The 115,343-nt window shown below is 68.0% G+C and carries 94 protein-coding genes and 1 pseudogene (1 of these 95 running past the window's edge); 37 read left to right on the forward strand and 58 right to left on the reverse strand.

What is annotated here, in order from left to right:
- Together EV652_RS37695 and EV652_RS37700 are read right to left on the reverse strand one after the other, a co-directional pair.
- Positions 1-210: pseudogene (locus EV652_RS37695) on the reverse strand (sugar ABC transporter substrate-binding protein); the annotation flags it as partial.
- 355 nt (positions 211-565) lie between these two features.
- Complete coding sequence (locus tag EV652_RS37700) at positions 566-1,108, reverse strand: COG4315 family predicted lipoprotein (protein ID WP_132214611.1); 543 nt, start codon at positions 1,106-1,108, stop codon at positions 566-568.
- A 235-nt stretch (positions 1,109-1,343) separates the two neighbouring features.
- On the opposite strand from EV652_RS37700, the gene EV652_RS37705 reads away from it, so the two are divergent.
- Positions 1,344-4,118, forward strand: a complete 2,775-nt coding sequence (locus EV652_RS37705) for a helix-turn-helix transcriptional regulator (RefSeq protein ID WP_132214613.1) — start codon at positions 1,344-1,346, stop codon at positions 4,116-4,118.
- Between the two features lie 36 nt (positions 4,119-4,154).
- Here EV652_RS37705 and EV652_RS37710 read toward each other — a convergent pair whose 3' ends face one another.
- The 24 genes from EV652_RS37710 to EV652_RS37820 form a co-directional block, all read right to left on the reverse strand.
- The gene (locus tag EV652_RS37710) at positions 4,155-4,634 is read right to left on the reverse strand and encodes an Ohr family peroxiredoxin (RefSeq protein ID WP_132214913.1); all 480 of its coding nucleotides are present in this window, start codon (positions 4,632-4,634) and stop codon (positions 4,155-4,157) included.
- Positions 4,635-4,698: 64 nt separating this feature from the next.
- The gene (locus EV652_RS37715) at positions 4,699-6,522 is read right to left on the reverse strand and encodes a glycoside hydrolase family 15 protein (protein ID WP_369410063.1); all 1,824 of its coding nucleotides are present in this window, start codon (positions 6,520-6,522) and stop codon (positions 4,699-4,701) included.
- Between the two features lie 504 nt (positions 6,523-7,026).
- Complete coding sequence (locus EV652_RS37720) at positions 7,027-7,491, reverse strand: OsmC family peroxiredoxin (protein ID WP_132214617.1); 465 nt, start codon at positions 7,489-7,491, stop codon at positions 7,027-7,029.
- 835 nt (positions 7,492-8,326) lie between these two features.
- Positions 8,327-9,484 (reverse strand): hypothetical protein, encoded by a 1,158-nt coding sequence (locus EV652_RS37725; protein ID WP_132214619.1) that lies wholly within the window; start codon positions 9,482-9,484, stop codon positions 8,327-8,329.
- 31 nt (positions 9,485-9,515) lie between these two features.
- Complete coding sequence (locus EV652_RS37730; protein ID WP_132214621.1) at positions 9,516-11,165, reverse strand: hypothetical protein; 1,650 nt, start codon at positions 11,163-11,165, stop codon at positions 9,516-9,518.
- Positions 11,166-11,196: 31 nt separating this feature from the next.
- Positions 11,197-13,236 (reverse strand): phage tail protein, encoded by a 2,040-nt coding sequence (locus tag EV652_RS37735; protein WP_132214623.1) that lies wholly within the window; start codon positions 13,234-13,236, stop codon positions 11,197-11,199.
- Complete coding sequence (locus EV652_RS37740) at positions 13,236-14,192, reverse strand: hypothetical protein (RefSeq protein ID WP_132214625.1); 957 nt, start codon at positions 14,190-14,192, stop codon at positions 13,236-13,238. Before EV652_RS37740 ends, EV652_RS37735 begins: the two co-directional genes overlap by 1 nt.
- Positions 14,189-15,229, reverse strand: coding sequence for a hypothetical protein (locus EV652_RS37745; protein ID WP_132214627.1), 1,041 nt, complete (start codon positions 15,227-15,229; stop codon positions 14,189-14,191). The genes EV652_RS37740 and EV652_RS37745 overlap by 4 nt, the downstream gene beginning before the upstream one ends.
- A 1-nt stretch (position 15,230) precedes the next feature.
- Positions 15,231-17,519 (reverse strand): baseplate J/gp47 family protein, encoded by a 2,289-nt coding sequence (locus EV652_RS37750; RefSeq protein WP_132214629.1) that lies wholly within the window; start codon positions 17,517-17,519, stop codon positions 15,231-15,233.
- A gap of 1 nt (position 17,520) precedes the next feature.
- Positions 17,521-21,030, reverse strand: coding sequence for a baseplate J/gp47 family protein (locus tag EV652_RS37755; RefSeq protein WP_132214631.1), 3,510 nt, complete (start codon positions 21,028-21,030; stop codon positions 17,521-17,523).
- Complete coding sequence (locus EV652_RS37760) at positions 21,027-21,437, reverse strand: GPW/gp25 family protein (protein ID WP_132214633.1); 411 nt, start codon at positions 21,435-21,437, stop codon at positions 21,027-21,029. The genes EV652_RS37755 and EV652_RS37760 overlap by 4 nt, the downstream gene beginning before the upstream one ends.
- A gap of 1 nt (position 21,438) precedes the next feature.
- Entirely contained in the window at positions 21,439-21,720 is a 282-nt protein-coding gene (locus EV652_RS37765; RefSeq protein ID WP_132214635.1) for a PAAR domain-containing protein, read from the reverse strand.
- A gap of 8 nt (positions 21,721-21,728) precedes the next feature.
- Positions 21,729-22,400 (reverse strand): phage baseplate assembly protein V, encoded by a 672-nt coding sequence (locus EV652_RS37770; protein ID WP_132214637.1) that lies wholly within the window; start codon positions 22,398-22,400, stop codon positions 21,729-21,731.
- Positions 22,397-23,581 (reverse strand): phage late control D family protein, encoded by a 1,185-nt coding sequence (locus tag EV652_RS37775; protein WP_132214639.1) that lies wholly within the window; start codon positions 23,579-23,581, stop codon positions 22,397-22,399. Before EV652_RS37775 ends, EV652_RS37770 begins: the two co-directional genes overlap by 4 nt.
- Positions 23,581-24,270: a CIS tube protein gene (locus tag EV652_RS37780; protein ID WP_132214641.1), complete on the reverse strand. Its 690-nt coding sequence runs from the start codon at positions 24,268-24,270 to the stop codon at positions 23,581-23,583. Before EV652_RS37780 ends, EV652_RS37775 begins: the two co-directional genes overlap by 1 nt.
- A gap of 689 nt (positions 24,271-24,959) precedes the next feature.
- Positions 24,960-25,094, reverse strand: a complete 135-nt coding sequence (locus tag EV652_RS45920; protein ID WP_255512678.1) for a DUF6760 family protein — start codon at positions 25,092-25,094, stop codon at positions 24,960-24,962.
- An 8-nt stretch (positions 25,095-25,102) separates the two neighbouring features.
- The gene (locus EV652_RS37785) at positions 25,103-25,489 is read right to left on the reverse strand and encodes a phage tail assembly protein (protein WP_132214643.1); all 387 of its coding nucleotides are present in this window, start codon (positions 25,487-25,489) and stop codon (positions 25,103-25,105) included.
- Between the two features lies 1 nt (position 25,490).
- The gene (locus EV652_RS37790) at positions 25,491-25,925 is read right to left on the reverse strand and encodes a phage tail protein (RefSeq protein ID WP_132214645.1); all 435 of its coding nucleotides are present in this window, start codon (positions 25,923-25,925) and stop codon (positions 25,491-25,493) included.
- Positions 25,926-25,967: 42 nt separating this feature from the next.
- Complete coding sequence (locus EV652_RS37795; RefSeq protein ID WP_132214647.1) at positions 25,968-28,124, reverse strand: phage tail sheath subtilisin-like domain-containing protein; 2,157 nt, start codon at positions 28,122-28,124, stop codon at positions 25,968-25,970.
- 20 nt (positions 28,125-28,144) lie between these two features.
- The gene (locus tag EV652_RS37800) at positions 28,145-29,035 is read right to left on the reverse strand and encodes a Pvc16 family protein (protein WP_132214649.1); all 891 of its coding nucleotides are present in this window, start codon (positions 29,033-29,035) and stop codon (positions 28,145-28,147) included.
- Positions 29,036-29,092: 57 nt separating this feature from the next.
- Positions 29,093-31,996, reverse strand: a complete 2,904-nt coding sequence (locus tag EV652_RS37805) for an eCIS core domain-containing protein (RefSeq protein WP_132214651.1) — start codon at positions 31,994-31,996, stop codon at positions 29,093-29,095.
- Positions 31,993-34,026, reverse strand: a complete 2,034-nt coding sequence (locus EV652_RS37810; protein WP_132214653.1) for an ATP-binding protein — start codon at positions 34,024-34,026, stop codon at positions 31,993-31,995. Before EV652_RS37810 ends, EV652_RS37805 begins: the two co-directional genes overlap by 4 nt.
- Positions 34,023-34,208 (reverse strand): hypothetical protein, encoded by a 186-nt coding sequence (locus tag EV652_RS37815; RefSeq protein ID WP_132214655.1) that lies wholly within the window; start codon positions 34,206-34,208, stop codon positions 34,023-34,025. Before EV652_RS37815 ends, EV652_RS37810 begins: the two co-directional genes overlap by 4 nt.
- Before the next feature lie 79 nt (positions 34,209-34,287).
- The gene (locus EV652_RS37820) at positions 34,288-34,935 is read right to left on the reverse strand and encodes an AfsR/SARP family transcriptional regulator (RefSeq protein WP_206752112.1); all 648 of its coding nucleotides are present in this window, start codon (positions 34,933-34,935) and stop codon (positions 34,288-34,290) included.
- Between the two features lie 937 nt (positions 34,936-35,872).
- Between EV652_RS37820 and EV652_RS37825 the strand changes: the two genes are divergently transcribed.
- From EV652_RS37825 to EV652_RS37835, 3 genes are all read left to right on the forward strand, one after another.
- Entirely contained in the window at positions 35,873-37,672 is a 1,800-nt protein-coding gene (locus EV652_RS37825; RefSeq protein ID WP_132214659.1) for an alkyl/aryl-sulfatase, read from the forward strand.
- Between the two features lie 89 nt (positions 37,673-37,761).
- Entirely contained in the window at positions 37,762-38,430 is a 669-nt protein-coding gene (locus EV652_RS37830; RefSeq protein WP_132214661.1) for a GAP family protein, read from the forward strand.
- A gap of 19 nt (positions 38,431-38,449) precedes the next feature.
- Positions 38,450-40,165, forward strand: coding sequence for a SulP family inorganic anion transporter (locus EV652_RS37835; protein ID WP_132214663.1), 1,716 nt, complete (start codon positions 38,450-38,452; stop codon positions 40,163-40,165).
- Between the two features lie 190 nt (positions 40,166-40,355).
- Here the strand turns inward: EV652_RS37835 and EV652_RS37840 are convergent, their stop codons facing one another.
- The gene (locus EV652_RS37840) at positions 40,356-40,874 is read right to left on the reverse strand and encodes a hypothetical protein (protein ID WP_132214665.1); all 519 of its coding nucleotides are present in this window, start codon (positions 40,872-40,874) and stop codon (positions 40,356-40,358) included.
- Positions 40,875-41,013: 139 nt separating this feature from the next.
- Between EV652_RS37840 and EV652_RS37845 the strand changes: the two genes are divergently transcribed.
- The 3 genes from EV652_RS37845 to EV652_RS37855 all read left to right on the forward strand — a co-directional run bounded on the left by EV652_RS37845 (position 41,014) and on the right by EV652_RS37855 (position 46,298).
- A complete protein-coding gene (locus EV652_RS37845) occupies positions 41,014-41,547 on the forward strand; it encodes a hypothetical protein (protein ID WP_132214667.1) in 534 nt (177 codons plus the stop codon).
- Between the two features lie 510 nt (positions 41,548-42,057).
- Positions 42,058-44,193 carry an MMPL family transporter gene (locus tag EV652_RS37850; RefSeq protein WP_132214669.1) on the forward strand — a complete coding sequence of 712 codons (2,136 nt, stop codon included), beginning with the start codon at positions 42,058-42,060 and terminating at the stop codon, positions 44,191-44,193.
- Between the two features lie 932 nt (positions 44,194-45,125).
- Positions 45,126-46,298, forward strand: coding sequence for a ScyD/ScyE family protein (locus EV652_RS37855; protein WP_199238629.1), 1,173 nt, complete (start codon positions 45,126-45,128; stop codon positions 46,296-46,298).
- 241 nt (positions 46,299-46,539) lie between these two features.
- On the opposite strand, the gene EV652_RS37860 is transcribed toward EV652_RS37855, so the two are convergent.
- Positions 46,540-46,908, reverse strand: coding sequence for a cupin domain-containing protein (locus EV652_RS37860; protein WP_132214671.1), 369 nt, complete (start codon positions 46,906-46,908; stop codon positions 46,540-46,542).
- A 112-nt stretch (positions 46,909-47,020) separates the two neighbouring features.
- Here EV652_RS37860 and EV652_RS37865 point away from each other — a divergent pair, with 112 nt between their 5' ends.
- The gene (locus EV652_RS37865; protein WP_132214673.1) at positions 47,021-47,695 is read left to right on the forward strand and encodes an HAD family hydrolase; all 675 of its coding nucleotides are present in this window, start codon (positions 47,021-47,023) and stop codon (positions 47,693-47,695) included.
- A gap of 473 nt (positions 47,696-48,168) precedes the next feature.
- Here EV652_RS37865 and EV652_RS37875 read toward each other — a convergent pair whose 3' ends face one another.
- From EV652_RS37875 to EV652_RS37910, 8 genes are all read right to left on the reverse strand, one after another.
- The gene (locus EV652_RS37875; RefSeq protein WP_158441454.1) at positions 48,169-49,203 is read right to left on the reverse strand and encodes a lysylphosphatidylglycerol synthase transmembrane domain-containing protein; all 1,035 of its coding nucleotides are present in this window, start codon (positions 49,201-49,203) and stop codon (positions 48,169-48,171) included.
- Between the two features lie 309 nt (positions 49,204-49,512).
- The gene (locus EV652_RS37880; RefSeq protein WP_132214677.1) at positions 49,513-49,809 is read right to left on the reverse strand and encodes a putative quinol monooxygenase; all 297 of its coding nucleotides are present in this window, start codon (positions 49,807-49,809) and stop codon (positions 49,513-49,515) included.
- A gap of 233 nt (positions 49,810-50,042) precedes the next feature.
- Positions 50,043-52,244 (reverse strand): MMPL family transporter, encoded by a 2,202-nt coding sequence (locus tag EV652_RS37885; RefSeq protein ID WP_158441456.1) that lies wholly within the window; start codon positions 52,242-52,244, stop codon positions 50,043-50,045.
- 82 nt (positions 52,245-52,326) lie between these two features.
- Positions 52,327-52,989, reverse strand: coding sequence for a response regulator transcription factor (locus EV652_RS37890; protein ID WP_132214681.1), 663 nt, complete (start codon positions 52,987-52,989; stop codon positions 52,327-52,329).
- A complete protein-coding gene (locus EV652_RS37895) occupies positions 52,986-54,092 on the reverse strand; it encodes a sensor histidine kinase (protein WP_199238630.1) in 1,107 nt (368 codons plus the stop codon). Before EV652_RS37895 ends, EV652_RS37890 begins: the two co-directional genes overlap by 4 nt.
- Before the next feature lie 131 nt (positions 54,093-54,223).
- Positions 54,224-54,616 (reverse strand): glyoxalase superfamily protein, encoded by a 393-nt coding sequence (locus EV652_RS37900; RefSeq protein WP_132214685.1) that lies wholly within the window; start codon positions 54,614-54,616, stop codon positions 54,224-54,226.
- A gap of 529 nt (positions 54,617-55,145) precedes the next feature.
- Entirely contained in the window at positions 55,146-56,456 is a 1,311-nt protein-coding gene (locus EV652_RS37905; RefSeq protein WP_132214687.1) for a glycosyltransferase, read from the reverse strand.
- The gene (locus tag EV652_RS37910; protein WP_132214689.1) at positions 56,453-58,672 is read right to left on the reverse strand and encodes a glycoside hydrolase domain-containing protein; all 2,220 of its coding nucleotides are present in this window, start codon (positions 58,670-58,672) and stop codon (positions 56,453-56,455) included. Before EV652_RS37910 ends, EV652_RS37905 begins: the two co-directional genes overlap by 4 nt.
- 559 nt (positions 58,673-59,231) lie before the next feature.
- On the opposite strand from EV652_RS37910, the gene sigM reads away from it, so the two are divergent.
- The gene (gene sigM / locus EV652_RS37915) at positions 59,232-59,957 is read left to right on the forward strand and encodes an RNA polymerase sigma factor SigM (protein ID WP_242002254.1); all 726 of its coding nucleotides are present in this window, start codon (positions 59,232-59,234) and stop codon (positions 59,955-59,957) included.
- Positions 59,958-60,123: 166 nt separating this feature from the next.
- Here the strand turns inward: sigM and EV652_RS37920 are convergent, their stop codons facing one another.
- Positions 60,124-60,900 carry a phytanoyl-CoA dioxygenase family protein gene (locus EV652_RS37920; protein WP_132214691.1) on the reverse strand — a complete coding sequence of 259 codons (777 nt, stop codon included), beginning with the start codon at positions 60,898-60,900 and terminating at the stop codon, positions 60,124-60,126.
- Positions 60,901-61,740: 840 nt separating this feature from the next.
- Here EV652_RS37920 and EV652_RS37925 point away from each other — a divergent pair.
- Positions 61,741-62,901 (forward strand): hypothetical protein, encoded by a 1,161-nt coding sequence (locus EV652_RS37925; RefSeq protein WP_132214693.1) that lies wholly within the window; start codon positions 61,741-61,743, stop codon positions 62,899-62,901.
- A gap of 121 nt (positions 62,902-63,022) precedes the next feature.
- Here the strand turns inward: EV652_RS37925 and larA are convergent, their stop codons facing one another.
- On the reverse strand, positions 63,023-64,291 hold the full coding sequence (gene larA / locus EV652_RS37930) for a nickel-dependent lactate racemase (protein ID WP_132214695.1): 1,269 nt from the start codon (positions 64,289-64,291) through the stop codon (positions 63,023-63,025).
- A 92-nt stretch (positions 64,292-64,383) separates the two neighbouring features.
- Here larA and EV652_RS37935 point away from each other — a divergent pair, with 92 nt between their 5' ends.
- Entirely contained in the window at positions 64,384-65,163 is a 780-nt protein-coding gene (locus EV652_RS37935; RefSeq protein ID WP_132214697.1) for a FadR/GntR family transcriptional regulator, read from the forward strand.
- 8 nt (positions 65,164-65,171) lie between these two features.
- On the opposite strand, the gene EV652_RS37940 is transcribed toward EV652_RS37935, so the two are convergent.
- Positions 65,172-66,311 carry a mandelate racemase/muconate lactonizing enzyme family protein gene (locus EV652_RS37940; protein ID WP_199238631.1) on the reverse strand — a complete coding sequence of 380 codons (1,140 nt, stop codon included), beginning with the start codon at positions 66,309-66,311 and terminating at the stop codon, positions 65,172-65,174.
- Positions 66,312-66,659: 348 nt separating this feature from the next.
- On the opposite strand from EV652_RS37940, the gene EV652_RS37945 reads away from it, so the two are divergent.
- From EV652_RS37945 to EV652_RS37955, 3 genes are all read left to right on the forward strand, one after another.
- Complete coding sequence (locus EV652_RS37945) at positions 66,660-69,380, forward strand: glycosyl hydrolase family 95 catalytic domain-containing protein (RefSeq protein WP_132214699.1); 2,721 nt, start codon at positions 66,660-66,662, stop codon at positions 69,378-69,380.
- Between the two features lie 273 nt (positions 69,381-69,653).
- Complete coding sequence (locus EV652_RS37950) at positions 69,654-70,493, forward strand: helix-turn-helix domain-containing protein (protein ID WP_242002255.1); 840 nt, start codon at positions 69,654-69,656, stop codon at positions 70,491-70,493.
- Between the two features lie 67 nt (positions 70,494-70,560).
- Complete coding sequence (locus EV652_RS37955; RefSeq protein WP_132214701.1) at positions 70,561-71,142, forward strand: dihydrofolate reductase family protein; 582 nt, start codon at positions 70,561-70,563, stop codon at positions 71,140-71,142.
- Between the two features lie 143 nt (positions 71,143-71,285).
- Here EV652_RS37955 and EV652_RS44310 read toward each other — a convergent pair whose 3' ends face one another.
- The 3 genes from EV652_RS44310 to EV652_RS37970 form a co-directional block, all read right to left on the reverse strand.
- Complete coding sequence (locus tag EV652_RS44310) at positions 71,286-71,468, reverse strand: TolB family protein (RefSeq protein WP_158441458.1); 183 nt, start codon at positions 71,466-71,468, stop codon at positions 71,286-71,288.
- Positions 71,469-71,500: 32 nt separating this feature from the next.
- Positions 71,501-72,256 carry a TolB family protein gene (locus EV652_RS37965; RefSeq protein ID WP_158441460.1) on the reverse strand — a complete coding sequence of 252 codons (756 nt, stop codon included), beginning with the start codon at positions 72,254-72,256 and terminating at the stop codon, positions 71,501-71,503.
- Positions 72,257-72,564: 308 nt separating this feature from the next.
- Positions 72,565-74,013, reverse strand: coding sequence for an MFS transporter (locus tag EV652_RS37970; protein WP_132214707.1), 1,449 nt, complete (start codon positions 74,011-74,013; stop codon positions 72,565-72,567).
- Between the two features lie 171 nt (positions 74,014-74,184).
- On the opposite strand from EV652_RS37970, the gene EV652_RS37975 reads away from it, so the two are divergent.
- Positions 74,185-74,487, forward strand: a complete 303-nt coding sequence (locus tag EV652_RS37975; RefSeq protein ID WP_132214709.1) for a metal-sensitive transcriptional regulator — start codon at positions 74,185-74,187, stop codon at positions 74,485-74,487.
- A gap of 163 nt (positions 74,488-74,650) precedes the next feature.
- Here EV652_RS37975 and EV652_RS37980 read toward each other — a convergent pair whose 3' ends face one another.
- From EV652_RS37980 to EV652_RS37990, 3 genes are all read right to left on the reverse strand, one after another.
- Positions 74,651-75,046 carry a hypothetical protein gene (locus EV652_RS37980; protein ID WP_132214711.1) on the reverse strand — a complete coding sequence of 132 codons (396 nt, stop codon included), beginning with the start codon at positions 75,044-75,046 and terminating at the stop codon, positions 74,651-74,653.
- Positions 75,047-75,052: 6 nt separating this feature from the next.
- The gene (locus tag EV652_RS37985; RefSeq protein ID WP_132214713.1) at positions 75,053-75,784 is read right to left on the reverse strand and encodes an FHA domain-containing protein; all 732 of its coding nucleotides are present in this window, start codon (positions 75,782-75,784) and stop codon (positions 75,053-75,055) included.
- Between the two features lie 181 nt (positions 75,785-75,965).
- Positions 75,966-76,403, reverse strand: coding sequence for a ribonuclease H family protein (locus EV652_RS37990; RefSeq protein ID WP_132214715.1), 438 nt, complete (start codon positions 76,401-76,403; stop codon positions 75,966-75,968).
- 196 nt (positions 76,404-76,599) lie between these two features.
- Here EV652_RS37990 and EV652_RS37995 point away from each other — a divergent pair, with 196 nt between their 5' ends.
- On the forward strand, positions 76,600-77,775 hold the full coding sequence (locus tag EV652_RS37995) for a hypothetical protein (RefSeq protein ID WP_132214717.1): 1,176 nt from the start codon (positions 76,600-76,602) through the stop codon (positions 77,773-77,775).
- A gap of 39 nt (positions 77,776-77,814) precedes the next feature.
- On the opposite strand, the gene EV652_RS38000 is transcribed toward EV652_RS37995, so the two are convergent.
- Positions 77,815-79,185: a serine/threonine-protein kinase gene (locus EV652_RS38000; protein WP_132214719.1), complete on the reverse strand. Its 1,371-nt coding sequence runs from the start codon at positions 79,183-79,185 to the stop codon at positions 77,815-77,817.
- A gap of 21 nt (positions 79,186-79,206) precedes the next feature.
- Between EV652_RS38000 and EV652_RS38005 the strand changes: the two genes are divergently transcribed.
- Positions 79,207-79,779 carry an RNA polymerase sigma factor gene (locus tag EV652_RS38005; protein ID WP_132214721.1) on the forward strand — a complete coding sequence of 191 codons (573 nt, stop codon included), beginning with the start codon at positions 79,207-79,209 and terminating at the stop codon, positions 79,777-79,779.
- Between the two features lie 49 nt (positions 79,780-79,828).
- Here EV652_RS38005 and EV652_RS38010 read toward each other — a convergent pair whose 3' ends face one another.
- From EV652_RS38010 to EV652_RS38040, 7 genes are read right to left on the reverse strand one after another with little or no spacing between them, the layout of a single operon-like run.
- Positions 79,829-81,352, reverse strand: coding sequence for an ATP-binding cassette domain-containing protein (locus EV652_RS38010; protein WP_158441462.1), 1,524 nt, complete (start codon positions 81,350-81,352; stop codon positions 79,829-79,831).
- Positions 81,349-83,046, reverse strand: a complete 1,698-nt coding sequence (locus tag EV652_RS38015) for an ABC transporter ATP-binding protein/permease (RefSeq protein WP_132214725.1) — start codon at positions 83,044-83,046, stop codon at positions 81,349-81,351. Before EV652_RS38015 ends, EV652_RS38010 begins: the two co-directional genes overlap by 4 nt.
- Positions 83,036-83,269, reverse strand: a complete 234-nt coding sequence (locus EV652_RS38020) for a hypothetical protein (protein ID WP_132214727.1) — start codon at positions 83,267-83,269, stop codon at positions 83,036-83,038. Before EV652_RS38020 ends, EV652_RS38015 begins: the two co-directional genes overlap by 11 nt.
- The gene (locus tag EV652_RS38025; RefSeq protein WP_132214729.1) at positions 83,269-84,276 is read right to left on the reverse strand and encodes a cytochrome d ubiquinol oxidase subunit II; all 1,008 of its coding nucleotides are present in this window, start codon (positions 84,274-84,276) and stop codon (positions 83,269-83,271) included. Before EV652_RS38025 ends, EV652_RS38020 begins: the two co-directional genes overlap by 1 nt.
- The gene (locus tag EV652_RS38030) at positions 84,276-85,652 is read right to left on the reverse strand and encodes a cytochrome ubiquinol oxidase subunit I (RefSeq protein WP_132214731.1); all 1,377 of its coding nucleotides are present in this window, start codon (positions 85,650-85,652) and stop codon (positions 84,276-84,278) included. Before EV652_RS38030 ends, EV652_RS38025 begins: the two co-directional genes overlap by 1 nt.
- Entirely contained in the window at positions 85,652-87,571 is a 1,920-nt protein-coding gene (locus EV652_RS38035; RefSeq protein ID WP_132214733.1) for a transketolase, read from the reverse strand. The genes EV652_RS38030 and EV652_RS38035 overlap by 1 nt, the downstream gene beginning before the upstream one ends.
- Before the next feature lie 9 nt (positions 87,572-87,580).
- Entirely contained in the window at positions 87,581-89,050 is a 1,470-nt protein-coding gene (locus EV652_RS38040; RefSeq protein WP_132214735.1) for an MFS transporter, read from the reverse strand.
- Between the two features lie 91 nt (positions 89,051-89,141).
- Here EV652_RS38040 and EV652_RS38045 point away from each other — a divergent pair, with 91 nt between their 5' ends.
- The 3 genes from EV652_RS38045 to EV652_RS38055 all read left to right on the forward strand — a co-directional run bounded on the left by EV652_RS38045 (position 89,142) and on the right by EV652_RS38055 (position 90,914).
- A complete protein-coding gene (locus EV652_RS38045; RefSeq protein WP_132214737.1) occupies positions 89,142-89,654 on the forward strand; it encodes a MarR family winged helix-turn-helix transcriptional regulator in 513 nt (170 codons plus the stop codon).
- A 243-nt stretch (positions 89,655-89,897) separates the two neighbouring features.
- Positions 89,898-90,407, forward strand: a complete 510-nt coding sequence (locus EV652_RS38050) for a pyridoxamine 5'-phosphate oxidase family protein (RefSeq protein ID WP_158441464.1) — start codon at positions 89,898-89,900, stop codon at positions 90,405-90,407.
- An 84-nt stretch (positions 90,408-90,491) separates the two neighbouring features.
- Positions 90,492-90,914 (forward strand): PPOX class F420-dependent oxidoreductase, encoded by a 423-nt coding sequence (locus EV652_RS38055; RefSeq protein ID WP_242002256.1) that lies wholly within the window; start codon positions 90,492-90,494, stop codon positions 90,912-90,914.
- A gap of 64 nt (positions 90,915-90,978) precedes the next feature.
- Here the strand turns inward: EV652_RS38055 and EV652_RS38060 are convergent, their stop codons facing one another.
- Positions 90,979-91,878, reverse strand: coding sequence for a LysR family transcriptional regulator (locus tag EV652_RS38060; RefSeq protein WP_132214740.1), 900 nt, complete (start codon positions 91,876-91,878; stop codon positions 90,979-90,981).
- 167 nt (positions 91,879-92,045) lie between these two features.
- Between EV652_RS38060 and EV652_RS38065 the strand changes: the two genes are divergently transcribed.
- Positions 92,046-93,221, forward strand: coding sequence for an MFS transporter (locus EV652_RS38065; protein ID WP_206752113.1), 1,176 nt, complete (start codon positions 92,046-92,048; stop codon positions 93,219-93,221).
- A 49-nt stretch (positions 93,222-93,270) separates the two neighbouring features.
- Here EV652_RS38065 and EV652_RS38070 read toward each other — a convergent pair whose 3' ends face one another.
- Together EV652_RS38070 and EV652_RS38075 are read right to left on the reverse strand one after the other, a co-directional pair.
- Positions 93,271-94,323 (reverse strand): Gfo/Idh/MocA family protein, encoded by a 1,053-nt coding sequence (locus tag EV652_RS38070; RefSeq protein ID WP_132214744.1) that lies wholly within the window; start codon positions 94,321-94,323, stop codon positions 93,271-93,273.
- Between the two features lie 581 nt (positions 94,324-94,904).
- The gene (locus EV652_RS38075) at positions 94,905-95,744 is read right to left on the reverse strand and encodes a hypothetical protein (protein ID WP_132214746.1); all 840 of its coding nucleotides are present in this window, start codon (positions 95,742-95,744) and stop codon (positions 94,905-94,907) included.
- Between the two features lie 263 nt (positions 95,745-96,007).
- Here EV652_RS38075 and EV652_RS38085 point away from each other — a divergent pair, with 263 nt between their 5' ends.
- The 11 genes from EV652_RS38085 to EV652_RS38135 all read left to right on the forward strand — a co-directional run bounded on the left by EV652_RS38085 (position 96,008) and on the right by EV652_RS38135 (position 110,378).
- On the forward strand, positions 96,008-97,033 hold the full coding sequence (locus EV652_RS38085) for an NADPH:quinone reductase (RefSeq protein ID WP_132214748.1): 1,026 nt from the start codon (positions 96,008-96,010) through the stop codon (positions 97,031-97,033).
- A 227-nt stretch (positions 97,034-97,260) separates the two neighbouring features.
- Entirely contained in the window at positions 97,261-100,191 is a 2,931-nt protein-coding gene (gene leuS, locus EV652_RS38090) for a leucine--tRNA ligase (RefSeq protein WP_132214750.1), read from the forward strand.
- A 130-nt stretch (positions 100,192-100,321) separates the two neighbouring features.
- A complete protein-coding gene (locus EV652_RS38095; RefSeq protein ID WP_132214752.1) occupies positions 100,322-101,920 on the forward strand; it encodes a DHA2 family efflux MFS transporter permease subunit in 1,599 nt (532 codons plus the stop codon).
- A 425-nt stretch (positions 101,921-102,345) separates the two neighbouring features.
- Complete coding sequence (locus EV652_RS38100; protein ID WP_132214754.1) at positions 102,346-103,320, forward strand: ABC transporter substrate-binding protein; 975 nt, start codon at positions 102,346-102,348, stop codon at positions 103,318-103,320.
- A 4-nt stretch (positions 103,321-103,324) separates the two neighbouring features.
- A complete protein-coding gene (locus EV652_RS38105; protein WP_132214756.1) occupies positions 103,325-104,371 on the forward strand; it encodes a FecCD family ABC transporter permease in 1,047 nt (348 codons plus the stop codon).
- Positions 104,368-105,411, forward strand: coding sequence for a FecCD family ABC transporter permease (locus EV652_RS38110; protein WP_132214758.1), 1,044 nt, complete (start codon positions 104,368-104,370; stop codon positions 105,409-105,411). The genes EV652_RS38105 and EV652_RS38110 overlap by 4 nt, the downstream gene beginning before the upstream one ends.
- A complete protein-coding gene (locus EV652_RS38115; RefSeq protein ID WP_132214760.1) occupies positions 105,408-106,229 on the forward strand; it encodes an ABC transporter ATP-binding protein in 822 nt (273 codons plus the stop codon). Before EV652_RS38110 ends, EV652_RS38115 begins: the two co-directional genes overlap by 4 nt.
- Positions 106,226-107,068: a carbon-nitrogen hydrolase family protein gene (locus EV652_RS38120; protein ID WP_132214762.1), complete on the forward strand. Its 843-nt coding sequence runs from the start codon at positions 106,226-106,228 to the stop codon at positions 107,066-107,068. The genes EV652_RS38115 and EV652_RS38120 overlap by 4 nt, the downstream gene beginning before the upstream one ends.
- Entirely contained in the window at positions 107,061-108,677 is a 1,617-nt protein-coding gene (locus EV652_RS38125; protein WP_158441466.1) for an amidohydrolase, read from the forward strand. The genes EV652_RS38120 and EV652_RS38125 overlap by 8 nt, the downstream gene beginning before the upstream one ends.
- On the forward strand, positions 108,674-109,627 hold the full coding sequence (locus EV652_RS38130) for an acetamidase/formamidase family protein (RefSeq protein ID WP_132214766.1): 954 nt from the start codon (positions 108,674-108,676) through the stop codon (positions 109,625-109,627). The genes EV652_RS38125 and EV652_RS38130 overlap by 4 nt, the downstream gene beginning before the upstream one ends.
- A 55-nt stretch (positions 109,628-109,682) precedes the next feature.
- Positions 109,683-110,378 carry a GntR family transcriptional regulator gene (locus EV652_RS38135; RefSeq protein WP_132214768.1) on the forward strand — a complete coding sequence of 232 codons (696 nt, stop codon included), beginning with the start codon at positions 109,683-109,685 and terminating at the stop codon, positions 110,376-110,378.
- 104 nt (positions 110,379-110,482) lie between these two features.
- Here EV652_RS38135 and EV652_RS46475 read toward each other — a convergent pair whose 3' ends face one another.
- Together EV652_RS46475 and EV652_RS38145 are read right to left on the reverse strand one after the other, a co-directional pair.
- On the reverse strand, positions 110,483-111,250 hold the full coding sequence (locus EV652_RS46475) for a class F sortase (protein WP_132214770.1): 768 nt from the start codon (positions 111,248-111,250) through the stop codon (positions 110,483-110,485).
- Between the two features lie 14 nt (positions 111,251-111,264).
- Positions 111,265-112,023, reverse strand: a complete 759-nt coding sequence (locus tag EV652_RS38145; RefSeq protein WP_132214772.1) for a hypothetical protein — start codon at positions 112,021-112,023, stop codon at positions 111,265-111,267.
- Positions 112,024-112,280: 257 nt separating this feature from the next.
- On the opposite strand from EV652_RS38145, the gene EV652_RS38150 reads away from it, so the two are divergent.
- From EV652_RS38150 to EV652_RS38170, 5 genes are all read left to right on the forward strand, one after another.
- Entirely contained in the window at positions 112,281-112,766 is a 486-nt protein-coding gene (locus tag EV652_RS38150; protein ID WP_132214774.1) for a DUF4440 domain-containing protein, read from the forward strand.
- 183 nt (positions 112,767-112,949) lie between these two features.
- Entirely contained in the window at positions 112,950-113,366 is a 417-nt protein-coding gene (locus tag EV652_RS38155) for a DoxX family protein (protein ID WP_132214776.1), read from the forward strand.
- Positions 113,367-113,394: 28 nt separating this feature from the next.
- Positions 113,395-113,826 carry a hypothetical protein gene (locus EV652_RS38160; protein WP_132214778.1) on the forward strand — a complete coding sequence of 144 codons (432 nt, stop codon included), beginning with the start codon at positions 113,395-113,397 and terminating at the stop codon, positions 113,824-113,826.
- Positions 113,827-113,831: 5 nt separating this feature from the next.
- Positions 113,832-114,212 carry a YciI family protein gene (locus EV652_RS38165; protein WP_242002265.1) on the forward strand — a complete coding sequence of 127 codons (381 nt, stop codon included), beginning with the start codon at positions 113,832-113,834 and terminating at the stop codon, positions 114,210-114,212.
- Positions 114,209-115,343, forward strand: partial view of an RNA polymerase sigma factor gene (locus EV652_RS38170; protein ID WP_242002258.1) — the 5' portion only. The gene runs 119 nt beyond the window's last position; 1,135 of the gene's 1,254 nt are visible here — the first part of the coding sequence; its start codon is at positions 114,209-114,211; its stop codon lies off the right edge, out of view. Before EV652_RS38165 ends, EV652_RS38170 begins: the two co-directional genes overlap by 4 nt.

A 115,343-nucleotide genomic window follows, 5' to 3' on the forward strand; every position in this document is an offset into this window, starting at 1 on the left:
CTGGCCAGTGATCTTCTGGTCCGCATGGGCCGTGTTCCAGGCCGCGACCATCTGCTTGGCCCAGGTCACTTCCTCGGCATTGTTCGAGTACCAGACGGTGATCGGTCCGTGCGCCTGGGTCGCCGCGCCCGTACTGCCGCCATCCCCGCAGGCGGCGGCGCTGCCTGCTAGAGCAAGAGTCAACGCGGCAACGGCAATCTTGCGCTTCATCACACCTCCGGTGGATCAGTGCTAGGTGGCGGTGGACCGCCAGATCGTCAGTGCTGGTGATGCGTCCGATCCACATGGAGGATGCTGGCGGTGAGTAGCCGAGGCTCGCCTGCCCGGGAGCAATGGGCACAGAGGTACAAGTCGCACTGCTCGCGGTTTCCCTCCCTGATCGGCCGGAACACCCATTTGGACTGGGCCGGTGTGCCGGGTCCGCAGCGGGCACAGGTTTCCTCGAGATCGAACGTGAGGTCTGTTGCGCTCTGCGGCGACATCTGCCCGGATGGCATGAGGAAGGACCTGGGGATGTGTGCTGCGGTTGTCATGGCAACTGCTTTCTGTCCGTTAGTCGGCGTTCTCAGTAGCCGGGTGCGTTTTGTGTTGCGGCGCCGGCCGGGCTGGGGTTCGCCAGGGGCGCGCCGGCCGGGGAGACGACGGTCCACACGCCGCCGTCGAGGTTGAGGCCCTGACCGTTGGTCTGGCCCGGGGTGGAGTCGCCGACGAAGGTGTAAAGCGGGTGGCCGCCGACAGTCAATTGGCGGTGACCGTCGTCGCGGGTAGTCGAGCCGACCTTGCCGGTCACGCCGGGCGATGACGTCGGCAGCGAGTCGGGCGCTGGTACGTAGTGCCAGTTGACCGCGCAGGTTGCTGCGCAGGTCGACATGTTGTTCTTGTCGTTGGCGAACTGGTAGATGGTGCGGCCCTGGTCGTCAACGAGAATGGTGCCGAGTGCGGTGGTTTGCGCGCTGACCGGATCGCCGGTCGCCGGCGGCACCGGCACCGATCCGGATGGACTGCCGCAGTTGGCCCCGGTGATTGTGAAGGCGGCGGCTGCCAAGGACGTCGCTGCGAGCTGGAGGCGCCGGCGGTGGATCGTGCCTGACTTGCGATTGGTGAACACTTGTCGCTCCTACCGTGAGCTGGTCGTCAGTTGATGTGCTGACGGATCTACGCTCGCGGCAATCGGCGCCTGTCGGCACCGGTAGGTCCCCGGGTTCGATCCCCGGTCTGCATGACCAGGGCATGAACGGGCACGGCGGAGGAGCTGCTCGCGGCCCGGCAGAGAAGGGGCACCGACACGGCCGGTCGCCTCGGGAGGCTTGCCAAACCAGTGGGCGCACTCCCTACCATCGACCATGGGTCCGTCCAGCGGTCACCCGCGGTCAGTGTTGCGTGGTCGGCGCAGCGAGTGCGAGGCACTGGCCAGGCTGTTGGACGAGGTACCTACGGGGCGGAGTTCTGTGCTGGTGCTGCGCGGCGAGGCCGGCTGCGGCAAGTCGGCGCTGCTTGACTTCATGCTCGAGCGCGCTTCGGGTTTCCGTGTTGCGCGAGTCGTTGGCGTCGAGTCTGAGATGGAGCTCGCCTACGCCGGCCTTCACCAGCTCTGTGCGCCGATGCTCGACCGGGTGAAGGAGTTGCCGCCCCCACAACGCGATGCGCTGCGGGTCGCATTCGGGCTGCAAGAGGGCGCCGCACCTGATCGTTTCCTCATCGGTCTTGCCGTCCTGACCCTGTTGGCGGGCGCGGCCGAGGAGCAGCCGCTCGCTTGCGTGATCGATGACGCACAGTGGCTTGATCGGGCCTCCGTGCAATCTCTGGTCTTCGTGGCACGACGGCTGATGGCCGATCCGGTGGCCTTGATATTCGCCGTGCGGGAGCCCAGCGACGAGCTGACCGGCTTGCCGGAGCTCAAGGTTCAGGGCCTCGGCGAGCGCGACTCCCACCTGGTCCTGGCATCGGCGATTCGTGGACCGCTCGACGTACAAGTGCGCGACCGCATCGTCGCCGAAACGCGGGGCAACCCGTTGGCGCTGTTGCAGCTGCCGCGAGAGCTGACGTCGACCGAGCTGGCGGGCGGATTCGGCCTTCCCAACATGGCGGCTGTGGCGAGCCGCGTCGAACAGAGTTTCTATCGACAATTCCAATCGCTTCCGGACGATACGCAACAGCTTCTGCTCACTGCTGCCGCTGAGCCCATCGGCGACGTGACGCTCTTGCGACGCGCAGCCGAATTGCAGGGAATCGGAGGCGACGCTGCAGCGCCTGCCGTGGCTGCAGGACTGGTCGAACTCGGCGCCCGGGTCCGGTTCCGCCATCCGCTGGTCCGCTCGGCGGTCTACCAGTCGGTGTCCGTGGGCGACCGGCAGGCGGCGCACCGTGCTCTGGCAGAAGCAACCGATCTGGTGCTCGATCCCGATCGTCGCGCCTGGCATCTCGCCCGTGCGGCGTCAGAGCCGGATGAGGCAGTGGCCGACGAGCTGGAGCGTTCGGCCGACCGGGCGCGCGCCCGCGGCGGCGCGGTCGCGGCGGCCGCGTTTCTGGAACGCGCGACCGAGCTGACGCCCGATCGCGCGCGCCGTGGAGCGCGTGCACTCGCCGCCGCTCAGGCCAAGCTCCTGGCTGGCGCGCCGGACTCGGCGCAGGCGCTGCTTGCGGCGGCGGAGCTGGCGCCGCTCGGCGGCATCCAGCGGGCCGGGCTGGAACGGCTGCGCGCACAGCTGTCGTTCTTGCTCAGGCGCGGCAACGAGGCTCCATCGCTACTGCTCAACGCCGCCGAACACCTCAAGGCGCTGGACACACAGTCGGCGCGTGAGACTTACCTCGAAGCGCTCGGAGCGGCGATCTTCGCCGGCCGCCTCAGCAAGAACGGCGGCGGCGTGGCCGACGCCGCCGGCGCAGCCCGCACGGCGCCGCCGGCCCCGCAGCCGGCGCGTGCGATCGATCTACTCCTCGATGGTCTCGTGAAGAGGTTCACCGAAGGCTACGAGGCAGGGGTGCAGCCGCTCCAGCGAGCGCTGCGCGCATTGTCCGAGGAGGAGTGCCGCAGTCAGGACGACACCCGCTGGCTCTGGCTGGGGTGCCGAATCGCCCCGGATCTGTGGGATGACGAGTCGTGGCATGAGCTGGCCACCCGGCAGCTTCGGCACGCGCGGGATGCGGGCTGGCTGACCGCCCTCCCGATCGCCCTCACCTATCGCGCCGGCGTTGACGTACATGCCGGCGAGTTCGCGTCCGCAGCAGAGCTCATCGACGAGGCTGACGTGATCGCCGAGGCAACCGGCAGCCCCCCGTTGATGTACACCTCGCTGGTGCTCTCCGCCTGGCGGGGCCAGGAAGCCCAGGCCACGACGCTGATCAGGGCCAGCATCGAGGATGCAACAGCCAGGGGTGAAGGAAGGGCGATCGCCTTGGCGGACTACGCCACAGCGGTGCTCTACAACGGTCTCAGCCGCTACCAGGACTCGCTCGCCGCCGCGCAACGGGTCTGTGAACACGATGACCTGGGTCTCTTCGGCTGGGGTCTGACCGAGCTGGTGGAAGCGGCTGTGCGCAGCGATCGACCGGACATTGGCGCTACAGCCCTGCGGCGACTCGAGGAACGAACACGCGCCGCCGGGACGGAGTGGGCGCTCGGAATCGAGGCCCGCTCCCGCGCGACGCTGAGCGACGGCGAAGTCGCCGACTCCCTCTACCGAGAGGCGGTCGAGCGCCTCACCCGGACCCGGATCACCGTCCACCTCGCCCGTGCTCAACTCCTGTACGGCGAATGGTTGCGTCGCGGGAACCGTCGTGTGGAAGCCCGCCAGCAGCTTTACCGAGCCCACGACACGTTCAGCCGCGCCGGGGCCGAGGGATTTGCCGAGCGTGCCCGACGCGAGCTGCTCGCCACTGGCGAGACACTACGCAGGCGGACAGTCGAGACGCACGAGGAGCTGACCGGACAGGAGGCGCAGATCGCCCGGCTGGCCCGCGACGATCTCACGAATCCCGAGATTGCCGCCCGGCTGTTCATCAGCCCTCGCACCGTCGAATGGCACCTTGGCAAGGTGTTCGCCAAACTTGACATCACCTCCCGAAAACAACTGCGCCGCGCGCTGCCCGACTCGAGCTCTGCCATCTCGTCGGCGTAGCCGGAGGAGGTCCCGGCGGACTGATGACAAGGTCGACTACGCAGCACCCTGGTCGTTCTTGACGATCTCCTCGATCGGCGTCCCATCGACGGTGAGTACGACCGGAATGTTTCCACGGGTGGCATTGGAATAGGGGCAACGCCCGTCCGCCTCGGCCATCAGTTGTGCGGCCACGGCGGGCGCAAGGTGCGGTGCATGCAGATCCAGAGCAACCCGAAGCCCGAAGCCACCGTGTCCAGTCGGGCCGAGGTCCACCCGGGAGGTGAATCGGGAGTCGCCGGCATCGAACCTGCCCCGCTGTGCGACTGACAGCATGGTCGATTGGAAGCAGGCCGCGTAAGCGATCGCGAACAACTGCTCGGGATTGGTGCCTGGACCGCCTTTGCCTCCCAGGTTCTCGGGCACCGAAAGCTCGACTTCCAGGCGGCCGTCACTGGTGCGGCCGTGCCCGGACCGGCCGCCTTCGGTGACCGCCTCGGCGGTGTAGAGGACTCTTTTCAACGAAGTGACTGACATTTCATAACCTTTCTCAGTTGGGTCGGGGCGCCATGCGAGGCGCGCCGTCGGCACCGGATGCAACTCAACTGGCCGCGTCCTGCCAGGTTGGCGAGTGGTGCTGGACCGTTGTGGCCGTTGGGTTGGCGAGGTGGAGAGCGGTGGTGACGAGGCCGGCGTGGCTGAGGGCTTGTGGCGTGTTGCCGAGGTGGCGTCCGGTGATCGGGTCGTACTCCTCGCTGAGCAGGCCGACGTCGTTGCGCAAGGTCAGCAGGCGGTCGAACAACTCGGCGGCCTCATCCGTGCGACCGATTCCGTGAAGCGCGTCGGCAAGCCAGAAGGAGCACGCCAAGAAGGCGCCTTCCTCGCCGTCGACGCCATCGACGTTGGTGCCCTCGGCTCCAACGGCGTACCGGAGGACGAGTCCGTCGCGGGTGAGGTTTCCTTGAATGGCGTCGACGGTGGCGACCATGCGCGGGTCGGCCCAGGGCAGGAATCCGTAGCGTGGCATGAGAAGGACCGAGGCATCCAGACGCGCTGAACCGTATGACTGTGTGAAGGCTCGTCGCGACCGGTTGAATCCGCGGTGGCAGATTTCGGTGTGGATCGCCTCCCGCAGATCACGTAGTTCGTTCAGCGATTCACGCGGGTGGTGTTTCTCGAGGGTGCTGATGGCTCGGTCCACCCCGACCCAAGCCATCAGTTTGGAGTGGACGAAATGTCGTTGCGGTCCACGGACCTCCCAGATGCCGTTGTCCGGTTCGGCCCAGTTCTGTTCGAGCTGTGTGACCAGACCCCGTTCCAGATCTGCTGCGCCCGGGCACGGCCGATCTTCTGCGGCGCGGGTCGCGTGCAGGGCATCGAGGACTTCGCCCCAAACATCGTTCTGTCGTTGGGTTGCCGCCCCGTTGCCGGTGCGCACAGGTGAGGAGCCGGCGTGCCCGGGTAGCCAGTCCAGTGTCAGTTCGGGGAGGTGACGCGTGCCGTCGATGGCGTACATGATCTGCGTTCCGGTCGCGTCGCCGGCGACCGTGCGCACTAACCAGTCACGCCAGGCAAAGGCTTCTTCGACATATCCAGTGGCGAGGAAAGCTCGCAGGGTGAAGGCCGCGTCGCGCAACCAGCAGAATCGGTAGTCCCAGTTGCGCGAACCGCCGATCTGTTCGGGCAGCGACGTGGTGGCTGCGGCAAGAATGCCCCCGGTCGGCTGGAAAGTCAGTGCCTTCAGGATGATGAGGGATCGCTTGACTGCATCTGCCCATGGACCGGAGTAGGTGCACCTGCTCATCCATTCGCGCCAGTACGTTTGGGTGGCCGCGAGGCTGTCGGCGGCATCGACTGCGGGGAGTTCGAGCCGCGACGAGGGTAAATGTCCAAGAGTGAAGGAAATCTGTTGACCCGCCGAGACCACGAAGTCGCCGGTCACAGTGCCGTGTGTGACGGTCAGACCGACGTCACTTCTGAGCCAGACGGAGTCTGGTCCTGCGGTTCCGACGAAGTGCGCTCCGATGCTGTGGAGGCTCGGCACGACCTTGCCGTAACCCATTCTGGGGGCCATGCACATGTGCATGGCAACCTCGCCCGTCAGCCCTTCCAGAATCCGGACCACGTGCGGCTCTGCGCTGGTCGGTGACATGAAGTCGGTGACGCGTACGGCGCCGTCCGGGGTGATCCATTCGGTGTCGAGGATCAGCGAATCGCCACGGTACCGGCGACGCGTGCATCGTCCGCCGCTCTGCGGCGCCAGGATCCATCGGCCGTTCCGGGCATCGCCCAGAAGTGTCGCGAACACGGCCGGCGAGTCGAATCTTGGCAGGCAGAGCCAGTCGATGGATCCGTCGAGGCCGACGAGGGCCGCGGTGCGGAGATCGCCGATGAGTGCGTAGTCCTCGATCTGCTGCGTCATCATCGGCTCCTCTGCCCACGGTGGATGACCTTGTAGCAACCGTCGCGGATCGGGCTGCCCGTCGCCCCAGTGAGGACCCGGGTCGTTGCCCCGGCCGAGTTCCCGGTAGCCAGTGCGAGCAAAGGACCGGAGATCTCGCAGACGTTCGCCGTTCGACGGCAGGTGCCGGGGCGTCGCAAGTCCATTCCGCCCTTGACCTGTCCCAGGCTCAGCCAGGCCGCCAAGCCGCGGCGTCCAGAGGCGGCGGCGCCCCCCAATAGGCGCCGCGCCTGGCTGAGGTCTGCTGAGATCACAGCATCTGGTCGCTCGAAGAACAGATCCAAGCGCCGCAGCAGGTCCGGAATCACCGTCGAGATTCACAGCGAGCTCCCAAATCGGCGGACGAGCGTCGCGGACTTCCTCGTCGCGGCTAGCGCAACTCGGCTCCGCCCAGACAGATCCGGGCCGGCAGCGCGCTTGGGCCGCCTCTCGGCTGTCGCTGGGTGTCTGCCAGCACCTACTGCGAGTTCATTCGGCAGCTGGCAAGGCGGACGGCTGGTCCAGCGTGGCGTGGACACGGATCTCGACATTTCCCTGTAGGGCTCGCGAGACTGGACAGCTACGTTCGGCCTCCTGCGCTGCACGCTCAAGTGACGCGGCATCCGCTTGGGCGGCTAGAGCGTGCACGTCGAGCCGGCTCGAGACGATCGTGGGGTCGCCGGATGTCTCCAGCGTCACGGTGGCGATGACCTGCAGGAACTCCGGAGGCGTTCCGTGTCCCGCAAGTACCGAACCCAGCGCCATGGCGAAGCATCCTGCGTGCGCCGCCGCGATGAGCTCCTCCGGGCTCGTCTTGCCAGCCGGCTCACCGAAGCGCGATGCGAGCGTGACCGGCAGGCCCCGGAGCGCGCCGCTTCCTCCGGAGGTGACCCCGGAACCCCGTGCAATGCTCCCCGTCCAGTCGACCTGCGCCGTTCGCTGTACTGCTGTCATTGGGATGCTCCTTCAATCATCGATGCGGGCCAGGACCCGCGGCTGCGGATCGATGCGCCCTGTCTTTCAGTGCAACCACTCGCCCGGGCGATGACGCGATCGGGCTACCGCATGCGGTAGTAGGCACTAGTGCCAGTCCGCCCGTGGGCCTGAACGGATCAGGCCCGGTCGATTTGCCTGACTCAAATGTCGTGCCGCGCAGAGCCCCATCGCGCCCGGGAGACCCCGGGCATGCCCCCGGGGGGCGGGCCCGGGACTCGCTATGCCAATCGGGTAGTCGGTCGGGCAGCGCACTGTGGAGCTGCCTGCGGGGAGCCTCCCGACGCGGAACGTTGCCAGGCGTCACGATCGGTGTCCAACGCATCGAATACCAGCGGCGGCTGGCGTGGACGAGCTGGTGTGGCACGGTGGTGCGGATGGCCGACGAGTTCGCGCGATGCTTCCACGACCGGGCCACGCACGCCGGAGAACTCGGCCTCCGCCGCGATGCGCAACGATCTCGCCGTCAGGCTTGGAAGGAGTCCACTGGAGCGCCTCGAGTGGAGCCGCCGGGCGGGCGAAGATTCGCCTCGAGTCAGATCCCTAACAGCCAGGATTGACCATCTCGGATCCGCCTGCAAACGACGTGGCGCTGCCGCGTTCGAGGCATCGCTCCGTGCCCGCAACCTCGATCCTGCTCAGGCGTCGATGTTTATGCGTGTGGTTAAGGTGTATGTCCCTCCTCGGACAACAACGCTAAAGCCCCGCAGAGCAGGGCTAATGGCAACCTCAGTCCGACGGAGCAGTACAACGCCGCGGTGATGGGGCGCACCCGAGCCTGGCGATGCGCACACATTCAGGTGGATGAGAGCGTAATGATGACGTCGGCTGCCTTGGTCCAAACCTCGTCGGCCTGATCGGCCACCTGGGCTCGACGTGGCTTGGACGTGGCCGAGACCATCGCATCGACGAAGGTGGTCCTGCCCTGGGCGGCGATCTCGGCGATGGTCAGCTCCTTCAGGCGTCGGCCGATGGCCGAGTTCTCGTCGATCCCCTGCACCGACAGCCGATCCCCGGTCCACTTCCCGACAGGTGCCGTGGTCAGCTCCGCGGCCTCCTCGAACGCCTTGATCGCCTCCGGCCGCAGGGAGCGCTCCAGCTTGGCCCGGATCTCGTCCTGCCTCGGGGGTACTTCGGCCTCGCAGGCGAAGTAGAACCCGCCGAACGAAGCGACGTACCGGCGGTGGCTGTCGCAGTCGATGCCGGTGACCGCCCCACCATCGACGGTGATGTCGGCCAGGATCACCCACGGTGCCGTCGGGCACGTCGCGCATTGCGGGCAGTTGCAGCCCTGCCCCTCGACCGCGGGTGGTGGGCAGGACACCGAGCGACTCAGCTGAGGCGGCTTCGCGCCGGGCGGGTAAGTCGACGGTAGGTCTTCGAGGACGACCAGCCGGTACGAGTCGCGGATGCGGCTGTACTCGCACAAGGTGTCGTCGCATCCGCAGCCGTCCGACACCGCCCGGACCGGCGTGGACAGGCAATCGGCATACGCCACCGCCAGGTAGACCGGACGTCCGGATGGGCGGTCGACACGGACGTCGGCGCACCACGGATCGACCGGTCCGCAGGACGAGGCGACGTTGCCGTCGAGGTCTTCACTGCACAGGTCGACCACGATGTCCCCGTCGAGCTGGATCTCGTCGCCGTACGGCCCGAGGATGTAGCCCGCTTCCACCACCACTTCGCACGGAGCCGAACCGGCGCGCACCCGCGCGCCGCACACGATGCCCCAGCCGTGCAGGAGGCGGTTGTGCCGGCGGGACTTCTCCCGCTGATAGAGCTGGTCCTGGGTCAGGTCGTCCGCGCCGACGAGCTGGCGGGCGAAGTACCGCGTCCGTTCCCGGCTCACCGAACCAGAGCCCGTACACCCCGTCGTACCCGCGACCGCCGCGGAGCCGACCGCCACCGCCGACCCGCCACAGCTGCAACCACCCAAGCTAACGTCCGTCATCGTCGCTTCCCGTCCTTCCTCAGCCTGTCCGTCACTCACCGCGGACGAACTCGAACCACGCATGGAAAAGACCACCCGGTACGCCGTCGCCGGACTTCGGCAGCGTCGCTCCGGTGTCGACCATCGCGTCCCACACCTCGCGCGGAATCCTCTGCTCGACCATCTCCCAGATCTTCTCGAGCAGCTCGGCCGGGATCTGGGTGCCGGCGAACTCCGCGTCCAGCAGCAGCGGAGTCGGGCCGGCCGACAGGATCGAGGTCCCCCGCGCCCGGATCTGCACCAGCGCCGCGGCCGGCGACAGGTCGATGATCGGAGCATCCAATCGGTACGTCGCCGCGAAACCGTCGGCCCCCGCCGCCACGTCCGCCAGTCCCAGCGCGAACCGCTGGATCAGCGTGGTCTTCGCGTCCCCTGGCGGCGTCACGATCCAGAGCCGCAGCCAGTCATCGGGGGCGCGGAGATTCCCGCCGTCCATCTCCTGGTCGAAAGTCACCCGCAGCATCGGTTCCTTGGCCCAGGTAGTGCCCGCGTCACCGTCGTCGACGACGATCACGTCGGCCGGCTTGGGCTGCAGGCCAAGAACTACCGGTGGTCTTGCGGGCGGGGGCCGCTCACCGGTGACCCAGGCGGTGAAGACGACCCGGGCTCCGTCGGCGAGGGTCGCCTCGACCGACACCGGACCCGGATCCGGCCCCAGTTCGAGCATGGCCGCGGCCAGTCCGTCCGGCCCGCTCACCACGACGACGCGGTCGGACACTGTCGCGCCATCGCTCACCCTGCCGTTGCCGGCCTGGACATGGAAGGTGACCTCAGTTTCCCCGACCGGGTGATTCAGATGGTCGACCACTCGGACCTGCAGCGGGTCGGGAAGCCGATCACCCGGCTTGCCCCGCTGGGCGTCACCGGCGACATACCTGAGCTCAGTCACCGCACAACAGCTCGCGAACAGCTCGGCCAGACAGGCCAAGAGATCGAAGAGGCGGCTGTTGCTGTAGATCGTGTTCCGTGGTTCGCACATCTCGACCGCGGCCGGACTCCCGGCGGGATCGATGCGTACGACGCCCAGCACGACACAGCTCTCGTCGGGCGGCGCACAGTCTTCGTCCAGCAGCGTGCACGCTGCCCGTCGCAGATCGAACTGCGAAGGCAACGGCGCCGGGAAGAGCGCGGCGCACTGTTCGTCGGTGAGCCCGGGCATCCTGTCCGGGAGGCCCTTGCGAACAATGAGCTTGAAGCGTTCGACCGTCGTTCCGGGTGCGAACCCGTTGCGGCTGTCGCAGTCACCGACGAGCACCGGCGCCGGATCGGCGGCGCACTCGGTGTAGCAGAGGAGGATCGTCACCGGACCGTCCACGACCTTGTCCCCGTCGGGCCGGCCGGCGTCGTCGGTGGGCTGGGCGGGATCTTCGAGGCAATAGCTCGCCGGCACCGTGATCTCGCGACCGAGTCCGTCCACGGCGACCCCCGGACGCACCAGCAGACCGCGCTCGCCGAGCTCGAGGCCGAGGCCACACAGCACCCCGGACCCGAGTCCCAGCCGGTTCATGAGCCGGCGCTGGGTGACGCCGTACGTCTGCTCGAGCTCGAGATGCCGGACGTCGAGCAGCTTGCCGTAGAAGTACCGGTTCCGCTGCGGCGCCCGGAGCTGACCGAGCACCTCATTCAGCATGAGTTCCGTCATGGCCGGCTCCTCGTCCAGGCAGGGGTGGCATTCATGTCAGCTGCAGTCCTTTCCCGAGCGCGGCGGTACCGACGCGGACGCTTCTGCCGGGATCCGGCGAGCCGGTTCGATCAAGGGTCGAGTCGACGCCGAGACCGGCACCGGCGTCGAGGACCAGGTCACCGGCGGGACCGGCCACGATGGCGTCGACGCCGACCCGGGCCTGGAATCCGACCCTGGCGGCCGCATCGATCAGGCAGAGGTGATAGACGAGATGAGCCGGCTTCTCGGCATCGACGAGCCGTCGTAGCTCGTCCTGGTCGGCCTGCTCGGGCAGGTCGGCGGCGTAGGCCTGGACACAGAACCGGTGTGCCCCGGCCTCGTACAACGGTGCCCCGTAGTCAGTGCCATCGGACAGTGTCGACCCACCCGGGATGGCGGTCGAGTCGACGACCGCTCCGCCGGGCGCCGATGAGGCCAGCCGAGTCGTGAGACCGAGCGCCGGTTGAGGGCCGCCCACATCGTCGAGCACCCACAGACTCACCGAGTCCGGCGGATCGAGCACGGCTACCGGCGCGTCCAGGCGGAGGCTCAGTAGCCGCTCGAGTCCGCCGGCAGTGCCTCGCATCGCATGCAGACGATGCGCCTCGGCCGTGACGGCGCGCCGGCGCGACTCGGGCCATTGCTCGTCCAGCGTCACTCCCAGCCAGCCGGCCAGTTCGTCGAGCGTGGTCCTCGCGGTCCCTGTTGCTGTGTCGTCGGCGGCCCGCGGATCGAACCGGGCCGGCAGTTGGTCCAGCAGTTCCTCGTTGTCGCGGAGGTCGCTCTGCAACCACCGCAGCATCCGGTCGAGGAACTCCGCCGACGGCCCGGGTTCGGCGTACAGCGGTGGCAGATAGGAGAGCCAGGACCCGGTGGCGACATCGACCCGAACCTGTTCGACCGTAGGAGTCCCCCGCCCGTCACCCGTCAACAGCCCGCCGAGCCACAGGTACGACGAGGGCTCGCTGCCGACGAGTGCACCGCGCGGATCGCCGGGGAGCGGTGTCCAGGCAAGGGCCGAGGGCGCACTCAGGTCACCAGGAATACTGTCCGGGTCCGGCGGCACGTCGTCGAACGAGGCGAGAGTCCACAGCCGGAGTCCGCCGCCGGCCGGCACCATGGTTCGGGCCCGCAGTTCGCCCCAGGCAGCCTGCATCGCACCGGTGCTGATCGGTCCGCACACGAACGTTCCGAGTCGGGCCCAGGCGCCGAGCGGGTCGAGGACGAGTGCGTCACCGGCCTCGACTCCGGTGACGACGTACCGCGTGCTGTCGCACGGCCCTGGTACGGCGAACACCCGCCGGCTTCGCCACCCGTCCGGAGTCTCGGCGCGACCGATCCAGCGGCCGGCCAGGTCGAAGCAGAGAACGTCGCCCTGGGCAACGACCACGAGCCTGCCACCGGCGACGTCCACCGCCAGCCCGGTCAACGCTCCGACCCTGCTGACCTGCCAGCGCCCGGTCCGCGGGTCACGACGACGCTCCTCGAGCAAGTTCCACGCAGCGCCGGCAGTCTCATCCTGGGCGCCGTCGAGGTCCGCGACCAGGATCCTGGTCCCCTCGTCGGCAGCGTCGGCGAGCACGACGACGCGAGCCCCGGTTCCCAGCTCGACCAGCTCGATGCCCCGGGCAACCACCGGGCCGGACCAGGCCGACACCGCCGCCCACCACGACTCGTCCACGATCCCCTCCGCGTCGAGCCGGGTGACAGCCCGCGCTTCAGCTTCGACGAGGAAGACAGCATTCGCGTCGCCGACGACGTACGAGGGACCGGCGAACGGCCCCCAGACCGCGATCGTCTGCCCCGACGGCGGGTCGACGACCGACACGGTGCCCGCGGCCGGCTGCACGACGTACCGGTATCCCCGCGGGCCAGTCGTCTCGGTCGTCACCGGCAGGCAGACCTGACCCGCCGGGTCGACGCCGGGTACGACGACAAGCCCTAGCCGGCCGTCGGCATCGACGGTCACCCCATCGGCGCCGAGGCCGGGCCATCCGTCGCCGGTGTTGAAGAACCGGTAGGTCGGACGCTGCGTCGAGGTGGTCACCATCAGCCCTCGACCCCCACCCATGCAACGTGCCAGCCCAACTGGACCGTCAACATCTGCGGGAAGTTGGGGTCGTGGACAACCTCCTCCGGATTGAGCAGCACCGTATTGTCGCCCTGCCCCGCGTAGCCCTCGAGCGGCAGGATCACCCGGAGCTCGAAGCCGGACGCTCCGGCTCCGGCCACGTCCGGATAGCCCTCGACGACAGCACGCTGACCACCCTCGATGCCGAACTCGACATCCCTGGGACCGATCACGTGCGCGACGTACCGCGGAGTCGCGCCGAAGCCGGCCTCAGCCGTACTCACCTGGGTCGACACCCCGATCGGCGACGTGTCGTCGGGCCAGAATCGCCAGATGGTTCCACCGGGCGGCGTCTGTCCAGAGAAGACATAGGGAATCTCCTCGGGCATCGCGTTGCGCCGCTCGGCGCCTGATACGTCACCGGCGAGCCGGCATCGCTGCACCGCCACACTGGCCAGTACGACGTCGAGACCCGGCCGGAACGCGCTGCCCGGCATCCGGTCGTTCGGGTCCTGCCAGCGCAGGTTCACGGTCTCCGGCCGCCGGACCGCACCCGACGTCCCGCAGACTCCGGTGCGTTCCTCTGGGGAGATGTCTTCGTCGTCCAGCCAGGACACGGTGAGGAAGTACGTCGCGGGCTCACCCTTGGCGTCACCGGCGACCGCCGGGACCGGAAGGATCTGTTCATCGGTCAGGATCAGCTCGTGGCCCTGACTGTCGAGGGCGAATCCCGCTCCCACCACCACCTGGCTCTCATCGGTGCGCCCGGTGACCGAGTACCCGGTGGCCAGCCCCCAGTTGTGCAGACTGCGGTTGTGGAGCCAGGAGAGCTCACGGTGGTAGGAAGTCAGCGCGCCGAGATCGGCCGCCCGCAGCTGCTGCCCCGCGAAGAAGGCCGGCCTGGTCAGGATCGGGATGTCGTTGTTCGTGGTCACAGCGGTCCTCCTGCCGGGCCGGCAGTCCGGTTGATGAGAGACGAGCCCGGTGCCGCCCGGCCGGACCAATCGATGCCGACCCAGTGCACCGGCACGGGGTTGAGGTCGATCCGGATCGAGGCCCGGAAGGCGAACCGCTCGGGCAGGCCGTGGCGTACCGTCAACCGGAACCGCGTCCGGCTTCGGTCCCACACCTCCAGGAACGGGCCCTGGCCGTACGGCAACTGGTCAGCCAGCACCTCGCGGGCCGAGACCAACTCGCCGGCGTCGCCGGAGTTGAACCCCGAGGTGTCCCCCCACGGGTGTGCACCAAGAGCGACGAGGTAGGTCGTGTCCGACGAGGTGAAACCGCCCTCATCGGTACTCACCGAAAGGCTCCACCGGCGATGATCGCTGCCCTGGTCGAGCTCGACGACTCCCTGCCGGATCGTCCCGCCCGCGATGTGCGGGCGCGCGAGTCCGTGCGCCGTACGTCGGGTGGACAGGTCGAGGTCGTCCGTTCCACCGTCGGGGTTGACCAGGATCCGCGCCAGCGGCAGGTCGAGCCCGAGCCGGACGCCTTCGCCGTACCGGGACGGGCGGATCGCATTACCGTTCCGGTCCTGCACCGGGCCCGCGTCGGCCCACCGCAGCAGCGGGCGCTCCTCGTACACGGCCGATCCGGTCAGGCAGGATCCAGCCGGGTCACGGCCGGCCCGCAGGTCTTCGAGGCCGGCCCATCGCATCACCAGATCGAACCAGTGGCTGGTCCCGTCGTTCGACGGCTCCGGCGACGGCACCGCGATCGAACCCGCGCTGACCAGTTCGCGGCCGAGCCGGTCGTAGGCCAGTCCCGGCGCGACCGTGATCTGGCCCCGGCGGGAGTACAGATCGATCCCGAAGCCCAGCGCGATTCCCCAGGCATCATGCACGATGCTGGTGTGCAGCCTGCGGGTGAAGGCCTGCCGGCCGTGCTGGTCCGCGAGGTCCCCGGCCTCCAGCCGCTGCCTGTCCAGCCAGGTGATGCGCCGGACCGCGGCCGAATCCGTGCTGCTCATCTCAGCTCACCTCCACCTGATGCTTGCCAGAGGCAACCAGCATGGTCGGCGCGACCGCGACGTTGCCGCAGCCGCCGGGCAGCGGTGGGCACCCGGGACTGACTGCGGTCAGCTCGAGGCCGGCCACGTAGTCCACGCCGGGGACCGAAGCCACGACCTGCAGCACCTCACCGCGAACGACGTCGCGCCCGAACGGCCAGCCGAGACCGGCCGGTCCCCCGGACAGCGGATCGAGGAAGGCCGTCAGCGCAGCCGTCACGTCGTGCTGGACCCGATCGCGATCCGCACCCTCGATCGCCGCGACGGACGCCGCCACCGCCACTTCGACGTACCGCGGGCCGACCACGAGCAACTTGCTCCCGAGAGTACGGCGGGCCGACAGGTACGACCGGACGGTACGGAGCAAACCCGGAGTGGGTTCGGGACGCGACGCCGGCACCGACGGCACCACCACGACGGCCACTGTTCCGGGCGCTGTCAGGCACGGGTGTCCGGTGTCGAGCGCGGACCACGCGCGGGCGCGCGCCACCGACGTACCCGGAACTCCACGGGCCAGCCGCTCGAAGTCGACGAGTGTGCCGGCCCGGTCGGGGGCAGCCCGGCCGAGGACGGCCTCGGGGGCCACCTGATCGAGCGACGGCGGGGAGCCGGTCGCGAGCTCGAGGAGCCGTTCGTGCGCCCACAATTCTTCAGCGGCGAGGCCTTCGGCTTCGGCGAGATCGCCCGCGTCGGATCCGGGCCGGACCGAGGACGCGACCAGGGTGATGGTCACGTCCGCACGGATGAGGCCGAGATCTGTCGCCGGGCCGAAGACGGCGTGGTTGCGGGGATCATCGGCCAGTTCCCAGGTTGCCGGCGGGCCTGGCGTCCCGGAGGCACCGGCCGTCAGGTCCGCGCTGACCCAGGCGTGGTGTCCACCCGGCAACGTGCGACCGTGGTCGCCGTCGCCGAAGGTGAGGGTCCCGGTGACCGGATCAACCGTGTACGCCGCATCCTTCGCCGTACCCGAATCGAAGTCGGCGACGGCGGACCACCGTTGCTCCGTCGCGCCGTCGGAGTCCGTGGTCCAGACGCTCAGCGAGGCCGGCAGAATCGGCGCGCCGGGGACGACGACGATCGTCTCGGCCGGCTCGCCACGAAGCGGCCCGACCCGCTGCACGGTCAAGGACAGTTCGCCTTCCACCAGACCGATCGGCGGGCGCCAGCCGACCACGGTGCAGAGAACGCCATCTGTTGCCGGCTGATCGAACCGGACCACCCGGTTGGTGCGGTCGAGACTGATCCGTACCCGGCCACGCCACCCGACGACCGGCGTGCCCGCGGGAAGCTCGACCCCCGGCGCGACCGGGAGCGATGAGTGGGCGGAAACGGCCTGTACGACGGGGACCGCATCACCGACGACCGCGGACACCTTCGGCCCAGCGTCCGGCCGGCCTTCGGAAAGCCGGCATCGCAGCCAGCGAAGCGGGATCGTCACCGCGCCGAGGACGGAGCCAGGCCAGCTCGGCGGTACTTCGATCCGGGCGGCACCGCTCAGCGTCAGCGCACGAGTGTCGTCGACGACAGCACTCGCGGGAAACGCCCGCCAGGTCTCGCCGTCGTACCACTCCCAGACGGTTCGGCAACCGTGGTGCACGCGCGGGTCGATGTCGGCCGTCGCCATCGCATCCCGCTCCGCGTCGGCATCATCGGACTCGCTCACCACCAAAGCGAGGGTGAGCACCTCCCCCGCCACGAGCGAGGGGTCAGCTTCGAGGCCGACGAGCAGCGCTGCCTCGGTCCGCCCGTCCGGGTCGTCACCGAACGCGGCGATCGGCTGGCCCGCGCGCAGGTCCGCCGACCGGTCGATCATGTGCGACGAGCCGTCGGCGAGAGTGCCGGCGACCTGGACCGCCGCCACCGTCAGCCCCGTGATGGTGACCTCACGGTCAAGCCGGTACAGCAGCGGAGCGTCACCCGGCGCTTGCCGCGCCGAGAGTATGGTCCCCGCCGGAAGGTGCCGGGGTACGCCGGAGATCGTGCTCAGCGCTATCGTCGCGACGGCCGGCCTCGGTGGTGAGGCGCTGAGCCCGACGAGAGCCAGGAACTTCCGCCGGAAGCGATCGGTCACCCTGTTCACCCGGTACAGATCGGCCTCGATCACCCACGCCAGCAGGTCGAGCAGTGTCATCCCCGGGTCGGAGACGTTGTGGTCCGTCCAGCCAGGTGCGTACCTCGGGATCAGGGCGCGGCCTTCTTCGACGAGGTCGGCCCAGCGGCGGTCGTCGAGGTTCGGCAATGGGAGTGGCATGTCAGCTCTCCCCTCCCGCGAGCCGCAGCACCAGCGGGCCACAGACCACGATCCGCTCCGCCGGTACGGCGACCACGTCGCCCCGAGGGATACCGTCGGCCAGCAACTCGACGGCATCCAGGTGGTCGACGCCGGGGAGCAGCTCGATCAACCGAGCGACGTCGGACAGGTGGACGTCCCGCCCGAACGGCCAGCCGCGGCCGTCCGGGCCACCGCCGAGCGGGTGCAGGAAGGCGGTCAGCGCCGAACTCACCGCGGCGATCACCACGCCGCCCTGGTCCAGGTCCACCGGCACCACGGTGGCCGAGACGCCGACCGGGTGGTACTGCGGTGACACCACCGTCACCTGGCGACCCATCGATGCCGGGCAGCGGGCGCGCAGGTAGTTCTCGACCTCCCGGCGCAAACCGAACGACGGAATCGGCCGCGGGTCGAAACTGTGCGGAACGATCGCTATCCGCACCCATCCCGGCGCCGGGCGACCCGACGAGTCCGTACATGGCAGGGCTCGAGCGACAGCCACTGCGGGCGATGCCTCCTGCGCCAGTGCCTCGTAGTCCGCGGGGGTCACGGCCTGCACCCGGCTGCGGACCAGGCCCGAACCGCGCGATGCGACCGCGTCCACGGTCTCGTTGTCCGCACCGCCTTCCGCCGCACGGACGTTGGACACGGACGTGGCCAGGATCCCCGAGAGCAGTTGCGAGATCGCCCCGGCCGGAACGTTGCCCTGGGCGCCGCCACCGGAGAGGTAGCTCGCCAGCCGCACGTTGTCGGTACCGGCCGGCGGGATGCGGCCGTGCCGGTCGTCACCGAAGACGATCCGGCCCTGCGACCGCTCGATCACGTAGTGCCGGTCGCCCGGACCGGAGAAGTGCAGGTTCGGTTGCTCCACCCAACGGACCCACACCTCGGTCGTCCGGCCCGTCCGTGGATCGGTGACCAGGCGAAGGGCATCGTCGCCCAGCCCTGCCGCCACCGCCTCGGCGCGGAGAATCTCCTGCTCGACATCGGCGCGAGCGCCGGACAGCTCGCGGATCTCCAGCACCTGCCCCGGCAGAACCGGAGTCTGCCGGCACGTCACGGCCTGTCCCGGTTGCCCGGTGCCGCCACCGAGGACCTCGCCTCGGATGGTCTGCACCTGCGCCACCCACGCGGCGTTGAGGAACACCCCTCCGAGCTCGGCCCGTCGCGGCTCGCCGTCGATCCGCAGTCTGGCCCGCAACCAGGCATCGCGCGGAGTGCCGAACCTCGGCAGGCCCGCGATGGTCAGGAAGGCACGGGTGTACACCTGGGTGAGTGGCCTCGTGAACGTCACCGTGGAGCCATGGATCCCGGCCACCGTGACGGTCTCCGACGCGGAGTCGGTGAAGACGGTGACCAGGTCTCCGGCGCGGAACGACGACGCGGCCACCTCGTCGACGAGTTCGGCGGTCGTCAGGGTTGCGGTGAGTACCGACACCAGCGGCGGCGGTACCGAGCCTGGCGAGGCGACTGCGACCATCCCGGGCAGCGCCAGATTCGCCGTCTCGTCCCGGACCGTGACAGCCACCCATTCCGTTCCGTTCCAGTGCTCCCAGACCAGTCCGGGGCCGCTGATGAGCCCTTCGGTCTCGGCCACGTCGAGGTACATGCTGACGATGTCGGCCGGCAGTCTGCGGTCGAATCCGAAGTACAGGGTCGGTGTCATGTCGCGCACCGGGACGAACGGCTCGAAGGCCGAGCCGCGGTCCCTGGCCGCCGCGGTGTGATCGATGTAGCTGAAGTCGTTGTAGGCGAGGCACGCCTCGGGCACGACTTGCGGCGAGCGATAGACGTAACCGCCCCGGAGGCTGCCGAGAACCGGTGGCCTCGGCTCGACCACGCGGAAGTCGTGGTCGGCGCCGCCCGCGTCCTCCCACTTGGTGGTCAGCGTCGCACCGAAGGTCTGGTTGGCGATCCGGAAGCGGATCCAGGGCGCTTCCAGGCCGGCGATCTCGGCCGTCGCGACGTCGGCAGGCACGGTGAAGGTGATCAGCTTCTGCCAGACCGTGGTGAACAGCCCGAGTGCAGTCGACTCGGCGATGCCCAGGTCGGACCAGCCGCGCCCGTCGAAGTACTCGCCCACCACTGTCGGCGTCAGTTCGGAGACCGTCACGCCGGTCGGCGCGGTGGTGAGCCGGCCGGTGCTGGCCGCCACCGAGAGCAGGCTGACCGTGGCCAGCGGCTTGGTCATCGCCTCGGCCAACGAGATCGCGAAAACGCTGCCGGTCTGCGGGTTCTGCCCGAACGGGAAGAAGGTCGTGGTCAGGTCCACGGGCAGCCCATCGTTCACCGCCTTGTCGAGGGCCAGGCCGCTGAAGTCGGTGACCAGGAAGTACATACTCGCGCCCTTGGTGGGCGAGATGGTCTGGACCAAGGTGGTGTAACCGGGGACAGTGACCTGCACCGTGTAGTCGTGGAAATCGACGCCGTCCCACTGGGCCGAGCCGGAGGCGAGGCTCTGGGTCGGGAACGGCTCGTCCGGCTTGCCGGGATCGGACAGTACGGCGAACGCGTCGGACAGGTCGATCCCCTGGCCCGACAACCCGGATGAGGACAGCCAGATCTGTCGCTCGCGGCCACCGTCCGGGCCGGCCAGCCTGATCACACCCATGCTCGGGGCAACGACCGAGCGGAGGCGGACCCGATCGACGGCGGGTCGCGCACCGGCCCTGTTCGGCGGGAGCGCGGCGGCGAGGCGACCGCGGATCCAGTGTGATTCGATACCGGCGACGGTGCGGGGTTCGGACGTCGAGCAGTCGGCCACCAGTCGGACCGTGCCGCTCCGGGTCAGGCCGAGGGTTCCGTCGACGCTGTCGCTGTTGATGGCGGTCGCCACCGGCACGAAGGACTTGAAGCCACGCCACGTCTCCCCGTCCCAGTACTCCCAGACCATGTCCATCGGCGCCGGCGCCACCTGCGACAACTCCAGCGTCACCTCGACCGTCACGGCGCCCGACAGCGCCAGCAGGGTGCGATGGGCCAGGTAGAGCTCATGCGGTACCGGACTCAACGGATCGAACAACGTGAAAGGCGATCCGGACCGGGCCGCGGCGCCGTGATCGGCCCAGGAGTCCTGGCCTGGCCAGACGGCAGCCACCTCGACCAGCCGCGCAGCACACAGACCGGTGTCGGCCTCGGTCTCGAAGACCAGCGGCTCCACCCGGTCCGCGACCGTGGCAGCTACCTGGGACCCAGCCGGTGCGCGGGTGTCTCCACCGCCCGGCGGAAGGCTGAACACCACCGGCGCGCGAGCGGGCTTCGCCGGCAGCAGGGAGACGCCGAGCAGATCGAGGAAGGCCAACCGGCTCTTGTCCGGAGCCCGATCGAGCCGGTCGCCGAGGGTGGACAGGAAGCGGGCGTAGGCGCGCACCAGCGCCGCCCCCGGCCCGTACCCCACCGACCAGCCCGGCTCGAACCCCGGCAGCCGCTGCAGCAGGTCGGCGTACACCTGGTCGGGATCGTGCGGACCGACGACGGGAACCCGGGTCATCGTTCACCGCCCTCGAGCAGGTAGAAGGGGTAGACGAGGTTGTAGAAGGTGTTGGTGGACCTGACCAGATAGGACACCTCGATATCCATCCGGCTGTCCTGCCGGGCCGCCCGGACGACGACCTCGCGAACGTCGATCCGGGGTTCCCAGGTGGCCAGCGCCACCTCGACGCGATGCCGGGCCAGCGCCATCGTCGTCGTACTGAGTGGCTCGAACACGAGGTCGCGCAGGCCCGCGCCGAACGTCGGCCGCATCACCCGCTCCCCCGGCGAGGTACCGAGAATGATCCTGATCGCCTGCCGGACGTCCTCCTCGTAGGCCGCGACGCTGACGTCGCCGTTCGGCCCGGCCGACGGCGGAAAGGCCCAGCCCACCCCGAGGAAGGCCTGCTCCTGTCCGGGTGCCACGTCAGCCTCCGATCAGCACGGTCGGCGCACCGGCGACGATCGGCGCGCCGCATCCGGCCATGTCACCCATCCGCAGCGCCGGCCGGGCGCCGATGAGGACGGTGGTGCTTCCGGTCGGGAAGGGGCTCGGTGGATGCGGGCCCGCGGTCGGCGGCATCGAGCAGGCATGCATGTCACCGACCACCGCAGCGGGCATCCCGGCGATCAGCACGTTCGCCACCCCGGGACCGGTGACGGTTCCGGGGTGGGCGGTCGGATCGCCCACCCGGGCTGCGAAAGCCATCGGAACTCCTAGTTGATCTTCACGACGGAGCCGGTCAGGCTGCAGGCCCCGCCGGCGCTGAGACTCACCGCGCCGGAGCCGGTCAGCGAGACGCTGGTGCCGCTGGTGGACACGGCCCCCGTACTCGTCACCGTGACCGCCGGTGCGGTGATCGTGACCCCGGCCGGACTGAGCACCAGCCGGGTCGCACCGCACTGCAGGGTGATCATCGTGTTGCTGGCCAAGGTGATCCCGGGCGGCAGGCCGGGCGCGGCCTGGGTCATGTCCGGCGTGGTGATGGTGATCGCGGGCGGCGCCTCCCGGAAGGCCACCTGGTTGCCGAGCGGTGTACGGATCGCGCGGATCTGCGGCAGCGGGCTGGGCAGCGGTGGCGGAGTGGTTGCGTTCCACAGGCACCCCAGGATGTACGGCGCGTTGACGTCACCGTGCTCGAAGGCAACCAGAACCTCGTCGCCCAGATCGGGAATCATGTACTGGCCGGACAGGAGCCCGGCCATCGGCGTCGCGACCCGCGCCCAGGCGGCGAGATCGGCGGAGTCGATGAACGGCACCTGCACCTTGACCCGGCCGAGCATCAACGGGTCGGTGGTGAGGATGACCTTGCCGACCACGACGCCGTAGAACTTCTTGTGCAGTTCGTCCTGCTCGCTCGCGCGGGCGTCCAGCACCTCCTCGATCATGGCAGGATCTCCTTGCAGACGTCGAAGTTCGTCCGGTAGCCGCCGGTGTCGATCGTGTGGGTGGCCGCGGTGATCCGGTAGTCGCCGCTGAAGTCAGGCCCGAGCCCTTCCAGCCGGATCACGGCGCCGGCCCGGATCGCCGGATCACCGATCGCCGAGGCCGAGCCGGTCAGCCTGCTGTTCAACCGCCGCCGCAGATCGCTGTAGATCCGCAACGCGCTGGTGGTGATGTCGGCCGGAGACGCGATCGGCTGATCGATGACGGTCAGCGCCGGTCCGGAGAACGGCAGGCCGGCGGCCGCGGCGACACCGGGCAGGACCGAGACCCCCAGCGTCTCGCGGTCGAAATCCCAGAACACCGTGACCAGGAAGTCGAGCGGGATCTCCCGCAGGGTGAACTTCATCGAGACCCCGGCCACCTGACCGACCGTGCTGATCCGCGGAGCGAAGTCGAGCAGCGACTGGCCCCACGCGAGCGTCATCCGGGGCGTGTACTCCTTCAGGAACCGGGACAGGTAGAGAACGTTGCCCTCCACCCAGAAGTCGGCGTCGTAGGAGTTGGCGATCTCGGCCAGGAACTGCAGGTCACTCTGGCCGCGTTGCTTGCGTCCGCTGCCACCGAACACGAAGTTGAGCGCTGCGATCGCCGTCGACGCCCCGATGATCGTGGGGTCGATCGAGGGCAGCAGCAGGTTCTCCGCGGCCAGGATGGACGCGATCAGGAAGTCGGGCAGCAGACCGAAGCCGCGGGCCGCGGACCCTTGGGCGAGCCGGTGCAGGTGGTCGTGCGCGATCAGGGTGACCGATGGCATCCCGCCGTTCGGGAAGCTCATCGTCAACCCGGTGAGGTCGCCTTCGAAGACCGGCTCGAGCGGGGACCCGGCATAGCCGAGCGACAGGTTGACCGCATTGTCCAGGTCGAGCAGCCCCGGTGGCAGACCGGTCACGCCGACCGGACCGATCCGTACGCCGGTCGGGACACTGAAACCGAGCCCGCGCACGTGTTCGCGCAGCCAGCGCAGGTCCGGGTTCGCCAGACCGACCTCGACCCGGTCCGCGGCCTGGCGCCCGTCCTGATAACGCACGCTGGTGACCGCCGTCCGCAACGGCGCGGGCAGTGGGCTGCCGTTGATCGTGATCGCGTAGTCCGGCGCGTAGCGCGGGCTCAGGGCAACGGTCATCAGCGCATCACCACACCCGACGCGAGGTCCGTGTACGGCAAGCGCGGCACGGACAACGCCGTACCGGCGACCAGCGCGAGCGGGTCGTCGATCCGGTTGGCCACCGCGATCGGCCGCCACTGAGTCGGGTCCGCGTACACATCGGCAGCGATCGCGGCCAGCGTCTCGCCCTGGCCGACGACGCGGACCTTGGTGTAGTCGGCGGTCTCCCGCTTGATCTCCTTGGCCTCCAGCTCGGCGTTGGTGAACTCGTTGAAGGTCACCTGGATCCGCGCACGGACCGGGGTCCCGTCCGGCAGGAACATCACGAACCGCTGCGCGGCCCGCGCGAGTACACAGGTGAAGGTCAGGCTCCCCCAGGTGAACAGGGCGATCGGGGGCGCGTGCGTGGTCGGGTCGATGTTCATCAGGTCGGTCACCTGGGCGACCAGTGCTCGGACGTCGTCCCCGGCCGCGTTGACCACCCGGGTGCCATCGCTATGCGCCTCGTAGGTATCCAGGAACAGTTCCATATCGAGGGTCTGCATGCCGCCGTGGACGAACTGCAGGAGAGGTGCCGACAGCCCTGGTATCGCTGCCTGTGCGTAGGTGACGTCCCGGTTGACGGTGTACTCGCCGGGGTTGAACATCACCGGCGTACGGCGACCGGTGACGGTGTTCGTCAAGGTCGCCTTCTCCAGTCCACTCATCGCCAACCCCTCCCGGTGCGTTCGAGGTGCGCGAGCAGGCGCCGGTCGATGGCGGCCACGACTTGGTCGGTCAAGCGTTCGACGTCGGCTGGGGGCGGCGGACCCGGGTTCTGCGGGGCTCGCGTCCACGGCGCTGCATCCGTGATCTCCCAGCCGGGCACGGCCGGCGGTGTCTGCGGGACCGCGGCCTCGGTGGTTGCACTACTCCCCCGTCGCAAGGTTGTTGGTACGGGCGGAAGCACTGCGTGACTGCGCGCCGGAGGTGTCACGGCCAATGGCTGACGGGTGATCTGCGAGCTCAATACCTTGGACACCACAGTCCGCGCGGATCGCTCGACCGTTCTGGCCGGCAGCGTCCGTACGGCGACAGTGTCTGTCCAGGAGTGGACGGTCGTGTGCCGGGTCGCGACCGCGGCAATCGTTCGAACCGTTCGGACCTCTCGGATCTTCGAGGGATGCCTGGCCAGAGCCGGCATCGATTGATTGCCTGGCGCAACAATAGTCACTCGGACGGCCGGCCGGATCGTCCACTGCGACATACGCCGCTGATCGACCTGGTGGAGGCTCCGGTCGATCCGCACGCCAGGTAGCCGTCGCAGTGATGAGGGCAACGAGTGCAGCCGCGCGACGGTTCGCCGGTGCTGGTCGACCAGGCGCCGGGTGAAGGCGTGGTGTCGATTCACGGTTGCTCACTCCCTCCGGTCGTCAGCGTTCGCCCGGTCGTTGAGAGCGGACACCTGGGTCGTCCACAGCCGCCGATCGCGGTGCTCGAGTTCCATCAGTTCGTCGTGCGGCCAATGCAGGTGGTAGCTGAGGAAGGCCACCTCCTCGATCAGCTGATCGACGGGGTAGCCACGGATCCCCCCAGGCCGTCCACCTCCAGCTCGAAGCTCTGCCGGCAGTTCGGGCAGCTCACCGATCGGCTCCGGTCGTCGACCCGATTGACCTCGTTGTAGAGGTCCTGCAGATGGGCGAGATCGGCCGCGAACAGACCCTCGATGACCTGCGGAGTGACGGTGTCGACCCCGTCGAGCGCGGTGACGACACGCGACATCAGGATGACGACGAGGTACGCCGGGTTCTTCTGCACCCGTGGATCGCGCAGTGGCAGGATCTCGTCGGCAGCGGTGGCCAAGCGCATCGTGCCCGTTCGCCGCAACGCGCCGTCGGCGTCGATGTACCCCATCGGCAGGGTGAACTCGTACTCGGTCCGGAACATGTCAGCCTCGCTCGAGTCCCTCGTGCGCGAGTTCGAGTGTTTCGATCGCGACATCGTTGCCCTTGGCAGAGAACTCCCCGGCCGACCACTTCGTCGGCCAGGCGTCCCGGAAGTTCCACCGCGCCTTCTCGGCCCCGGTCAGGTCGGTGATCACGATCGAGCCGCTGCGCCGGTCGGGCGTGCCGCGGACGATGCCGAGCAGCCAGTCGTACAGCTCGCTGTCGTCGGTGATCCCCCGCTTGAGCGTGATGTTGCCGTACTTCGTCGGTCCTGGCAGTTTGCGCATCGTCGTGTTGTCCCCGCCCTCGCGGTACTCGTGCACGTCGATCGTGGTGTCGAACCCGCTCGCATCGGCGAAGCCGGCCCTGGTGATGCCGTCGATCTCCACCAGGAAGGTGAAGTTGGCGTACGGGTCGATCCGTTGCCCGGTGGCCATCGGTGTCTCCTCTTCTCAGCTGGCATTAAAGCGGTACGAGGGTCAGGACTCGCTCACCTCGGCACCGCCGTCCCAGATCCCGATTCGCAGCACGATGAACTCCGCGGGGTAGGTCGGGACGACGCCGACCTCGATGTACAACCGGCCGAGTGACCTGGTCGACGGCGGGTTCAGTACCTCGTCGATCCGCACGTAGAACGCCTCCTCCGGCTTCGCGCCGAACAGCGCGCCGTCCTTCCACACCTGGGTCAGGAAATTGGTGATGGTCCGCTTGAGTCGCTGCCACAGTTGCAGGTCGTTCGGCTCGAACACCGACCCGCGGATACCTCGTTCGATCGATTGCTCGAGGAAGACGAACAGCCGGCGGATGTTGACGTACTGCCAGTTGCGATCGAGATCCCCGGCGGTCGTCCTTGCCCCCCACACGACCGGCTGCGCCTGGCCGGGGAAGATCCGCAAGGCGTTGATGCCGAGCAGGTTGATCGGCCCCTGTTCGGCGTTGCTGAGCAGGGATTCGACGCCGAGCGAGCCTCTGATATTGGTGTTCGCCGGAGCCTTGTGCACACCCCGCGTCTGATCGGTGCGCGCGTAGATTCCCGCGATGTGACCGGCCGGCGGCCAGAGCTCGGCGACTCCGGTCGCGGGGTTACGCACCTGGATCCAGGGGTAGTAGAGCGCCGCGAAACCCTTGCTGGACCGGACCGTGGCGAACTGGTCGGTGACGGTCTCGATACTTGCCGCTGGCAATGAGTCGAGCAGCGCGAACCGGTCGTACAGACTCTCGCAGTGCCCGACAAGAGCGGACTGGAGGTTGGGATCCGTGGCGCCGGGCACCACGACGAGCGAGATGTCCTGCCGAGCACCCAGCGGGTCGAGGTACGTGCTCGGACTGTTCAGCAGCTTCTGCCACGAGGCGGCCCGATCGTCGGCCACACCACCAACGAGCGGGTAGGTGCCCGGTGCCGGCCGGGAGTCGGCCGGCGCGGCCTCCTCCGGATTGGTCAGCCTGACGACCGAAGAATCGACCACAGTTCCCCAGTACGTCGGATGCCGCGAATCCACACCGAGACGCGGGTACGTGGTCGAGGCGCCGGCCGATCCGTCGAACACGACCAGGTCGAACTCCGCGCTGGTCAGCACCGGTGGCGTCTCCGGGTCGGTCAGCCCGTACGTGCTGGTGAGGCCGGGAGCATCGAGCGCGATGATGTCGCCGCCCGACGATGCCACCCGCACGTACTCGGTCGTCGCACCGGCGGTGATCGCCAGCAAGGTGCCGGGAGGAACCACCTGGTTGAGTGCCACAGTGGCCGGCGAGACGACTCGCAGCCGCCGGGCTCCGAGCGGGAGATCGGCGAGGCGCAGAGTGCCTCCCGTGTAGTCGTCGGTGCCGATCAGCGCGCCGGCCAGCGTGATCGTTGCGCCAGAGACGCCCTGGATCGTGCCGGGTGACTCCTTGGTGCCGACCTTGGCGATGACACTGTCGCCAGGACTGAGTCCGTGGTTCGCATCACTCATCGCCAGGACGGTGCGGCTCGTCATCGTCGTGATGGCGGCGGGTGCTGCACTCGCCACGACGAGAGCGCCGGTGATCAGGCCGTTGGTGAAGTCCGGCGTACTGGGCAGCGCGGTCGTCAGTACGACGCTGTCGGCAGCCACGGAGGCCACCCGCCGGGTGACTCGCTCGGCTCCCTTGACCACTGTCACGAAGCTGCCCGCCTCGAACGGGGCCGAGGTCGCGACCATCAATGTCTTGCGGGCGTTCTTCACTTCTGCGATAGGCAAGCCGCCTACCTTGGCCAGCGCGTCGTCGACCCGGCTTGAGTCGGTCACGGTGACAGTGACAGTGTCCCCGGCCGGTCCCTCAGCCACAGCGATCGCGGTCAGCGCGACACCGGTATCGCGGTCAGGCAGGTCAGCCGCGGACTCCTCCGCGTCCGAGACCCGGACGACGTAGGCCGTCGTACCGCCGTTCAGGAAGAAGCCGTACGCGCCCTGGGCCAACCAGGCCTCGGGCCCGGACAGGAACCCGCCGAAGACCTCCTGGAACTTGTCCCAGCTCTGGATCAGAGTGGCGGTGTTCCGCGGTCCTTTCTCGGCGACCCCGAGGAACGCGGCCGTGCTCGTACTCACCCCTTCGATCGGGGCCGCCGGACCGAACTCCTCGATGTACACGCCTGGATAGGAAACCTGGACAGCCATGGGTGCTCCTCGGCGCCGCCCTACGGGACGGCGATGTCGTATCGTCCGAGCGGGTCGGGGACGTTGATCGCGACGCTGTGGCTTGGGACCCCCGGAGCGCTCACCTGGAGGACATGTGGTACCGGGCGGAGCCCGGCGAACGTGAACCGCCCGTCGGCGCCGGTGTCGACCGACTGCAGCAGGACGTCGTCACGGCGGATGCTGACGGTCGCGTCCTCGAGTGCCGCGTCGGCCTGCGTCACGGTGCCCGCGATCTGGACGAACACCTCGGCCGTCGCGGGATCGTCGCCCTGCCTGAACTCGATGATCCGCGTCGTCACCATCGGCCCGCTGACCTCGGTGCGCAGCCCGACCGGGACCGTGACGATCAGCCAGATCGCCGGCCTCCAACGGATACCGGTCCCCATCGATCCCCAGAACTCCGCCAGCTTGAGGAACCCCTCGGGCGGTACCACCTCGACCGGGAGCGAAGTCTCGGCGATCAACGGATCGAGGTCCTTGAAGGCCTGCGAGTCCCTCGGGTAGATCGTCGCGGGGACCAGTGGCATCGACCGCAGCAGCGCGGCCAACGCGTCGTACAGCAGCTTGTGCTCATCCAGAGTGGGCTCGGTCGCCGGCGTGACCGTTGCCGGGCTCCACGCCGACACCAGGTAGTGGCAGTCGACCCGCACCGGGTCGGGAGTCCGCGTCGGGCCTTGCGATCCGCTGCCGCTGATCCACTCGTTGGAACGCAGGTCCCGCCGCTCCCGGACGTCGAAGAGGTAAACGTTGAGCGCGTTCACCCGCAACTGGCTCACACTCGCCAGCCACGCCTCATCCGGCGGCTGAAAGCGCACCTGCTCCTCACCGCTGACACCGGGCACCCCCGCCATCAACACAGTCCGCAGCAGATTGTCCACCTGATCAAGCACCCGCCGATCATGCGCGACCCCCCGTCATCCTGCCGTGACCCCACCGTCTTCCCGACGTCATTCCTGGTAGAAGAACGGGTCGTAGTCGGCTTCCGACGGGCGGTACGGCAGGACTCCTGCTCGCGCCTTCGACGCGCCACCCAGATGGGGGATCTTGCTGTGCATGGCGGTCGGCACCAGCGACATCGTCTCGACATCGGGCTCGTGGTGCCACGTGTGCGGCCCGTCCAGCACCTCGCCGAAGTTGTCCGGCACCCCGCCCTTCTCCCACTGCTCGATATGCGTGACGTTCTTCCAGCGGCCCTTGTACTGGCGCATCAACGAGCGGCGAGCCGGCGGGAAGTCCTTCTTGTCCACACCCTTCATCTTCACGATGGCTTGTTCCTCGGCGAACGGCTTCATGACCGGCTCGCCGTTGATGTACTTGATCGGCTCCGAACCGGTCGCGCGGTTGACGTCGGGATCGAACGACACCCAGTCGCCCTCGCCCGGTATCTCGCTGTCCCAGGCACCGTCGCTCTCGGGCAGCCGGCGCGGCCCGGCCACCGGCGTGTCTTCGTAGGTTCGGGCCGCCTTACCTCGCTCCATCCGTGCGCCCTTGCCGCCGAGGAGATCCAGGGCGTCCTTGTCGACGTACGGATCGCCGGTCAGCCGTTCGAGGTAGTTCTCGGTCCGATCGGCGATCTGCTGGGCGCGGGCCGGATCCTTGCGCGCCGTCCTCCGGATGCGTTTGATCAGCGGGTCGATCTTCGCGCGCATCGCCGGTGTGTAGTCGTTCTCGAGCCGGTCGAGCGACTCGTCCAACGCCGGATCTCCGGTCGGCTTCGGCGCCTTCTTCGGCTTGGCGGCTGTGGTCTTGGCTGCCTTGGGCTTGGTGGTCGTGGTCTTGGCCGCCTTGGGATTCGGGGCCTTGGGTTGGGTGGTGGGCGGGGCTGCGGGTGGTTGGGGTGTGGGCGCGGCCGGGGGTTCGAGGGCGGTGGTCGGTGGGGCGGTCGGTTCGGCCAGGGGCGGTTCTGGTGTTGCGGGTGGTTCGGCGGCTTCGGTTTTGGGCGTCTCTAGTTTCTCCACAGGCTCGGGCGTCTCTGGCTTCTTCACCAGCTCGGGCGTCTCGGGCTTCTTCACCAGCTCGGGCGTCTCGGGCGGCTTCGCCGGTTCCGGTGCCTTCGGGAGCTCTGGGGGCGGGCTGGGTTCGGGGGTCGTCGCGGTGGTTGGCTTGGTTGCGGCGGCGGGTTTTACGGTCTCGGGAGTGGGTGGGCGTTCGAGTACGTCGGGGGTCTTCAACGTCAGCGATTCGGCGGTCGGGGCCGGTGGCTTGGGGGTGGCGCGGAGGGCGTCGTCGGTCAGGCTTGCGGCGGCCTTGCCTGCCGCGGCCTCGACTGCGGCCGGCTTCTTCGCGATTCCGAGCAGCTTCTCGAGGAACGACTTCAGCGCCGTGATGGCCTCCTCGAACGGCTGCAGCACCGGGCCGAGGATCTTCTCCAGCGGTTTCAGCATCTTCCTCATCGCCGTTCCGAGAAACATCTCCACCGCGTCGATCGCCTTGCCCACTGTCGCCACCAGTTCGGCCGCCCTTCCCACGACGACGCCGGCGCCCTTGGCGACCCGTTCCAGCGCCACCGCGACCTTCGCGACTCCGGCCGCGATCTGCTCGACGGCATTGCCGACGCCCGACGTGAACAGCAGCAGCGCGATCTGGACGGCCACGAACCCCACGGCGTACCCGAGCTTGCTGCCGATCTGCGACCACGGGGTGTTGAGGACCGCGGCCTCGCCACCCTTCAGCATCGATCCGCTCCACTCCAGCGGCCCCATGGATCCGGGCTCTTCGGCCGGCTTCTCGGCCGGCTTCTCCGCCGGCTTCGGGGCGAGCGGCGCGGTCAGACTGTCGACCACCGCGGTGGCGCCTGCCTTGCCGAGGTTCCGGGCCTGCTGTTTGGCGAACTCGGCGAGGTTCCCCTGTGCCTCGAGGATCCCGACGATCGTAGCCGCGGGATTGTTCTTGGCGTTCTCCCAGGCGTCGCCGACCCGCGTTCCGATCGCGCCGACCTTGGTCGCCACCGCCTGGGCGTCGGCAGCCAGACCGCCGGGATCGGACAGCACGCTGGCCAGCATCCGGGGACCCAGCAGTTGGATCTTCTCGGCCAGCACCGCCAGGCTGAACAGGTCCGTGATCGGGCTGATGACACCCAGGACCAGTCCGGCGTAGTAGCCCTTGACGAGTTGCGCGACGTCGCCCGCCCCCATGCCGAGCATCGCCCTCAGGAAGTCGATGCCCTTGTTGCCGGTCCACAGCTGGGCGATCAGCTCCTCGGCGAAACCGATGACGGCGTGCTGGACCAGGTCCGCCGCAGTCGAGCGGACACCGAGCGAACCCATCACCTGGTTGACCATCTTCGACTGCAACTGCCTCATCAGCCGGCTGGACAGATCCCCTTGCTTGCTCTCGTCGCCGCCCGCGAAGCCGACGGGCGCGCCGGGACCGACGTCGACGTACCGGCGGCCCGCCAGCGCTCCCTCGACCGCCCGATCGGCGAGACCTTCGTTGGCAGCAGCCGGCGGCTGCCCAGGGCTCAGCCCACGGCCGCGTTCCTGTTGCACGCTGTGCGCGAGCTCGTGGACGAGCAACGGGAAGTTGTCGCTGCCGAGCACGATATGAGACCCCACCGTGTACGCCGAGGTGCCCGCCTCGCGGTTGGCCTGCTGGGCGTTCGATCCGGTGTGCAGGCGGACCGCGGACAGGTCGGAGCCGAAGGCCTGATTCGCCCAGCTCCGCAGTTCCGGGTCCAGCGGCGTACCCAGGTCGCCGCGCGACGGCGGGTGACTCTCGACCACCCGCGCGAACGCGGAGTTCCCCATCCTGGTGGCTGGTGGCTCTTGCCCGGACTCGGCCGGACCTGAGTGGCCGGGCTCGAGGTCCGCCTCGTCGAGTTCGCTGATCGGCGCTGTGCGGGTCCGGTTCATCGTCCCTCCTCCACCGACGAGCCCTCGATCGGTCGGCCGAGCTTCTGGTACTCGCGCCGTACGGCGTGCTCGACATGGTGCGCCTGCACCGTGTCGCCTTCGGTTCTCGCGAGGTACGCCGATGCGACTGCCACGTTCCGGATCTGGCCCCCGGACAGTCGGTGGCGAGCAGCCAGGCCCGGCAGGTCGAGGTCGGCCGCGAGGTTCACCTGGGGCGGGAAGACGCGCTGCCAGATCAGCAGCCTGTCCCGCTCGTCCGGTAACGGGAAATGGATGTCGAAGGCCAGCCGGCGCAGGAATGCCTCGTCGAGATTGGTCCGCAGGTTGGTGGCGAGGATCGTGACGCCGTCGTGCTCCTCCATCCGCTGGAGCAGGTAGGAGATCTCGACGTTGGCGTACCGGTCATGGGAGTCCCGGACCGCCGATCGCTTCCCGAACAAGGCGTCCGCCTCGTCGAAGATCAGCACGACATCGGCCGTCTTCGCCGCGGTGAAGATCCGGTCCAGGTTCTTCTCGGTCTCGCCGATGTATTTGCTGACCACCGTCGACAGCTCGACCCGCCAGAGCTGTAGACCGAGTTCCCCGGCGACGATCTGGGCGGCCGCCGTCTTGCCGGTACCGGAGGGCCCGCTGAACAGCGCATGCAGGCTGTTGCTCGTACTACCCCGCCGCATCCCCCAGTCGTCGAGCACCTCTGTCTGGAGGCGTACCCGGTTGCTCAACTCACGAAGCTGGTCGGTCGTGTCGCGCGGGAAGACGAGATCTTCCCATCGGTGGCAGAGCTCGACCTGCCGCGCCACCGTCGCCACTCCACGGGCCGCCAACTCCCCCGCGGCCTCCGCGGCCCGCCTGGGGCTGGAAACGGTCCTGTCCCCCAAGGTCGCGGACGTACGAGCCATCCGAACCGCGTCATCAATATCCGAGGTACTCAACCGATACGACCGCGCCAGGCTGTCGACCTCGTCTGCGGCCAACTCGAGCCCGACCTCCTGCGCTGCCGTGAGCCAGCGCGAGCTGCGGATCCGCAGGTCGGCAGGTGGGACCACGACGGGCAGGAATCCCATCGACAGCATCGCTGGACTGGTCTCCGGCGCGGTGACCACGACCAAGTCGAGCTCACCGAGGAGCTCGCACCACCGGTCGACATCGCATGACGGCGCGACGACCACCGCCTGCTGCCACCGCGCCTCACGCTGGATGAGTTCGGCATGCTGACAGCTCGTGGGGTCCACCGTGAGCATCGGCCGACCGCTGCCGGCGACCATCGCCTCGGCGACCTGCCGAAGCAATCGGCTGTCCCGGCCCGTCACCTGGACCCGCGCATGCTGTCCCTTCAGCAAGGTGGCAATAGCCGAAACCTGCGCTGCCACCGCCGAAGTCAGTGGCAGCGAACCGACGTCACCAACTGCCTCGGACAGCCGCGCAACGGAAGCCAGCCGCTCGTCGAGGTCCCCGCCGCCAAGGAAGAGCCGGCGGACCTGGCGGTCGAGCCGGAGCGGCTGTGCGATCAACGGCCAGGTTCGGTTGGCGTCGTCGCCCACCTCGATGAGGTGGTCGGCTCGGAGCCTTGCGCCACGGTCGAAGAGTTCGAGGCAGCTCAGCCGTTCCTCGGCATCTTGGCAGAAGAGATCGAGCACCAGTCCGACGGTCGGCTGCCGCCGGGTGACGTCGTCCTGTAGGTAGCCATAGATGCGCCCGTACTTTCCATCGATCTCGGGAGCGAGCGCGAGGAGCATCGCCGCGCTCTCCACGGAGCTCAGACCGAGGACCGGACCGAACTCCGCCGACCCGGCTCCGGCCAGCAATGGCACCCCCGGTGCGCGCGCGACCAATCGGTCGAGCTCGTCGAGGCCGACGTACAGGCCGCGATAGGGATCGCTGGCCGGCCCGACGCCGTACCGCTCCTGGGCGGCCGCCCTGGCGAGGTCCAGTACGTCGTCGAGTTGTTCGAGCCAGCCGAGGATCTCGCCGATCTTCGGCACCGGCCACTTCCCTCCGCCCGACCGCGGGATCCCGGTCACGACGGTCATCCGTCGCAGTGATCGGCGTCGCCGAGGAAGCCGGCCAGCCACCGTTCGACCTCGGCCCGCAACTCGTCCGCACCCACGACGGTGATGCTCAGCCGCGGCTGATCGCGCACGGACACACTGCTGGTGATCCGGTAGTGATCCGCGCCGCCGGCCAGATCGTCGAGGGCGCGGATCGCCAGCACGCCTACGCGCCCCGTCGGCCTGGGGATCGGAAGTCCTCGGATCGGAGAGACCATGACCGAGATGGTCACCCTGTGGTCGTCACGCCACCGTGATTCCAACGTCATGCAGGGCCGGGCCACCCACCGAACGAGCCAGCAGGTCGGTCATCGCCTCGGACGGTCGTAGCCCCAGCTCGTCGCGAAGGAGCCGCGCGCAGGCCTGGTACTGATGGATCGCCGCGCTCCGGTTGCCCTGGTCCAGGTACGCCTTCATGAGCAGCAGGTGCGCCGTTTCCCGCAGCGGCTCGCACGCGATCGCGTCGAGACCGGCGACCACCGCCTGCGCGTGCCGGCCGAGCAGGAGAAGTTGCTCGCCGAGCGCCTCGAGCGCATGCAGCCGAAGTTGCCGGAACTGCTCCTGGGCGACCAGGATCCAGTCCTCGGCCCAGTCCACCAACATCTCCTGACGGAGCAACTGGAGTGTGCCGGGAACGTCGGCAAGGTCGTACTGCCCGTCGATCAACTGGCGGGCGCGGAGGGCCGCCTCGTGCGCGTCGACCGCCACGGTTGACATCAGGCTCAGCGTCGTCGGGGTGACCTGGACCAGCGGTACGCCCAGTCGCGAGAGATTCCAGACCGCGGTCCGCAGACTCGACAGCGCTCGTTCCTCGGTCGTGTCCGGCCACAGCGTCCCGGCCACCGTCACCCGGCGAGCTCGTCCGGAGTGGAGGGCGAGGAACGCAAGCACACGTTCCGCCCGGCTGCAGATGGGGACCGGGCCCGCTCCAACCGCGACGCCCAGCTGTGGCAGCAGGTGCAGATCGACATGGAGCCCCCCTTCAGAGTGAGCGGGTGGCGGACGACCCTGGTCGAGTACTGGCGATCTCGAGTCACGCATGTCTGACTCCCACGCTGAATATGCCGCCAACGATGTCAAGCGCGACGTGACTCATACGTGACGCCAGCGTCACCCGGGCAGGCCGGCCAAGGCCGCGCATGGATTCCCGTCCGTTGATTGCAGCCGAACGTTGCAGACCGAGCTGTCGTTCGGTCGCGTCAGCGTCCCGTTCGCACGCGAAGTACCCGGACACATGCAACCGCAGTCCACCCATAGCGCAACCCCCTGCGATCGCCGGTCGCGCTGCTGACAGACCTGCGCGCGACACGCGGCGACCCCCGTTTTCCACTCTGGCACGGCTGACCGCGGAGGCCAACACATCAGCCGCAACACACTGTCCACGCGCCCGACGAACCAATCGGACAAACCCGGCAGAGTCCAACGATTCATCCAATCGACGCGACCCCCACTCGTCCCTCCTCCGTGCCGCGGACTACTTCGCCACCATCGGCATCCCTACACACCGCACTCGTCGACCTGCCTCCAACCGTCCAACTGTCACCCACGTCATGACCGAGCACATCCAGTGCCCCGCGTCGGCCGCGAGGTCGCGTGGGGCGGGTCCGCGGGCGGAGGACGCGCTGGCTTGATGGGATGCCGGCGCTGGACGGGATCGCGGCACAGGCGTCTCGCGGTGCGGCATGTCTGGCGAGAGCGCGCGCCTCTGATCGGTTGCGTTGCGTCACCGTTCATGCCCAGCTGCCATCGTCCGCTGCGGGTGAGGCGGCTTGTCTGGGCGGTTGTCAGGATCGTGGAACGGGTTCGCCTAGCGAAGGGAGCCAGGATAGTGCTTGCGGATCTGAGCGATCGTACCGATTTTGACAACGCGAACAGGGGTTTGGTGTCGCGTCTGGAGCCGGGGGTGATCAAGGCTGCGGACGGTCGGGTGGTGTATGACGCCGACGCCTATACCAAGGCCACTGCTGGAGACTGCCCGGCTACGGTCGATCCGAGCCTGTGGCGGCAGAGCCAGCTGACCGCGATTCAAGGCCTGTTCGAAGTGACCGAAGGCATCTATCAGCTTCGGGGCATCGAACTGTCGAACATGACCATCGTCGAAGGTGAGACGGGCCTGATCGTGATTGACCCGGCGGTATCCGCCGAGGTGTCGGCGGCCGGGCTGGCGCTCTACCGTGAGCACCGCGGCGATCGGCCGGTGCGGGCGGTGATCTATACCCATTCGCACATTGATCACTTCGGCGGCGTCCTCGGTGTGGTGGATGCGGACACGGACGTGCCCGTCGTCGCGCCGACTGGCTTCCTTGAGCACGCAGTGTCGGAGAACGTCTACGCCGGGACGGCGATGCTGCGCCGCGGCATGTATCACACCGGCATGGGGCTGCCGGTGAGCGCGACTGGAAACCTCGGAGTCGGGCTCGGGCCGGGGACCTCGACCGGCACGGTCGGCCTGATCGCACCCACTCTGGACATCACCCACACCGGCCAGGAGGAGACCCTCGACGGGGTGCGAATCGTCTTCCAGATCACGCCCGGCACTGAAGCGCCGGCCGAGATGAACTTCCATTTCCCAGAGCGCCGCGCCCTGTGCTTGGCCGAGAACGTCACCCACAACCTGCACAACCTGCTGACGCTGCGCGGTGCCGAGGTGCGCGACGCGCGCGGCTGGTCGCGCTACATCAACGAGGCCATCGAGTTGTTCACTGACGACATCGACGTGGCGTTCGCGTCCCATCACTGGCCGACCTGGGGCTCGGACAACATCGTCACGCTGATGCGACAGCAGCGGGACCTGTATGCGTTCCTGCACGACCAGACGCTGCGACTGATGAACCAGGGCTACGTCGGCAGCGAGATTGCCGAGATGATTGAGGTGCCGCCCGAGCTCGACGCGGCCTGGCACACCCATGGTTACTACGGCTCTGTCAGCCACAACGTCAAGGCGATCTACCAGCGCTACCTCGGCTGGTACGACGGCAACCCGGCACACCTATGGCAACACCCACCCGAGGCCGCTGCCGCCCGCTACGTCCAGGTCATCGGCGGCCTCGACGCCACCGTGGCTCGGGCCCGCGAGTTCGCCGACGCCGGAGACCTCCGCTTCGCCGCCGAGCTCGCCAGCCACGCTGTCTTCGCCGACCCAGCCCACGCGGGTGCTAGGACGCTACTCGGCGAGGTTTTCACCCGTCTTGGTTACGGGTCGGAATGCGGCACCTGGCGCAACAACTTCCTCACCGGCGCACAAGAACTCCATGGCCCAGTTACACCCGCCGCCGTCAGCGCAAGCGGGATGGCAGCGGCCCTCACCATCACCCAGCTCTTCGACAGCCTCGCTATCTGTGTCGACGGCAAGCGCGCCTGGGAAACCACCGCGTCGATCCGATGGCACTTCAGCGACACTGGCGAGACCTACCGAATGGAACTGTCCAACGGCGTCCTCACTCACCACCCGACCAGCCGGACCAAGGACGCAGACCTCGTGATCACCCTCACCAAGCCGCAACTGCTGGGCATGCTCGGCGGTGCGGGCACCAACGGCGTCCAGTTCGACGGCGACCCCAAGACTTTCGCCATGATCGCCGGCCTCGCAGACCAACCCGACCCCGGCTTCGCGATCGTTACCCCCTAAACCGCGCGATCAATCCCGTCCGCCGACCCCGACGCATTGGTGAATCATGAGTCGGCGGTCGGGTCGCCCGAGCCAGATCGGAGCCTGCCATGAACGAGGTCATCGGAGAGTTGCTGCCGCTGGCGGTCGGGGTGGCGATCAGTCCGGTCCCGATCATGGCGGCGATTCTGATGCTGCTGGCGCCGAGAGCCGGTGGGACCAGTGCAGGTTTCCTGCTCGGGTGGGTCGCCGGGATCGCTGTGGCGACGGGCGTGTTCACCGCGTTGGCCGGCGTCGGATTCGGGGATTCGGACGAGCCGTCGGCCGCGGTGTCATGGGTCAAGATCGGCTTGGGTGTGCTGTTGCTGCTCCTCGCCGCCCGGCAGTGGCGGGCGCGGCCGAAGCCAGGCACGGCCGCGGCGCTTCCCGGGTGGATGTCGGCCATGGACAGCTTCACGCTGCCGAAGGCGGCGGGGCTCGGGTTCGTCTTGTCGGCCGTCAACCCGAAGAACCTGCTGATGTGCGTTGCGGCGGGAACCGCCATCGGCTCCGGCGGGCTGTCCGGGGGCGGAGATGTAGTTGCGGTGGCCGTGTTCACCGCGCTCGCCGCGAGCAGCGTGGCCGTGCCGGTGCTGGCCTATGCGGTCGCCCGCGACCGGCTCCGCGGGCCGCTCGACGGGTTGAAACAGTGGCTGCAGGCCCACAACGCGGCGGTGATGAGCGTGCTGCTGCTCGTCATCGGCACCGTCCTGATCGGCAAGGGCATCGGCGGTCTGTAGTCCGACCTAGGGAGGCGGGATGACGCGCATGGTCCCGGTGCTCTTCGGGTCGTTCGCCGGGTACCGGTCCCGTTGGCTGCGTCGGGACGTGGTCGCGGGCCTGACGGTGTGGGCGGTGCTGGTGCCCGAGTCGCTGGCCTACGCCACCATCGCCGGTGTCCCGCCAGTGGTGGGGCTGTACGCAGCGGTGCCGGCGCTGGTCCTGTACGCGATGCTCGGAAGTTCCCGGCACCTGGTGGTCGGCCCGATGTCGGCGACGGCGGCACTGTCAGCAGGGATCGTCGGCACCTTCGCCGCCGCCGGCGGCGACCGGTACGTCGCGCTGACCACCGCGCTCGCGCTCATGACCGGGGTCGCCGGCGTAGCCGCCGGGCTCGCGCGGCTCGGGTTTCTGGCCTCGCTCATCTCCGAGCCGGTGTTGAAGGGGTTCATCGTCGGGCTGGCGCTGACGATCGTGGTCGGGCAGCTCCCCAAGCTCTTCGGGATCGACAGCGGTGACGGCGACTTCTTCGCCAAGCTCTGGCACCTGCTCACGTCCCTGGACCAAACCAACGGGGCAACGCTGGCGGTCGGTCTGCTCAGTCTGGTGGTCGTGCTCAGCCTGCGCCGGTGGCTACCGCTCGTCCCGGGATCGCTGGTGGCGGTCCTGCTCGGCATCGCCGCCGTCGCCGTGCTCAACCTCGACCAGCACGGCGTGGCGATCGTCGGACCGATCCAGTCCGGCCTGCCGGCGCTAGGCCTCCCCTCAGGGTTGGGGAAGGATGACTACCTCGCCCTGGTGGGGCCGGCCGCGGGCGTGTTGCTCATCGGGTTCGCCGAGGGACTGGCGGCGGCGAAAACCTACGCCGCGCAGGCGGGCTACGACATCGACGCCAACCGGGAACTGGCCGGTCTGGGTGTGGCCAATCTCGGCGCCGGCCTCACCTCCGGGATGGTCGTCAACGGCAGCCTCTCCAAGACCGCCGTCAACGGCGGCGCCGGGGCCCGCTCTCAGCTCAGCGGCCTGACGGTCGCCGCCCTCACGCTGGTGACGCTGCTGTTCCTGACCGGCCTGTTCGAGCAACTGCCGGAGGCCACCTTGGCCGCCGTTGTCATCGCCGCGGTCGTCGAGCTGATCGACCTCCCCGCTCTGCGCCGGCTCTACAACGTCTGGACCCAACGGCTCGCCGGTATCTATGGCCCGGCGGCCCGCGCGGACTTCCTGGCCGCGATCACGGCGATGCTCGGCGTACTGGTCTTCGACACTCTGCCCGGCCTGGTGATCGGCATCGCCGTCTCCATGACGCTGCTGCTCTACCGAGCCAGCAGGCCGCACGTGACCCGGCTGGTCCGCAGTGCCGACGCCGGCCGGCCCGGGCTCTGGGTAGACGCCGACCGCCACCCCGACCTTCACCCGCAGCAGGGCATCGTCGTGGTACGCGTGGAATCCGGGCTCTTCTTCGCCAACGCCGACCACATCCGCGACCGCATCCGCGACCTCGCCGCAACCGGGGCCACTGCCGTGGTGCTCGACGGCGAGACCACGCCGTTCATCGACGTCACCGCGGCCGGCATGCTCGACCAACTCACCCGCGACCTCGCCGCCCACGGCGTCCGGCTCTACTTCGCCCGCGACATCGGACAAGTCCGCGACGTCCTACACCACACCGGGAACGGATCCGGGATCGTGATCTACCCCGACCTCGACGCCGCGGTCACCGCCGCACGCGAACACTCGACGCGACCTGGCACCTAATACCCCCACCACTGCTCCTTGCCGAAACCTGCCGGCGGCCGCAGACCCTTCTTTCACATCGGCGAATCCGCACTTGAAGCCGCGTCCGCGGTTCAATGGCGCCGGCTATCGACTGTCCGCTACGCAGGACCGAGGGCCGCGGATGAGGCGCAGGATTACGGCCTCGTCAGCCAGCTGCTGTGGCGAGGACTCAAGCCAGCGGTTCGATTCGGTAGTCCCCGCCGTCCTCGATCACCAGGATCCCTTCGCCCTTGCCCATCGAGGAGATCGCCTCACCGGCCAACCCCAGAACCGCAGCCTCGTTGGTCGGGCTGTGCCCCACGACAAGTGCCCGTCCACCGTCGGGCAGTCCTTCCACCACCTGTCGCAACGCCACGCCCAGCAGCCACGATTCCCTGTCGACAAGGTCCGGATCGACCGCCCGCATGGCTTCGACATCCGCGCCTTTCCCCGCTGTCCTGGCCGCGGCCCGCCACCGGTCCTCGACCGAGGATCGCAGAGCGGTCGCCTCGGTGATCGGCACGTCGTTCTGGCCGGTCGCACTCCGCAGGATCTCCAGCATTTGGGTGCAGCGCGCCGCCCCGGTAGAGACGAACGCAACGTACGGCGGATGCAGCCGACCGCTGATGGCCTCCGCATCCGCCACTCCCCGAGGTGTCAGCTGATCACCATCGTTGTCGGTGTGCCGACGCAGCTCGACGTACCGCATGTGCTCAGTCTGCCCCGTCCAAGGACAGCTTCGCACTGCCTGGACGCAGTCTTGCCGACGATTGCCTCGACGAAGCTCAAGAATCGCCGATTGTGGGTACTGGTAGGCAGTCGGGACGCGGCGAAGGTAGGTGGTCTTGATGTACGACGTCGTCCTGCTGGTCGAGGAAGAGTTGAGCGTGCCGGATGCAGAGCGGGTGGTGGAGCTCTACGCCAACGCGCCGGACCAGGTCAGCCTTCATGTGATCATCCCGTGCGAGGACGCCAAGGCCGGAGTCCAGGACTCGCTGGGCGGCCTCGCCGGAACCGAGCTCTACGGGATCGCCGCCGAGCGGCACTCGATCGCGTCGGACGAGGAGGCGCTCAAGGCGCAGGAAGCGGCCCAACGGGAAATCGACGCCCAGGCCACCACGGCCCTGGATCGCAGCATCGAGCGGCTCCGGTCACTCGGTCGGCACGCTGACGGCCTGATCACCCGCAGCCGGCCCGTGGACGAGCTCGTCGAACAGATCCAGCGGGTCAACGGGCAGGAGGTCGTCGTTCTCACCCGGCCGCACATCGTGGCCGAGTTCTTCCACGTCGACTGGTCGGCCCAGGCACGCCGCCATCTCGGCGTACCAGTGCTTCATCTGCTCGAACAGCACCAGGACAGTCCACTGGAGCCCGGCCGATAGCAGCGAGACCCGGCTCGGCGTTCACTCCCCAGCCTCAAGCCATTCGGTGCGGAAACTCCTCGACCGGCTCGACTGGCGGGTCCGCGACCAGCACACCCGACCCGATCGATGCTCGCGGCAACGATCGAGACCCGCGACCGTCTCGGGTACGACGCTGCCTGGCCTCCTGGGGCAGGGTTTGGACGGTCTCCAGCAGCGAGAAGCCTGTTCGGACATAACGAGCAGTCCTCCGGCATCATGACGCCGGCCACGTGCCCATCGCTGCCTGGAAGCTCCGTCGGCAGCCGGATGCTGGTCGAGGGTTCAAGCCCTCGACCGTCACCGCAAACCTCACCAAGTCCGATCTACTGAGCCGGGTCAGTCCCTGGGGCCCTGGGTGCGGCCGCGATATGCCGCCTGTGGTGCAGCCTCACCTCCGCCGCCAGGAGACTCGGCGGCTCCGAGTCGTTCGCGAGCGCGCCCGGTGTCGTTTCGGCCCGCGGGGCCGATCAGGCGAGTAGCGTTCGGACCATGGTCGCTGCTCTGGGAAAGCTCGTAGTCCGCGCCCGCTGGTGGGTCATTGCCGCCTGGATCGTGGCCGCCGTGGTCATCGCGATGACCGCCCCCGCCCTGCAGTCCACGCAGGACCAGTCGGAGTTCCTGCCCGCGCACTACGAGTCCGTCAAGGCGCTCACCGTCCAACAGGAAGCCTTTCCCGAGCGCGGTGAGATCGGCGCGATCGTGGTCTTCGACCGCGAGGATGGCAGCGAGCTGACCAAGGACGACCAGGCCAAGGTGTCCGCCATCGCCGAGCAACTCAACACCAAGGGCTACGACAACCTGGGCACTGCGGCCGCTGCCCCGGCTTCGGACAACGGTTTGGTGCAGGCGATCTTCGTGCAGGTCAAGCCGGGCAAGAACGCCTTCGACCCGGCTGCTATCGAGGACGCCCGGAGCCTGCGCGCCGACCTCCAGCCCCTGGTTCAGGGGAGCGGCCTCCGCTCGGGCGTGACGGGCCCGGCAGCCCAGTCGCTGGACTCCCAGGAGTCGTCCGAGCAGGCGCTCGTCGTGGTCAGCGTCGTGACCCTGTTGCTCATCGTGGTCCTGCTCGCGCTGATCTTCCGTAGCGTCATCGCGTGCGCCCTGCCCATCGTGACCGTCGCCCTGGTCGGGACGACCGCCACCGGGCTCATCGCGGTGGCGAACGAGGCGTTCGACCTCAAGGCCGACAGTTCCATTTCGGTGATCTTGTTCATCGTGCTGTTCGGCATCGGGACCGACTACATCCTGTTCTTCCTGTTCCGTTACCGGGAGGCCCTGCGGCTGGGCTTCGACGGTCGGGGCGCGGTGTCCCACGCGGTCGAGCGGGCCGGTGAGGCGATCGCCTCGGCCGGCGGGGCGGTCATCATCGCCTTCATGGCGATGGTGCTGTCGTCCCTGAGCATCTTCCGCTCGATCGGACCGGCGCTGGCGATCGCGGTCGCGCTGGCCGTGCTCGCGGCGTTGACGCTGGTCCCCGCAGTCGTCGCAGTCCTGGGGCCAAGGGTCATCTCCTGGCCGTCGAAGAAGTGGATGGTCGAGCCCGAGGCCACCCGGTTCCGCGCCATCGGACGGTCGGTTGCCGCGCGCCCGGTCCGCTACGCGGTCATCTCGGCGGGGTCGCTCGCCGTCCTGTCGTTGTTCGCCCTCGGGTTCAACCCGACCTTCAGCTTCTCCGACAGCAGCACCGAGCAGACGGAATCGGGCCAGGCGCTGATCACCTTCCAGAAAGGCCAGCCAAGTGGTGCCGCCGACCCCACGACGGTGCTGTTGCGCTCGACGGGCGACCAGCCGCTCGACGACGCCGAGCTCAAGACGTACGCCGCCGAGCTAGGCACCGCAGACGGCGTCGCGTCTGCGGCGCTGACCGCCAGCACCGATGACGTCGCGGTGTTCACCGTCGTCCTCTCCGACGACCCCACGTCCGATGCGGCGATGGCCAACGTCGAGGGTCCCGTGCGCGACACCGCGCACTCGGCCGCGCCGGACGGGACCGAGGCTTTCGTCGGCGGCACCACGTCGATCTTCGTCGACCTCGACGACGCGATGGCGCGCGACTACTCGGTCGTGTTCCCGGTTGCGGCAGTGCTGATCATGATCATCTTGGCGTTGCTGCTGCGCAGCCTCGTCGCGCCGTTCTACCTCATCCTCTCGGTCGGCCTCGGCTTCACCGCCAGTCTGGGCGCGACCGTGCTGGTCTTCCAAGGCCTGCTGGGACAGCAGGGGCTGATCTTCATCCTGCCGATCTACATCTATCTCTTCGTAGTGGCGTTGGGCACCGACTACAACATCTTGATGGTGGCGCGCCTGCGGGAAGAGGCACGGGGAGGGCTCGAACCACGGCCCGCGGCCGCCAAGGCGATCGAGCATGCCGGTCCGACGGTCGCGGCCGCCGGCCTGATCCTCGCCGGCACCTTCGCCTCGCTGATGTTCGCCGAGGGCACGTTCTTCAAGTCTTTGGGCTTCTCGTTCTCCGTCGGCATCGCCATGGCCGCGTTCGTGATGGCGCTCTTCTTAACCCCGGCGCTCACCGCACTCATCGGGCACGCCGCGTGGTGGCCCGGCCACGGGGACCGGGCGACCGACACAGTCGAGGAGCCCGCCGAGGGACGCGTCCTGGAGAGTTGATCCGACCGGGATCGCGCTGGGCAACTGTCAGGCACCGTCGCGTGATGCGATCGCCGAACATGACGGGCTCGTCGGCCGACCGTCGGATCAGTCAGATCCTGAGTCGGGGCTCCTCGAATGCGTTGGTCAGCCGGCGCGGCGTCGACTCCCAACTCGTAGTGGCCGCGGCGCAGGCTCGCTGCGCCCGGATGGAGACTTCGTTCTCCTCGCCGAGCAGAATCGCGGATATGCGGCGCCGAACTGCTTGATTGACAGATCCAGTGAAGGTAGCCGTCTCAGATCGTCTCGCGACGGGCGCCGCCCGGGGAGGGCGTGCGGCCTCGGCTGCAATCAGCGGTTGCGGGTTCGAGGTGCCGCTCAGACGTTGAGCTGAAGGCGTGTGGTTAAGGTGCGTGTCCCCCTCGGACACTGAAACAATTGTTTCAGGTCATCAGGTGGCGCGGTGTTCGCGTCGCCTGTTTGTTGTCTGCGGTGGCGGATCGGGATGGTTGCTCGGAGCAGAGCCGTCACCAGTACGGCTGCGCCGGGGTCGGCCGCCTCGCGGAGTACCGGCGGTAGCGCCTCGCGGGCGGCTCTTCGATTCAGTCATGGGGTTGTCCAAGATCCTCCTCGAACGCGAGGGAGCGGCGACCGTTCAAGTCCAGAATGACGGACCCGCTGACGGTCAGCCCGCAGATTGGATCAGAGTCGCCAAGTGGCTACCACCCTCCCCCGGCTCGTCGACAAGCCCGGCATCGGCCGTCTGGTGCAGCCCATCGGACCCGACGCTGAGGCACCGTTCCAGACCCACAAGCCTGGGCGGTCGTGGCCTTCACCCGTCAGCGCAGGCTGGTTGCTGGCACAGCCCGTGCACCGCGTCTCACTGTCGTAACCGAAGGCAACGTCGATGCCGGCCGTCTGATGTGCCCTCAGAGCTCGAAGTTGATGGGGCGATGCGAACTGTGGACGGCTGGGACGGTCATGAGCAGACTCGGGAGAAGGGAGTGCACTACCAGGGAGGGCACATGTTCCGGCGCACGATGATCATCGGTACAGCACTGAGCACCGGGTTGGGTCTCGCCGTCCTGCCGGCCACGCCGGCGGTCAGCCAGGACTCACCGTGGCGGGTGGTCGCATCGGGGCTCGACAGCCCTCGCGGCCTGGCGTTCGGCCCGAACGGCACCCTGTATGTCGCCGAGGCGGGCGTGGGCGGCACCAGCCCATGCCTCCCACACCCCCTCGGACAGATCTGCTACGGCGCCACCGGCGCGGTCACCGAGGTGAAGCGAGGCCATCAGAATCGGGTCCTCACCGGACTCCCGTCATTCGCTTTGCAGGGGACGCCCGAGGTCTTCGGACCGTCTGACGTGGCACCAAATGGAAGCGGCAACCTGTACGTGACGCTAGGCCTCGGCGCCGACCCGGCCATCCGCACGGCACTGCCTCCGGAGGGTCGGACGGCCGCGACCCTGGTCCGTGCCAAGCCGTCGAAGGGGACGTTCCGGCTGGTGGCCGACATCGGCGGGTTCGAGCTGTCGGACAATCCGGACGGCGGACTCCCCGACAGCAACCCGCAGGGTCTGCTCTCCACTGCAGGAGGCCAGGTGGTCGCGGACGCCGGCGGCAACTCCCTCCTGGGCGTGCGCCAACCCGGACGTATCTCAACCCTCGCGGTGTTCCCACCGCGACTGGTACCCAACCCGTTCGGTGGCCCAGACATCCCGATGCAGGCCGTGCCGACGACAGTGACCCGGGGTCCGGACGGCGCGCTGTACGTCGGTCAGCTAACCGGGTTCCCCTTCCCGGTCGGCGGCGCGAACGTCTACCGGGTCGAGCCGGGCGGACAACCCGAGGTGGTCGCCAGCGGGTTCACGAACATCATCGACATCGCCTTCGGTCCCGACCACTCGCTCTACGTGCTCGAGATCGCCCACAACGGCCTGCTGTCCGGTGACACGACGGGTGCACTGATCCGCCTGGCCAAGGACGGCTCGCGCACGGTCATCGCCAGCGAAGGTCTCACGATGCCGACAGGGCTGGCGCTCCGGGACGGCAAGGCCTACGTCTCGAACTGCGGCGTCTGCGCCGACATCGGCGAGGTCATCGCGATCCCACTGCCCGGCTAGGCAAGGCGGTAACGCTAGCTCCCGAAACTGCGTGCTAGCGCGGGGTCTCATCCTGCGCCGGATGCCGCTCCACCATGCTCGCTGTCAGAGCAGGGCTGGCACGCCACGTCACATTTCGACGGGCTGCGTCGTCATACGGGTGAGATCAAACACCAGCCCGGCACCGTGGCGTGCGGCAGCACCCCGGAGGAGGTGAATCCGATGCACCACGTCCTGGTTCTGCCAAGGCCGATCCGAACGATCAGGCGCAGGCGCCCGAGAGCAACTGTGTGAGCAGTAGTACGGACGGTTCCAGGGCGTCGACGTTGTGACGCTGCGGCGGCACCGCCACCAGGTCACCTGGGCCCAGCTCTACCTGTGCGTCACCGGCGCGACCCAGGACCTGACCCTGCAGTTGCTCGACGGTCAGTCGGTCGGTCGGGTCTTTGGCGAGCGATCGGGCGCAGGTGGCCGGGGCCACCGCGACCAGTGTGCTGAACGGGTCGCCCGCGCCGATTGGTGACGTTCCCTCGACAGCCGCGAACAATGTCGCGTCCAGCGAGAATAGATCGGACGCCGTGGCCGGCCGCGCCACACTGTGGATGCCCCGGGTCGCCCCACCGGTCCCCACGAACCGCATCCTTAGGGCATTGCCGGCGATGGTCCGGGCGGTTGGCATTTCCTCTCGTGGCCAGCAGGCTTGGACAAGCGAGCGATCGGCTTCGACCGCCCCAGGGAGTGCAATGGCGGATCCCGAGATACAGGCAGTGGTCTTCGACCTTGACGGTGTTTTGGTGGACTCCGAGCAGCAGTGGGACGAGGTCCGTCGCGGAGTCGCCGCCGAAGCCGGCCGCCCCTGGCCCGTTGGCGCGACCCGTGCATTGCAGGGTATGAGCACGCCAGAGTGGTCGGACTACCTTACGGCGGTGATCGATGTACCTGGCCGGCCGCAGGACGTGGCGGCCGAAGTCATCGACCGCATGGCGAGCCGATACCGGCTACGGCTGCCGCTGCTGCCTGGCGCCATCGAGGTCGTGCGACGACTCGCGAGCCACTGGCCGCTGGGACTGGCGTCGTCGTCACCGCGACAGCTGATCGACGCGGTCCTCGACTCTGCGAACTTGGCAAGCAAGTTCCGTGTCAGCGTGTCCACCGAGGAGGTCCAGGCCGGCAAGCCGTCACCCGCGGTCTACGAGGAGGTGGTGCGGCAGTTGACTGTTGAGGCGCGGCAGGCGGTTGCGATCGAGGACTCGAGCAACGGACTGCGGTCGGCTGCCCGGGCGGGTTTGCGCGTCATCGCAGTTCCCAACAAGGCCTTTCTGCCCGACAAGGACGCCCTCGGCCTCGCATCCGTTGTCGTGCACTCACTTGATGACATAACCGCTTCACTGGTGACGTCGCTGGCTGAGCGAGGCTAGCGTCCCGGTTCCGCAGGCAATCTGTCCGGGTCGTGCGCCTCCAGCGTCATCAGCCGTCGCGGATGGGTCCTGCTTGCGAGCAGGTCCTGCCACTGTTCCCAGGTCTTTCCCGACGCCTTTGCGCGAGGCTCGTCGGCGTCCTTGATCGTGCGTGTCTCCGGCATGCCCTGTGGACGCAGACCCACCACACGGATGCGCTGGGGTGCGAGCTGAGCGGACAGTGACGAGTGAGTGCCTCCTTGGCCGCCTGCGCCGGACCGTCACCAGCCACCAAGGGGATTCCCGTCCGCGAGTGGAGCGCGGTGACGGTCATGATCACCCCGGACTTGTTCGGAATCATGAACCGGCCCGCGAGCCGTGCTGTCAGGAAGTACGTCGTGACGTACGTCGTGACCGCCACGGAGAACTGCTTGGCATCCAGCTCGGCCAAGGGAACACCCACGATCCCCGCATTCGGGCGCTTTGGGCTGCGCTCATTCAGAGCGGGTGAGGTTGATCCGCCAACCTGCCCACGCGAGCGCACCGACTGGAATGGGCAGCCAGAAGGACACGAGCCGATAGAGCAGCGTGCCGATCGCGGCCGTGGCGGCGCTGATCCCGATGAGCACGAGCAGGGTCGTGAGTCCGGACTCGACGAAGCCCAGACCACCTGGAGTGAGCGGCACGATCGCGAGGGCCTGGGCCACGACGTAGGCCAGCAGCACCTCCGACGGGCGGGCGTGCGCGTCGAAGGCGGCGAGCGCAGCAACCAGCGCGGCGTAGTCGAACATCCGGTTCGCTGCGGCAGCGAAGACGGCACGCCACCAGCGGCCTGCGAAGGCGCTGGCGACGCGGTCGCGCTGCGCGACCAACGAGGCAGCGACCGAGTCGGCAGAGATGCTCCGCCTGACGAGGTGTCCGACGTGTCCACTGATACGCCCAGCGGCGACCACGAAGCCGGTCCAGGTGAGTGCGGTCACACCAACACCCACGATGACCACTGCAATGATCAGCGAGACCAGGAGGCCGAGTTGGAGCTGCCGGGCCGGCGGCGGACCGATGATGAGGGCCGGCACGGTGATGACGGGAAGCAGCAGGAGGACCGCGGTCGTCAACAGGCCGACCGCGGCGAGGGACGAGGCCACCACCGGTGCGGGTTGGCCGTCCCGGATTAGCACACGTGCTTGGACGACACCGCCGGTGGCCGGACCCCCCGGCACGACCTTGCTGGCCGCGTTGCCGGCCAGCTGCGCCGAGGCCACAGAGCCCCAGTGGGGCGGAGGTCCGCCGGCGGCCTCGTCAGCGGGGGCAAGCGCCAGCCGCGTCAGCCACCACAGCGACACCAGGCTGCACGTCTCCAGCGCCACCAGGACCAGAAACCACCACGGCTTGACATCTCGCAGCCCCGGCCAGGAGCCGAAGACGGACAGCAGGCTCGGCGCGACGACGTACAGGCCGATCCCTGTCAGCGCCAGACCGACAGCGCGTCCACCCCACCGTCGTACGAGCGCCCTGTCCCACCGCTGCATGGCTCTCCGCCCGTCGGTCCGGCTACCCGACACGGAGGTCGGCGCGGCCATATCCGTGCCACTAGAGCATAGCTGTCGCGCGATCGTCGGAGTCGATGACGGCGCGGAAGGAGAGCCAGAGCCCCCTGCGTCCAGCCCGACCAAACCGTGCCTCCAACCCGCCGGCGCGGCCAGAGGTCCATCGGCACCTGGGCCTGAGCGAACGGCACCGGTCCGGGTATGTCCCTCGCGGCCTGCACGACGAGCTTCGACTGGTGGCCCGCAGCGGAACGGCGACCTGGGGCCATGGCGGCAAAGATCAGCAGGATGCTACTTGACCGCGATGACGTCGATTGTTCGGATTTCGGGGTCGGCGGCGAGCAGGTCGGCGCCGACCTGTCCGAGGGCGACCGGGATCGCCCCGTTGAGGTGAGCCTGCCGGCCGTCCTCGTCGGCGAACGTGTCGAAGATCCCGAACGTCGTCGGCCCGAGGCGGAACGCGTACCAGGTGACTGTCCCCTCCTCGGCGGCCGCGAGCTCCCGCCCCTGCTCGAGGAACGCGCGCAGTTCCTCTTCCTTGCCCGGCTTGGCCTCCAACGTCGCCAGCAGTCCCCGGTCGATGCTCATCTCGGTGGTCCTCTCGTGAGTTCCCTCCACCGACCGTACTGCGCTTCGCCGGTGAGGTCCCGAGCCATCACCCTGATGGATTCGTCCTCAGGTCACGACGGTGCCGTTGGAGATGATCAGGTGGAGGCGTGTGCCGGGGCCGTCGCTGCGCATGATCTTGGAGACATGGCCCGGTCCGGAGATGCGATCAGATTCCGCGACGGTCGTGCGACCGCGAAACCGTGACCGTCAAGTCAGTGGCTTCCGCCGGGCATCGGCTCGCGCGCAGCCTTCGGTGGCGGCTGGGTGCCCTCGACGCGCACGTCGGGGAGCCAGGTCAGCCAGGACGGCAGGTACCAGTTGCGCTCGCCGAGCAGCTTCATCGTTGCCGGAACAAGAACGGAGCGGACTATCGTCGCGTCGATCAGCAGCGCGACAGCGATGCCGAAGCCCATTTGCTGGAAGGCGATGGTGTCGCCCATCGCGAAGCCCCAGAAGACGGCGATGATGATGAGCGCGGCGCCGGTGATGAGGCGGGCCGTCGAGCCGATGCCGAAGGCGATGGCGGCGTCCGTGTCGCCCGTCGCCGTGTAGCGCTCACGGATGCGGCTGAGCAGAAAGACTTGGTAGTCCATCGAGAGTCCGAAGAGAACGGCGAACAAGAAGAGCGGAACCCAGGCGTCGATCGTCTCGGCCTCGCTCAGCCCGAGGATCTCGTTGCCGACGCCTTCTTGGAAGACGAGCACGAGCAGCCCGTAGGCCGCTCCGACCGAGAGCAGATTCATGGCGATCGCGGTCGCCGGAACGACGATCGAGCGGAACGCGAGCGTAAGCAAGACGAAGCTGAGTCCGAGCACGAAGAGGAGCACCAGGGGAAGCCAGAAGTTGACGGTGTCCTGGTAATCGAGTTCCTCGGCGGTGTCGCCGCCGACGTACACCTCGGCGTCAACACCAGCGAACGCGCTGGGGACGACCTCGTCGCGTAGCCCGCGGACGGCGTCGATCGCACGCTCGCTGTCTGGATTGGCCGCGATCGGAACCGTGACGCGGGCGACCGTGCCCGCCTCATTCGCTTCGACGACCGGTTCCCCGAAGATCGGGCGGCGCGCGAGTTCCTGCTTGAGCCGAGCCACAGCGCCCTCGGTGGCGGGCCCGCGGACGTCTCCGACGACCGCGATGTCGACCGGCTCGGTCGACTCCTTCGGAAACTCCTCGCGGAGGAGGAGATAGCCCTGCTTCGACTCGAAGCGGTCGGGAAGCGTCGCCGCCCCCGACGTACCTGTGTCGAGCGCGAGCACTGGGGCCGCCAGCGCGAGCAACAGTCCGGCGCCGAGCACGAGGCTGGCGGCAGGGTGGCGCATGACCCGGTCGACGATCGCGGCCCAGAAGCGGCCCTCCCGGCCCGCCTGCTCAGCTGCTCGTCCGAAGAAGGGGATGCGCAGCGCATTCACCCGGTCGCCGAGCAGTGCGAGAACCGCGGGGAGGAGCGTCAGCGCGGCGATCACGGAGACGATCCCGACCAGAATCGCGCCGGCGGCGAGGCTGCGGAAGATCGTGCTCGGAACCAGCAGGAGCCCGAGCATCGCGAGCACGAAGGCGATCCCGCTGAAGAGGACGGCACGGCCGGCGGTGCCGCCCGCAGTGGCGATGGCCTCGAGCTTCGACTGCTCCCGCAGCCGCTCCTCCCGATAGCGAGAGAGGGTGAAGAGCGAGTAATCGATTCCGAGGGCGAGGCCCATGCCGATCAGCATGTTCTGGGTGAAGACCGAGAGGTCGTATGCCTGCGCCAGGAGTGCGACGAGCGCGAGGGCGACCACGATCGAGGCGAGCGCGACCATGACCGGAACAAGGCCCGCGACGACCGCGCCGAAGACGAGCAGCAGGACGACCAGGGCGAGTGGAGCGCCGAAGAAGAGCTCGCCCTTCTTCAGATCCTCCAGCGAGGCGGCGTCCTCATCGGCGTCCGCCGTCCTGCTGCCGGTCACCGCCGCGCGGTAGCCAGGCTCGTCATCGAGGCGCTGAACCGCATCGACCACATCGTCCACGTCGTCCTCCCCGTCGCGGCCAAGTGCGACCTGGAGCACTGTCGAGTCGCCGTCCTGCGACACGAGGCGCCGGTCCTCGCCGTAGGTGACGACGCGGTCCGCCCCGGCCGCCCGCAGCTCATCCGCGAGTGCGACGACTCGCGCGCGCGGAGCAGCCGCTTCGACCTTGCCGTCCTCGGCCCTCACCACGACGACCTCGCTGATCGCCTCCCCGCTCGCAACCTCGCGGGGAAAGCCCTCGGCGAGGACCCGGTCGGCCTCCTTGGATTCGGTCGTCCTCGTGATCTCGGTCTCGCCCTCGAACGCGAGGAGCGTCGCCACCAGCCCGAAGGCGCTGACAATGACGACGAGCCACAGCCCGACGACGAGCCACGGTCGGCGGCTGCACGCCCGCGCGAGTTTCTCGGTCATGCCGCCGACGCTAAGCACGCCGGTGCGGCGCCGCATCGCCCTGCGGGCTCGAACCGCGCTCCGACTACGGGTGGAGGCCGTCCTACGGTGTCCGGCCCGGAGTGACCACACCGTGGTCGTACGCGAACACGATCGCGGCAGCCCGGTCGCGCACACCAAGCTTGGCGAAGATGCTGCCGATACGCGTCTTCACCGTCGCCTCGGCGATGTGCAGGGCGACGGCGATTTCGGCATTGGTGGCACCGCGCGCCATCAACCGCAGGACATCGTGCTCGCGGTTGGTGAGCAGGTCGAGCCGCGCCGCGTCCCGCGCCGCCGGGGCAACGACCCGCCGGTACCGGTCGAGCAGCCGCGGCGCGACCGCCCGGTCGAACCAGGCCCCGCCGCCGGCGACCGCACGAACCGCCGCGATCAGATCCTCGGCGGACGAGGACTTGAGCACGAACCCAGCCGCACCGGCCTCGATCGCCCCCCAGAGCACTTCGTCTTCACCGAAGGTCGTGAGCACCAGGACGACGAGGGGGTTCTCGGCGGCACACAATCGCTTCGTCGCAGCGATTCCGTCGAGGTCCGGCATCCGAATGTCCATCAGGACGACGTCCGGGTGCAAGCCGGGCAACTCCGCTACCGCCTGCCTGCCGTCGGCGCATTCGGCCACGACCTCGAACCCGTCCGCAGGCGAGAGGATCCGCGCCAAGCCACCGCGTACGATCGCCTGATCGTCGACGAGAGCAACGCGGATCATGGCCTTCGCGGATCTCCCTCCGGTAGCTCGTTGTCGACCTTCAGCGGAAGCCTGCAGGTCAGTTGCCAACCGTCCGGCGTCGGCCCGGCCGCGAGGTCGCCGCCGAGCGCGGACGCCCGCTCTCCCATCCCGATCAGGCCGTACCGAGGCCGCTCGGGATCAGTCGCCCTGGCGGTGGCGACTGGTCCTGAGGTCTCGGCCACGAGACGTACGTCGCCGTCTGACAGCTCAAGCCCGAGCATCGTGTGCGCGCGGGGCGCGTGCCGAGCAGCGTTCGCCAGCGCCTCCTGAGCGATCCGGTAGAGCGCGACGCCCATCCCTGGCGAAATCCGAGCGAAGTCTCCTCGCATTCGCAGCTCGACGGCCAGACCCCCGGCCCGGGCCTGGTCGACGAGTGCGGGAATCTCTGTCGTCGACGGCGGCGGTGCCACTGCTGCCTCGTCGTCGTGACGGAGCAACGTGACCGTCCGCCGCAGCTCGTCCATGCTGCGGCGGCCCACCTCCTCGGCCGATCGCAGCGCTTCCTCGGCGGACCCCAAGTCGCGGTGCAACACGTGCCGGGCACTCGTGACCTGGAGCATCACGGCAGCCAGCCCGTGCCCCACGAAGTCGTGGACGTCACGAGCGACCTGACGCCGCTCGGCCAGCAGCGCCTGCTCGGCCAGCTGACGCCGGATGCCCTCGAGCTCGACCACGAGTCGCTCCTGGCGCGCGACCGCGCGACCGACGACCCAGATGAAGACGATGGCCACGATCCAGATACCGACGGCGACCTCCATCGGATCCTGGACCAGAGCCACCAGCACTGGCGTGGCCACCGCGAGCACACCAAGCGACGCCGCCGTTCCGAGCGATGGAGACCAACGCGCGGCCGCAAAAGCGAGCAGAGCGACATTGAACATGACCGGCTCGAGCTGACCGGAACGTTGTGCCACGACCACCGGAACGACTACGCCGACGGAAACGGCGGCGAGCGGCACAGTGGGGACGAAAGCCCACAGGCCGAAGGCGGCGACCGGCACCGCCATCAGGACGATGTCGGCGGCCGAAGACGGCTGAGTGATCGCCGCGACGAGGCCAAACGCCAGAGAGAAGAACGGCACAACGCGGCGAAGGTCGTCAGCTTCGAACCAACCTCGAGCGGAACCCTGTACCACAAGCAGACTGTACTGCGCGACTCTCGACATCGACATCACCCTCGAGGCGGAAGCCCGCCGCACTCATCATGGTGGATTCATGCTGACGGCGATCCCCACTGTCCGAGCGCGAACCGCGTGCCCTCCCAGTCCTCGAACATCGACCACATGCCGAAATGCATTTCCGCGGGCGGCGTCGGGAAGCGCACCCCTCGCCCAGTCAGTTCGGCGTAGGTCTGCTCGATGTCCTCGCACGTCAAGAACACATTCGAGTGCGGCAGCGCGGCGGGCACCTGACGCCTCGGCTCGTCGCTGGGACGGCGGCTCAGCACGAGCACCACCGAGCGATCGGGCGCCTCGACCTCAATCCAGCGCTCGTCGCCATGGACCTCGTCCATGACGACGTTGAACCCGATCGCGCCGGTCCAAAACTGCTTTGCCCGCTCCTGATCGTCGACCGGGACGACGACCTTGGCGACTCCAGTGATCATCCTCAACCCCTTCAGTAGTCATGACCGCCGGCCGCGACGACCCGACCTCGGCCCTGCGGTCATCTTCGGATTGGTGCGGACCTGGCTGACTCCTTCGTCGTCGGCCCGCCGGCTTCACCAGCGACCTCCTCCGCCCCCGACCGACCTTTCACAGGATCTTGATCGCGCGCGCTCGCCATGTCGCAGACACTGCCACCGCCGGATCGACTCCGCATCAGTCCACGGGCCCGAGCTGCGCTCCGACTCCAGGTGGAGTGACAACCCCACCTACCGGTCCGGGGTCAGCCACCAGTATGAGCAGCAGAACCCCGGACAGGACCAGGCCGATCTCGACGAGTTCGACGTCCTCCGCCCGAGCCTCGTCCAGCGCTTTCCGCCATGTCGCCGAGCTCCCGCATCAAGCGCCCGCCGCGCTCGACCCATCGCCATCTCAGCCGCCGCCACCCGATCCCGCAACTGGCCAACATGCTCATCAACGTCGTCCTGCCATCAATGCGCCATAGCGGCCCCCGCGACCGGTAGATCCAGCTCAGCCGACGTGGACGGCGTGAGGCTCGGCGAACGTGAAGAGGCGGTCGAACACTGCAATCCGGTCGAACTGCAACGCGTACGCTCGCGCGCGCCGCTCGGCCCCCGCCCGCTGCTCGCGGGTCCAGTCGCACACGACCTCGTCAAGCACGGTCCGCAGGGTATCCGGGTCACGCTGCGGCACCAGCAGGGCCGTATCACCGACCGCCTCGGGTACGCCGCCGGTCGCGCAGGTGATGATCGGCCCGCCGCCGGCGAGAGCCTTCTCGACCAGCGCGATCCCGAACGTCTCCACGAACTCCGGCTGCTCGCGGGTCGGCAGCACGAACGCCGCGCTCCCGGCCATCAGCGCCGGCTTCTCCGCGTCGTCCACGTCGGTCAGCACCTGCACCCGCTCGCCCAGGCCCGCTGCCGCTACCCTCGCCACCACCTCGTCTTCCTGCGGCCCGCGCCCGGCCAGGACGAGCTGCACCCGCTCGGCCGACCGTGACCCGACGTAGGCGTCGATCAGGTCGTCGACCCCCTTCGCCGAGGCGATCCGGGACAGGAACAGCACGTACCCGTCCCGCGAAAGGCCGCGTCTGGTCAGAGTTTCGGCGATCCTGTCATCGGTGAGCGACAGGTAGGACCAGGAGTCGACCGCCGGGTAGGAGATGGCGATCCGCTCCCGGCACCGCTGCGCGAACGTCGTACCGTGCATGGCGTCGAGGGCCGCCGCCGAGGCCACGATCAGGTCCCTGGTGTACTCCGACACCGCCACGCAGTGGTCGGCCGCCAGGTAGACCGACAGGATGTGCGCGGCCGCCCCGAACCGGCCGGTGGCCACACACTCGCGCACCACGTTGGTGATGTCGGAGCCCACCGCCTCAGCCACCGTAGTGACCCGTGCGGGCCCGATCCCGCGCGCCACCTGGGCGGCCTCCTGCACGCCGATCGCATGCGGGCTCAGGTACAGGGACATCGCCACCGTCGGCACCCCGTCGCTGAACAGCTCGACCAGCCGCCCGATGAGCCCGGACAGGTAGCGCCCGTCCGGAACCCGGTAGTCGCCAACGGGATCGGGCCGCTCCACGGTGATGCCAGGGCTGTACGGCAGCACGCGGTCGAGTGGTTTCAACGGCAGTCCGGCCGCCTCCAGCGCATCCAGCGGCCAGGTCACGATCCGTACGTCGTCGAACCCGCGGGTGAGCGCCACCTCCGCGAGGCACCTCGCCTCACCGGAGTGCCCGCAGATCACCGGGTCGGCGCGGACAACAATGACCAGGCGGCGGTTGGGTGTGGACGGGGTGAGCGTGTTGTCGGCGATGTTCATGCCTCACCTCCAATGGCGTGTGGCGGGTCGGATGTGGATGGTGGCCTGATCCGGGTGCCCCAGCCGGAGGGCTGAGGGCCGAGTTCGATGTGCAGGTTGCGGATGTGCCGCAGTTCCCGGCCGGAGATCCAGGGGCGTTCGAGTGTCTTGCCGTCCACCGTGATGGATTGGACGTAGGAGACCGGTCCGCCTGCCTCGACCGGCTCGAATCCTGTGGTGGTGATCGACAGATCGCGGTCCGGCAGCCGGGTCGTGGACTCCGCCACGGCCGGCGCGCTGACCAGGAACAGGTTCTGCCCAGCCACCGGGAACAGCCCGAGCGTCGCCCACACGTACCACGCAGACAGCCCGCCGGAGTCGTCGTTTCCTGGCAGCCCGCCCCGGCCGGTGCCGAATTGGTTGGCGATGGCGGCATGCACCACCTCTGCGGTTCGGTCCGGCCGTCCCGCGTAGTGGTAGGACCACGGCGCCTCGTAGTCCGGTTCGTTGTTCAATCCCTCGAACCGGCACAGGCCGTACCCGGCGTCCATCTCGGCCACGCTCGGCGCCACCCCCGGCTGGGTGACCGGTGCGGCGTCGTACCCGAAGAACCGGTCGAGCAGTCCCACGAACGCGTCATCACCGCCGGCGAGTGCGATCCGGGCGCGCATGTCGTGCAGCAGCCGGAAGGAGTAGTTCCACCGGCCGCCCTCGTAGAACGTCGAGTCGCGCAGCAGGCCGGTGCCCGGGTCGTACGCCGCCCGCCAGCCTTGAGCGAGGTCGCGCATCTGCTGGGCCAGTGGCCGATCGCGCACCTTGTGGGCGATCGCCGCGGTGCAGTGGTAGGCGTACGCCAGGTCGAGGGTGTGGCTGATCGGGTGCGCCACACCGTGCACCAGGTAGTCCTCGCCGTACGTCCGGCGCAGGTCCATCTCCAGGTGCACCATGGCCCAGTCCCAGTCGATACCAGGCAGATCCAGTTGGCACAGGTCGGCAAAGAAGGTGTGCGCGAGGGCGCTGCCCTGCCGGGAGAACCGGTCGGCGCCCTTGGCCATCCGGTAGCCGATCGGCAGGTTGCCCTCCTGCTCGCAGATCGACAGCAGCGCGCCGGCCAGCGCGACCGAACGCTGCGGGAACAGCGTGGTCATCAGCGGCAGTTGGGTGCGGTAGATGTCCCACATGGTGCAGATGTCGAACGCGTACGGGCCCTCGGTCGTCCACGACGGGCTCTCGTCCGGGGCGAAGCACGGCTTGACCAGCGAGTGGTAGAGCGCGGTACCGAAAACCGTTGCCTGGTCGTCGGATTCGGTCTTGATCTCAACCTTGCCGAGGTGGTCGCGCCAGCTGGCTGCCGTGCGGTCGCGCCGCCCGGCGAAGGTGGTCTGCGTGCGGCCGACGTCCGCGCGGAGGTTGTCGCGGGCCGTCTCACACCCACGCAGGGAGAACCCCAGCCGCACCTCGACGGTCTGCTCGGCGCGCGATGGTCCCATGAACATCAGCCCGAACGGCCGCAATGTGGTCGGTCGGATGTAGTCGAAGTCGAGGCGAGTGCCGCCGGGCATCAGGCGCCGGTCGTACCACAGCAGCTGCCGCCAGCCGGGGGCGTCGACCTCCAGGTGCACAGCCAGCGGCACCCCCTCGACGTGGATCTCCCCTTGAGCCACCCCGGGCTCCAGCATCGCCAGGTGCGCCTTCAGCGGCACAGTCCGGCTGTGCGGGATGGCCAGGCCGCCGGTCGAGGCGTCGATGACGATCCGGGCGGCGTCATTCGCCGGGAAGGTGTACCGGTGGACGGCCGACTTGGGGCCGACCGTCACCTCGCAGTGCACCCCCGAACCCAGCGTCGCCGCGTAGTAGCCGGGCTCGGCCACCTCCTCCAGCAGGTCCCACGTGGTGCCCAGGTCATCGAGCGGGCCGAGCATCGGGGTGAGCTGGAAGTAGTTGTAGTACTTGCGGATCGCGCCGGTGCCGGACTGCTGGAAGTGGGTGAAGCCGGAGGCGACCGGGCGGTCGTACAACAGGTCGGGCACGCCCTCGGTGTTGAAGTCGTACAGCCCGTAACCGGTCGGGTAGGCCCCGGAGTACGGGCAGGCCGACACCATCCCGAAGGGGTGCATGGCGCCCGGGTGGGTGTTGCCGACCTGCGGCTTTGGCCACCACCAGGTCGAGGCCAGGCCCTTGGGCGTGGGCAAGTCGGTGGCGCCGGTCCCGATGAACGGGTCGACGTGCTCGTACATCGGCTCACCGCCTCGCGCGGCTGACGTGGACTCCCAACGTAAGAAGCGCATGTTTCAGCCGCGTGACCGAAGGAGAAGCGCAGGTTACGACCGGGCCGGACGACAGATGGAAGCCATTTGGTTCGGCAGTACTTATCACCTCGACCGCGGAACCGATTCGCCGTCATCGTCCTACAGATGCCACGACCTCAAGACAGCCGGCGCGACTCGACAGGTCCGCTTGGTTCCGGACGGCTCAGGCCTGCCCCCGGCGCTACCGCCGCCTCGGCGAAGTGCTTCCCGTTGCTGGCTCCGTTGCGCGAAGCAACAGAACCCGACATAGCGAGACTTCTGCTCATGAGCCAGCAGCACATCCCGGTTCGCCAGGACCTGACCGGTGAACCCGAAGAGTTCGCGGCGGCGATCGTCGCGGAACTTCCTCCGGCTCGGCGGGAGCAACGAATCCGAGATCCGTGATTGGACATTCGAAGACTTCGGGATCGCTCGGCTGAACCGGTGTGCCGGTGCTCGCGTGTAGGAGAGGTCAATCGTCGATGTGCAGTAAAGGCAGGTGGGGAACATGCCACGGTCCACCGCGCATGAGGCAGGTGCGTCCTCTGCGTCGCAACTCGAGGACGCCCCACGCTTTCTGTCGGACGCCGAGCTCATGCGCGAGCATGTGGCCGGCAACCCGGACACGTTCGGGATCCTGGTCAAGCGGCACCGGGACCGGATGTGGGCGGTCGCGATCCGCACCCTCGGCGAGCCCGAGGAGGCCGCCGACGCGCTGCAGGAGGCGTTCATCTCGGCGTTCCGCCGGGCCGACTCGTTCCGCGGTGACGCCAAGGTGACCACCTGGCTGCACCGGATCGTGGTGAACGCCTGCCTGGACCGGATCCGCCGCCGCCAGGTCCGCGCCGCCGACCCGCTGCCGGAGGACGAAGACCGCGCCGCCGAGCTGGCCGGTCCGTCCGAGGACGACCCGGCCGAGGTCCGCGAGCGCCGGCTGGACGTGCTGAACGCGCTCAAGCAGATCAACTCCGACCAGCGCAGCGCACTCGTCCTGGTCGACATGGAGGGCTACTCGATCGAGGAAGCCGCCGCCATCCTCGACTGCGCCCCCGGCACGGTCAAGTCCCGGTGTGCCCGTGGCCGGGCCCGGCTGCTGCCACTTCTACGCCACTGGCAGCCGTCGCGTGCGTACGACGTACCGCACGCACTGGTTTGCGGCACCTCGACGAACCGGAGACCTCCGGAGGCGCTCGACTCAGCCCGAGCGTCATTTGCCCACAACAGCTCGCAATAATGTCGCGAGAAAGAACCTGCAGTCGAGCCATCGCGGCCTCCGCCACCTCGATCCGGTGAGCCAGCCCGACCGCAGCTGGTGTCGACTCGTGATCATCGTCTACCGCTGCAAGCACCGGCCTCCGCGTTCAACGGAAGGCCGGTGTCCGGGGAAGCGAGTCCGTGTGTCAGATCGGAAGCGGATCGTAGTTGGCGCCGAACGGGGCATCCGGCCTTGCGAACTCCCCCATCAATGCGCGCCTCAGGGGCGTGGTGCGCTCAAGGAACTCGGGGTCATTGTTGAAACGGTCGGCCATGCGGACCCACGGTGGGCTGTAGACGTAGTGCGTTGTATAGCGGTCGTAGTCGCCATCGTGGCGGAAGGTCCGATGCCAGACGCCGTTGTGGAACACCAGAGCAGCCCCGGCTTCGGCGCACACGACATGACCGATCGCGATGTCGTCGTTGCTCTCACGGATTGAATCAGGGAGACCGACCCGCGAGCGGTGGCTGCCGGGAATCAGCTCCATGTTGCCCGTGCCGGGCACAGTCTGATCGGTGAGCAGGTACGACACGCGGAGTTGAAGCAGCGGAACCGGGTATCCCAGGTCCTTGAAGTCGAAGGCGGACGATCCGTCCTGGTGCCAACGGCCGTTCCCCGCGTGCGCCGGCTGCATGGTGTTCCAGCCGGCCTGCAGCACGAATCGGTCGCCGAGCAGACCCTGCACCTTCGGAAGGACGTCAGGATGATCGATGAGCCGCTCCAGAACCGGCTCGCTCTCGTAGGTCCGGCCGATCTGCCCGAACTCGCGGTCGCGGTTCTCGTGCAGACGCCGCGAGACATCGTAAGCCTCCGCGGCCTCGTCCTTTGTCAAGACGTTGGGAATCATGAAGTATCCCCACGACTCGAAGATGAAGCGGTCAGTCTCGGTCAGCTGACCTTTGTCGACGACGGGCTCGAGCATCACTCTGTCCTTCCTTCATGCTGTTGGAACGGCATCCCGGATCTGGCCTCACAGCGACCAGGGAGTCGGACGGATCACAAATCGGCTGGTGGTCAGCGCAACAGCCACCACTCGAGGCAACCCGCGGATGGTGGCTGTCAGTGTTCGCGCGGTACTCAGATCCTCAGCGCACGCGACCATCGCCGGCAACGGGGCAACGCGATGGTGTCCTGAGGTTCCGCAAGAACCTCGTGCAGGTACGAGCGGAGCTCGGGGCAGTCTGCCGGCACGCAGCTCGCCAGACCGTGCATTAGGTGGACAGTTGCGCTCACGATCCAATCCTGACGCGAGTGGTACTGCCGATAAAGAACCAACCCACCCAGATTGGCACCCAACTCAGAACTACCTCGATCTCGACAGTCCAGCACGATCGACGCTTCTGCGCGCGTTCCCAGCCAAGGCCTCATCACCTACATCCGCTTGGTAGCCCTCATCCCGGCGACGAGACCACTCCATCGACCTACCTCCCGCGGGATGTTGCTGATGGCAACGGTGGCACGAGCTGCGGATTTCGGCAGGGCCAGCCTGCGCCTTGCAAATACCTGGTCCAAGGACATGTCGGCTCCGCGCACCGCGGTCGTCGAGTCGGCGTGCCGTTCATCACAGCCCAGTGCCGGCCACAGGCCTGACCAGCTCAGCAGGCTTGGGCATCCAGGACTCGATCAACACCGGACGAACCGTGGACCTGAGCGAGACGAGCGGTGCTTTCATGGTGGTGTGGAGCACGATCAGGACGAGGTCCTCGAAGTCGGGAAGGCTTCGAGACGTGGGCGCAGAAGGGCCGGATGGATTCTGGTCCTGGTGGCGCTGCTGAGCCTGATCGTCCTCCGCGCCTCGACGGATCGTCCGCAACATCATGCCCCGCCGAGACCCACCCCGTCCGATCTGATCAGCACGATCCCGGACGGACGGTCGGCGCGGGCATGGCCGACGGCACCCGGCGCATGCGGGGCGGTCACGCTGTTGCCTATCGTGTCGAGTGCACCACCCGCGGAGCACACCGGGATCCAGGTACTGCTCGGCGGAGAACGGCTGCGACTCGTCGACTTCGACAGCGGCCACGCGACGATCTTGCCTGACCCAGTCGTCCGTCCGGGCGAGTACGCCGCTGTGCTGGCCGGTGATCCGATCACGGCGTACGCGAGCACCGGGTCATGCAGCGAGACGGCTCCCTACGCGATGTTGCGCATCAGCGTCGATCACCGGGTGAGTGTCATCCGTCCACTCGGTCCCACCGAGTGGGCACTGACCGATGGCAATCGCGTCTGGATCGCTTCCTTCGCCAGCGACATCGACTCCCCCTACGGGACGATCGCTCCGGTCGCCGGCGGGCAGCGGGTAAGGCTTCCGCTCGGCTTCTACGCATCCGCAATCGTGGGCGACACGGTCGTCGGGCTGCTGCAGCCCGATCCGTCGATCTCACCGACCTGGCTCGCGCTCGTCGACGCACGTACGGGTCTGTTGCGGGCCAAGCTCGAAGAACATGTGGCGCCGCTCGCGGCCGGCGCAGGCCAAGTCTTCTGGACCAGCGGCTGTGACGACGACGCGTCACCGTGCACGCTCCACCGCCGGCCGATCGACGGCGGGGAGACCCTCGGATCCGCCCTTCCACGCCCCGCCTGCTGCGGTGTCGTCAGCCCTGACGGCACGAGGGTCGCCCTCCTGATCGAACGACCATCGTCAGACTCACGTTTCGACGGCTATCCGCTCCCGCCCATGGACATCGCGATCATGCAACTCGACACCGGCCGGCTGAGCATCGTGCCAGGGATCGAACTGCCCGCCAAGTCGAAACCCGGGCTGGCCTTCGCCGGCCGTGGTAACTGGTTGACGATCGCCCTCGACGCGGGATCCCGCACCCGGATCCTCGCCTGGCGGCCCGGACTGCGGCAGCCGTACGAAACGAACGCGCTTCCCGGCCTCGTCCACAACCCGCCGACGCTCGTCGTCACCAGCCACTGACCACCTCGTCCTCGTGGTCGCGACGCCCTCTCGCACTCGGTGCGGCGGTCAGCGCCGACTCGGCCGAGCGCTTCTGGATCCTCTGGCCGATGCCTCGGAATGGATGATCAGCGACGAACATTCACGCGACGTACGGGATCGTTTGAGGACCTTCCGGCAGGATGCAGAGGCGGGCGTCGGGGCCGGCCGCGGCGAGCGACTCGGCGACTGCGGTTGAAATGTCGGCTGTTTGTTCCAGATGCACCGCCGCCAGGTCGGCGTCGGTGAGGGTCCCGGTATGCATGACAACGCGGCTGGTCGATTGGATGCGGGCCTGGATCTGGACCTGCCACTGGTCAGGTGTGGTTGCAGTGCGCCGGCTGATCTGATCGAGAAGCGCTTGCGGAGAATCCGCTGAGCTCAGGACCGAGCGATACGATCCGTGATCCGGGAAGCCGTCACGGCACTCAGCCGCACAAATGATCGTGCCGCCGCGGCGAATGATCTGATGCGCGGCCGACATTCCCTTGACCGACTGATAAAGGTTCTGGTCGAGCGGGTATCCGGAGTTCGTGGTGACGACCACGTCGAACGGACTTACCACGGGCCGCATGGCGATTCGCTTGGCCGCAGCGCAGGCGGCGGCATGCATCGGCAGCAGGTCTCCCCCGAACGCCGCCACGATGTCCTTGTCGCGATTGAGCACGACGTCCAACGCGAACGTCACGCCGGTCGCTTCCGCGATCGCCCGGACATCGTCATGGACCGGGTTTCCGTGCGTCACTCCCCACGTCGCGTCGGGACTGCCGATCCTGGTGGCATCGTGCAGAACCAAGACGGTGTCGAGGCCGGCCAGCCCTGGCGCAACGAGCTTTGGTCCGCCCGAGAATCCGGCGAAGAAGTGCGGTTCGACGAATCCGGTGGTGATCCGAACGTCCGCGTCCACCCATTGGCGGTTCAGCCACACTGGTACGCCGTCACCATGGACACCGAGCCAGGCCAACTCAGCCTGATCGCGGGCGTCGTGGTTGACGATCCGTACCGTGTCGACGATCTCGTCACCGAACATCTCGCGCAGCTCGGCGTCGCTGTTCCCGCGGTGCGTACCGGTCGCGACCAGGATCACGACATCAGCGAGATCGACCACATCCTCCAACTCCGACAGGACGGCCGGGATCATCAAGGGCCTCGGCTGTGGGCGGGTGCCGTCGCACGCGGAGATGGCCACGGTCTGGCCCCGTCGAACGCGATCGCGCAACGGTGGTCCGGCAATGGGCTCACGAAGTGCCCGGCGCAGAACCCCGTCCGGGTCGGCTGCAGCCTGATGGCGGACCGGCTCCACCACGGTGGTACGCGCAGAGTCCACGTTGATGACCAGTCCGGACTCCCCGTACGCCAAACGCACTCTCACTCGATCCAGCTCCCTGACGAGTCCCGTAGCCGCCGGCTGTCGGCAGACCTCTCTGCGGCGGCGAGGCTGTTACCGCCGCTAAGATCATACGTATGGCGAAAGACCCGATCCCCGTAGACCGTCTCATTCCGCGGCGTCTCCCCGTGGGCCGGCTGGGTGTCGCCGTCGTGGCCGAACTCGTCGACCTCATTGTCACGGGTCAGCTGCAGGAGGGTGATCTGCTGCCTCCGGAAGGGCCGCTGAGCGACCTCTTCGGTGTGAGTCGCACAGTGTTGCGTGAGTCGGTGAAGCGGCTCGAGGAGAAGGGGCTGGTGACTGTCTCGCCGGGCCGGGGTACACAGGTGCGGGCGCGGGGGTACTGGAACATGCTGGACCCGGTGGTGCTGTCGGCCCTGATCGACAACGACGAAAGCCTCGGCGTGCTCGACGAGCTGACGGTCGTGCGGGCGAGCCTGGAGTCGGCGATGGCAGGCGCGGTGGCCGGAGCTCACAGCGCGGCGGAGTTGAGACGGCTCGAGAACGCGTTGACGACCATGCGCGAGAGCGAGTCGGAGACGGACTCGTTCCGGCAGGCAGACGTGATCTTCCATTACGCGGTGATGGAGATCTCGGGCAATCGGCTGGCGGAGAACATCGCCAAGCAGGTCTACAAACGAGCCGTGGACTCCAGCCGATACCAGGGCATCGACCCGCCCGACGCGGTCGCGCTCACCCTCGAGGAACACGCGGCGATCTTCGACGCCATCGCCCGGAAGGACGTCGCCGCCGCCGAGAAGGCGATGCATGATCACATCTGCGGGTCGTGGGAGCGTCGCCGGCTGGTCGACGCCGGTCCCCCGCGCGGGCGGGTGCGGGGTCAGAAGAAGAAATAGGTCTCGGGTCATCGCGTCACGAGACCGGCCTCAGTAGCTGCGCCGGGATCATCGCTCACGTCGGGCTCGGCCACCAGGCGCAACGCAGCGCGCGCAGGCCGGATGTGCGGTCCGGTAGATGCGAGAACAGCCCCCGCGGAGCTGCCCGGTGACAGCTGCGACTCGTCGAGCAGGATGCCGAGGCCGGGCCGGTCGCCCAGAACGATCCCTCCGTCATCGAACTCCTGATCGACATCGAGACCGACAGGGAAATGCAGATCCTGCACCTCGTAGGTCAACAGGTTCGGCACCGCGGCCGCCGCATGCGCAACCGGATTCGCGTTGTACGCCACCGGACTCACCGGCAGGTCGTGCGCATGCGCCAGCGTCGCCACCCGAAGGAAATGGGTAATCCCCCACACATTCCCCACCTGCACAACATCAAGCGCACCGGCATCCAGCAGCGGGCGATACTGCTCCAACCCGGTCAAGTTCTCCCCACTCGCAATCGCCGCGCGGACCTTCCCCCGTAACACCGCCATCCCCGCCGCATCCCACCGCCGCAACGGCTCCTCCACCCACGTCAGATCCATCCGCTCCTCGATCGCCGCCACATACCGAGCAGCCTGCGCCTGGTTCCACGACTCGTTGGCGTCGAACATGACCGCAGGCCGGCGAGAATTCCGCCCGAGCACCTCACGGACGATCTCCAGCCGAGGCAGATCACGATCCAGGTCGCGGCCGCCCTTGAGCTTGCCCGCCTTGAACCCACGCTCCGCGAACCGGCCGTACAACTCGGCCAGTTCCTCCTCGCTCAAGCCGTAGTCCAAACCCGACGCATACGCAGGCACAAAACGCTCACGCGCCCCTAGAGTCCGCCACAACGGCTCGTCGGCCGCCTTCGCCTTGATGTCCCACAACGCCATATCAACGGCACCGATCGTGCCGAACATGGAACCGGCATGACCGGCCTTGAACACCCAGTCGAGCATCCGGTCATACAGCGCCACGACCGACCGCGGATCCTCGCCATCGATAGCGGGGAACACCCGCCCCACCTCCGCATGAGCACCAAGACCCACCCCCTCGATCCCGGCATCAGTCTCGATGACCAGGACCGGCACCGGTGTCGTGTGGCCACTCTGCACGCCATTGACGTCGCCGGTCACCCTCCCCCAGTCATGAACGGTGCTCAGGCTGCGATATCCAGTGATCTTCATCCGTGGTCCCCTCGAGAGCCGGTGTGAAGACGGCCGGGCTGGCAGGACCGGCCCGTGCCGACAGTATCTGAAGTCTTGTCGCAAACATAATACGTATGCTAAATCTTTTTCCGGGGGCAACGATGACCCGATGACGCCGCCGGTACCGAGCAAAGGAAGGACGAATCGTCCCGCCCGGTGCCGATGAGCGGCCACGTCGAACCATTGCTGGAGCGCCGTCGCCTGGCGTGCATCGTCATGCCCGCAACGGGCGGACGGGGCCGTCACAGACAACTTCCCGGTACGGAGGAGTACGACATGGCAGCAGAAAGCACCTCGTCAACGAGTGGGGTCTCGCGGCGCCGGTTCGTCGGCGGGACACTGAGCCTCGGGTTGTCGGCGGCAGCGACCGGGCCGTTGTCCGCGATGGCTTCACAAGCAGGTGCGGCACCGGCGCACCCGAACGACAAGACCACGCCGCTTTTCAACCCGGACTACAGCCGGCTGATCGGTCGGTCCGACCTCATCTACACCGGACGAATCACGACCGGGACCCAGGGCATGTCCGTGGCGAACGGAAGGTTCGGCGGGCCGGTCTGGCAAAGCAACAGCAGCACCCTCGTCATGCAGCTGAACCACACGGACATGTTCATGTTCAACGATGCCTCGGCGGCTTCGAAGGACCACCAGAACTCCGGGGGCGGCGCTGTCGGGCGGATCCACATCGGCTTCGGGACAGGGACCGTCTTCGACGCCACGACGCGACAGCATCTGTCGCTGTACGACGGCAAACTGAGCATCAGCGGCACCAATGTACGCGCCGACGTGATTGCCGACACGGATTCAGACGTCATCGCGATCCAGGTGACCGACGACCGCGCCACACCCCAGCCGATCACCGTCGATCTGGCCATGCTGCGGGACGCCAACCAGATCTGGGGCGCCCACAGCGCGATATCCACTCTGACCACCGTCGCCGGCACAGGACGGCTGGGTTCCCGGAACGAAACGATCGTGCTGGAGCAGGTTGTTCAGGAGCCAGCCGACACCGGCACGAAAGCCAACGACCACTACGTCAACACAGCCGTAGCGGCCACCGTGCGGGGCCGCGAGATCTCGAACGTCGTCAGCAACACCATCGGCAACCGGGCGACGCTGAGGATGAATCTGCCCGCGCAACAGGGCACCTTCACCGTCGTCGTCGGCGGGAACGCCGATTCGCGGACCGCGCTTCGTACGGCCAGGGCCACCGCCGTGGCGAACGCCACCAAGGCTTCCGACCATGCCCGGATCTCTGCCCGCAGTCAGGCCTGGTGGCGCGACTTCTGGCACAAGTCGTACGTCTACTTCCCCACCCAGTTCAATTTCGAGCAGCGCCGCAACTACTACATGTACCTGGCCGCCATCTCGAACCGGGGCTCCTTTCCCTCCAAATACAACGGCGGCATCTGGATCGGCGAGGAGGACCGGCGGGACTGGGGCAGCTTCTACTGGAACTGGAACCAGGACTGCCTGTATCAGCCCCTGCTGGCCGCCAACCACCTGGATCTGCTGGAGCCGATGTTCACGATGCGGCAGTCCAGTTACGAACAGTACGAAGTCGCGGCCCGGCAGATGTGGGGCAGTGAGGGCATCTTCATCGGGGAGACCGACGGCATCCTGGGCTGGGAAACCCTGCCGGACGGGATCGCGGACTCGATGCAGCAGTACTACACGTTCAAGACGACTACGCGCAGCCAGGAATTCACCGACATCACCATGCGGAGAAACAGGTTCCTCTCCCCATGGAACTGGAACGTCTTCGGCGGCAACAGGCAGGCGAGCTACGTCACGCACACCATGATGGCCACCCAGGAGACCGCCGAGTACTACTGGCAGGTGTACTGCTACACCAAGGATCTCCACTGGCTGCGGAAGGTTGCCTATCCCTTCATCAAGGGCGCGGCGGAGATGTACCGATCCTACGATGGTCTCCGGAAGGAGAGCGACGGGAAGTATCACTTCTTCAACACGAACCTGCACGAGCACATCTGGGCCGGCAAGGACGTCATCGATGATCTGTCCATGGCCAGGGGCGTCTTCGCGGCAGTGGTCAAGGCTTCCGAACTGCTTGGGGCCGACCAGGCGACTCGCCCGCTATGGAAGGACATCCGCGACAATCTCGCCGCGTACCCGCTGCGAACGGACCCCGGCGCGCTGTGGGCCGCGAGTACGAACCCGTCGCTGGCCTCGCAATTGGCGACGGATCAGCCCGCCTGGGCGCAGGGCCTGCAGCCCGCGTACTTCATCAGGGATCTGCACGGCACCGAGAGCCCGATCTTCAAGATGCTCGAGAAGTACGACGTACTGAACCTGGAAACGCGGGACCAGGGTCTCGACAACGGCGATTGGGAGATCGCGCTCAACACCTATCTCCACTCGCCCGGCTACCTCAACCAGGTCAAGGGCCAGGTCATCGACAGGAACGGCTCCAGCCGCTTCCACGTGGACGCCGCCAAGCTCGGGCGAGCGGATGACATGGTGAAGATCCTGAACACGCAGTACGGCGTGTTCAGCACCTACGGCGTGTTTCCGAACCTGCTTTTCAACCAGCTGGACTACTACTCGGCCGAAGGCTACGGCACCTTTGCGGCGGCGCTGCAGGAAGCACTGAGCCAGAGCCTGAGTCCGACTCCTGCGGGGGACCCCGTGATACGCGTGTTCCCGGCGTGGCCGACGGCGTGGGACGCCAAGTACAAACTGCTCGCCAAGGACGGTTTCCTGGTCTCATCGTCGATGGTGTCGGGCGATATCCAGTACGTCGAGATCGAGTCGCAGCTCGGCGAACGCGCCCGCATCAGAAACCCGTGGAATTCCGATGTGGTGCTGTACCGCGAGGGACGGAAGGCCGAGACACTCGTCGCTGCGGAGAACGGTCTGCTGGAGTTCAAGACCCACAAGGGCGAGAACATCGTTCTCGTCCGGGCGGGCACGACGCCGGACATGTACCGGTCCTCTGACCTGATCGACACGACCGCGGGAAGCACCAGCGCAAGCTAGGGCTCGACGCCGGCCGAGCCTACGGGCGGCTCCTGAGTTCGGTTACTCCTCCCCAAACCGATCCATGGAGCCGCCCGTCAGCGTCATGGTGGGCGCCGTCAGACCCGCGAAGACCGCGCCGGCCGGCGTCTTGCCGATCGGGCCATCGCTCGCATCACCTCACTGATACGGTCTGGTGACCTCGCGCCGGGAGACCGGCTGCCGCCAGCGGCGGCAGTGCGGCTGGACCATCCCGGCGCGCGATGCCGGCGGGGCGTCGGCGATGCTGTGGGCGTGGAGTACGTGTCCAGAGTGCCGCGACCGCCGCTGGACGGGCTGATCGACGACCTCTACTACCTGGAGGGTGCGCCGCCGTACGCTCGGCTGACGCTGCCGCCGGCGCCGTCGGCGTTGCTCATCGTCAACCTCGGGGCGCCGTTCCGCATCCGCGCCGGCACCGACATCGAGACGGCCGAGTACGCCGACGGCTGCGTGGTCACCATGCCCACCCGCGCGTGGGAGTTCGGCTACCCACTCCGGACCCGGTCCGTCGGCGTCCACTTCAAGGCGTGGGGGCTGGCGCCGTTCCTGCCGATGCCCGCGGCCGAGCTGTGTGACCGGCCGGTGACGGTAGAGCAGGTTTGGGGCCGGCCCGCCATTGCTGAGCTGCGAGACCGGCTGGCCACGGCGGACGGACCGCACGAGATGCTGGCGCTGCTCGAGGAGGAGCTGATGCGACGGCTGTGCGAAACCGCCGGCCTGGGGCTGGTCCGCCATACGAGCAGTGTCATCGCGGCGACCAGCGGGGCGGTGGCGATCGGCGACCTGAGGGTGGCAGCCGGTGTCAGCAGCACTCATCTGGCACAGCGGTTCAAGGATCTCATCGGCGTCACGCCGAAGCGGCTGGCCCGCAGCTACCGCTTCGCCGCCACCTTGCTCGCGATCGACTTCGCCGAACCGATCGACTGGGGCGAGGTCGCCGGTGGCGCAGGCTACTTCGACCAGGCCCACTTCGGCCACGAGTTCCGCGCGTTCACCGGGCTCACGCCGACCCGGTACGTCGAAGTCCGGCGGCGGTTCCTGCGCGAACATCCCGGCCACGCGCTGGACGGCTGGCCGCTGCCGGCCGATTGATTTCTTACAAGAGCGACAGCTCACGACACGCTAATTTTGGGGCACCCCAAAAGCAAAGGAGAGCCCCGTGGGCAAGGTGGTCATGTACAGCACGGTGTCGGTGGACGGCTTCATCGCGGACGAGCACGACCAGCCCGGACCGCTGTTCGACTGGTTGACCAGCGGTGACGTCCCGTTGGACGAAAGCGGAGTGCTAAAGGTGTCGCAGGCCTCCTACGACTACACCCGGGCGTACTGGGACCAGATCGGGGCGACAATCGCCGGCCGCCACGTCTTCGACATGACGGACGGCTGGGACGGGAAGCCTCCGAGCGGGATCGACCACGTGGTCGTCGTGACGCACCGGCCGGAGCCCGAGGGCTGGGACCCCGAGGCGCCGTTTCACTTCGTCGACGGCGTCGAGGCAGCCTTGGCCAAGGCGCAGGAGCTTGCGGGTGACCGCATGGTCGAGGTCGCCGCCGGCGACGTCGGTGGCCAGGCGCTTGCCGCGGGCCTGATCGACGAGGTGCGCATGGACGTCGTACCCGTCGTGATCGGGTCCGGCAAGCGCTACTTCGGGTCGGTCGACGCGCAGCACCTGTTGGAGGATCCTGACGTGGTGATTCAGGGCAACCGGGTGCTTCACCTGCGCTATCGGGTGCGCCGTTGACCGATCTGAGCGGGTACGCGAAGAAGTCCACTGCGACACAAGATCGGGCCTCCGGCTGCGTTGCGCATCGCTGTCCCTGATCGGGCAGCCGACGCCGAAGGCCTGAGGTGCACGCCGACTATGAGGAGCCGGGAGTTACCGCGCTACCCGGTCGGTTGCCACGCGGGCTGCCCGTCGAACCCGGGTGCCCGGGTCAGAGCCCGGCTTACACCGGTCTCGACATCAACGACGTAGACGTCCCACGAGCCCTCCGCGTCGGAGTAGTACGCGAGCGACCGGCCGTTCGGTGACCATCGTGGTCGTTCCTCCGACGCCGACTCGGCCACGACAGAGCGGTGTCCGGTCCCGTCCGCGGCCACTACCGCGATGTCGAGCCAGCCGGCGTCACGACGTTGTACGCCAACTGCGAGCCGTCGGAGGTCCAGGCCGGGTTGATGCCGCGGAGCGGCTGCGGGAGGAGCGGCTGTTCGACGCCGGTGTCCGGATCGACCGCGCGAAGCTCGGGCGCGCCGCTGCGCGTGGTTGCGAAGCCGATCCGCGAGCCGTCCGGCGACCATTGCGGCTTGTCGTCCAGCCCGGGCGAGTTCACCAGCTGCCGGACGTTCGAGCCGTCGACATCCAGTACGAAGATGTCCCAGTCGCCGTCCCTGTTGGAGCTGAAGGCCAGTCGTCGTCCGTCCGGCGACCAACTCGGGTAGAAGTTCGCGGCCGCGTCGCGGGTGATCTGCGTCAATCCCGTACCGTCCAGGGAGATCAGGTAGATGTCGCTCGCTGTAGGCGACCCCGCGTTGAACGCCAGCCGTCGCCCGTCCGCCGACCAGGCCGGGTGCGAGACCGGCGGCAGTTCCTCGGTCAGCCGCCGCACATTCGAGCCGTCCGCCTGCATCAGGTAGAGCGCCTCGGCGCCCTCGCGGTCGGAGACGAAGGCAATGAGCCCGCCAGCATGCATGGTCGGCGACTGCGGTGAACCCGGCTGCGGCGACCCTTGCTGTGGTGACCCCTGCTGCGACGCCTGGGGATCGGGCGTCGACGTCGTGCACCCGAGCGCCGTGCACCCGAGGACCCCAACCAACAGCGCGCCGCTGAGCAGCCGCCGCCCGTGGACTGTCCGCACGACCTGAGCCTCGCGGTCGGCGCTACGGCCCGCCAAGAAGCGGCACGCTTCCGTGTCCGAACCGTTGCGGTCGGGCCGGCGAGCAGGACCTCGAGCCATTCCCTCGCTTCGTCGACGTCACTGGTGACGGGGGTCAGTCGCAGGTGGTGCCCAGGTGGCGGCCAGTTGTTCCTTCCTGATTGACCAGGAAGAGGTGGTCGCCGCCGTCCCGGCCCGCGAGGTGGGCTGATGCATGCAAGCGCGACAGTGTGGCTGAAGGCCGCTCCCCAGGGCTGTTACCGGAGCCGCCCTGAGGAGCGGTGGACAGTTCACCGGCTCGTCGATGCGTCTACCGAACTGGCCGGGTCCGGCTGAGCAGCGGCGCTCGGCATACGCAGGCTGATCGCGGCCAGGACCGCACCGACTGCGGCGATCACCGCGGCGCCGATGAAGGCGGCCGAGTACCCGTCGGTGAGTGCGGCGGCGTCACCGAGAAGCTCGGCGCCGTTCGCGGCGGCCACCGCGGTCATCGCGGCCAGGCCGAGGGCGGAGCCGATCTGGTAACTGGTGTTCACGATCCCGGACGCCAGACCACCCTCCTCCGGACGCGCCGACGACAAAGCGATGCCGAGGCTGGGGATGAACGCCAGCGACATCCCGGCGGCCGCGATCAACGAGGCCGGCAGTACGTCAGCCCAGAAGGAACCGTCCGAGCGGATCAGGGACAGTCCCGCCAGGCCCACGGTGAGGATGGCCATACCGCCGACCAGCGTCTTCTTCGGACCGGCCGCGGCGATCAGCCTCGGCGCGACCACGATCATGCCCAGCATGATGAACGTTGTCATCGGCAACAGTGCGGCGCCGCTGGGGAACGCGCTCAGCCCCAGGACCTGCTGCAGGTACAGGTTCAGGAAGAACCACATCGGCACCCAGGCCGCACCCAGCAGCAACTGAGCGACGTTCGCGGCAGCCAGGTTCGGCGCCGCGAAGATCCCGAGCCGCATCAACGGCTCCCGTCGCTTGGCCTGCACCGCGACGAACACACCCAGCAGTACGACGGCCGCCGCGCCGACCGACAGCGTCGAGCCCGCCGACCAACCGACCTCGGGCGCCCGGACAATCGCGTACACACCGGCGCCGAGACCGACAGTCACGGTCAACGCACCGAGCAGGTCCACCGACCCACGCCGTACGGCGGAACTCGGCATCAACGCAGGCGTGGCGACCAGGGCGATCAGCGCGATCGGCACGTTGAGGAAGAACACCCACGGCCAGGACAGGTACTCGGTGATCACACCACCGAGGAACACACCTGCCGTCCCGCCCGCCGGCGCGGCCGCGCCGTACAACGCGATCGCCTTGGTCAGCTCCCGGGGATTCGCGCCGAACAACATCATCAGGAGCGTCAGCGCGGCCGGCGCGATCAACGCCGCACCGATGCCTTGGATCGCCCGGCCGGCCAGCTCAGTACCGACACCGGTTGCGAGGCCCGCGACCAGCGACCCGGCCAGCAGGACCGCCCAGCCGGCCGCGAAGATCCGGCGGGCACCGAGAAGGTCGGACAACCGTCCGCCCAGCAGCAACAGGCCGCCGAACGCGACGACGTACGCGTTGAACACCCACGACAGGTTGCCCGGACTGAACCCGAGCTCAGCCTGCATCTTCGGTAACGCGACACCGATGATCGAGGTGTCCATGATCACCATGAACTGCGCTGCGGCGATCAGGCCGAGCGCCCACCAGCGCCGTGACGACGCCGGCGATTCCAGCTGACTCATTGTAATACTCCTTACCCGTATAGGGTATTTCGTGAAGCCGTGAAGGTCCCGAAAGTTGGGAACCGGGAAACGAGACGGTACCCTAGGGGGGTACCCTATGAAATGCAAGAGGGTCGCCGAACCTTGCGGGTGTCGGGCGGGTAGGGTGCGGCGAACCCAAGGGAGGACGTGGTGAGCGTGGACGGACCAGCACAGCACGGTTACATCGACGACAAAGAGGCTTACCTGCGGCGGCTGCGCCGCATCGAGGGCCAGTCCCGCGGCCTGCAACGCATGGTCGAGGAGGAGAAGTACTGCATCGACATCCTCACCCAGATCTCGGCCATGACGAAGGCGCTGGAGTCCGTCGCCCTCGGCCTGCTCGAGGACCACCTCGCGCACTGTGTCGTCGACGCCGCGGCCGCCGGCGGCCCCGAAGCCGATCGCAAGATCAAGGAAGCTTCCGAAGCCATCGCCCGGCTCGTGCGCTCCTAGCGCCGGTGGTTTCGTCCGCTACTGCGGCAGGCTGCACCGGGCACGGCTTTGGCCTGGGCGTCTATCGCTGGGCGTCGTCCGGCTCGCGCACGCGTTGGAGCAGAACCGGCGCGGCCGCCCTGGCGGCCTCAGCCAACTGGTACGGCAGGAAACGTCCCGGTAGTCACAGCAGAGCCGGCAGCAGGCCGAGGATCGGCTCTCCGAGAGCTCCCAGCCAGTGCGCGAGCATGCCGAGGGGCCCAACGAGGGCCGATCCGGCCGAGGCGAGTGACCCCGCGGCGAGGAGGATGCGGGTCAGCCGCTCGAGCCTCGGCGCGATCCGGGTCCGATCCGGCTCCGGCTGGCGGAGTCCGGCCTCGATCTCGCGGAGTTCCGTCTCCGCCGCGACCGAGGAGACCGGGTCGAGACGCGTGGCCTTGACGCCCGCTCGCAGGTCGGCGAGCGCCTGCAGGGCCTGCTCCGATGTCACCACGATGCCGGTCTGACCGCCCGTGATGTGCTGATCGCGGCCGACGTTGTTGATGTTGGCGGCGTTCTGGTTGCCGATGTTGAAGGTCATCGCGACTCATCTCATGAGCTGGGGTGGCGGTAGCTCCCGGTCGACCCGCCGGCGGCGCGCGGTGGCGACGACGTGCAGCACGATCCCGGTGATGATCAGCAGTACGCCGACCAGGTTGACCAGGCCACCGAGCGCGAAGACCAAGAACCCGCTGAGGTCGTCCTTCGTGGGCATACCGGACGCGGACGAGAGGTTCATGAGCTGACCGAAGTACGTGTACCAACCGAACGCGGCGATGGCGAGTCCGACCAGGAACACCAGGACACCGGTCCAGATCAGCCCGCGAGCCTTCGTCTTCGTCGCGGCGATCTCGCGGAAGAAGTTCTCCCGCTGCTGGATCACATGCTGCACGTACTGGTCCCGCCCGACATTGTTGATCGTGTGCGCTCGCTGATCGCCGATGTCGTAGCGAACCGCGGTCGGCGCGCCCTCGCGTGTGCCGTAGCGAAGCTGCAGGTCCGCGAACGCAACCCGGTCCCCCGGGTACAGCCGCCGCGGCACCGTGATCGCCTCGCCGTTCACGAACGTGCCGCCGGCCGAGCCCAGATCTTCGACGTAGTCCACACCGCCCTGCTGCCACAGCGCCGCATGCGTCCGGCTCAGGTACGGGTCCTCGAACCGTACGTCGCAGCTCGGCAACCGGCCGACCGTCATGCGGGCGCCGGTCAGATTGATCCGCTGCCCCTCGTGCGATCCGGCTTCCACCACGAGGTACGGCGTACTCGCTCCATCGGTCATCGTCCTCTGCGGCGACCGCAGGCACCTCGCCCGTCCGCACCGCACCCCCACGATCAGGTAAGCACTCGCGCCGGATCATCACAAGACGCAACCTTCGGACGTCTTCGACCTGCCGAGACCTATCCGTCGATCAGTTGCCTGAAGACCGGTTCGTCGCGGATCGGATCCAGGTCGGATCCAATCAGCGCTGTGGGAAGCAGGCAGCGACGGCCAAGCCATCCACGAAGTCGTTCATCTCGTGGCCGGAATGGCCCTTCACCCACTGGAAGGCGACATCCCCGCGCTTGATCACCAACGCCACCAAGGGTTCCCACAGGTCCCTGTTGGCGACCGGCTTCTTTGCTGAGGTGAGCCAGCCGCGCTCGAGCCAACCTGTGTGCCACCCGTCGCGGAAGCAGTTGACGACGTAGGTCGAATCCGAGACGACCAGCAACGGACCGTCGTTCGCCCGCACGGCCTCGAGGGCGGCACGGATCTCCATCCGCTGGTTCGTGGAGGCAGCCTCGTGACCGGCGGCATACTCGGTCGTCGACAGCGCCCAGGCCCAGCCTCCAGGTCCAGGGTTGCCCGAGCAGGCACCGTCGGTGAACACCGTGCGCGCGCCGACGGGGACTGTCATGTCGGGCGGACGAGGACGGCGGGCGCGGGCTGGAGGCATCAGAGCGAAACACTACCCCGCCGGCGCATCTCCGGACGCACAGCCCTGAAGGCGGCGTACCGCACCGAACAACGAGGCGGACGTCGTGAACCGATCGTGTCGGCTGACCATCAAAGCCCTCCGTACGACACACTGAGGACTCATTCCGGAGGGCATCATGAATCGGAGCATCAAGCTGGCAGGCCTGGTGACGGGCGTTTCGGTCGCTGCTGTGGTGGCGGGCACCCTGGTTGCCGCGCAGCAGACGCCGACGCTCGCAGCGGCGTCCGGCGGAGGCGCCAACCCGATCGACAGCGTCAGCAAGCCGGTGCCGACACCGTCCACGACGCCGAGCAAGCCGCCCGGGACTCCCCCGGCCACCCCGAGCGGATCGGTCAAGCAGACGATCGACCTCACCAAGCTCAAGCAGGGCGCGGCACCGGCCACGTCGTACGTCGACGGCCGGACAGTGCACGTCGGCGGCACCAAGTTCACCTTACCGGCGTCGGACGGCCCGATCTGGGACATTGCGCGGACAGGTACCGGCGCACTCGTTCTGCACAGCCCGAAGGACGACGGCAAAGCCGTGCTCACCACCTGGAGCGGTGGCTCCCGCGGTGAATCCGTCAACGACGTCTCGACGGTTCTCTCTTCGGCCGATCAGTCGAGCAGCGCCTACGCCGTCCAGCCGACCACCGCCGACGGCGCCGAGCTTCCGCGTTTCACGCTGACCTGGCGCGACAACCCGAGCAGCGAGAAGTACTCACTGCAGCGCACGGGCGAGCACGGACCGATCGTGCACGCCGTCCAGGGCAGCGAGGTCTACTTCAGCGCGTTGTCCAAGGGCGAGAAGCAGACCCTCTACAAGTGGACCGCCGGCGACGACGCGCCGAAGCCGATCAGTGCCGTACCAACGCCGTCCGCGGTGTCGTCGAACCTCCAGCTCGCGGCGTCGATCGTTTCGCAGGCCGACGACGGCAGCTGCACCGCGCTGATCGACCTCGCATCGGCCAAGAAGCGCTGGAGCACCTGCGACTACGCAGTGGACGAGCTCCTCGGCGGGAGTGCCTTTGCGCTCGGCGGACCGGCCTATCGGGACGGGTACGGCGACGGCCTGTTCGCCGCGCTGGACCTGAAGACCGGCAAGGCCGTGCGCGAGTGGTCGGGTGGCTCCGCAGTCGCGATCATCTCGGCTGTGATGGAGGACGCCGACCACATCCTGGTGCTGGCCGAGCAAGGCGGCAAGACCGCCATCGCCCGGTGCGCGCCGAAGGCCGGCTCCTGTGAGCTGGCCACCCCGTTGAAGAAGGGCACCGGCGACGAGAACAACCGTCCCTACCAACTGGGCCACTGAGACGATGGTGCGGCCTCTCCATGGAGAGGCCGCATCGCCTTATTTTCTTGGCTTGTAGTCCACCGAGTCGAGCACCTGCTCGGCCTGCGCACCGTCCTCGGCCCGCACCTGAATCCGGATCAGCGCCCCCTGGATCAGCTGCACCCGTTCGTACGTCGTCATACCGGCCGGACAGCCGACGTACTTGGCCGTTGCTGTGGAAGGCTTGTCGACCCGCTCGGGTGACTCCGTGCAGCCCGCCGGACCGGGCAAGGCGGCGGCCGCGGGTAACTCCCCCGACGGCAGCACTCCCGCGAAGACGCCCGGCACCTTCGCACCGGAGTTGCTCCAGGCGTTGTTGTCGTCGCTCACCAGCAGACCGGGCAGCAGGCCCGTCGCCCCCTGCGGCCGCCAACCGTCGCCGGTGCGGGTGCGCGTCCAATCCCGGGGAAGCTCAACCGACAGCACCTGCTGTTGATCCACGACCCGCACCCACTGGCGTTGGACGCCGTACTGCCAGCCCAGGTAACCCCCGGCACCACCCAGCAGCGCGGCTGCGATCGTTGCCGCCAGCCACGGGTTGACCGAGGGGCGCCGGCGTGCGGTTGCCGGGACGCTCGCCTGCGCAGCTGTCCGCAGCGCGTCGGCGAACGACCGAACGTCCGGCCAGCGCTGCTCCCGGTCCTGGTGCAGCCCGCGCAGGATGACCGCCTCCACCTCGGCGGGAATATCGTCGCGAACCGTCTGCAACGAGACCGGCGGCCCGTCGACCGCCAGGACCGCCGCCAGGGTGGTCGCACCGTACGGTGGTTGGCCGGCCAGCGCGGCGTAGGTGACCGCGGCCAGCGCGTACAGATCGGCTCGCGGGTCGAGTACGTCGCCGCGCACCTGCTCGGGCGCGACATAGGCCGGGGTGCCGCCCGGCATCGTCACCCGCGACACCGCGTCGAGCGACTTGCCCAGGCCCAGATCGCCGAGCATGGCCCGCTCTCCGGTCGGCGTACTGCGGAAGAGCACGTTCTCCGGCTTGACGTCGCGGTGCAGGACGCCTCGGTCGTGCAGCTCCTGCAGGCCGGCGCTGACGTCCTCGATCACGTCCACTGTGTCGGTCAGCGGGAGCCGGCCTGCCTTGATCCTGTCGGCCAGCGTGCCGCGGTCGGCGTAGGTGAGCACCAGGAACGGCCGATCGTCGTCGGTGGTGCCGATGTCGTGCACGCCAACGACGTACGGCGACTCGACCTTCCGCAGGAAGCGCCCTTCCTCGACGAACCGGCGCCGTACGTCGAGATCGTCGACCCAATGCTCCGCCAGCACCTTGACCGCGACCTCGGCGTCCAGCGCTTCGTCCCGGACCAGCCAGACGGCGGCGAACCCACCACTGCCCAGCCTCCGGATCACGGCGTAGCGGCCAAAATGAGAAGGCTGAACCATGCCGTCATTATGCTCAACAGCATGGTCAACGACGCGGACGCGCTCGACGAACTGGCCCGGCGTGCTGCACAGGACCCCGCCTTGCTGGACGAGCTGATCCGGCAGGTGCAGCCGCAGGTGATGCGGATCTGCCAGCGCGTCCTGCCGCACCGCGCCGACGCCGAGGACGCCTGCCAGGACGCGCTGCTGGCGATCGCCACGAAGGTCGGCACCTTCTCCGGCCGGAGCCGGTTCACCACCTGGGTCCACGTGGTCGCGTCGAACGCCGCTCGCGAGACCTACCGACGGTTGAAGCGCCGCGCCGTCGAGAACACCGCGGCCTGGCACGACGACGATCGCCCGGCCAAGTACGACCGTCCCGATCCGCGCACGACCAGCGTCGTGGCCGGCACCCGGCTGGACCTGCTCGACGCGCTGGAGCAACTGGAGGCCGACCTGCCCGAGACGGTCACGTCGGTGATGCTGCGCGATATCTACGAGCTCAGCTACGACGAGATCGCCGACCAGGTCGGCATCCCGGTCGGCACCGTCAAATCCCGGATCAGCCGGGCCCGCGTCTCACTCAAGGCTCAACTGCTCCCCCGCCACGACTGACCTGTCCCGCAGACAGTCGCCCAGCTCCGCGGATGGTGGGCAGTCGCACTCATTCGACTGACACCTTGGCCCAGTGCGGGCCGAGAGGTTGCGTATCTGCCGGCGGCTGATGCATGGCCACAACCAGGATCGCCTCTGGCAACTGGCGCCGTACGGCGTGCAGAACGTGTCCGGCGGTGTCGGTATCCAAGCCGGTCGTCGGCTCGTCGATGAGCAAGACGTCGGGTTTGGGGGCGAGGGCGCGGGCGATGTGGAGTCGGCGCTGTTCACCACCCGACAGGCTGCGCGCACCCGACCCGAGGCCGGTCTGCGGTCCCACTCCGGCGCGGTCCAGGGCCATGGCGGTGAGCAGGTCCGTGACATCGGCGTCGTTCGCGGTGGGGTTGGCCAGACGGAAGTTGTCGGCGACCGTCCCGGTGAACAGATAGTCGTCAGCCAGTACGGCGGTAACGACGGCCGGACCGGGTTGTCGCCGGAGCGCTGTGGCGATGGCGGTGACGAGTGTGGTCTTTCCGCTGCCGGACGGGCCGGTGATGACGAGGATTTCGCCGGCGGAGACGGCGAATGCGATCTCGCGTGCATCCCGCGTGGGTGACTCGGGCAGTTGGTATCCGGAGACTGCGAGGCTGCGACCGTCGTACGTCGCCCGGAAGGTCGTGGCGACCTCTGGCCGGCGGGTCTCGTCCTCGCCGACCGACGCGAGGTGGGCCTCGGCCTGGCGGGACCGGACCCACGCGCTCGCGGCCGCGACCAGACGCTCGGCGTTGGCCATGACACCGGCGGTGAGCAGACCGACGAAGACCACCGTCGCAACTGTGGCGCCGGACCGCGCACTGATCAGCACTGTGAGCAGCAGCGCGGCAGCCGACACTGCACGCGTGCCGCCCAGAGCGCGCGCGGTCGTTGCCGCGTGGCGGTTTCGTCTGCCCTCGAAGGCGGCCAGGCGTTGCAGAGTGCGATGCGCCAGCTGGTCTGTGGCGCCCAGTGACGCCATCTCGGGCCATGCCTCGACCGCGGTCACGAGTTCGGTCCGCAGCAGACCACGGGTGCGGGTCGTGTCATCCATCCGGCGTGCAGAAGCCACGGCGAGCAGGGCGCAAGCGATCACGGCTGCGGCCAACGTCAACGCCGCGAGCGGATAGCCGGCGAGGACGATGGCAACGCAGCCTCCCGCGGTCATCACCGCGGCGACGACCACGGGCGCAGCGGCCTGGATGATCGCCATGCCAGTGGTGTCCGCGTCGGCCATGACCCGGTCCAGCGACTGGCCGGACCAACCGGTGCCTTCGGATCTGGAGGCTTGGTCGTACACGGCGAGCCTGGCAGTGCCGATTCGGCGTAGTGCCGCGGCGTGCAGGACGACCCGGTTGGCATAACCGGTCGCGATCCTGCCCAGCGCGAACGCGCGCACCCCACCGCTGGGCGCGAGGTAGGAGAACGCACTGTAGGCGCCGGCTCCGGCCACAGCTGAAGCGGCGATGAACCATCCGGAGAGTCCGAGAAGCCCGACGGAGCAGGCCTCCGCGAGAACGGCCAGCAGCATCCCGAACGATGCGAGTGTCTTCGCTTTCATACCCGCGTCGCCTCCCGGACGCTGTGGACCGTCCCGTCGGTGAGACCGAACAGGAGGTCGGCGGAGCGCGTGAGAGCCGCCGAATGCGTGGCCACAATGACCGTGCGGCCCTGGGTGGCGTTGCGTAGGGCAACGATGATCTGGGACTCGGTGTCTGCGTCAAGATGCGCGGTCGGCTCGTCCAGGACCCAAAGTCCCGCATCGCTGAGGAACGCGCGGGCGATCGCGATCCGTCGTGCCTCGCCGGTCGACAGACCCCAGCCGCCCTCCCCCAGCGGCGTGTCCAGTCCGCGCGGAAGTCGTGCGACGACCTCAGCCAGCCCAGCGGCGGCGACCGCCTGCTCGATGTCCACCCGGCTGGCATCCGGTCGTCCGATCCGGATGTTGTCGCCGATCGATCCCGGGAGCAGTACCGTCTGCTGACCGATCCAGGCACAGCCGCCGAGCCACGGTGCTGACGCTCCGGTCGGGGTCAGCCACCGGACGGTCCCGTGACTCGGCGCGCGTACTCCGGCAATCAGCGACAGCAACGTGGTCTTGCCGGCGCCCGACGGTCCGGCCACGGCCGTCCACGATCCCGCATGAACGGTCAGGTTCAGTCCCTGCAGCGTCGGCTCGTCGGCCGCAGGAAAGCGGAGAGAGACGTTGTCCAAGACAACAGTTACACGTTCGCCAGAGGGCGGCACACGTTCGGCACTCGATGAAGGCTCGACCAGTAACCCTGTGATCGCCGGTACCGCCGACAATGCCCGTTCCCTGCTGTGGAAAGCGGCGGCCATGGCGCGCATCGGCTGGAAGTACATCGGGCAGATCAGAAGAGCGAGTAGTCCACGGAACAACGTCATGCCGGGCGCAGCGCCGATCCGCACGTAGCCGAGCAGCGAGAGTCCGATGTACGTCGCGTTCGCCGCGATCGAGAAGGTGATGACGACGTCCATCACCGCGCCGGACAGCGATGCCCGCCGGATGACCGCGATGGTGGTGGCGTTCAGGTCACCGGCAGCACGGGCCAGCTCGGAATGGCGTCGTCCCAGCGCACCGAGGTTCCGCAGCGTCGGCAGGCCCCGGAAGCTGTCGAGGACGACGGCGGCGAGCCTTGTGCCGGCCGCTGCCTGGGCGTCGGCGCCCTCCTTGGCGAACAGGCCCGCAAGCCGCATGTTCAGCGGGATGAGCAAGCTCGCCAGCAGCAGGATCACGGCGGCGGGCCACTGCACTATCGCGGTAATAGCGAGGATCAGCGCCATTGACACGGGAGCAGACCGTCGCTGGGGAAGGCTCTGCGCATGGAAGTCGGCGATGTCATCGGCGAACTCCACCGTTGCGAGCGCGGCCGTCGCGGGGTCCGGCTCTGTGTGCCGTTGCCCGGCCGGTAGCAGTCCGGCCACCAGGCGCCGCCGAATGGCGTGAGCGATTCGTTGGCGCCCGACCGCCTGGAACCGCGCCGAACTCCAGGCAGCTCCGGCCGCGAGGAGACCACCGCCGAACAGGACGGCCAATCCCAGCCGGCTCGGCCGATCGCCGGCGAGAACATCGCCCGCGATCAATGCCAAACCAGCCCACTGAACGATGGTGAACGCCGTCTCCAGCGCCTGGCAGCCGGCGGCACTGAGCAGCCACCGACGTCCCGGCGTCGCGGCTGCGGCAAGCCACTCCCGCGCCTCCACAGTCGCCGTCCCGGCCTGGTCAGTCGTCATCGTGCATCCGGTGCTCGTCGATGATCCACGCGATCCCGCCGGTGAGGGCAATGAGGAGCATGCCCACGATGCTGAGCAGATGGCCGTGATTCTTGGGATAGCCGGAGAACATTCCTTGGCAGACGCAGTAGAGCAACCAGGCGACGACGACTCCGACAACCGTCAGCACCGTCCGAGTGAGCATTCGGCGCACTGGGTGACCGACCTGGGTTCGAGCGCTCATCAGGCGCCTCCTGTCGTTCCGTTCGAGAGATGGTTGGCCGGGGCCTTGCCTCTGAAGGCGTGGTGGGCGAACCAGTTGTAGAAGAGGATCAGTGGCACGTTGAGACCGATCCCGACCGCGAGAAACGCCAGCGTGCCGGGCGGAGCAGCTGTGTTCGCAAGCGTCAGTTCCGGCGAGGCCAGCACCGGATAGCGGGCCACCACCAGGGCAATGACAAGGGCCACGACGGTGGTGACCAGGCCCGCGAGCGGGAGGCCGTCGTACGGCGAAGTCGGGCGCAAGGTCATCACGCTCATCACCGCGCCGGCCACGGCAAACAGCAGGACTCCGGTGAAGGCGATGACCCTCGCCGGACCGTGCAGGCTCAATGGCGTGGCGGTCGCACTCACGGCGATGAGGCACCCGACCGCAAGCAGCGACGCCAGGACTGCGCTGATTGCGCCGCCGTGCCCAGCTCGGGCACGGAGTTCACCGGTCGCCTTCCACTTGGTGTAGGCGTACCCCAGTGCCAGGTAGCCACAGGTGACGGTCACGGCCGACAGCGCGGAGAACCAACTGATCGCGCCGAAGGGCGAACCGGAGAATGCCCCGTCCGCCACGGTCAGGTGCGCTGTCAGGGTCGCAACGGCGATGCCCTGAGCAAGCGCCGCGATCAGCGAGGCGATGCCGAACGCTCGTTCCCAGCGGGGCGCGGGATGAGCCTGTGAGGCCATCTCCACACTGACGCCGCGAACGATCAGCGCGAACAGCATGACGATCACCGGCAGATAGGCGTGCGGGAGGACCGTGCCGAAGGCTGCCGGGAAGCCGGCCCACAGGCTGACCCCGAGCAGCACCAGCCAGGTCTCGTTGCCGTCCCAGGCCTGTGCGACCTGCTCGAGCATCTCGTGCCGATGGTTCGCGTCCGGTTCGATCAAGGAGGCGATGCCGATTCCCAGGTCGTAGCCGTCCAGTACGACGTACATCAGCAGACACAGCAGGATGACCAGGAACCAGATCGTGGCCATCAGTTCGCCCTCCCGCCGGCCAGACTCGCCGTTGGCACTGAGTCGAGGGCCGGGTGTCGTTCGTCGGGGCCGACCTGGTCAGGGCCGATCCGCACGGTGTGCACGATGTAGGCGATGTACGCGACCAGCATCACGACGTAGAGCAACGAGAAGCCCACCACAGAGAACACGAGCTCGCCGGGTGCCAGGTGCGAGAGCGCGTCCGCGGTGCGCAGTTGACCGAACACGACCCACGGCTGACGACCCGTCTCGGCGGTGGCCCAGCCGCCCAGGATCGCGAGGATGCCCACGGGTGTCGTCCAGAGCAGGAATCGGTGGAAGCGTCTTGAGGTCCACAGTTTTCGGCGCAGACGCAGGATCGTCGCGTAGAAGACGGTGCCGAACATCAGCAGCGCGGCCAGGAACATGACCCGGAACCCCCAGAAGACCGCGGCCATGTCCGGTCGATCGGCCTTCGGCGTCAGCTCGAGCCCGGGGATTGCCGTCTGACAGGTGAGGTCCCGGTTGATCGCGCTGCCCAGGCACGGGATGTTCAGTTCCACGAGGTTGCGCTCGGCCTGCTGGTCGGGGATCGCGAAGAGAACGAAGCCGGTGTTGCCTTCGGTCCAGTTGCCTTCCAGGGCTTCCAGCTTGGACAACTGGTGCGGCAGCACCGCGCCTGCCGTGTGGTCACCGACGAAGATCTGGACCGGGACCAACATCGCCGCGATCCCCAGTGCGATGGACACGGACCGGCGGGCGAACGGCAACGCCCGTCCCTTGACCAGGTAGTACGCGCCGATGCCGGCCACGAAGAAGGCGGCGGAGATCAGGACGGCGAGCACCATGTGCGGCCACCGCCAGACGAACGACGGGTTGAAGATCGTGTGCACCCAGTCGGTCGGCTCGAACCGCCCGTTCCGGACGACGAACCCGGCCGGCGTCTGCATCCAGGAGTTGGCGGCGATGATCCAGGTGGAGGACAGGACCGTGCCGAGCGACACCATCACCGTCGAGGCGAACATCGTGCCGTGCCTGACCCGGCCGTCGCCGTACAACAGGACACCGATGAACCCGGCTTCGACGAAGAACGCGGTGACGACTTCCATCCCGATGATCGGGCCGATGATCGGACCGGTCTTGGCCGCGTAGACGCCCCAGTTCAGTCCCAGCTCGAAAGTGATGACGATGCCGGCCACGACGCCGATCGCGAATCCGACCGCGAAGACGCGCCGCCAGAACCGGAACATCTGCAGATACACCGCCTTGCGGGTCTTCCAGTACATCCCGTAGAGGACGCTCAGCAGGATCGACAGCCCGACCGTGATGGCCGGGAACGTCATGTGGAACATCACGGTGATGACGAACTGCCACCGCGACAGGTCGAGCAGGCTCATCAGGACTCCTCGGGTACGACCGGCGGCAGGTGCCGGCGGGATCCGACGAGGTTGCGCGCGGCAACGACTATGTGGTCGGCATCGAGGCCGGCCCAGCTGAGCAGCTCGGCGGCGGACCCGGAACCCGGCTGCTCGCGTACGGCGAGGTGGGCGATCGACAGGTTGCTCTGTCCGGCGGCCAGCAACGCATCGGTCACAGCGGAGCACAACCCGCCCTCCGGGTGGTGGTCCTCGGCGACAACGATCCGCCCCGACGTCGCGGTCGCCGCCCTGGTGAGGGTGACGGTGTCGATCGGCTTGACCGAGTAGCAGTCGATGACGCGGGCTTGGATGCCGTGCTCCAGCAGTACGTCGGCCGCCTGGAGGCAACCGTGCACGGTGACCCCGGCGCCGATGAGAGTGACGTCGTCGTGGTCGCTGGATCGAAGTACTTTGGCGCCGCCGATCGGGAACGTCTCGCCGTCGGGGTACAGCACCGGGTACGCGCCGCGAGTAGTGCGCAGATAGCTGATGCCCTGCCTGGTCGCCAATGCGTCGACTAGAGCTACAGTGCTCGTCGCGTCGCAGGGATAGAGCACGGTCGAACCGTGGACAGCGCGGAACATGGCGATGTCCTCCAAGGCCATCTGGGACGGCCCATCAGCGCCGATCTCGACGCCGGCGTGCGAGCCGACCAGCCGCACATCGACGCCCGAGACGGCACCCATCCGGATGAAGTCGTACGCCCGAGTCAGGAACGCCGCGAAGGTCGAGGCGAACGGGCGATAGCCCCGCACGGCCAAGCCGGTCGCAGCCGCCACCAACTGCTGCTCCGCGATGAACATCTCGAAGAAGCGATCGGGGTGGGCGTGCGCGAAGTCCGCGGCGTAGGTGGAGTTGCCCACTTCCGCGTCCAGCACGACGACGCGCGGGTCGCGGGCGCCGAGCGCGATGAGTGCGTCGCCGTACGCCTTGCGAGTGGCCACGATCGTTCCGACGCCGTACCGGGGTCGTGGTGCGGTTGCAGTCTGACTCGCCGGCTGCGGCGCCGGCATCGGGCCCGGGAGCGGCCCACGCAGCGCGAGGCCACGGATTCCGCCCAACTCGGCGATCGCGCGTTCGGCCATGTCGGGCGGGAACGGCTTCCCGTGCCAGTCGGGGCTGTCCTCGACCTCGGAGAAGCCGCGGCCTTTCACGGTCCTGGCGAGGATCACCGTGGGCTGCTCCCCCACCGTCATCTCGACTGTGGTCAAGGCGTCATCGATGGCAGCCAGGTCGTGGCCGTCGATGACGAGGACGCGGGCACCGAAGGCCTCGGCCCGCCGTGCGTATGCGTCGAGGTTCCAGCCGAGGGCGGTCGGGCCTCGCTGACCGAGACGATTGACATCGACGATGGCGGTGAGATTGGACAGCCCGTAGTACGCGGCTTTGTCCAACGCCTCCCAGATGGAGCCTTCGGCGACTTCACTGTCACCGCACAGCACCCAGACCCGGTACGACAGCCGATCGAGGTACTTGCCGGCCAAGGCGATACCGACGCCGTCAGGCAGGCCCTGTCCGAGTGAGCCAGTAGCCACGTCGACCCAGGGCAGGGCCGGAGTGGGATGTCCCTGCAGCCGTTGACCGAATCGACGATAGCCGGTCATCAGCTCGTCCTCGCCGACCACGCCCACGGCTTTGAACACCGAGTACAGCAACGGCGAAGCATGCCCCTTGGAGAAGATCAGATGGTCGTTGCCCAAGGCATGCGGTTCGTCCCAGTCGTAGCGCAGATGCCGGGTGACGAGTACGGCGAGCAAGTCGGCCGCGGACATGCTCGAGCTCGGATGGCCCGAGCCTGCCGCCGTACTGGAGCGGATCGAGTCGATCCGCAGCTGGGCGGCCAGCTCGGCCGCGGTGTCCAGACCGATCTTCGGTGCGAGGTGGAAGGTGGTTGTCATGGTGACCTCTCAGGCGTCGATCACAGGTGCGTCGGCAGCGGCCCTGGTGAACCGCGGCAATGCGGCGGCGCCGACCGCGAGCAGGGCGATGATGACCAGCTGCACGTACTCGACGGTGGCGAACGCATGGGGAGTGTTGTGCTCCGCGCGAGCGATGTAGAGCGTGCCGAGGGTGGCCACCCCGAGCGCGAGACCGCTTTGCTGGAGTGTGATCAGTACGCCGCTGCCGACCCCGCCGAGATGAGTCGGTACGTCGGCCAGCACACTGCGGAACAAGCCGGCGAACAGCATCGACTGCCCGGCACCGGCCAGCGCGAGCGGGACCGCCATGTCCCACAGGCGGACGTGCGGCCAGCGGTCGACCACGACGGCGACCAGTGAGGCGAGACCGGCAAGCTGGATGACCGCGCCAACCGACAGCGCGGCCCGCCCGAAGCGGCTGATTGCCTTCGGCGCGAACAGTGAACCAAGGAAGAACAACAACGCCATCGGCAGGATCGCCAGGCCGCCGTGCAGTGCGTCCTCGTGCAGGCCGTCCTGGACGGTCAGGGCGAAGACGAACATGAATGCGCCGAAGCCGATGCTGAACGCGAACACCATCACCAGACCACGCGACATCGACGGCAGCTTGAGCAGCGACGGTGGCAGCAGCGGGATCTGGCCACGCTGCTCCGCGCGCCGCTCCACCACGGCAGTTGCGATCCCGAGGAGGACCGCGAGGCCGATCATTGCCCACGTCCACCATGGCCAACCCAGTGAATGTCCTTCGGTGAGCGGCACCAGGACGGCGGTCAGCGTCGCAGCGAACAACACGGTGCCGGGCAGGTCGACCCCTACCGGGTGATCGGAACGAGTGTTGGGCACGATGCGGGCTGCGACGACGAGCACCACCAGGCCGATCGGCACATTGACCAGGAAGATCGGCCGCCACGACGCCCCGGCGATGTCCGCGCTGACCAGCAGTCCGCCGACGAGTTGCCCGACCACGGCCGCGATGCCGGACGTGGCGCCGTACAAGGCAAGAGCCCGCGCCTTGCGCTCGTGCTCGAGGGTGTGATGGAAGGTCGCAAGCACCTGCGGGACCAGCAACGCAGCGGTCGCGCCTTGCACGATGCGGGCAGCGATCAGTACGCCGACGGTCGGCGCGAAACCGCACACCGCCGAAGCCACGATGAAGCCGACGAGTGCGCCGAGGAAGATCCGGTGACGGCCGAAGCGGTCGCCGAGCCGGCCGCCGAGGACCAGGAGGGCGGCGTACGCGACGCCATAGCCGGCGATGATCAGCTCGAGTTCGGAGGCCGACGCGTGCAGCGAGGCGTCGATGCTCGGCAGAGCGACGTTGGTGATGAAGAAGTCCATGATCGGCAGGAACGCGCCAGCGAGCAGGAAGAACACACCCGCCGGGTGCAGCCCGCCGGACAGCGCAACCGCGCGCGGCGACGGATGCGCGGCCCGCCGGGCGGAGAGAGTGACGGCCATTGCTGCTCCAACTAACTATGAGTCGATAACTATCTGACGAGAATTAGTATGTCCTCATAACTATGGACAGGCAATCAACTATGCTGGCGATGTGACGAAGAACCCATCGCGACGACCAAGCCGCCGGGACCGCAGGTCAGCCGGCGAGGACAGCTGGGCCGACCTCGCCGACCTGGCGTTGGTCATCAGCAGGGAACTGCAGTACCGCGGCTACACCGACGCGGAGGCGGTCGGTTTGACTCAGTCCGAAGGCATGGTGATGCGCTACCTGCTCAAGGACGAGTCAGCAGCTGCGCCCAGCCAGATCGCGGCCGCCACCGGACTCCAGCGCACCAACCTGTCCACGACTCTGCGCGGCCTGGAGCACAAAGGCCTGATCCAGCGGCAGGCCAACCCGGCCGACGGCCGCGGCGTCACCGTCAGCCCGACAGAACACGGCCGAGCCAACTACGCCCTGGCCAGGCACGAGTGGGCGACCGCCGTCGGCGAGGCCGCGGGCCACGACGACACGCATCTCGACGCCACCCTCACGCTGCTCACCGCCGTCAGGGACGGCCTGGTCAACGCACGCCCCCAGTCCCCGTCCCGTCACCCACCGGCCTAAACAGCGCACGGCAACAACCCCGCGCCTCCAGGCGAACACGGACATCCCCGCGGAGGCCGACGCGCTGCACCCCGGGCTTGTTGGGCTGCTCGACGTCAGCCACGAGCCATTGCATTGCCCGGGGCGATCGATTTGATCGGAAACCATCGTTTTTCTCAATGCGCTGACGAACCTAGTGTCATTGATATGACGAACGTACGGCACGGTCAGGCTGGCCACCCGCGGCGGACTAAGGAGCGGAACATGGCAGAGTTGGAACCGGCTCCCGAGCAACTGTCCAGCCCTCGCGGCACACCCCTGACAGCGCTCAGCTGGGCGGACGTGCAGACGCGCGTGGCCGAGGCGGAGGACTTCCTGCTCGCAACTACCGACCCGGATGGGCGGCCGCACGTGGTGCCGGTGCTGGGCGTATCGCTCGAAGGAACGGTCTGTTTCGTCACCTTCCGGAATGCCCGCAAGGCCCGCAACCTCGTGCGGAACAACGGTTGCGCGGTCACAGTGCCCGGTCATGACGTCGACTTTGTTCTCGAAGGCGCCGCCCATCTCATTCGGAACGCAGCCCGACTGCAGAAGGTTGCGGACCTGTTTCCGGCCAAGTATCCGTGGTGGCATCCGTTCGTCAGAGCTGGCGAGTTCTACGATCCGGCCGACACCGCCCTCAACGATCCTCGGCACGTCTACGCGGTTGAGCCGGCACAGGTGTTCGCATTCGGTAAGGAGACGGGGTTCAGCGCCACCCGCTGGCGCTTCTAGATGCTCCGACCGCACGTGACCTCGCACCCCGTACCGGCCGACGACTGGTGGGAATCGCACGATCGAACGAAGGGGAACACACCAATGACAACAATGACCGCCAGCGAATGGCGATCCTTCGTCACAGCGGGAACAAGGCTTGCCCACATCGCCCTCACCCGCGCCGACGGGCGACCCCATGTCACCCCGGTCTGCTTCATCCTCGACGGCGATGAACTCGCCTTCGCCCTATCGCCCGGGAGCATCAAAGGCAAGAGCCTGGCCCGTGACCAGCGCATCGCAGTCTGCGTCAGCGATGAGCGGCAGCCCTACAGCTTCGTGACCATCGAAGGACATGCACGAACCTCTGCCGAGCCAGACCAGATCAAACACGTCGCCGCGGGTATCGCCGGCCGCTACTACCCCGCTCAACCCGCAGAGGAATTCGCTGAATCATTCGTACAGGAAGGCTTCACCGCAGTTCGCATCAGCATCACCAACGTCGTCGCCCGATCCGGCCTCGGCTGACACCTCCCCTACCGGAGCCATGGGTGGCAGGCGCCTACAACTTGTTGGCCCGCCACGAGAAGCCTCAACTGCTCGTCAGGTCGGCTGAAACCTCGGCAGCGATCTCGGTGGCGATCTCGATCGCTCGCACGGCCAGTGGGGACTGGGAAGATCCGGCCGGCCAGTGGAGATAGATCCCGCGAGTCGGCGCCGGGCGTAGTTCGTGGATGGCGAGCCGGTCGTCGGACCGGGCCTCGGCTCCCTGAAGGGCGAGCCGCGGCAGCACCGCCCACCCCAGTCCGGCTCGCACCATCGACAGAATCGTTTCGTTGCCCGGGGAGCGGAAGACGATCCGCGGTCGTGCACCAGCATCGGCGAGGGCCCGGTCCATCCACGCCTGGTCGCAGGTTGGATGGCAGCCCACCATTGGTCGGTCATCGAGGTGCTTCAGTGCGACCGGGCCGTCAGGAAAGTCGCCGGGTCTGGCCACCAGCAGGTAGGGATCATCGATCAGTTTGACGTGCTCGAGGTCGCCGTCGATTCGTCGGTCGTAGAACAACAGGTCCAGGTCGCCGATCGGCGGATCCGCCGGCACCTCGGACAGCCTGATCTCGCAGGCGGGGTGCTCGTCACGCAATCGCCGTACCACCGAGGGCAGGATCACGCTCGACACGCTCTGGAACGTGCCGATGTCGATCCGGCCATCGCCGGCCTTGAAGCGCTCAACGGCATCGGCCAGTGCCTCGGCCCTCGCCAGCAGTTCGCGTCCCTGCTCGAGGACCACGGCGCCGAGCGGTGTGATCCGTACCGGCCTCGGACCGCCCGGCCGCTCGAACAGCGCGCCGCCGACGGACTTCTCCAACGCGGCGATCTGCTGACTGATCGTCGATTGCGTGTAGCCGAGCCGCGTGCCCGCGCGCCCGAACGTGCCCTCCTCGACGATGGCAGCCATCGTCGCCAGGTGCCGCAGTTCCACGTCGACCATGAACTCAAGTATAGGTGAAAGCGATCGACGCGATCACAAACAATCGCTTTTCACGATGCGAATGCGATCCTAACGTCAGAAACATGACAACCAACGGCACACCGGCAGCTGTCACGCCGGCTATCGAGTCCCGACCGCCTCGGGCACGGTCGAGGCATTCGAGCCTGGTGCGCGCGCTCACGGCAACTCACTTCGTGGCTCGGGCCGGTGGGATGGCGCGATCGTTCCTGGTGCTCTATCTGACTCAGGAGGTCGGACTCTCGCCGACGACGGCCGGGGCGGTCATCGCAGCGGTCGGCGTCGGAGACATCGGCTCGCAGTTGTTGGGCGGCTGGCTGGGCGACCGGATCGGCCGGCGCAATGCCATGTTGGTCGGGTTCCTGGGCACAGCCGTCGCACTGATCGCGCTCGGCTCGGCGAAAACGTTGCCGGCGATCTGTGCGGCTGCCGTCGGGGTCGGGCTGATGGCGGAACTGTTCCGCCCGGTGGGATCGGCTGCCGTGGCCGACCTGCCCGCGCAGGAGCGGCTCCCTGCCTACGGTCTGCTCTTCTGGGCGGCCAATCTCGGCTTCACCGTCTCGACGGTGGCCGCTGGGGTTCTGGTCCGACAGGGATACGGCATCCTGTTCTGGATCAATGCGGCGGCCTCGGTCCTGGCGGCGCTGATTGTCTGGCGACATGTCCCCGAGACCCGTCCGCCGACGAGGAAGGCGACCCGGCGGGCGCTGCTACCGGTCCTGCGGCTCGATCCGTTGATGCTCGCGATGGTGGCGATCCACGTCGTCTACTTCACGATGTTCCTTCAGTCGTTCTCGACGCTCCCTCTTGTCATGGCCGGCGACGGCCACGGTCCTGGGGCCTACAGTGCGGTGCTCGCCCTGAACGGCATCGCGATCGTCGTCGTCCAGCCGATTGCGGTACGGCTGCTCGACGGCCGAGACACTGCCTCGGTTCTGGCGGCTTCCATGCTGTTGGTCGGCGTCGGTGGCGGACTCAGCGCCGCGGTGCACAGCGGCGCCGCCTATGCCGGGTCGATCATCGTGTGGACCCTCGGCCAGATCGGCGTTTCCGTCCTGTTCGGCGCCACCTTCGCCGGCCTTGCGCCGGCCGACCTACGCGGCCGATACATGGGGGTCGCGTCCACCACCTGGAGCCTGGGCGCCGTACTGGGGCCGCTGCTCGGCACCGCGCTGCTCGACCACGCAGGGCGAACCGCGCTGTGGACGGCATGCTTGGCGACCGGACTGTTGCTGTTCGCCGCGCAGCGGGCTGTCGCCCCGGCACTGCGCCGCCGAACCTCGGTCCCGGCGTACGACGTCAATCCCAACCGGCCGCCCTCCTGATCCACGGAGCCCCCCCCGAGTCGCCCGACTCCTGAACCATTGCACTAGATCATCGCGCCGCTCCGCGGACAGACGCCTGCTGCTGGGCCGTCAAGGCCAGGCGCATGGTTTCGAAGGTGTGCTCCTGCGGCGCGGCCGAGGTGGTTCGTTCCCGTACGTCGCGAACGAGGTCGGAGTAGTACGTGGTCTTGACCTGTGAGCAGTCGATGTACTGCGTACCTTCCTGATTGACCAGGAAGAGGTGGTCGCCACCGTCCCGGCCCGCGATGTCGACGTACTTGCGGAGCTCGATGTAGCCGTCGGTGCCGAGGATCATCAGGCGGCCGTCGCCCCAGGTCGGCAGACCGTCTGGCGTGTACCAGTCGACCCGGATGTAACCCTGGGCGTTGTCGCTGCGCAGCAGAATCTCACCGAAATCCTCCAGGCCAGGCTCATCGGGGTTGGCGAAGTTCCCCACCGTGCTGGTCACGACCTCGGCGGTCCGTGCACCGGTGAACCAGAGAAACTGGTCGATCTGGTGGGAGGCGAGGTCGGTGAGGATGCCGCCGTACCGGTTCTTGTCGTAGAACCAGTCCGGCCGGCCGGCTCCACCGCCGAGGTGACCGCGGTCCCCGACGCGGTGCGGCCCGATCCCGAGGGTCTGCACCACGGTCCCGATCCGGCCCTCGCGGACCAGTTCACCGGCCTTGATCACGCTGGGCACCTCGAACCGCTCGGAGAACGTCACCGACCAGAACCGCCCGCTCTGGCCGACCGCCTTCTCGATCTCCTCCAGCTGATCAAAACTGACACAGCCGGGCTTGTCGGTCACGACGTCCTTGCCGGCCCGCAAGGCCGCGACGGCGATCGGCCCCCGTCGATCCGGTACGGCGGCGGTCACGATCAAGTCGATCCCGTCCCGACCGATCAGGTCGTCCGGACTCTCGACCACCGGAACCTCCGGATACCGCTCCCGGACCCGGGTCGCGATCGCGGCCGACGGATCGTCGGTTGACATCCCGACGAACTCCGCACCGGCCCCGACGAGGCCCGCGATCTGACCGAAGATATGCGCGTGATCAAGCCCGACGGCGGCGAACCTGACAGCGTGGGTGGAAGTCACCCGTACTCCTCCCAACTCGGCAACATTTCGACTGCCTCAGCCTATGCAGCCCGGCAAACGCTTGCCAACATCCAGCGAGTCGCTCACGTCTAGCGGTGTCAGCGTGATGGCTGTTCGGGAAGGCCCCCACGAGGGCCATCTCTCAACGCTCAGAGGTCGAGGCTGATGCGTGGAGGGTTAAGGTGCGTGTCCCCCCTCGGATGCTGAAACAGTTGTTGCATCTCCTGCAGGCGGCACAGTGTGCCGCCTGTTGTGTTTCTGGTGAACGTTGCCACCGGCAACCGGAGAGCTGGCAACACATCATCCTCTACACCAGCAACAGGGAGGCCCGGGCAAGAGTTCTCGATCCTCCTCACGCACGCTTCATCGCCGGCGACGCGAACACCCAGCAGCGAGAGCACTGAGGTCCAATGGGTCGAATCCGCTCGGTGGCCGACCTCACAATGGATCGCTCGATGACGCGGCGCATCGCCAACTACCTCGAGCGCCCCTCAACCCCCTACTTCGACTGACCCCGAGTGCCCACATCGATCGGCTCGCCATCAGTGCCGCGTCTCGAAGTCCCCTGTCTGGGGGTGGGATCAACTTGAATGTATCTCGCGGGCAAAGAGGATCGAGTTCTCCTCGATCGGACTCGAAGTCTCGCCTGTCCGCCGATGCGACACAACACATTCGAACCCTCGGGAGTATCTCCTGCCGTAGTCGGACAACTCCTTCACCGCGGTGACCGCTAAATGTCCGGCCGCTATGCATCCGTGTCCATAAGCTCCGGCGACGATGACGACAACTTTCCCGCTTTGATAAGGGCTAGGCGCTTTGACAATGATTCCGTAGTCTTGCAGGTGACTGTTGTCATACTTCGTGCTGTAGTGTATTCCGTGCCGCAGATCCTCGACGACATTTCGATCATGCTCGCCTCTCGAGATCACCAGCTCGCAGCGAAGTCGTGTGAGCAAGTCTTTCGTGACGACGTTGACGTCCGGACCGCCGACCACGATGAGATTGTCCAACCTGTGCTCGCCCAGTTCATGGTCCGATCGGACGGGTAGCGTCGCCCGCAGTCCGACTCTTGCAAGCCCTGCCTGGATTCGGACGATCGCCTCATGGTCACCCTTCCCCATCAGCCCCGACGCTTCCTGCTCGCCGACATAGCGCTCGAGGTCGGGAAGCAGGCTGAGGGCAACATCTCGGTGGCGTGGAGATACCGAGTCAGGGAAGCTCTCGCAAAGTAACCTCGGGCTCAAGATTCCCTCAACGATGCACGAAGGCTCCGTGAGAAAGGGCGCCCACATCGCGCGGACATCCTTCGAACTGGTGCGCTTTCGGATCAGACGCCATCCCGTTGCCAAGCCACCTCCGATCGCCGCAGCGATCAGGTTCTCGGCTATTCCCCCGACTCCGTCCAAGATGAACCTCTTCATTATCCGGCGAGCGCCTGGCCAGGTTTCGAGAATAGTCTGACGTGGAGCAGGCGACGCTGGCAATGGCGGAACGATGGCGCAGCCGTCCGTTCCTAGGCTCCCGTAGCATCCGCTGTCCGTGGAGAACGCGTACGGCGATCCGCGGTTGCTGCACGACCTCGCCGTACCGGGCGCGGCGTTCGCCCATCGGCTCTCGTCTACGACGCGATCTCACAGGGCACCGCGCGAGCGCAGTCTGAGGGCGTATGCGGCTACAAAGGAGTATGAGAGCAATCAGGTACGTGCGAAGCGGCGATCCGTCTGTGCTCGAGTTGGTGGATCTGCCGATCCCTGACCCGGGGTACGGCGAGGTGCGTGTCCGCGTGGTGGTGTCCGGCGTGAATCCGACCGACTGGAAGTCACGCAGTGGCACATTCGGCGGAGCGCCGGCGGAGGCAACGACTCCGAACCACGACGGCGCCGGAGTCGTCGATGCGGTCGGCGGCGGTGTGAACGGCCTCAGCGTGGGCGACCGCGTCTGGGTCACCCTGGCCGGCGACGGACGACCGGCGGGCGGCACCGCGCAGGACTACACCGTCGTACCCGCTGAACGCGTCTTCCCACTGCCAGTCGGCGCGGACTTCGAGCTGGGCGCCGCCATCGGGATCCCGGCGATCACCGCCCACCGAGCACTGACGGTCGGCGAGGACGGCCCAGCCCGGTTGACGCCGAATGCACTGGCCGGCCGAAAGATTCTGGTCGCAGGTGGCGCGGGTGCCGTGGGGAACGCGGCGATCCAACTCGCTCGGTGGGCGGGTGCGGAAGTCATCACGACCGTCAGCCAGGAGGCGAAGGCGCGGCTGGCGACGGCCGCCGGGGCACACCACGTGATCAACTACCGGCAGTCGGACCCGGCCGAGGCGATCAGGCGTATCGCTGCCGATGGCGTCGACCTCGTGGTCGAAGTCGCGGCGGGCGCCAACGCACAGCTCGACCTGGCCGTCCTCCGCCCGCGCGGGACGATCTCGATCTACGCGAACGACGGCGGCTCCCCGGTCGAGCTGGAGGTTGGGCGAAACATGGGCCTCAACGCGCGCTACCAGTTCGTCCTGCTGTACACGGTCGGCTGGGACCGGATCACGGCCGCGGCCGCAGACATCAACCAGGCGATCGAGGATGGCGCCCTCCGTGTCGGCGAGCAGGCCGGCCTCCCGCTCCACCGCTACTCGCTCGAAGACACAGCGGCCGCGCATGCCGCCGTGGAGAGCGGCATGGTCGGAAAAGTCCTGATCGCCGTCAATCCCACCTGAATCACCTCCCGCCCGCGGTCGTCGAGCGTGAACTCGTCGGGGGCGACTGGGCACCGTTGGCGAGGCGGTTCGTGCTCGGTTGTGCGCGCTACCATCGACGGGTGAGCATCCGCCGCCTCCTTACCGGGCCGCGCTGACAGATTCCGGTCAGTGCGGCGAGCCCTCGTGGAGCAGTTCAGACTACGGGGGCTCTTTTCGTGTCCGGGGCCGACCATGGAGCGACCACGATGGGCGAAGTAGTCGACGGGACCACGGAGACACCGACGGCGGGTGTCCCTTCGCACCGCTACACCGCGGCGTTGGCCAGGCGGATCGAGACCGCCTGGCAGGAGCGGTGGGAGCGGGAGGGCACATTCCATGCCTCCAACCCGACCGGCCCACTGTCCGACGGCTTCGACGAGGTCGCCGGCCGGCCGCGCCGCTACGTGCTGGACATGTTCCCGTACCCGAGCGGCGAGGGGCTGCACGTCGGCCACCCGTTGGGATACATCGGTACCGACGTCTATGCCCGCTACCTGCGGATGTCCGGGGCCAACGTGCTGCACACGATGGGCTTCGACGCGTTCGGCCTGCCCGCCGAGCAGTACGCGGTGGAGACCGGGCAACACCCCCGAGACACCACCGAGGCCAACATCCGGACCTACCGGCGGCAACTGCGCCGACTGGGCCTGGGCCACGACCTGCGCCGCAGCGTTGCCACCACGGACGTCGACTTCTACCGCTGGACCCAATGGATCTTCCTGCGGATCTTCGACGCCTGGTACGACCCGGCCGCGAGAAAGGCCCGCCCGGTCGCCGAGCTCTGGGCCGACTTGGACGCCCGGGCCCGGGAGCCGGCCGAGGGGACCAACCCGTTCGGCCGGCCGTGGCCCGAGCTGTCCACAGTGGAGCGCCGGCAGGTGGTGGACGCACACCGGCTGGCGTACCGATCGGATGCGGTCGTCAACTGGTGCCCAGGCCTCGGCACCGTGCTGGCCAACGAGGAGGTCACCCCCGACGGCCGTAGCGAGCGCGGAAACTTCCAGGTCTACCGGCGGCCGCTGACTCAGTGGATGCTGCGGATCACCGCGTTCGCGGACCGGCTGATCGACGACCTGGACTCCGTCGACTGGCCGGAGTCGGTGGCCCAGATGCAGCGCAACTGGATCGGCCGGTCCGCCGGAGCTCGGGTCCGCTTCGGCTCGCCCGGTGGCGACGTCGAGGTCTTCACTACCCGACCGGACACACTGTTCGGCGCCACCTACCTGGTTCTGGCCCCGGAGCACCCGCTGGTGGACGAGGTAACGGCCGACCGGTGGCCGGACGGCGTACATCCGGAATGGACCGGGGGCGCAGCGACGCCGGGCAGGGCCGTGGCCGAGTACCGTAAGGCAGCCTCGCAGCGCTCAGAACTGGAGCGGCAGACCGAGGGCCGAGACAAGACCGGCGTCTTCACCGGGTCAACTGCGCTGAACCCGGTCAACGGAGAGCAGGTGCCGATCTTCGTCGCCGACTACGTGCTGATGGGGTACGGCAGCGGCGCGATCATGGCGGTGCCCGCACACGATCAGCGGGACCTGGAGTTCGCGCAGAAGTTCCATCTACCCGTCGTCAAGGTGGTCGAGCCGCCAGCCGAGTGGGACGAGCGGCACCGGATCGGCCGGGACACCCCGCCCGCCGAGTGGCCGGAGGCGTACGCCGGCGACGGCGTCCTGGTCGCCTCTGCGAACTCCGACGTCTCCCTGAACGGACTGGGCAAGGAGGAGGCGATCGCCCGGATCACAGCCTGGCTGCAGGTGCAGGGCCGGGGCGAGGCGGCGATCACGTACAAGCTGCGGGACTGGCTGTTCAGCCGACAGCGGTACTGGGGCGAGCCGTTCCCGATCGTGTACGACGAGCACGGGCTGCCGGTACCGCTACCCGAGTCGATGCTGCCGGTCGAACTGCCTGAGATGACGGACTTCTCGCCGCGTACGTACGACGGCCCGGACGCGGCCGACTCAGAGCCGGAGCCGCCGCTGTCCCGGCTGGCGGACTGGGTCGAGGTCGAGCTGGATCTGGGCGACGGGCTGAAGAAGTACCACCGCGAGACCAACACGATGCCGCAGTGGGCCGGTTCCTGCTGGTACGAGATCCGCTACCTGGACCCGGCCAACCGCGACCGCTTCGTCGACCCGGAGGTCGAGCGGTACTGGATGGGGCCGAACGCCGACAACCCGACCGGCGGCGTCGACCTGTACGTCGGCGGCGTCGAGCACGCCGTACTGCACCTGCTGTACGCGCGCTTCTGGCAGAAGGTGCTGTACGACCTGGGGCACGTGTCGGCGTCCGAGCCGTTCGCCCGGCTGTTCAACCAGGGCTACATCCAGGCCGCCGCGTACGCCGACGAGCGCGGCTTCTACGTGCCGGCGGCGCAGGTCACCGAGGTCGACGGCAGCTTCAGCTACGAGGGCCGGCCGGTCACCCGCGAGTTCGGCAAGATGGGGAAGAGCCTGAAGAACTCCGTCGCCCCGGATGAGATGTACGCCGAGTACGGCGCGGACACGCTGCGGCTGTACGAGATGTTCACTGGGCCGCTGGAGCAGTCCCGGCCGTGGGACAACAAGGCGGTCATCGGTGTCTACCGGCTACTCCAGCGGGTCTGGCGCAACGTCGTCGACGAGGAGACCGGTTCGCCGCGGGTCTCTTCGGACCCGGCCGACGAGGAGACCCGGCGGCAGCTGCACCGGACCATCGCGGCCGTGCGCGAGGGCATGGAGACGCTGCGCTTCAACACCGCGATCGCCCGCATCACCGAGCTGAACAACCACCTGACCACGCGATGGGGTGCGGCCGGAGGAGCACCGCGGGAGGTCGTCGAGCCACTGCTGCTGATGCTGGCCCCTCTTGCGCCGCACGTCGCCGAGGAGCTGTGGTCGCGGCTGGGGCATGCAGGGTCGCTGGCGTGGGAGACCTTCCCGGTCGCCGACCCGACCCTGCTGACGACTGAGACGGTGGAGATCGCGGTGCAGGTGAACGGCAAGGTGCGGGCGACGACCGTGCTGCCTGCCGACGCCGACAGGGCGAGCACCGTGGCGCTGGTGCTGGCCGACGCTCAGGTGGTCCGCGTGCTGGCCGACGCCCAGGTCCAGCGGGTGATCGTGGTGCCCGGGCGGCTCGTCAACATCGTCACCGGGTAACCGCGGCCGGCCCCAAAATGGCTGGTGGTAATCGCGAGACAGCGAATCGAAACAACCCGAGAGCGGCTCGTGCCCGCGGAGGATGGGCGCGTAGTCTCGGGAAGGTCGTGATTCGTGCCAGGGGGACACAATGAGCCAGCCAGCGACCCATTCCGAACACCCCGATCACATCGATGCCGCCGTACTGAAGATCGCCGGTGTCGTCGTATTGGGCGCGATCATGTCGATCCTCGACATCACCGTGGTCAACGTCGCCTTGCCGACCTTCCAGGACGAGTTCGGCTCGCCCGACAACCCTGTCACCTACTCCCATGTCGCCTGGACGGTCACTGCGTACACGCTCGCGCTCGCGACCGTGATTCCGCTGACCGGATGGGCGGCTGACCGGTTCGGCACCAAGCGGCTCTACATGACCGCGATCTTCCTCTTCACCGCCGGGTCCGCTCTCTGTGCCACCGCGTCGAGCATCGACATGCTCATCGCCTTCCGCGTCCTGCAGGGACTGGGTGGCGGCATGCTGATGCCACTCGGCATGACGATCATGACCCGGGCCGCGGGGCCACACCGGATGGGACGGCTGATGGCCATCCTCGGGGTGCCCATGCTGCTCGGCCCGATCCTGGGACCGATCCTGGGCGGCTGGCTGATCCAGGTGGCGAGCTGGCACTGGATCTTCCTCATCAACGTACCGCTTGGCGCGTTCGCCCTGATCTACGCCTGGTTCGCGCTGGCCAAAGACAGCCCAGAGCGCTCGGAGTCGCTCGACGTCGTCGGAGTGTTGCTGATGTCCCCCGGTCTCGCCTTGTTCCTCTTCGGCGTGTCCTCCCTGCCCGCCGAGAACGGTGACTTCACTGCCCCACGGGTATGGGTCTCGATGCTGGCCGGGGTGCTGCTGATGGCCGCGTTCGTCTGGCACTCCTTCCGGCCGGAGCACCCCTTGCTCGACCTCCGGCTGTTCCGCAACCGCAACCTCACCGTCTCGATCATCACGATGTTCCTGTTCGCCGCGGCGTTCTTCGGCGGGCTGCTGCTGGTGCCCACCTATTTCCAGCAGGTCCGCGGCGAGTCCACGCTGCAGGCGGGTCTCCTGGTGGCGCCGCAGGGACTCGGCGCCATGGTGACCATGCCGATCGCCGGGAGGCTCGTGGACAAGGTGCCGGTGGGCCGGATCGTGCCCGTCGGGCTCATCCTGATCGTCATTGGCATGTTCGGCCTGACCCAGCTCACGGCGACGACGCCGTACCCCCAGATCATCGCCATGCTGGTCGTGATGGGCTTCGGGATGGGCGCCACGATGATGCCGTTGTTCACCTCGGCGCTGAAGACGCTCTCCCGCCCTCAGGTCGCGCGCGGCTCCACCCTGCTGAACATCACCCAGCAGATCGCCTCCTCCTGCGGCGTCGCGACGATGTCGGTCATCCTCACCAATCAGCTCAACGACTCGCCGATCATCCCCGGTACGCAGAACGTCCCCGGGCTGGGCGAAGGCCTCCGCGAGACCCAAGCGGCCATCCTGTCCAACACTCAGCCGGCGAGCCTCGCCCCGCTCCATATCGACCCCGCCGCGATCGCGAGCGGGCTGGTCGACGCCGCCGCGGCGTTCGCACACACCTTCTGGGTCGCCTGGGTGCTGGTAGCCCTCACCTTGATACCGGCCCTCATGCTCCCCCGCAAACGCGAGAAGACACCCCTCGTCGACAAGGGCGCCCCGCCCGCGGTAGTCGACTGACCGCGGCAGTCGGATCGGCCCACGACTCGTCCGACTGACCGCGGGGTTGCATCGCCGGTCCACGTCACGGCCTCACGTCGCGAGACCCTCGACACCGGAGGAGCGTTACCGGTCGGGATCGCTGTGCCTGCAGTGCTGGGGATCGCGAGCCTGATCGGCCGGAAGAGGACCGTACGCCGAGGCTCGGGGAGTAGCTCTGAGCGAGAACCGGGTCGTCGCCATGCCGGACAGATTATCCGGCTCTCACGGACTCACACGGCTCTTCAATCCCTCCCGCGTATGTAGCACCTGTTTCAGAGGAAAATCTGCTCGAGCCATTGACAGCGGTTTTCGACGGTCCTAGCTTCGAGCGATATACAGCATTCGCATATCACAGGTCTCTCGCGATCCACTCCCCTGACTGGCCCTGTCCCTAAGGAGCACCTATGAATGCCGGACTCCCCCACCGTTCCTGGCGCCGCAGCCTGATGGTCGCCGTCGCCGCTCTCTGCGCGACCGCACTCGCTGCCTGCGGCGGCGGCTCCAGCGCCGGCACCGACAGTGCGGCCGGCGGCGGCGAAGCAGTCACCATCCAGGCCGCCACCGGAGCAGTCGAGCTGCCCAAGCCCGCCGTTCGCGTCGCCGTGATGCAGTGGCAGTTCCTCGAGAACCTGCTCGCGCTGGGAGTCCAGCCGGTGATGATCGCCGACGAGCAGCAACCGGGCAGCGGCAACCCGATGCCGCCGCAGTTCGAGGGCAAACTCGGCAAGTACACGTCGCTCGGCAGCCGGATCTCGCCGAACCTCGAGGTGCTGTCGGCCGAGCCGATCGACCTCATCGTCGCCGACAAGTCCGAGCATTTGAAGGACTACGAGCAGTTCTCCCAGATCGCACCGACGCTGATCCTCGATACCTCGAGCTGGACCGACTTCTACACGAATCTGCAGAAACTCGGTCAGGCAGTCGGAAAGGCCGACAAGGCGGCCGAGGTCGAGAAGAGCCTCAAACACTCCATCGCCGCGGGGAAGACCAAGCTCAGTGCCGCGGCTGCCAAGCGGGTGCTGATCGGCGTGCCGACACCTGACAAGTTCTTCGCGTTCACAGCCAACTCACTGCAAGCCGGAGTACTCGCCGAGCTCGGGCTGACCTATTCCTACAAGGAGGTCGCCGGCAAACTCAGCGATCAGGCCCCGCTCGAGTCGCTGGCGCAGACCAAAGCGGACGTCATGTTCCTGACGGTGGATCCGGGCTCGCCGGTCGTCACCGACACCTGGAAGGGCAACTCCCTGTGGGATTCGATCCCAGCAGTTCAGGCCAACCAGGTCCACACCGTCGACCGCGGCATTTGGTCAGTGGGCCGCGGCGCACTCTCGGTGCCGATGATGGTTCAGCAGACGGTCGACGCCTTCGCCAAGGGCTGACCCGATGCAAACGACAGCCGAGGCACCGGTTCGTGACGGAGCCGATCGGGTGCGGCCACTCGGGATCCCCATCGGCACCGGCGTACTCGTCCTGCTGGTCATGTCCGCGCTCAGTCTGATGGTCGGCGCCACCAGTACCGCATCACCCGGCGAGGTGGTCCGTGCCCTCACCGGCCATGCCGACCCACAGCTCACCGCCGCCGTGCAGAGTCTCCGGCTGCCGCGGACGGTGCTGGCGCTGCTGATCGGTGCCGGGCTTGCGGTCGCCGGCGCACTGATCCAGGGCGTCACCCGCAACCCGATCGTCGAGCCGTCGATCATCGGCGTCAACTCCGGCGCAGCACTGGCGGTGGCCTTGGTGACGTACACAGCAGGCGCCGCCAGCCTCCGGCTCGGAGGCATCAACCTGATGCCGTTTGTCGCCTTCGCCGGAGCCTCCGCCGCCGCCGCGCTGGTGTTCGTGATCGTGGCCGGTGTCGACATGACACCCGGACGGGTGGCATTGGCCGGGGTCACCGTGGCGCTGCTCGCGAACGCGCTGGTGATGAGCGTCGTGGTGCTCAACGACAACGCGGTGCAGTTCCTGCTCCGCTATCTGGTCGGCGGCGTCGACGGCGCCAGCTGGACCAGCGTTCGAACCCTGCTGCCCTACAGCGTGATCGGGCTCGGATGCGCCTTCCTGCTGGCGAAATCGGTGACCGTGCTGTCTCTCGGCGACGATGTGGCCCGCGGCCTCGGTCTCCCGGTCGAACGCGTCCGGCTGCAGTCTCTGGCACTGGTCGTGGTGCTCGCCGGCGTGGCCGTCGCGGTCGCCGGACCGATCGCGATGGTCGGACTGCTGGTTCCGCACATGGCCCGCTGGTCTGTTGGCACGTCGTACCTTCGGGTCTTCGGCTTCAGCATCGTGTACGGCGGTGTCCTGCTGGTCGGAGCGGATGTCGTCAGCCGGGTCGTCGTCCCCACGACGGAGATCCCGGTCGGCGTGCTGACCGCAGTACTCGGCACGCCGTACTTCATCTACCTGGCCCGGCGCGGAAGGGGTGTCGTATGACCGTCCTGACCGAAGTGTTGCCGTCAGCCACAATCATTCGTCGGGTCGCGTACCGCCGCCGGCTGGTGGTCGTCGGCCTGCTGGCTCTGGTGGTCGTCGCGTCGGTGGTCAGCATCGGCATCGGCGCCGTACAGATCGACCTCAGCCGGATCCTCCGCGCGCTGACCGGGACGGGCACGCTCGCGGACCACCGTATCGTGGTCGGATTCCGGCTGCCGCGCATCCTGGTGGGCCTGTGTGTCGGGGCAGGGCTCGCGGTGTCTGGCGTGATCCTGCAAGCCGTGACCCGCAACCCGCTGGCCTCCCCTGCCGTGGTCGGCGTGAACGGCGGCGCGGGCCTGGCCGCGCTGCTCGTGCTGAGCTTCTCCAGCAGCGCAGCAGCGATCTGGCAGGTGCCGGCCGCTGCGTTCGCCGGCGCCGCGCTCGCCGGCGGATTGACCTACCTGTTGTCCCGGCGGGACGGCATCGTGAATCCAGGTCGGCTGGCGCTGATCGGTGTCGCGTTCGGTGGCTTCTCGCTGGCGCTGATCCAGTTGATCATCGTCACCACCTCGTTCACCGGCGACGTCCAGGCCGCGCTGCGCTGGTTGATCGGCAGCCTGTGGGGCCGTACCTGGCTCCACGTCGAGCAGGTGGCGCCGTGGACCCTGGTACTGATCCCGTTGGCCTGGTTCCTGGCCGACCAGCTCAACATCCTCGGGCTCGGCGACGACGTGCCGCGGGCGCTGGGCTCTCGGTTGGAGGCGCTCAAGCTCGGACTGCTCGCGATCGCCGTCGCGCTGGCCGGATCCGCGGTCGCCGTCGGCGGCACGATCGCGTTCGTCGGCCTGCTCGCACCGCACCTCTGCCGTCGGCTGGTCGGGCCCGGCCACCGCCTCCTGATCCCTGCCTCGGCCTGCATCGGGGCGTTGCTGGTCGTCGTCGCCGACGCACTCGGCCGCGCGATCCTGCCGCCGGCGGAGATCCCCGTCGGCCTGTTCACTGCGGTGCTCGGGGCGCCGTACTTCCTGCTTCAGCTCCGGAAGGGGATGCACGCATGACCGACCATCCGACCGCTCGGCTTCGTACCGAGAACCTGCGGCTCAGCTATGGCCCGCTGGTGGTCATCCCCGACCTGAGCCTCGAGATCGAGGAGGGCGCGGTCACCAGCCTCGTCGGCCGGAACGGCTGCGGGAAGAGCACGCTGCTGCGCTGCATCGGCCGGCTGCTCGACCAACGGTCCGGCCGGGTGCTGCTGGACGGCAAGGAGATCGCCACCATCGCATCCCGGACCCTGGCGCAACAGCTGGCGATCCTGCCGCAGGGCCCGATCGCACCGGACGGAATGACGGTGATGGACCTGGTCGAACACGGCCGCTACCCGCACCGGCAGTTCCTTGGCATCAAGTCCGACGAGGACCGTCGAACGGTGGCCTGGGCACTCGCCCAGACCGGGATGTCCGACCTCGCCCACCGGCCGCTCGAACGGCTGTCCGGCGGACAGCGGCAACGCGCCTGGATCGCCATGGCGCTCGCCCAGGACACCCGCATCATCCTGCTCGACGAGCCGACGACATTCCTCGACGTCGCATACCAGTTGGAGCTGATGCAGTTGCTCCGGAAGCTCAACCACGAGCACGGTACGACGATTCTGATGGTGCTGCACGATCTCAACCAGGCGGCGGCGTACTCGGACCGGATGGTCGCAGTGCGCGACGGCAACGTCTACGCCAACGGCCGGCCGGACGAGGTGCTGACCCAGACGATGGTGCGGGACGTGTTCGGCATCGAGTCCGACGTGATCCCCGACCCGCGCACCGGCAGTCCGCTCTGCATCCCATACGCACTCGCCCCGAAACCGGCGGTGGTCACGTCATGACCACGACCAGGGTGAGTGTCGTCCAGCTCGGGTCCGGCTCCGACCGGGAGTCGAACCTGGACGCGATCGAGAAGAGCCTGCGCACCGCCGCCGAGAACGGCAGCACTCTCACGCTGTTGCCCGAGGCAAGCATCTACCGGGGCCCATATCTTCCCGAGTACGTCGAAGCCGAGGACGGACCCGCGATCACCCGAGTGGCCGGGCTGGCTCGCGAACTGGAGATGGACGTCGTACTCGGCGGCGTCTGGACCGAGTCCGGCGACCCCGAACACGCCCACAACAGCTGCCTCGTGTTCGACCGCCGAGGCCGGATCGCGGCGCGCTACAAGAAGGTGCATCTGTTCCGGCTGGACCGCCCTGGCGAACCCGCCGACGACGAGGCAGCGTTCACCGCGCCTGGTGACGAGACCGTGGTTGTCGGCGGCAAGAACCTCACCATCGGTCTGAGCATCTGCTACGACCTGCGCTTCGCTGCGTTGTACCGAGGTCTCGCGCAGGCCGGGGCGACAGTGCTGAGCGTGCCGGCGAACTTCTCCGCCTACACCGGCCCAGCGCACTGGGAGGTGTTGCTGCGTGCCCGCGCGATCGAGAACCTCTGTTATGTCCTCGCTCCGGCACAGATCGGCACCGACGACACCGGGTTCTCGGCATACGGCCACAGCCTCATCGTCGACTCGTGGGGCACCGTCATCGCCGGCGCGGACGACTCCCCCGCGGTACTCACGGTCGACCTCGACCTCGAGCTCGTCCGGGCCGGCCGGGACCAGCTCGGATCACTCGCCCACGACCGTCCGGATGTCTACACCCGACCGCCCAGGATCGAGGATCTTCATGGTTGACACGTTGTTGCACCAGGCAAGGATCCCGGCCGGTCCATGGGCACCGGACGCCGACGGCGAGCCGGTCTGGGTCGCGGTGGACGGCGGCCGGATCACCGCGATCGGGCGCCCCGGCGAACCCGCACCGGCTGCGGACCAGGTACTCGACCTGGACGGCTCGATTCTGCTGCCCGGTTTCGTCGACAGCCACACCCATCTGGGCTGGAGTGCTGAAGACCGCTGGACGGTGAACTGGTCCGACACGACCGGTCACGACGAGGCACTGGACAGTCTGCGGACAGTGGCGAGCAGGATCACGCCAGGCGACTGGGTGACCGGCGGCGACTGGCTGCCGACAGCTCTGCCGGACGGTGAACTGCCAACCCTCGACGAACTCGACCGCGTCACCGGCAACCGACCGATGTTCCTGCGCAGCCTGGACCACAGCACCGCGCTACTGAACAGCCTCGCCTTGGAACGATCCCGGATCACCTCGGACACCGCAGACCCGGCGGGCGGCCGGATCGAGCGGTACGACGATGGCCGGCCGACCGGTGTGCTCCGGGGCACCGCCGTGTGGAGCAGGCTCGCGGCGGGCGTCGTACCACCGCCGAACCAGGCCCGAAAGCTCGCGGAGTTGCGCGACCTGCTCGCCGACTTGTCCCGGCGCGGCATCACCGAGGTGCACGACATCGCCACCTACCCGGTCGAGCATCGGCGCACTCCGATCCACCTCGAGCGCTCGTTCACCGACGTCCGCCTGATCGAGCGCCTGGCCACCGGGCTGCCGGTCCGGTACAGCTTCCGGCCGTCGATCTGGCGGGTCGACGACTTCACCGTCGTCGAGCCGATCTCGCCACTGATCGAGTTCGCCGGCTTCAAGATGTCACTCGACAACGGCTGGTACTCGCAGCCTGGAGGATCCCGGATCGACTCGTTCCGCTATCCAGGCGCCGACGAGGCAGGCCGGCTCGGGAAGCGGGCGGACGCCCTCGGCGCGGCACTGTCCATCCACGCGATGGGTGATCTCGGAGTTGCCGAGGCAGTCGACATCCTGGCTGGGATGCCGCCACGTGCCGGCACTTCGCTGCCGCCGCATCGGGTCATCCACGCGCGAAGGATTCGGCCACAGGACCTCGCCCGGCTCGCCGAACTGGGGGTCGCGGTCGAGGTGCAACCGTGGGAGATCGTTGCCCAAGGCCCTGTTCTGACCGCGCGCGGGGACGAGGAGTTCGGCCGCGGGATCAGCCCCTACCGCAGTCTGCTGGACGCCGGCGCCGTCGTGACGTTCGGCTCCGACCGGCGCCTCGGGCTCCGGGTCGACCAGCGTGACACGGATCCACTGGTCGCGATCCAGCTCGCGGTGACCAGGACCGGTGCCGACGGACGGACCTTCCAGCCGGAGCAACGGATCTCGCTGACCGAAGCGGCGAGTTGTGCGACAACCGCCGGCGCGGAGGCCGCGGGCGCGGGTAGCCGACGGGGTCGGATCATGCCTGGGTATGACGCCGATCTGGTGGCTCTGGGCAACGATCCGTGGAGTCTGCCACCGGATCAGATCGCGACGGCTCGGCCGATCCTGACGATGACTGCCGGACAGATCGTCTTCGACCAGGTCGGTGCGCGATGACACCGATACGGATCGCTCGCAGTTCGCACGCCTTCGCCTTCGACCCCGGTACGACGCCGGTCGCCCGGGTGGCTCCAGGAACCTCGCTGGTGATGGAGACCTATGACTGCTTCTCCAACAAGGTCTCCTCGAATGCGCAGGTCTTCGGCCACGAGCAGGACCTGCTGGACCTGATCGGGCACTACAACCCGGTGACCGGGCCGATCTACGTCGAAGGCGCGGAGCCGGGCGACCGGCTCGCCGTACGCATTGACCGGATCGAGCTCGGCACCGAGGCGCCGTACGCCGCCACTCTTGTCACCGGCGACTCCAAGGGGGTGTGCGGCGGGCACTGGAACCCCTTGGACGACGGCCTGCCGGACACGCGCATCTGCTCACTCGGAGACGGCACCGTGACGTTCCCGACGGCGGCCGGAGACCTGGTACTGCCGGTACGCCCGATGGTCGGCTCGATCGCTACCGCACCGGCTGTAGGAGCTGCCAGCTCGCTCGAGTTCGGCCCGGGCCACGGCGGCAATGTGGACTGCCCGAGCATCACGGTGGGGTCGACTGTTCTGCTGCCTGTGAATGTGCCTGGCGCGCTGCTGTCGCTCGGTGACGTCCACGCCGCGATGGGCGACGCCGAGGTCACCGGTACGGCGTTGGAGACCAGTGCCGACGTGTTCATCACCGTCGACGTGCAGAAGGCGACCGACGAGCCGGTGACACCGCGGCTGGACACAGCCACCACGATCGGCTCGATCGGCTGCGAGTTCGGCGCACCCCTGGAGACCAACCTGCGGCACGCCTTCACGGATCTGATCGAACGACTGCACATCAGCCACCGGTTGACCCGGGTCGAGGCTTACGGACTGCTCGGAGCGGCCGCCCGCGTGCAGGTGAACCAATGCGTCTCCGGCGGGTGGACCGCTACCCACGTATGCATCGCCAGGGCTTTTCTGCCGAAATGATTCCAACCATCTATATGCTGCATATCGACAGACATCGAGGGAGGGTGGGGCCGAGATGCCGTTGCCAGGTGGCGACAAGTTGCCGATCAGGGTCAACGCCCAAGACATCGCCTACGACCGGATCAGAGACTGGATCGTCAATGGGCCGCTCGAGCCGGGCGAGAACATCCGCGACGTGGACGTGGCCTCGATGCTCGGCGTCAGCCGGACGCCGGTCCGCGAGGCGCTGATCCGGCTGTCGCAGGAAGGCCTGGTCGACATCGCCCGTGGCCGCAGCACCCGCGTCGCCGACCTGCAGTTCGGTCGCGCCGTCCACCTCTACGACCTTGGCGGCGTACTGGACGCATATGCGGCGGAGACAGCCACCGGAGTACTGGATGACGACGCCCTAGCGAGCATGCGCACGATGCTCGACGAGATGGCCGAGGCAGATGTCGCCCGGGTACAGCACCTGGACGAGCAGTTCCACGACGTGTACTACCACGCCGCGGGGAACCCGGTGCTGCTCAGCTATCTCGAGCAGGTGAAGGTGGAGCTACGCCGGATCGAGCGGGCCGCGTTCCGCGACGAACAGATCCGCAAGGAGGCGTTCGAGGAGCACACGCGGATCCTGACCGCTCTCGAAGCCCGCGATCCCCAGGGCGCCCGCGACGCAGCACTGAAGAACTGGCGAAACTCCTGGGCGAGGATCAAGGCCTGGATCGAGCCCCAGACCGGCACAGTCCATCCCGACCATGACCGCATTGCTTGACGTCTTGCTGACAGCTGGTTCGGATGGCGACGTCAGGCGTCGCGGAAGCACGAGGCGACTGCGGCGGTGGCGGCGGCAGCGGCGTGTTGGTGAGGTGTTCGTGGTCAGCGGACCCGTTTGGCGATGACGACGGCGTTGCTGAGGTAGACCTTGCCGTTCCAGTCCTCGCAGGTGACGAGCACGAGCCGGCCGGGGATGGCCTGGTCGAAGAGCTCCGCGGCGTGCCTTGCGAGCGAACGTTTGGGGTAGTTCGTCACCGATGTCGCGACGTAGCTGATCCGGCCGGTGCTGGTGATGACGGTCACGATCGCGCCGGGCCGAAGTTTGTCGAGATTGTCGAAGGCGCCACCGCCGGTGTGCACGGTGTGCGCGGTCAGAACGGCCGAACCGATCCTGGCACCGGGCCGGGCGCCGGCCGACCACCAGCCCACGACGCGCGGGTTCGACGGCGGCGTGAGAGAGCCACCTCTGGCGGCTATCGGAATCACCCGCGCCGACACTGCGATCTGCGGGAGCAGGATTCGCCTCGGACCACCCTGGCCGGCATTCCCGGATTGGGCAGCCGTAGAGCTCGTGGTCGGTTTGACCGGCCTGCTCGTCGGTGGCGTCTGGGACCTTGTCGTCGGCGGCGTCTGAGGCCTTGCCGTGGGCGGACGCGCGGCCGGTGGCCGGGACACCGAGGTCTGTGGACGTGGGGACGGCTGGTTCGTCGGCGCGTTCGTCTCGGACGGTAGTGCAGCCTCATCGCCGGCCGACCGTCCGAACACCACCCACCCGCCCAGCAACGCGAGCACGACGCCAGCCACCACGACCAACTGGACTCGAAGTGATGAGGCCAGCCGGTCGCGGCGTGTACGCCGGTTTCTATCCATGCGGGACGTTCCTGTCAGGACTGGTGCAGTCCGCGGCGACGCCGTACCAGGAGCGAGGCCAGGCCAATCATAAGGCCGACGGCCGCCATCAGGCTGGCGCCGACGATCGTCCGGCCGTGGTTGGAGTCATCCTGCGCGACAGGGCCAGGAAGACCAGCTTCTACCGCGGTTGGCACATCCACCGGCGTCGACGGCACGGCGGTCGTCGCGGACGACGGTCCGGTCGTCGGCGACGTGGTCGGCGTCTCCGATGGCGGTGCGGTTGGCGTTCCCGTAGGCGTTGCGGTTGGTGTGCCGGTCGGCGGCGTGACGTCGCACTGCACACGCACCCGGGTACGGGCAACGATGTCCCCGTCGGGGTTCTGGGCCTGGAACTGGTACGTGTTGTCGGGCAGTCCGCCGAATTCGACGGACTCGGCCCCGCGAGCGGCCAACGTCACAACGTAGTCGTAGTAGATATCGCCCCCGTGTATCCCGACCATGTACTGCTGGACCGTCGCGTTGGGGTTGCTCAGCTTGGTCACGACGACGGCGCCTTCGTCCTGGCACGTGAACCGTGCCTTGCTGAACACCGGCGGCCGGTCCGTGGTGGTGTGGCTCTTGAGGTCTGCGCTTGCGGTGACAGGCTGTGCCGGGGCGTTCTGGGCTGACGCAGACGTACTCCCTAAGAGGAGGACACCTGTCACCAGCGTTGTTGCGGTCAACAGACCGCGGACGAACGAATGGCGCTTCATCGCGAGACCGGAGACCGGTACGGCGGCGAGTTCGAGCACATGACGCGGATCGGTAGGCGGAAATTGGCAGAACGGATTGTGTGAAAAGACTTCACGGTGCCCCCCCTTGGACACCTATTTGATGCTCAAAGCGGCCTCGAAGTTGCCGATCCGACCGGTGACTCCATGAACTCGATCAGCCGACGCGAGTACCCGATCCCGGCGTACGACGAGGTTCAGCATCCGACCGGTACCAGTCCAGCTCAGGGCATGGCGACAGGATACGTTCACACAACACTCGTTATGAATGGAGACCGATGACCGCCGCCGACCGGCCTGAGTCCATCCAGCGCATCAAGGCCGAGCTCGACCAGCTGATGCATACCTTCCTCGGTGCGTTCGACAACACCGGCGGCCGCCGGCCGAACGTCGAGGTCGTCCGTGAAGTGTTCATTCCGCGAGGAATGATCATCAGCCAGGCCGGGGCCGAGCCGGTGATCTACGATCTCGACGAGTTCGTCGTACCCCGGGAGAAGATCCTCACCGACGGCACGCTGACGGAGTTCTCCGAATGGGAGGTCGCCGAACGAACCGAGATCTTCGGCACGATCGCGCACCGGTCCAGCGAGTACCGCAAGTCCGGTTTCCTCGACGGCGAGTGGTTCGAGGGCTCCGGCCGCAAGATCACCCAGTTCGTCCAGACGCCTGCCGGCTGGAGGATGAGTTCGCTGGCGTGGGAGGACGCGCAAGATCTCCCCGACCCACGTCCGCCAAGCGGTCCGGGAGCGGGCCAGCAGGCCTGAGTGGCGCCCTCGGCGTACGACGACTCCTCGAGCGGCCTCAGCCTGGTCTGACGCTCGCCCGGAGTCGCCAAGGCCGTCGATGGTCGTCTCGAGAAATCTTTTGGGAATTTCCGCCCGGCTGTCGAGAACAGCTGGGCGGCTCCGATGACGGGGTGAATCACACCTCGAGAATCGGAGCGAATCATGACCCACATCGACATCCGGCCGACCGACCGTCCCGCGACCGGCAAGCGTTCGGCGCGAGCCCGGAGGGTGGCCGTACTGGTCATCCAGGTGGCCTTGGCGGCGCAGTTCATCGCCGGTGGAGCAAGCAAGCTGCTCGGTAGCGAGCAGATTGTGACGATGTTCGACGACATCGGCGCCGGGCACTGGCTCCGGCTGCTGGTCGGCATCCTGGAGATCGCGGGTGGAGTCGGCCTGCTGGTTCCACGGCTGACCGGCCTGGCCGCGACCGGCCTCATCGCCCTGATGGCCGGTGCAGTCGTCACCAACATCTTCGTGCTCGGCATCGCGCCCGTCATGCCGTTGGTCTTCGGAATCCTGGCCGGCGTCGTCGCCGCCAGCCGCCGGGTCCAGCTCGTCGCCCTCGTCCGTCGCTAGCAGCCACTCACACCTGAGGAGAAACGTCATGCCCGAAAACAACCCCGCCACCGACCAGTCACCGGCCGAGGCACTACAGACCCTCGCGCCACTCATCGGCCACTGGACCGTCAGCGGCCCCAGCAGCAGCGGAACCGTCAGCTACGAGTGGTACGACGGCGGCAACTTCATCGTCCAGCGGGTCGACCTCGGCGAGGAGGGCCGAGGCATCGAGTACATCGGCCTGGACGCCGACAGCGGTACACTCCGATCCCACTTCTTCGGCACCAACGGCAAGATCCTGGAGTACACCTACGAACTGGCCGGCAGCACGCTGACGATCTGGTTCGGCGGCCCGGAGTCGCCGGCCAAGTTCGTGGGCGAGTTCAACGCCGACTACACAGTCAACACCGGCGCCTGGCAATGGCCGGGCGGCGGCTACGAGTCGACCATGACGCGCAGGGACGGTGACGACCAGTGAAGTACATGATCATGACCTTCGGAGACGAGTCGGCCTGGGACACGCTCGGACTCGGCGGGCGCGAGGCCACCTGGTCCCAGGAGCAGGTAGACGCCCACTACCAGGCGATGGGCGAGTTCTACGGCGAGCTGGCCGCCAACGGCGAGATGGTCACCGGCTTCGGGCTGGCCGATCCCTCCCACACGATGACGATCGAGATCGTCGACGGTCGCCCGGTCGCCTCCGACGGCCCGTACGCCGAGGCGAAGGAAGTGCTGGCCGGTTTCGGGATCATCGACGTCGATTCGCACGACCGGGCGGTCGAACTGGCAGCGCGGTTCTCCGCCCTGGTCCAGACCCGGGTCGAGCTGCGGCCGGTGATGGACCAGGGCGGCCAGGAGATGTGAGCGTGGAACCGGACCCGTCCGTCCGTATCGAGGACCTGCTGCGCGAGCACGCGCCGCGGGTCCTCGCCGCGGTCACCCGCCGGTTCGGCCGGTTCGACGTCGCCGAGGACGCAGTCCAGGAAGCTTTGCTCGCCGCGGCGACCGGGTGGAAGGCCGACGGGATCCCACCGAACCCGCCGGCGTGGCTCACGACTGTCGCCGTACGCCGGATGACCGATCTGTTGCGGAGCGAGCAAGCCAGACGGCGGCGGGAGCACCTGGACGCCACCAGGCAACTGCCCGAAGATCTCCTCGGCCCGCCCGCCGACAGCGGTGGCACGGCCGACCAGGACGACACCTTGGTGATCATGTTCCTGTGCTGTCACCCTGATGTGCAGCCGGCCAGCCAGCTGACGCTGACCCTGCGCGCGGTTGGGGGTCTGACGACTGCCGAGATCGCCGGCGCCCTGCTACTTCCCGAGGCCACAGTCGCCCAGCGGATCAGCCGTGCCAAGCAACGGATCCAGCAGTCCGGAGCCAGATTCCGTCTCCCCGAGGGACCGGAACGCCGGAACCGTCTCGACGTGGTGATGCAGGTGCTCTACCTGATCTTCAACGAGGGGTACGCCGCTTCCTCGGGCGCGGCACTGCAACGCGTCGAGCTCGCCTCCGAGGCGATCCGGCTGACCCGACTGCTCTGGGCGAAGCAGGCGTCCGGGCCTGAGGTCGGCGGCCTCCTGGCCCTGATGCTGCTCACCCATGCTCGCCGGAAGGCGCGAACCGGTCCGAACGGCGACCTGATCCCACTCGCCGAGCAGGACCGAACGCTGTGGGACCGGGCGATGATTGCCGACGGCATCGAACTGCTCGAGGAGGTCCTGCCCCGACACAATCCCGGACCGTACCAACTGCAGGGCGCCATCGCCGCCGTCCATGCCGAGGCCGACCGCTTCGCCGACACCGACTGGCGGCAGATCGTTGCCCTGTACGACGTCCTGGTCCGGATCTCCGCCGATCCGATGGTCCGGCTGAACTCGGCGGTCGCCGTGGCGATGTTGCGTGGACCGTCCGCCGGTCTCCAACTCGTCGACGAGCTGGCCGCGGACCCGAAGATCGCAGACCACCACCGGTTGGCCGCCGTACGCGCACATC

This window comes from Kribbella steppae (genome assembly GCF_004342025.1).
Lineage (GTDB): Bacteria > Actinomycetota > Actinomycetes > Propionibacteriales > Kribbellaceae > Kribbella > Kribbella steppae.

What these genes read in the sequence shown, in the direction of transcription:
- EV652_RS38075 (WP_132214746.1), bottom strand. Translation starts at nt 95,744, where the DNA reads ATGAAGAGGTTCATCTTGGACGGAGTCGGGGGAATAGCCGAGAACCTG.
- EV652_RS37855 (WP_199238629.1), top strand. Translation starts at nt 45,126, where the DNA reads ATGCGAACTGTGGACGGCTGGGACGGTCATGAGCAGACTCGGGAGAAG.
- EV652_RS38160 (WP_132214778.1), top strand. Translation starts at nt 113,395, where the DNA reads ATGCCCGAAAACAACCCCGCCACCGACCAGTCACCGGCCGAGGCACTA.
- EV652_RS38085 (WP_132214748.1), top strand. Translation starts at nt 96,008, where the DNA reads ATGAGAGCAATCAGGTACGTGCGAAGCGGCGATCCGTCTGTGCTCGAG.
- EV652_RS37995 (WP_132214717.1), top strand. Translation starts at nt 76,600, where the DNA reads ATGAATCGGAGCATCAAGCTGGCAGGCCTGGTGACGGGCGTTTCGGTC.
- EV652_RS38015 (WP_132214725.1), bottom strand. Translation starts at nt 83,046, where the DNA reads ATGACGACTGACCAGGCCGGGACGGCGACTGTGGAGGCGCGGGAGTGG.
- EV652_RS38025 (WP_132214729.1), bottom strand. Translation starts at nt 84,276, where the DNA reads ATGGCCACGATCTGGTTCCTGGTCATCCTGCTGTGTCTGCTGATGTAC.
- EV652_RS38035 (WP_132214733.1), bottom strand. Translation starts at nt 87,571, where the DNA reads ATGACAACCACCTTCCACCTCGCACCGAAGATCGGTCTGGACACCGCG.
- EV652_RS37880 (WP_132214677.1), bottom strand. Translation starts at nt 49,809, where the DNA reads ATGAGCATCGACCGGGGACTGCTGGCGACGTTGGAGGCCAAGCCGGGC.
- EV652_RS37805 (WP_132214651.1), bottom strand. Translation starts at nt 31,996, where the DNA reads ATGAACCGGACCCGCACAGCGCCGATCAGCGAACTCGACGAGGCGGAC.
- EV652_RS38060 (WP_132214740.1), bottom strand. Translation starts at nt 91,878, where the DNA reads ATGGTCGACGTGGAACTGCGGCACCTGGCGACGATGGCTGCCATCGTC.
- EV652_RS37715 (WP_369410063.1), bottom strand. Translation starts at nt 6,522, where the DNA reads ATGATGACGCAGCAGATCGAGGACTACGCACTCATCGGCGATCTCCGC.
- EV652_RS37750 (WP_132214629.1), bottom strand. Translation starts at nt 17,519, where the DNA reads ATGCCACTCCCATTGCCGAACCTCGACGACCGCCGCTGGGCCGACCTC.
- EV652_RS37765 (WP_132214635.1), bottom strand. Translation starts at nt 21,720, where the DNA reads ATGGCTTTCGCAGCCCGGGTGGGCGATCCGACCGCCCACCCCGGAACC.
- EV652_RS38165 (WP_242002265.1), top strand. Translation starts at nt 113,832, where the DNA reads ATGATCATGACCTTCGGAGACGAGTCGGCCTGGGACACGCTCGGACTC.
- EV652_RS37910 (WP_132214689.1), bottom strand. Translation starts at nt 58,672, where the DNA reads ATGTACGAGCACGTCGACCCGTTCATCGGGACCGGCGCCACCGACTTG.
- EV652_RS38040 (WP_132214735.1), bottom strand. Translation starts at nt 89,050, where the DNA reads ATGGCCGTCACTCTCTCCGCCCGGCGGGCCGCGCATCCGTCGCCGCGC.
- EV652_RS37890 (WP_132214681.1), bottom strand. Translation starts at nt 52,989, where the DNA reads ATGATCCGCGTTGCTCTCGTCGACGATCAGGCGATCGTACGCGGTGGC.
- EV652_RS37735 (WP_132214623.1), bottom strand. Translation starts at nt 13,236, where the DNA reads ATGGTGACCACCTCGACGCAGCGTCCGACCTACCGGTTCTTCAACACC.
- EV652_RS37970 (WP_132214707.1), bottom strand. Translation starts at nt 74,013, where the DNA reads ATGAGTCAGCTGGAATCGCCGGCGTCGTCACGGCGCTGGTGGGCGCTC.
- EV652_RS38010 (WP_158441462.1), bottom strand. Translation starts at nt 81,352, where the DNA reads ATGAAAGCGAAGACACTCGCATCGTTCGGGATGCTGCTGGCCGTTCTC.
- EV652_RS37730 (WP_132214621.1), bottom strand. Translation starts at nt 11,165, where the DNA reads ATGACGGAACTCATGCTGAATGAGGTGCTCGGTCAGCTCCGGGCGCCG.
- EV652_RS38000 (WP_132214719.1), bottom strand. Translation starts at nt 79,185, where the DNA reads ATGGTTCAGCCTTCTCATTTTGGCCGCTACGCCGTGATCCGGAGGCTG.
- EV652_RS37710 (WP_132214913.1), bottom strand. Translation starts at nt 4,634, where the DNA reads ATGTCAGTCACTTCGTTGAAAAGAGTCCTCTACACCGCCGAGGCGGTC.
- EV652_RS37755 (WP_132214631.1), bottom strand. Translation starts at nt 21,030, where the DNA reads ATGACCCGGGTTCCCGTCGTCGGTCCGCACGATCCCGACCAGGTGTAC.
- EV652_RS38020 (WP_132214727.1), bottom strand. Translation starts at nt 83,269, where the DNA reads ATGAGCGCTCGAACCCAGGTCGGTCACCCAGTGCGCCGAATGCTCACT.
- EV652_RS37720 (WP_132214617.1), bottom strand. Translation starts at nt 7,491, where the DNA reads ATGACAGCAGTACAGCGAACGGCGCAGGTCGACTGGACGGGGAGCATT.
- EV652_RS38110 (WP_132214758.1), top strand. Translation starts at nt 104,368, where the DNA reads ATGACCGTCCTGACCGAAGTGTTGCCGTCAGCCACAATCATTCGTCGG.
- EV652_RS37990 (WP_132214715.1), bottom strand. Translation starts at nt 76,403, where the DNA reads ATGACAGTCCCCGTCGGCGCGCGCACGGTGTTCACCGACGGTGCCTGC.
- EV652_RS37900 (WP_132214685.1), bottom strand. Translation starts at nt 54,616, where the DNA reads ATGATCACTGGAGTCGCCAAGGTCGTCGTCCCGGTCGACGATCAGGAG.
- EV652_RS37920 (WP_132214691.1), bottom strand. Translation starts at nt 60,900, where the DNA reads ATGCTCGAGCCCGTCGTCGACAAAGGTCAGCTGACCGAGACTGACCGC.
- EV652_RS37770 (WP_132214637.1), bottom strand. Translation starts at nt 22,400, where the DNA reads ATGATCGAGGAGGTGCTGGACGCCCGCGCGAGCGAGCAGGACGAACTG.
- EV652_RS37885 (WP_158441456.1), bottom strand. Translation starts at nt 52,244, where the DNA reads ATGACCGAGAAACTCGCGCGGGCGTGCAGCCGCCGACCGTGGCTCGTC.
- EV652_RS37745 (WP_132214627.1), bottom strand. Translation starts at nt 15,229, where the DNA reads ATGAGCAGCACGGATTCGGCCGCGGTCCGGCGCATCACCTGGCTGGAC.
- EV652_RS38050 (WP_158441464.1), top strand. Translation starts at nt 89,898, where the DNA reads ATGGCAGAGTTGGAACCGGCTCCCGAGCAACTGTCCAGCCCTCGCGGC.
- EV652_RS38150 (WP_132214774.1), top strand. Translation starts at nt 112,281, where the DNA reads ATGACCGCCGCCGACCGGCCTGAGTCCATCCAGCGCATCAAGGCCGAG.
- EV652_RS37830 (WP_132214661.1), top strand. Translation starts at nt 37,762, where the DNA reads ATGAACGAGGTCATCGGAGAGTTGCTGCCGCTGGCGGTCGGGGTGGCG.
- EV652_RS37785 (WP_132214643.1), bottom strand. Translation starts at nt 25,489, where the DNA reads ATGTTCCGGACCGAGTACGAGTTCACCCTGCCGATGGGGTACATCGAC.
- EV652_RS38135 (WP_132214768.1), top strand. Translation starts at nt 109,683, where the DNA reads ATGCCGTTGCCAGGTGGCGACAAGTTGCCGATCAGGGTCAACGCCCAA.
- EV652_RS38105 (WP_132214756.1), top strand. Translation starts at nt 103,325, where the DNA reads ATGCAAACGACAGCCGAGGCACCGGTTCGTGACGGAGCCGATCGGGTG.
- EV652_RS37705 (WP_132214613.1), top strand. Translation starts at nt 1,344, where the DNA reads ATGGGTCCGTCCAGCGGTCACCCGCGGTCAGTGTTGCGTGGTCGGCGC.
- EV652_RS37840 (WP_132214665.1), bottom strand. Translation starts at nt 40,874, where the DNA reads ATGCGGTACGTCGAGCTGCGTCGGCACACCGACAACGATGGTGATCAG.
- EV652_RS38095 (WP_132214752.1), top strand. Translation starts at nt 100,322, where the DNA reads ATGAGCCAGCCAGCGACCCATTCCGAACACCCCGATCACATCGATGCC.
- leuS (WP_132214750.1), top strand. Translation starts at nt 97,261, where the DNA reads ATGGGCGAAGTAGTCGACGGGACCACGGAGACACCGACGGCGGGTGTC.
- EV652_RS37850 (WP_132214669.1), top strand. Translation starts at nt 42,058, where the DNA reads ATGGTCGCTGCTCTGGGAAAGCTCGTAGTCCGCGCCCGCTGGTGGGTC.
- EV652_RS37945 (WP_132214699.1), top strand. Translation starts at nt 66,660, where the DNA reads ATGGCAGCAGAAAGCACCTCGTCAACGAGTGGGGTCTCGCGGCGCCGG.
- EV652_RS37780 (WP_132214641.1), bottom strand. Translation starts at nt 24,270, where the DNA reads ATGAGTGGACTGGAGAAGGCGACCTTGACGAACACCGTCACCGGTCGC.
- EV652_RS38130 (WP_132214766.1), top strand. Translation starts at nt 108,674, where the DNA reads ATGACACCGATACGGATCGCTCGCAGTTCGCACGCCTTCGCCTTCGAC.
- EV652_RS38100 (WP_132214754.1), top strand. Translation starts at nt 102,346, where the DNA reads ATGAATGCCGGACTCCCCCACCGTTCCTGGCGCCGCAGCCTGATGGTC.
- EV652_RS38055 (WP_242002256.1), top strand. Translation starts at nt 90,492, where the DNA reads ATGACAACAATGACCGCCAGCGAATGGCGATCCTTCGTCACAGCGGGA.
- EV652_RS37905 (WP_132214687.1), bottom strand. Translation starts at nt 56,456, where the DNA reads ATGAACATCGCCGACAACACGCTCACCCCGTCCACACCCAACCGCCGC.
- EV652_RS37875 (WP_158441454.1), bottom strand. Translation starts at nt 49,203, where the DNA reads ATGCAGCGGTGGGACAGGGCGCTCGTACGACGGTGGGGTGGACGCGCT.
- EV652_RS38115 (WP_132214760.1), top strand. Translation starts at nt 105,408, where the DNA reads ATGACCGACCATCCGACCGCTCGGCTTCGTACCGAGAACCTGCGGCTC.
- EV652_RS37810 (WP_132214653.1), bottom strand. Translation starts at nt 34,026, where the DNA reads ATGACCGTCGTGACCGGGATCCCGCGGTCGGGCGGAGGGAAGTGGCCG.
- EV652_RS37775 (WP_132214639.1), bottom strand. Translation starts at nt 23,581, where the DNA reads ATGACCGTTGCCCTGAGCCCGCGCTACGCGCCGGACTACGCGATCACG.
- EV652_RS37935 (WP_132214697.1), top strand. Translation starts at nt 64,384, where the DNA reads ATGGCGAAAGACCCGATCCCCGTAGACCGTCTCATTCCGCGGCGTCTC.
- EV652_RS46475 (WP_132214770.1), bottom strand. Translation starts at nt 111,250, where the DNA reads ATGGATAGAAACCGGCGTACACGCCGCGACCGGCTGGCCTCATCACTT.
- EV652_RS37835 (WP_132214663.1), top strand. Translation starts at nt 38,450, where the DNA reads ATGACGCGCATGGTCCCGGTGCTCTTCGGGTCGTTCGCCGGGTACCGG.
- EV652_RS37795 (WP_132214647.1), bottom strand. Translation starts at nt 28,124, where the DNA reads ATGGCTGTCCAGGTTTCCTATCCAGGCGTGTACATCGAGGAGTTCGGT.
- EV652_RS38030 (WP_132214731.1), bottom strand. Translation starts at nt 85,652, where the DNA reads ATGAGCCTGCTCGACCTGTCGCGGTGGCAGTTCGTCATCACCGTGATG.
- EV652_RS37725 (WP_132214619.1), bottom strand. Translation starts at nt 9,484, where the DNA reads ATGACGGACGTTAGCTTGGGTGGTTGCAGCTGTGGCGGGTCGGCGGTG.
- EV652_RS38005 (WP_132214721.1), top strand. Translation starts at nt 79,207, where the DNA reads ATGGTCAACGACGCGGACGCGCTCGACGAACTGGCCCGGCGTGCTGCA.
- EV652_RS38120 (WP_132214762.1), top strand. Translation starts at nt 106,226, where the DNA reads ATGACCACGACCAGGGTGAGTGTCGTCCAGCTCGGGTCCGGCTCCGAC.
- EV652_RS37845 (WP_132214667.1), top strand. Translation starts at nt 41,014, where the DNA reads ATGTACGACGTCGTCCTGCTGGTCGAGGAAGAGTTGAGCGTGCCGGAT.
- EV652_RS37865 (WP_132214673.1), top strand. Translation starts at nt 47,021, where the DNA reads ATGGCGGATCCCGAGATACAGGCAGTGGTCTTCGACCTTGACGGTGTT.
- EV652_RS38155 (WP_132214776.1), top strand. Translation starts at nt 112,950, where the DNA reads ATGACCCACATCGACATCCGGCCGACCGACCGTCCCGCGACCGGCAAG.
- EV652_RS37980 (WP_132214711.1), bottom strand. Translation starts at nt 75,046, where the DNA reads ATGACCTTCAACATCGGCAACCAGAACGCCGCCAACATCAACAACGTC.
- sigM (WP_242002254.1), top strand. Translation starts at nt 59,232, where the DNA reads ATGCCACGGTCCACCGCGCATGAGGCAGGTGCGTCCTCTGCGTCGCAA.
- EV652_RS37985 (WP_132214713.1), bottom strand. Translation starts at nt 75,784, where the DNA reads ATGACCGATGGAGCGAGTACGCCGTACCTCGTGGTGGAAGCCGGATCG.
- EV652_RS37790 (WP_132214645.1), bottom strand. Translation starts at nt 25,925, where the DNA reads ATGGCCACCGGGCAACGGATCGACCCGTACGCCAACTTCACCTTCCTG.
- EV652_RS38125 (WP_158441466.1), top strand. Translation starts at nt 107,061, where the DNA reads ATGGTTGACACGTTGTTGCACCAGGCAAGGATCCCGGCCGGTCCATGG.